Here is an 82,333-nt window from a genome sequence, read left to right as displayed (position 1 = left end):
GCTAAGAAAGGGCACCGTCAAAGGAATCCGCCACCAACAACGGTGACGGGGTCATGCATGATTCATGCACTGGCTTTTAGCACACTGTTGAGTTCTCAAGAAACGGACGCGACCACCATCACCCGAAACCCGTAACGAGTCCCGAGATCCAGGGCGATTACTTCCGTCCGGCCGACTCTTCGGCGATCACCGCATCACAGACCCGAAGCGAGTCATGCGATCTCGGCCGATGCTCTTGTTAGAGTGACCTTCCCCTTTCGGGGCAACCACTCCATCTTAAGCCCTAGCCCGCCTCACGTCAAACCTCTCGGTTCCGCCGTGCCGCAGACGATCCGGATCCGGCGCGAGCGCCTCGTCTGGATGGTTGTCGGAGTGGCTTGCCCGTCGGGGTCCGGCCGCCTCTCGGCGTCCCGCTCTCCCCGGGGGCGAGGAAAACATTAGGCAACGTCCGCCCGGCCGTCAAATCACGCCGAGATGGCCAAAACCCCAGGCCACACCGCAACTTCGGGCAATCACTGCCGCCAAGGCCACAAGATTGTTACCTGCGCCACAACGAACCTTGACCACCAAAGAGCCGCACCGGACCGGTCGGCCGGGACGGCTCCTGGTGATCGACGTACGGACGATCAGGCGACCTCGATGCCGCCGACGGTCTTCTTGCCACGACGCAGCACGAGGAACCGGCCGTGCAGGAGGTCGTCCGCCGAGGGCACGTACTCCTCATCGGTGATCTTGGTGTTGTTGAGGTACGCGCCGCCCTCCTTCACGGCCCGGCGCGCCGCTGACTTGGACTCGACGAGCCCGCTCTGCGCGAGCAGGTCGACGTACGACGCCCCCAGGGTCGGCACGGCCGCCTTCGGCACCTCCGCGAGAGCCGACTCCAGCGTCCGGGCGTCCAGTTCCGTCAGCGAGCCCTGCCCGAACAGCGCACGCGAGGCGGCGATCACCCGGGCGAGCTCCTCGGCGCCGTGCACCAGGGTTGTCAGGTCCTCGGCCAGCGCGCGCTGCGCCGCGCGGGCCGCCGGCCGTTCCGCCACCGCCTTCTCCAGCTCCTCGATCTCCTCCCTCGTACGGAAGGTGAAGACCTTGAGGAACCGGACGACGTCGCGGTCGTCGGCGTTGAGCCAGTACTGGTAGAACGCGTACGGCGAGGTCAGCGCGGGGTCGAGCCATACGGCGCCGCCGGCCGTCTTGCCGAACTTGGTGCCGTCGGCCTTGGTGATCAGCTTGCCGGTGAGCGCGTGGACATGGGCGCTCTCCACCCGCCGGATGAGATCGACGCCGGCGATGATGTTGCCCCACTGGTCGCTGCCGCCGAGCTGGATCGTGCACCCGTGCCGGCGGTACAGCTCCAGGTAGTCGTTGGCCTGCAGGATCTGGTAGCTGAACTCGGTGTAGCTGAGCCCTTCACCGGCCAGCCGCGCGGAGACCGACTCCCTGGCGAGCATCCGGTTGACCGGGAAGTGCTTGCCGACGTCGCGCAGGAAGTCGATCGCGCTCAGCTCCGCCGTCCAGTCCAGGTTGCTGACCAGCGTGGCCGCGGTGGGCCCCTCGTCGAAGCTGAGGAACCTCTCGACCTGCACCCGGATGCGGGACACCCATTCGGCGACGATGTCGCTGGAGTTGAGCGCCCGCTCCGTGCTGCGCCCGCTCGGGTCGCCGATCAGACCCGTCGCGCCACCGACCAGGCCGATCGGGCGGTGTCCGGCCCGCTGGAAGCGGGTCAGGATGAGCAGGGTCGCGAGGTTGCCTACATGCAGCGAGGGCGCGGTCGGGTCGAAGCCCGCATACACGGTGATCGGACCGTCGGACAGCGCCTTGCGCAGCGCGTCGATGTCGGTGGTCTGCGCGAGCACATCGCGCCACTCGAGTTCGTCGAGGATGTCACCCATCTCCGACGTCGGCACGAGATTGCCTGAAGTTACGGTCACGGTCGTGGCTTTCGCTTATCGATGGTGGGTGTACGGGCTTCCGTACAAGCCTGCCTGATCACGGAACCCTATCGCCACTTGATAGCGACGCGTCAGCGTGCCGTTCGGCCACGGTGCCGGGGCACGTGCGCGCGGTAGGGAGACACGGTGGGGTCACCGTCGATCCAGAACCTCCAGGGCGTGTCGGCGCCGGCGGACACACCGGTGCGCGGACCCGTCCTCACCTGGGCGGGCGGCACCGGCCGGCCCTCGTGCACCTGGATGGGGCCACCCGAGCAGCAGTCCGTCCCGTTGTGCTCCCTGACCAGGCCGAGGGCCACCGTGAGCCGGGCCGGTCCCCTGGCGAGGTCCCGATCGGGGACCCGGCGCGCCAGGCCCTCCATACCGGGGCCGTCGGCGTGCGGCATGCGGCGGATGCGGGCGGTGTGCACGCCCGCGACCACCTCGCCCGCCCGTAACAGGACGGCCGAGCCGGTGCCCGCAGGCATGCACACGAGGTTGGCGCAGTAGTGCATCCCGTACGTGAAGTAGACGTAGAGATGTCCCGGCTCCCCGAACATGACGGCGTTGCGTGGTGTGCGCCCCCGGTAGGTGTGGGAGGCCGGGTCCTGCCCCGGGCCGCCGTACGCCTCGACCTCGCTCAGCCGGACCGCCACCGACCCGTGCACGACCACCCGGCCGAGCAGATCGGGGGCGACCACCTCCGAAGGGCGGTCGAAGAAGTCGCGGCCGAGCGGCTCGCCCGCGACGTCGTCGATCAGTTCTCGTTCGCCCATGCCGCCTGGCCGTCGACGATCTCCCGGAGATTCGCGACCTGGTCGCGGACCCGGTCGGGCGCGGTGCCGCCGAAGGCGCTGCGGGCGGCCAGCGCGCCGTGCACGTTCAGCACGTCGCGGACGCTCGCGCCCGTCTCGTCCACCGCGAAGTGCGGCGAGACCTTCGCCAGCTCCTCGTCCGTCAGCTCGCCGAGGTCCTTGTCGTTCACCTGGCACCACACCACCAGGTGGCCGACGGCCTCGTGCGCGTCCCGGAACGGGACGCCGCGGCGGACCAGCAGTTCGGCGAGGTCGGTCGCCAGCGCGAACCCGTCGGGCGCGCTGGTCTCCAGCTTGGCCTTGTTGACCCGCATCGTGGCGATCATGCCCGACACGGCCGGGAGCACCAGGAGCAGGGTGTCGACGGCGTCGAAGACCGGCTCCTTGTCCTCCTGGAGGTCGCGGTTGTAGGTGAGCGGCAGGCCCTTCAGCGTCGTCAGCAGCGACATCAGCGCGCCGATCAGGCGGCCGCTCTTGCCCCTGGCCAGCTCGGCGACGTCGGGGTTCTTCTTCTGCGGCATGATCGAGGACCCGGTGGAGTAGGCGTCGTCCACCTCGATCCACCGGAACTCCTGCGAGGCCCACAGCACGACTTCCTCGCCGAGCCGGGAGATGTGCACGCCGATCATGGCCGCGCAGAACAGGAACTCGGCGGCGAAGTCACGGTCGGCGACCGCGTCCATCGAGTTCGGCGCGGGGGCGTCGAACCCGAGCTCGGCGGCGACCGCAGCGGGGTCGAGCGGCAGCGAGGACCCGGCCAGCGCGCCGGAACCCAGCGGCGAGACCGCAGCGCGCCTGTCCCAGTCCCGCAGCCGGTCCACGTCGCGGGTCAGCGGGTGGACGTGGGCGAGAAGCTGGTGCCCGAACGACACCGGCTGCGCGTGCTGCAGGTGCGTCATGCCGGGTGCCGCGACGTCGGCGTTCTCCTCGGCCTGGCTGATCAGCGCGGTCTCCAGTTCGACCAGCCGGGAGACGATCGTGCGGACGTGGTCACGCAGGTAGAGGCGCAGGTCGGTGGCGACCTGGTCGTTGCGGCTGCGGCCGGCCCGGAGCTTGCCGCCCAGTGAGCCGAGCCGCTCCAGCAGGCCGCGCTCCAGCGCGGTGTGCACGTCCTCGTCGGCGACGGTGGGACGGAACTCCCCCTTGCGGCAGGCCCGGTCGAGATCGTCGAGCGCGCCCAGCATGCGGTCGAGCTCCTCCTGCGTCAGCAGGCCGGCGCGGTGCAGCACGCGTGCGTGCGCGCGTGAAGCCAGCAGATCGTACGGCGCGAGGCGCCAGTCGAACTGCACACTCACCGACAGGCGCGTGAGGGCGTCCGCGGGTCCCCCCTCGAACCTGCCACCCCAGAGCCGCATCGGCTTGTTGTCCGCCACCGTGTTCTCCCTCCGAATTCCGAATCTCTGCCGACAAAGGTGACCGCGTGCGTTTCCGCAGAAGCGCTCGTACGGAGATCTCACGCCATTCCGGTCGTCCCTGGGACGAGCCCTCGGCGCGTTTCTCCATTTGGATCCTCGTGGTGGATCCTCGCGTCGAATCCTCGTATCGGATCCTCGTGCGACTAATCCGCGACCTTAGCCGACGGACTGCCCGGTCCCCGCACACGGCCCGGGCCACGCGGGGTCACGCTTCGTCGTCTCCATGCGCGTGATCATGGAGGTCGGCGGTGAGCTTGTGCCTGGTCACGTCAGGCGTCCTGCGGGTGGCCAGACTGAGCAGGGACTCCGCCAGCGCCTGCCCTCCCGTAGGACTCCTGCTGATCACGAGGATCGTGTCGTCACCGGCCACCGTGCCGAGGATCGAGTCCCAGCCCGCGTGGTCGACGGCCGAGGCGAGGAACTGGGCCGCTCCCGGAGGCGTACGGAGGATCACCAGGTTGGCGGACGCCTCCGCCGACACCAGGAGTTCCTCGGCGATCCTGCGCAGGCGCGCGTCGGGGTTCTCGGTGAAGCCGTTGGCGACGCCGGCCCGGTAGATCGGGATCCGGCCGCCGCCCTCACCGGGCAGCGCGTAGACCAGAGTGCCGTCGTCGGCCCGCAGCTTGAGCGCGCCGAGCTCGTCGAGATCGCGGGACAGCGTGGCCTGGGTCACCTCCACTCCCTGCTCGGCCAGCAGCCTGGCCAGCTCGGGCTGCGAGCGGACCTTGTGCCGGGTCAGCAACTCGACGATCCGGGCGTGCCGGGCCGCCTTGGTGAGCGGGATGCTCACAATCCCTCCGCGCTCCGCGTCACGAGCCAGTGCAGCAGCGCCTTCTGCGCGTGCAGCCGGTTCTCCGCCTGGTCCCACACGACGCTCTGCGGTCCGTCGATGACGTCGGCGGCGATCTCCAGCCCCCGGTACGCGGGCAGGCAGTGCAGCACGATCGCGTCGGCGTCGGCCAGGGCGAGCAGGGCGGTGTTCACCTGGTAGGGCGTGAACGCCGCCACCCGCTCGTCCTTGCCGTCCTGACCCATCGAGACCCAGGTGTCGGTGGCGATCACATGCGCCCCGGCCGCGGCCGCCTCGGGATCGCTGAGCGCCACGACCGATCCCCCGGTGGCTGCCGCGATCTCGGCCGCCCGGTCCAGCACCGCGCCGTCGGGCAGGTAACCCGCGGGCGCCCCGATCCGGACGTGCATGCCGGCCGTGGCGCAGCCCAGGAGATAGGAGTGCGCCATGTTGTTGGCGCCGTCCCCCAGGTAGGCGAGCGTCAGCCCGGCGGCCGTGCCCTTGTGCTCCCGGATCGTCTGCAGGTCGGCGAGGATCTGGCAGGGGTGGAACTCGTCGGTCAGCGAGTTCACCACCGGCACCGACGAGTAGGCCGCCATCGTCTCGATGCGCTCCTGGCCGCCCGTGCGCCAGACGATCGCCGCGACCTGCCGCGACAGGACCCGCGCGGTGTCCTCGACGGGCTCGCCGCGTCCCATCTGCGAGGTGCCGCCATCCATGATCAGCGGTAGCCCGCCCAGCTCTGCCACGCCCACCGAGAACGAGGCGCGGGTCCGGGTCGACGGTTTGTCGAAGAGGAGGGCGACCGCCCTGGGGCCTTCGAACGGCCGGTAACCGAACCGGTCCTTCTTCATCGCCTCGGCGAGGTCGAGCACCTGCGCCTGCTCCTGGGGGGACAGGTCGTCGTCGCGGAGGAAATGCCGAACCCGTGTCGCGGTGGCGTCAGGCGCCGGGTTCGCGGCGGTGTCGATCGGGGTGTCAGGCATCGGCGGCCTCCAGGATGCCGGGCAGCGCGTCGAGGAAGACCCGCGCGTCGGACTCGGTGATCACAAGCGGGGGCGCGAGCCGGACCGCGTCGGGCTGCAGGGCGTTGACCAGGAAGCCGGCTTCCTGGGCCGCGGCCTGCACCTGTGCCGACCTGGGGACGGTCAGCACGGCGGCGAGCCACAGTCCGCGCCCTCTGACGCCCTTGAGCAGCGGGTGCCGCACGGCGGCGATGCCCTCCGAGAGGAGCGCTCCCACGCGCACCGCGTTGCCGAGCAGGCCGTCGCGCTCGATGGTGCCGAGCACCGCCAGCGCCGCGGCGCACGAGACCGGGTTGCCGCCGAAGGTCGAGCCGTGGTCTCCCTTGGCGAAGACCTCACCGGCCTCTCCCAGGCCGATGCAGGCCCCGATCGGCATGCCCCCGCCGAGCCCCTTGGCCAGCGTCACGATGTCGGGGACGACTTCCTCCGCCTGGTGGGCGAACCAGTGTCCGGTGCGGCCGATGGCCGACTGGATCTCGTCGGCGACCAGGAGGGCGCCGGTGGCGGAGCAGATCTCCCTGGCCGCGCGGAAGTAGCCCTCGGGCGGCGGGACGACCCCGGCCTCGCCCTGCGTGGGCTCCAGGAAGACCGCGGCGCAGTCGTCGGTCACGGCGTTCTTGAGCGCGTCCGCGTCGCCGTACGGAACGAACCGCACGTCCAGCGGGAACGGGCCGAACTGGTCGCGGATCGACTGCTTGCCGGTGAGTGACAGCGCGCCGAGCGTGCGGCCGTGGAAGCCGTTCTCGGCCGCCACCATGTAGCCCCGGCCGTGCGTCCGGCCGTACTTGATGGCGATCTTCAGCGCGGCCTCGTTGGCCTCGGTGCCGGAGTTGGCGAGGAAGACCCGGGCCGGCTCCCGGAGCAGGGTGCGCAGCCTCTCGGCGAGCAGCACCTCCTGCTCGTGCAGGAACAGGTTCGAGGTGTGGGCGAGCGTGGCGACCTGCCGCGACACCGCTTCGACCAGGGCGGGGTGGCCGTGCCCGAGCGAGCTCACCGCGATGCCGCCGATCAGGTCGAGGTAGCGGCGCCCGTCCACGTCCCAGACGGCGCAGCCCTCGCCGCGCGCCAGGGCGACGGGCGGCACCCCGTAGTTGTGCATGAACGCCGACGCGAAACGGTCGCGCAGTTCGTCGTTGCCGGTCACCTGGCATCTCCTCCGCTCACGACGCCGTCCGCGACCTCCGCGGGGCTCCGGCCGTCCGTCTCCGGGTCCGCGTCCGGCTCGACCATGGTGCCGATCCCCTCGTCGGTGAAGACCTCCAGCAGCAGGGCGTGCGGCACCCGCCCGTCGAGCACGTGCGCCTGCGGGACGCCGCCGCGCACGGCCGTCAGGCACGCTTCCATCTTCGGCACCATCCCGCTGGACAGCGAGGGCAGCAGCGCGGCGAGTTCCGAGGCGGTGATGCGGCTGACGACCTCCAGGCCCGAGCCTGGCTCCTCGCCTTCTTCCGGAGGCTGCCAGTCCGCGTACAACCCCTCGACGTCGGTCAGGACGATCAGCTTGGACGCCTTGAGCGCGACGGCGAGCGCCGCGGCCGCGGTGTCGGCGTTGACGTTGTAGATCCCGCCGTCCTCACCGCGGGCCACCGAGGACACCACCGGGATGCGCCCGTCGTCCAGGAGTGCCCGCACGGCTCCCGCCTCGACGCGGACGATCTCCCCCACCTGCCCGATGTCGACTTTGACGCCGTCGACCGTCACGTGCTTGCGCTCGGCCGTGAACAGGTGGGCGTCCTCGCCGGACATCCCGACCGCGAACGGACCGTGTCCGTTGATCAGCCCGACGACGTCACGGTTGACCTGGCCCACGAGGACCATCCGGACGACCTGCATGGCCTCGGGGGTGGTCACCCGCAGGCCGGACACGAAGTGGCTGTCGATCCCGAGCAGGTCGAGGTGCGACTGGATCTGCGGCCCGCCGCCGTGCACGATGACCGGCCGCAGGCCCGCGTAACGCAGGAAGACCACGTCGGCGGCGAACTTCGCCCGCAGGTGCTCCTTGGTCATCGCGTTCCCGCCGTACTTGATGACGACGGTCGCGCCGTGGAAGCGGGAGAGCCAGGGCAGGGCCTCGATCAGCGTGTGCGCCTTGTCCAGGGCGCCGTTGCGTCGGACGCTCATGACGAGTACGCCGAGTTCTCGTGCACGTAGGCCGCCGTGAGGTCGGTGGTGTGCACGGTCGCGCTGTGCGGCCCGGCCGACAGGTCGATCGTGATGGTCACGTCGCGCGGACGCAGGTCCACCTTCGAGCGGTCGTCGCCCGCCGCGCCTCCCCTGCAGATCCAGATGCCGTTGACGGCCACGTTGACCCGCTCGGCCTCGAAGACCGCATCGGTGGTGCCAACCGCGCTGACCACCCGGCCCCAGTTGGGGTCCTCTCCGTGGATCGCGCACTTCAGCAGGTTCGAGCGGGCCACGGCCCGGCCCACCGCCACCGCGTCGTCCTCAGACGCCGCGCCGACGACCTCGATGGCGATCGCCTTGGTGGCGCCCTCGGCGTCCACCAGAAGCTGCCGGGACAGGTCGGCGCAGACGGCGGTGACGACCTTCTCGAACTCGGCGAGATCGGGGCGCACGCCGGACGCGCCGCTGGCGAGCAGCAGCACGGTGTCGTTGGTGGACATGCAGCCGTCGGTGTCGAGCCGGTCGAACGTCACCGACGTCGCCTTGCGCAGCACCGTGTCGAGTTCCTCGGACGTGAGATCGGCGTCGGTGGTCAGCACGCACAGCATGGTGGCCAGGCCGGGCGCGAGCATCCCCGCGCCCTTGGCCATGCCGCCCACCATGTAGCCCCCCTCGCCACGCCGGAAGGAGATCTTGCTGACGGTGTCGGTGGTCCGGATCGCGTCGGCCGCGGCCAGCCCGCCATCCCGGCTGAGCTGGGCCGCCGCGGTTCCCACGCCGCCGAGCAGGGCGTCGAGCGGGAGCCTCTCGCCGATCAGCCCGGTCGAGCACACCGCGATCTCGGCGGCGGAGTCGCCGAGGACCTCGGCCGCCTTCTCGGCGGTGGCGTGGGTGTCCTGGAAGCCCAGCGGGCCGGTGCAGGCGTTGGCGCCGCCGGAGTTCAGCACGACCGCCCTGACCCGCCCGCCGTCGAGAACCTGGGCGGACCACAGGACCGGCGCGGCCTTGAACCGGTTGATGGTGAAGACCCCTGCCGCGGCCCGCGAGGGGCCGTCGTTCACGACCAGGGCGAGGTCGCGGGCGCCGCCGCTCTTGATCCCGGCGACGACCCCGGCGGCACGGAAGCCCAGGGGTGCGGTGACACTCATGCACGCTCCTCGGAAGGGAAGATCTTGCTCACGGGGCGACTCCATTGGTGGGAAGGCCGAGTTCTTCCGGAAGACCCAGCGCGAGGTTGGCGCTCTGGATCGCGCCGCCCGCGGTGCCCTTGGTGAGGTTGTCGATGGCGATGACGGCCACGATCCGCCCGGCCCGCTGGTCCAGGGCGACCTGCAGGACCGCGGTGTTCGCCCCGACCGTCATCGCCGTCGCCGGCCACACGCCCTCGGGCAGGAGGTGGAGGAACGGCTCGTCCTTGACCGCCGCCTCGTACGCCTCGCGCACGGCGGCGGGGGTCGTCCCAGAGGTGGCGGGAGCCGTACAGGTGGCGAGGATTCCGCGGCTCATGGGCGCGAGGGTCGGCGTGAACGACACGCGGACGGGTCGTCCGGCGACCGCCGACAGGTTCTGCTCCATCTCGGGCGTGTGCCGGTGGACCCCGCCGACTCCGTACGCGCCGACTGAGCCCATGACCTCGCTGCCGAGCAGGTTGGCCTTGGGCGCGCGCCCCGCCCCGGAGGTGCCGCTGGCCGCGACCACCACCACGTCGGGCTCGGCGAGCCCGGCCGCGAAGGCGGGGAACAGCGCCAGGGTCGCGGCGGTCGGATAGCAGCCGGGCACGGCGATCCGCCGGGCGCCCCGCAGGATCTCCCGCAGGCCGGGCAGTTCGGGAAGGCCGTAGGGCCAGGTGCCGGCGTGGACGCCTCCGTAGAAAGCCGTCCACTCCTCCGCGCTGGCCAGCCGGAAGTCGGCGCCGCAGTCGACGACCAGCGTGCCCTCGCCGAGTTCGGCCGCGACGGCGGCCGACTGACCGTGCGGCAGCGCCAGGAAGACCACATCGTGCCCGGTCAGCGCCTGCGGGGTAGTCTGCTCGATGACCCGGTCGGCCAGGGACGGCAGGTGGGGCTGGTGCGCACCCAGTCTCGATCCGGCGCTGGACGCCGCGGTGAGCGCGCCGATCTCGACGGCGGGGTGGCCCAGCAGCAGGCGGAGCAGCTCTCCCCCCGCGTATCCGCTCGCTCCGGCGATCGCCGCCCTCATCGGCCCCCCCAGACTCCTCTGCATGGCTATGCAGACAACCTCATGTTCTTGCTTGTGTAGAGAGTATGCACCGCCGGGCATGGGCATGCAAGCGGCGTTTCGCGAGGTGGACACCTGGCGGCCATACCTACCGGTCGGTATCGTGAAACCTCCGGTTAACGAATTCATCCGGGAGCACCTCCATCATGACGATCACGCATGAACAGGTCCAGGCCCAGCTCACCGCCCCCGGTCAGCTCTTCGAGATGGAGGAGATCGAGGTCGGCGGCGGCAGGATCCGGGCGTGGAAGCACGCCCCCGCGACCTTCCGCGCGCTCCTGGAGATCACCCGGTTCCACGGGGACAAGGTGTTCGTCGTCCACGAGGACGAGCGGATCACCTACGAGGAGCACTTCCGGCTGGTCGCGACCCTCGCCAACCGGCTCGTGGACGACTACGGCGTGCGCGTCGGCGACCGCGTCGCCCTCGCCATGCGCAACTACCCCGAATGGATCGTCTCCTTCTCCGCCGTGCTCGCCGCCGGCGCGGTGGCCGTACCGCTGAACGCCTGGTGGACCGAGCAGGAACTGGAGTACGCCCTCGGCGACTCGGGCGCGAAACTGGTGATCGCCGACGGCGAGCGCGCCGCGCGCATGTCCGGCAGCGGCCTGCCCATGATCGTCGCACGTGGTGAGGGCGCCAACTGGGCCGGCGTCCTCGGCGAGGTCCGCGCCGACGTGACCCTGCCCCCGGTCGACCTCCGCCCCGACGACCCGGCGACCATCTTCTACACCTCCGGCACGACCGGCAGGCCCAAGGGCGCGCTCGGCAGCCACCGCAACCTCGGCCAGGCGCCGATGACCGTGGCGTACGCCATGATGCGCACCGTGGCCCTGGCGGGCAGGGACGTGTCCTCGGCGGCCGGCAAGCGCAGGATCACCCTGCTCACCGTGCCGCTCTTCCACGTCACCGGGTGCTTCGCCGTACTGATGACCACGATGTTCAGCGGCGGCGGGCTCGTGCTGATGTACAGGTGGGACCCCAAGCGGGCCCTGGAGCTCATCGAACGCGAGCGGGTCACCATCCTGAGCGGCGTCCCGACCAACGCGTGGCAGCTGCTGTCCCATCCCGGCCTGGGCGGGCACGACATCTCGTCGCTCGGCTCGATCTCGTACGGAGGGGCGCCCGCGCCGCCCAAGCTGCTGGAACGGATCACCGAGACGCTTCCCGAGCGCACGCCCGCGAACGGGTACGGCATGACCGAGACCACCGCGCTGGCCATCTACAACAGCGGCCGGGACTACCTGGCCAAGCCCGGCAGCATCGGCCGCCCGCTCGCGGTGGTGGACGTGAAGATCTGCGACCCGTACGGCGCCGAACTGCCGCCCGGCGAGGTCGGCGAGCTGTGCGTGCGCGGGCCGATCGTGATCAGCGGCTACTGGAACCGCCCGGACGCCACCGCCGAGACGTTCGTGGACGGCTGGCTGCACACCGGCGACCTGGCCCGCGTCGACGAGGACGGCTTCGTCTACATCGTCGACCGGGCCAAGGACATGGTCATCCGCGGTGGCGAGAACGTCTACTGCGCCGAGGTAGAGGCCGCCCTGTTCGAGCATCCTGCGGTGGACGACGTGGCCGTGATCGGCGTACCCGACGACGAGATGGGCGAGCAGGTCGGCGCGGTGGTCCGGCTGAAGCGGGGCGCCGAGGCCGGCGGCGAGGAACTGCGCGACTTCCTGCGCGACCGGATCGCGGCGTTCAAGGTGCCGTCGCGGTTCTGGTTCAGGGAGGCCGAACTGCCGCGCAACCCCGGCGGCAAGGTGCTCAAGACCCGCCTGCGCAAGGAGACCCTGGGACTCTAGCTGGGCCTATGGCTGGGCCTCGGCGTCGCCGGGCAGAACTCGGCGACGTTGGCCGCCGTGGTGAGCTCCGCCTGGTTCACCGTGTCGCCGTTCAGGTCGAAGGACAGGGTGTGGCGGCCGTCCCGGGTGCCCGCCATCCAGGTGAGCGAACCGAAGATGGTGCCGCCGTGCCCGTACACCGTGACCCCGCAGGGCAGGGTGACCATCATGAGGCCGAGCCCGTAGCGGTACGGGCCGGGCCCGTGGAAGACGTCCGACTTCGGCGTCGGGGTGAGCATCTGCTCCAGCAGCGCGGCCGGCAGCAGGCGCCCGGAGAGCAGCGCCGCGTCGAACCGGGTCAGGTCGCCGACCGTGGAGATCATCTCACCGGCGGCCCCGGCCCAGGACGGGTTGAACCGCGAGAGGCGGTCCTTGCTGTACGCGTGGATGAAGGGCGCGCGGACGTCCGGCGAGGTGCCGGGGAAGTAGGTCTCCCGCAGGCCCAGCGGGCGCAGGACGCGCCGGTTGATCTCCTCCGCGTACGGGTGCCCGGTCACCCGGCGGACGATCATACCGAGCAGGGTGTAGTTGGTGTTCGAGTACTCCCAGGACGTCCCGGGCGGGAACACCGGCGGATGGCTCAGCGCGTAGCCCACCAGCCGGTGTGGCGTGAAGGTCGTCAGCGGGTCGCGGTCGAGCGCCTCCGGCACGCGGCGGTCCTTCGTGTAGTTGAACAGCCCACTCGTGTGGTTGAGCAGCATCCGTACGGTGACCGCCCGCCCGTCGTTGCCGTTGCCCGTGATGAGCCCCGGCAGCCACCGCTCGACCGTGTCGTCCAGCCGCAGGCGGCCCTCGGCGACCAGTTGCAGGACGACGGTGGCGACGAAGGTCTTGGTCGTGCTGCCGACGCGGAACCGCATGTCGGCGCGGGGCCGCTCGCGGGTCCGCGTGTCCGCCAGGCCCCGCGCGACCGTCTCCGTACGGCCGGCCTTCGACACCTCGGCCAGCGCGCCGGGAGAGCCCTCGCGGACCGCCCGGTCGAGCACGGCCCCCAGCCCCGACCCCGGGACGCGGGCGGCGACGGACGCCACGGGCACCCGCGGCCCCGGCTCGGCCACGGGTGCGGGAGCAGCGGCTCCGAGGATCAGAACCGAGGCCGTCAGCGAGCGAAGCGCCTTCTTCCCGCACGAGGTGAGGCCCATGCCGAGTCCTTCCGGCCAGGGCCGGCGCATCCGTCAGGACGCGCCGGCGACCCGCAGGATGAGCATTCCCCGCGAAGGGCCGGCGCAGCCGCTGGAGAACGGCCACGCGCTGGTATGCGGGCAAGTAGTGCGCCTGGGCCTCGCTTCAGCCCTGGAACGTCAGGCTCCGCGACTGACTTCCCATAGCTGGTTCATGCGTTCCGCCAATGGGGAGTAGTGAACTTTGACGAGAACGGGGCGCTTCAGGCGCTTGAGAACCGCGGTCATCTGACGGGCGTCGCAGGCGATCGAGCCTACGCCCTCCTCGTCCGCGTTTCGCGGATCACCACGGGTGAGCCAGTCAGCGTTACATGCCTCAGTGATTCGATTGAATCCGGCCGTCCAGTCGTACCCGAGTTTCATCGGCTTACCGCCCTCCGGAGTGAAACTCACGATGCCGCTGATGCTGGGGCCCGGAGTTCCGTCTCCGAGGTACCGAAGGGTGCCAAAGGCGATTTTGGGTCTCTCGGTCGCGACGCCGGGCCAGAACTGATGGATCGTGCTGGCCTTGGTGCCGGAATAGGCGATGCGGACCAGCGTGGGTCCGAGAGTGAGAACGAAAGCGAGGTCGCCAGGAGCACATGCGGTCTTGCCGAGGCCCTTGGCGCTCACGGCGTACTTGCCTCCGTTGTCCCTGGCGTCGCATGTCACCGACGTCCGGTAGAAGGATGCCGAGGAGTAGTCGAGCCGGATTTCTTTGGCGCCGGCCAGAGGCTTCAGACGGAAACTCCTGATTCCGTAGTGCATCGTGACCGGCTTGGCTGCGCGCGGCACGATGCGGAGTTTTCCCTTCCCGTCCGGCCAGGCCCAGCCGTACGCGACTTTGGCAGCGGAGGCTTGGGCCGGCGCGGCCGTCAGACCAGTCGCGATGAGGCCGAGAGTGGCGGTGGAGGCTAACAGTCGCACGAAATTCTCCTGGGAAGACGGCACGGCGCCACACAGGACGCACAGCCTACTGACCCGATACGACATTTACGGGCGCTCAGTCTGGTGCACGGTGCCGTCGGAAACAGCGCCAGAGGTCCGGCGGCCGACCTCACGGCGGCGGTCCCGTCGCCGGCGTCCCGGCAGCGCCACGGGAGGACCTCCGAGCATGCGCTCACCCCTGCGCGGAACGGAAGGGATCCACGGCGACGTGAAAAGTTCATCGGACTTCCAGCAGCTCAGGCCTGGTCTGATCGGCATCCGACTGAAACATTTCTAGCCAATCTTTGACATGTTTCGGTGGTCGTTTCCAGAATGAGGCCTCGGCGAACCCCCGGGGCCGGGCGTCGCTCCCCACCCAGGACACCGCGCCGCCCGGCCCGCCACCGTGCCCGATCACAGGGTTCCGACTTGAGGAGCAAAGATGGCCGACAGCGCCGTGCCCGTCGTCAGACGTCCCGGTTTACGCAAGTCCCTCGCCGCCGCGCTCGCGAGCGTCGCCGCCGCGGCGCTGGCGACCGTGGCCCTGTCCCCGACCGCGGCCAACGCCGCCGACTGCAGCGCCGGATACGTCGGCCTCACCTACGACGACGGACCCAACCCCAGCAACACCACCAACCTGCTCAACACCCTCAAAGCCAACGGCCTGCGCGCCACCATGTTCAACATCGGGCAGAACGCGCAGAACAACCCCTCACTCGTGAGGGCGCAGGTCGACGCCGGGATGTGGGTCGGCAACCACAGCTACACCCACCCCCACCTCACCCAGCAGAGCAGCTCCCAGATCCAGTCGGAACTCCAGCGGACCCAGCAGGCCATCCAGCAGGCCACCGGCTCGGCGCCCAAGCTGTTCCGCCCCCCGTACGGCGAGACCAACTCCACCCTCCAGTCCGTCGAACAGCAGCTCGGCCTCCGGGAGATCATCTGGGACGTCGACTCCCAGGACTGGAACGGCGCCAGCACCTCCCAGATCGTGCAGGCGGCGGGCCGCCTCCAGAACGGCCAGATCATCCTCATGCACGACCAGTACGCGACCACCGTCTCCGCCATCTCCCAGATCGCCGCCAACCTGCGCAGCCGCAACCTCTGCGCCGGCATGATCTCCCCCACCACCGGCCGCGCCGTCGCCCCCGACGGCAGTGGCCCGGGCTCCCCGTCTCCGTCGATCCCGCCGCAGTCCCCCAGCGCGACCCCCACCTCCGGCGGTGGCAGTGGGGCGATCAAGGGCGTGGCCTCCGGCCGGTGCCTCGACGTGCCCAACGCGAGCCAGACCGACGGCACGCAGGTGCAGCTGTGGGACTGCAACGGCCAGAGCAACCAGACCTGGTCCTCCACCTCGGCCGGTGAGATCCGGGTCTACGGCGGCAAGTGCCTCGACGCCGGCGGCACCGGCAACGGCGCCAAGATCCAGATCTACTCCTGCCACGGCGGCGACAACCAGAAGTGGCGGGTCAACTCCGACGGCAGCATCCAGGGCGTCCAGTCCGGGTTGTGCCTCGACGCCGCCGGAGCCGGCACGGCCAACGGCACCAAGCTCCAGCTCTACAGCTGCCACGGCGGCACCAACCAGAAGTGGACCTGGACCCGATAGCCCGCGTGGGCTGACCGCCGGGAACGGTGCGGCGCTCTCCGGGAGCGCCGCACCTTCTCGCTGTCCGGATAAGCTCCGCTTACCGGGCGCCGTCACGGAAAACCCGCGTTCCGGAAGGGGACAGCCGGGGAATCACTTCGCGTGACGCTCACGCGTTGCTACGGTGAGTGCATGACGGCTGAGGTGTGGAGCGAAGTGCCCATGAGTGACATTTGTGGCGTCCCGCGCTGGGTTTTCCCTCCACCGGAAGGATTTCGGGCCACCGACCTCGATCACATGCCGCAACTTCCTGCGCACACAGAGTTGATTGATGGAAGCTTGGTCTTCGTGAGCCCCCGAGCCTCCTTCCACACACTGATGTTGTTCCTCCTTGAGCGGGAACTGCGCCGTTATGTGCCCTCTCAACTGCGCGTACGTCGCGAGATGAGCATCATTCTCGGCACTCGCCAGAGGCCCGAGCCCGACATGGTGATCATTCGCGCGGAGGCGGTGCAGGGAACAGGCGAGACCGCCTATCAGGCCGGTGATGTGATCCTGGTTGTGGAGGTCGTCTCGCCCGAGTCCGAGGAGCGGGACCGCAAGCGTAAGCCGCAGCTCTACGCCGAGGCGGGGATCGCGCACTTCTGGCGCATCGAGAACCAGTCCGGGCGGCCCACGGTCTACGTGTACGAACTCGACCCCGCCACCGCCGCGTACGCGCTGACCGGGATCTACCACGACCGGCTCAAGGTGTCGGTGCCCTTCGACGCCGACATCGACCTCGGCGAGATCGACGAGCTGTAGGCCCCAGCCCTCCCCCATCGCGACGCGCGCCGGCACCGGGGCGCGCATTGACTGCGATCGGCAGGTTCTGCCACGATCGCGGCAAAGTTGGCATTGCTCCTCTGGTTACCCCCGCGTATCGTCCAGAGTTGAGCCTGACTCACGTTCACGCGCGTGACAGCACCACCCTGCCGTCCCTTCACCCCCTGACACCGCGAAGGGAAGTCCCCCCATGCACGCGCGCCTTCGACGGGCGATCACCGCTGCCGCCGCGCTGGCCCTCGTCGCCGTCGGCCTGCCGGCGACGACGGCCACCGCCGCCCCCTACTACCCGCCTGACGACTACTGCCTGGGTCAGTGCGCGGACATCCTGCCGCCCGGGCAGAACGGCAACGCCACGCTCGTGGACATCCTGGGCAACCAGACCCTGGGCACCTACCCGGCCCACAGCAGGGACCAGCTCGGCAGGTACGCCGACCTGATCTCCGGCTACACCGGTCTGACCGACGAGCAGATCTCCGCGTTCTTCGGCGACAGCGGCTTCGGCGTGCCGGCGAACCAGGTCGAGAGCACGGTCAGCCCGCGATCGGACGTCATGATCGTCCGGGACAAGGCCACCGGTGTGCCGCACGTCACCGGCACCACCCGCGAGGGCACGATGTTCGGCGCCGGGTACGCCGGGGCCCAGGACCGCCTGTGGCTCATGGACCTCATGCGACACGTCGGCCGGGGCGAGCTGACGCCGTTCGCCGGGGGCGCGGCGGGCAACCGGGAGCTGGAGCAGAGCGTCTGGCGCAACTCCCCCTACACCGAGGCCGACCTCCAGGCGCAGATCGACCGGCTGCGGACCTCCGGCGGCCGCGGCGCGCAGCTCTACACCGACGTGCAGAACTACATCGCCGGGATCAACGCCTACATCGACCGCTGCATGTCCGCCCGCAACTGCCCGGGCGAGTACGTCCTCACCGGCCACCTCGACGCGATCACGAACGCGGGAGGCCCGAAGTACTTCACGATGACCGACCTGGTCGCCGTCTCCGGGGTGATCGGCGGCCTGTTCGGCGGGGGCGGCGGCGCGGAGATGCGGTCCGCCCTCGTACGGGTGGCCGCGCGGGCGAAGTACGGCGCCACCGAGGGCGACCGGGCCTGGGCGGCATTCCGTTCCCAGAACGACCCGGAGACCGTGCTCACGCTGCACGACGGGCAGAGCTTCCCCTCCGGCGCGGCGCCGTCCGGCGCCACCGGCGTCGTGCTGCCCGACGCGGGCACGGCGGCCCCGGTCGACGTCACGGCGAACGAGACCGGCAGCGCGACCTCCCCCACGACGGCGGTTACGAGCGCGCTGACGGGGCTGACAGTGGACAACTCCCGGCCCGGCATGTCGAACGCGCTCGTGGTCTCGGCCGCCAAGGCGACCGGCGGCCACCCGATCGCCGTGTTCGGCCCGCAGACCGGCTACTTCGCGCCGCAACTGCTCATGCTGGAGGAGCTGTCCGGCCCCGGCATCCGGGCGCGGGGGGCGGCCTTCGCTGGGCTCAACCTCTACGTGCTGCTCGGCCGCGGCACCGACTACGCCTGGAGCGCCACGTCGGCCGCCGAGGACATCACCGACACGTACGCGGTGACGCTGTGCGACCCGAACGGCGGCACGCCCACGCTGTCGTCGGACCACTACCTCTACCACGGCACCTGCACCGCCATGGAGACGCTGAAGAAGACCAACTCCTGGAAGCCGAACACGGCCGACTCCACCGCCGCCGGTTCCTACGACCTCGTCGTCAAGCGGACCAAGTACGGCCTGGTGACCTGGCGGGGGATGGCCGGCGGCGTGCCGACGGCGTTCACGGCGCTGCGCTCGACCTACCAGCACGAGACGGACTCCGCGATCGGCTTCCAGATGTTCAACGACCCGGCCGAGATGGGCTCGCCGGCGGCCTTCACGAACTCGGCGTCCAAGATCGGCTTCGCCTTCAACTGGTTCTACGTGAACTCCGCCGACACGGCGTACTTCATGTCCGGCAACGTCCCGGTGCGCTCGGCGGTGTCCGATCCGAACCTGCCGATGGCGGGCGACGCGGCGCACGAGTGGAGCGGCTTCGACCCGGCGGCCAACACGGCGACTTACACACCGCCCTCGGCCCACCCCCAGGCCGTCAACCAGGACTACTTCGTGAGCTGGAACAACAAGCAGGCCAAGGACTACGGCGCGGCCGACGGCAACTTCAGCTTCGGTCCGGTGCACCGCGCCGACCTGCTCGACGCACCGCTCCGGGCCGCCCTGTCCGCGGGCCCGGTCGACCGCGCCGGGGTGGTGAAGATCATGGCCTCGGCCGCCGTCACCGACCTGCGCGGGTGGAAGGTGCTGCCGAAACTGCTCCGGGTGATCGGCAGCGCGTCCGTGTCCGATCCCGCCCTGGCCTCCGCCGTCGCCAAGCTGTCGGCCTGGGCCGAGGCGGGCGCCCGGCGGCAGGAGACCGCCAAGGGCAGCAAGACGTACGCGCACGCCGACGCGATCCGGATATTCGACGCGTGGTGGCCGAAGCTGGTGCGGGCGCAGTTCCGGCCGGGCCTCGGCGACGGGCTCTACGAGTCGCTGACCGGGGCGCTGCAGATCAACGAGTCGCCGTCCGGGCACCAGCAGGGCGACGTCTCCACGCTGCCCGGCTCGGCCAACGAGTCGCAGCCGCACAAGGGCTCGGCGTTCCAGTACGGCTGGTGGGGTTACGTCGACAAGGACATCCGGGCCGTGCTGGGCGATCCGGTGACCGCTCCCCTGCCGGCGAAGTACTGCGGCGCGACCGTGGCGGCCTGCCGTACGGTCCTGCTGGACAGCCTGTCGGCCGCGCTGGCCGAACCGGCGGCGACGACCTACCCCGGCGACGACTCCTGCTCCGCCGGGGACCAGTGGTGCGCGGACGCCGTGCGGCAGTCGCCGCTCGGCGGGATCAGGCAGTCGCTGATCTCCTGGCAGAACCGGCCGACCTACCAGCAGGTGGTCTCGTTCCCGGCGCACCGGGGCGACGACGTGAGCGACCTCGCGCTGGGCCGTACGGCGAGCGCCTCGAGCACCGAGGGCTCTAACGCGCCCGGGCGGGCGGTGGACGGAGACCCGGCGACCCGGTGGGCCAGTGGATGGAGCAACAACCAGTACATCCAGGTCGATCTCGGCTCGGCGAGGACCGTGCGGCGGGTCATCCTGCGCTGGGAGTCGGCCTACGGCTCGTCGTACCGGATCGAGACGTCGCCCGACGGCGCCGCGTGGACCACCGCCGCGCAGACGACCACCGGCGACGGCGGCGTGGACACCGTGACGTTCGCCCCGGTCAGCGCGCGGTACGTGCGCATGCAGGGGGTCAAACGCGCCACCCTCTTCGGCTACTCGCTGTACTCCTTCGAGGTGTACGGCAGGTGACGCGCCCGCGGGTGGGCGCCGGTGACAGACCGGCGCCCGCCCGCGATCGTGCTCGTCAGGCGCCGCGGAGCTGGGCTCCGGTGCGCTCGGCCGCGAGGGCGACGGCGGCGTCCCGCGCCGCCGTGGTCTCCTCGGCCGTGAGCGTGCGGTCCGGCGCCCGGAACCGCAGCGTGTAGGCCAGGGACTTGTTGCCCTCGCCCACCTGCGGCCCGGTGTAGACGTCGAACAGCCTGATCGACTCCAGCAGGCCGCCCGCGCCCTCGCGCAGGGCGGCCGCCACCTCCGCGACCGGGGTCGCGGCGGGAACGGTCAGCGCGACGTCCTGGGTCGCCACCGGGTAGGCGGACACGGGAGGCGTCTGCACCGGCCCGGCGGGCCGCAGCAGCGACAGCTCCAGCTCCATCGCGCACGTGCGCGGCGGCAGGCCGTACGCCTCGATCACCCGGGGATGCAGCTCACCGGCGTGACCGGCGAGCACCTGCTCCCCGGTCTCCGGGTCCGGCACGGTCAGCGCGGCGCAGCGCCCGGGGTGCCAGGGCTCGTGCCGGTCGGCCCGTACGGCGAGCTCGACGCCGGCCGCCCGCGCGACCGTGCGGGCCGCCTCGACGGCGTCCGCCCAGGTCGCCTGCCTGCCCTCACCCCACCAGCCGGAGCGGTGGAACTCCCCGGCGAGCACCACGGCCACCCGGAACGGCTGCCGGGGCAGCGCGCTCTCGATCGCCGCGAGGTCCTCCTCCGAGGGCCGGTGGTCGACCGGGAGGATCGGGGCGGTCGCGGGCGCGTCCGGAGCGGGCCGGTAGACCAGCCCCGACTCGAACAGCGCCACGTCGGCGAATCCGCGGCCCACGTTGCGCACCAGCGTCTTCAGCAGCCCCGGCAGCAGCGTGGTCCGCATGTACGGCTCGTCCTCGCTGAGCGGGTTGACCAGCCGGGTCGTCCGCCTGCGCGGGTCCTGCTCCGGCAGCAGGAGGTTGTCGAGGTCGCGCGGGCCCATGAACGGATAGGCGAGCACCTCGACGTATCCCGCGTGGGCCAGCGCCCGGCCGACGCGCCTGCGCTGCCGCTGCTCCTCGGTCAGCCCGCCGCCGGCGGGGGCGGGCGGCAGCACCGACGGGATGCGGTCGTAGCCTTCGAGCCGGATGACCTCCTCCGCGAGGTCGTTCGGGTCGGTGAGGTCGGGCCGCCAGCTCGGCGGGGTGACCGTGATCAGGTCCTCGCCCTGGACGGTCAGCTTCCCGGCGAGGTCGCCCGAGGCGAGCACCCCGGTCGCGGCGACGCCCTGGCCGCCGCTCGGGCCGCCGCTCTGGGGGGAGACGACGGCGCCCTCGGTCACCGCGCAGCCGACCTGCTCCAGCCGGCGGATCACCGTCTCCCGCCCGTAGGTCACGCCCGCGACGCGGTCGGGATGGCCGGCCGGGATCGTGATCCGCACCGGAGCGACGTCCACCTGTGCGTGCGTCACACCGGGGTCGGCGACTGCCCCGCCCAGCTCGGCGAGGAGCCGGACGGCGCGCCAGGACGCGGCCAGCGGCAGCTCCCGGTCGACGCCGCGCTCGAACCGCTTGGACGCCTCGCTCACCAGGTTGTGCCGCCGCGACTCCCGGGCGATGCCGGTGGCGGAGAAGTGGGCCGCCTCGATCACGATGTCGGTCGACGTCTCGGAGATCTCCGTGTGCAGGCCGCCCATCGTGCCCGCCATCGAGATCGGGCCCGAGTCGTCGGTGATGAGGATGTCCTCCTCGTGGAGCGTCCGCACCACGTGGTCGAGCGTCTCCAGCGTCTCCCCCGGACGGGCCCGCCGTACGACGATCGGGCCGGACAGGCGCGACCGGTCGAAGGCGTGCAGGGGCTGACCGAGCTCCAGCATCACGTAGTTGGTGACGTCGACGGCCAGCGAGACCGAGCGCATGCCGGCGCGGGCCAGCCGCACCCGCATCCACAGCGGCGACTCGGCGGCGGGGTCGAACCCGGTCGCCGAGCGCAGCACGAACCGGTCGCAGGCGGTCGGGTCGCCGATCGACGCAGGCCAGGACTCGCCGTCGCCGTCCGGCGTCTCGATCGCGGCAGGGTCGCGGAACGGCACGCCGAAGGCGGTCGCCGCCTCGCGGGCGACGCCCCGGATCGACAGGGCGTATCCCCGGTCGGTCGCGACCTCCAGTTCGAGCACGTCGTCACGCAGGCCGAGCAGCTCGACGACGTCCGCGCCTATCGGGGTGTCCTGCGGCAGCAGCAGGATGCCCGGGGACGACTCGGCGACGCCGAGCTCGGCCTCCGAGCAGATCATGCCGTCCGACAGCCGCCCGTACGTCTTGCGGGACCCGATCTCGAAACCGCCGGGCAGCACGGCGCCGGGCAGCGCGACCGGGACCACCGCGCCCTCGGAGAAGTTCGTCGCGCCGCAGACGATCTCGCGCGGCGTGGCCTCGCCGACCTCGACCCGGCAGTGCCGGATGGGCTTCTTGAACCCGGTCAGCTCCTCGATCTCGAGGACCCGGCCGACCACGATGTTCTTGATCTCGTGGCCGTGCGAGTGGATGGCCTCAAGCTTGAGGCCTGCGGCGGTGAGCCGGTCGGCCACCTCCTGCGCGGTGACCGCGGGGAGATCGACGTACTCCCGCAGCCATGAAAGCGGGACCTTCATCAGACCTCCATCCCGAACGGCAGGGTGAACCGGACGTCGCCCTCGACCATGTCACGCATGTCCTCGGCGTTGTGGCGGAACATCAGCGTCCGCTCCACGCCCATGCCGAAGGCGAACCCGGAGTAGACGGCGGGGTCGGCGCCGCAGGCGATCAGCACGCGCGGGTTGACCATCCCGCAGCCGCCCCACTCGATCCAGCCCTCCGACTTGCAGGTGCGGCAGGGCGGGTTGCCCGGCACCGCGGAGGAGCCCCGGCAGACGAAGCAGCGCAGGTCGAGCTCGGCCGACGGCTCGGTGAACGGGAAGTAGTGCGGCCGGAAGCGGGTCGTGATGCCGGCGCCGAACATCACCTCGGCGAACCGGTCGAGCGTGCCCTTCAGGTGGGCCATCGTCAGCCCCTTGTCCACCGCCAGGCCCTCGACCTGGTGGAAGACCGGAGTGTGCGTGGCGTCGAGCTCGTCGGTGCGGAAGGTCTTGCCCGGCGACACCACGTACACGGGCAGCGGGCGCGACAGCAGGGCCCTGATCTGCACCGGCGAGGTCTGGGTGCGCAGGACCTTCCCCGAGTCGACGCTCTCCACGAAGAACGTGTCGTGATCGGACCTCGCGGGGTGGTCGGGCGCGATGTTCAGCGCGTCGAAGTTGAACCACTCGCCTTCGAGCTCCGGCCCCTCGGCCACCTCGTAGCCCATCGCGACGAAGGCGTCGGCGATGCGCTCCTGCAGGGTGGTCAGCGGGTGGCGGGCGCCGCGCGGCGCGTGGTCCCACGGCAGTGTGACGTCGACGGTCTCCTCGATGAGGACCCGCGCGTCGCGCTCGGCCTCCAGCTCGGCCTGACGGGCGGCCAGCGCCTCGCCGATCGCCTTGCGCGCGGCGCCGATCCGCTTGCCCGCCTCTGCGCGGGCGGCGGGCGGGAGCGCGCCGATCTCACGGTTGGCCAGCGCGATCGGCGAGCGGTCGCCCACGTGCGCCAGCCTGGCCTGCTTCAGGTCGTCGAGGTCGCGCGCCGCCGCTACGGCGGCGAGGGCGTCCGCCTGTGCCCGCGCGACCTCGTCGGCGTGCAGCGGCGTCACCTCGACCGGGTCATAGGTGTTCGACAAGAGAGAGCTCCGTATCCAGGGGCCTGCGAGCGCCCTGCGCTCAGCGGCAACGAGTCTAGTCCGATCAGCCCACCGGGCCGTCCTCCGCGCGAGGGCCTGTGGAAAAGCTCAGGCGAAGTCGGGGGTGCCGGTGGGCAAGGTAAATCGGAACTCGGCGCCGCCGCCGGGCGCGCGCTGCACGCTGATCGTGCCGCCGTGGGCCTCGACGAGACCCTTGACGATGAACAGGCCGAGGCCGGTGCCTCCGCGGCGGCGGCCGTTGCCCCGCCAGAACTGGCGGAAGACGCGGCCGACCAGCTCGGGCGCCACGCCCTCGCCCTGGTCCCGCACCGACACCGCCACACCCCATTCGACCGGCTCCACCACTACGGTCACGGTACCGCGTCCGTGGCGCACCGCGTTCTCCACCAGGTTCCCGAGAACCTGGTCGATCTTGTCCTGGTCGAGCCACGTCTCGGGCAGCTCGCCGAGGACCTCCAGCCGGAAGCGGTCCTCCGGCTCTCCCGCGGCCACCCGGCCGGCGATGATCCGGCGCGCCCGGGCCGGCACGTCCACGACCTGCCGGTGGATCTCCAACCGGCCCGACTCGATCCGCGAGACGTCGAGGAGCTCCGTGATCAGTCGCGTCACCCGGTCGGCGTCCGCGTTGACCGTCTCCAGCATGACGAGCTTCTGCGCGTCGGTGAGCCGCTCCCACTTCGCGAGCAGGGTCGCGGTGAACCCCTTGACGCTGGTCAGCGGAGAGCGCAGCTCGTGCGCGACCGTGGACACCAGGTCGGCGCGGCTGCGTTCGACCCGCGCGCGCGCCGACGCGTCGCGCAGCGTGATGACGACCCGCCGCACCTCGCCGCCGCGCTCCGGCTCCCGGACGAAGCGCGCGGCGACCAGCAGCTCCTGCCGCCCGGGCAGGTGCAGCGGCCGTTCGGGCTGGCGGCTGCGGGTGCACAGGCCGCCGTGCGGGTCGAGCCACTTCCACCAGTCGCGGCCGTCCTGGTCGCGCAGCGGCAGCACGTCACCGATGAGCCGGCCCACCGCCGCCCGCCGGGTCACCCCGGTCAGCCGCTCCGCCGCCCGGTTGACCGTCAGGATCACCCCGTCGGGGTCGGTGGCGACGAGGCCGTCGGGAAGGTCGTCGACGTCGATGCGCGCCCGCCCTCCGGCGTCCCCTTCAGGGGTGCCGCCGGGGGTGTCGTCACCTCGCACGAGACCGCCTCCTGAAGCTCCGGAACTGCGCGCGCCGCCCCTTTCCCGCGCGGCTTCTTCGCCGACAATAGCGGGTTTCCGCGGCGCCGCAGCAGCCTCAGCGGCCGGGGGTGGTGGGTTCTTCCACGGTTTGTAAGATCTGCCGCTGAACACGCGCGGAAGAGTAGAGACACACCGCCGCGGCGGTGGCGAGGTTGAGGCTCTCGGCCCGTCCATAGATCGGGACGCGGACGACCTCGTCGGCCAGGGCGAGGAGCTCGGGCGGCAGCCCCCACGCCTCGTTGCCGAACAGCCAGGCGGTGGGCGCGTCCAGCGCGACCTCGTCGAGCGTCCGGGTGCCCGCTCCGTCCGCGGCCAGCACGCGCAGCCCGGCCTCCCGCACGTGCCGTACGGCGTCGGCCACGGAGGTGCCGGTCACCACGGGGAGGTGGAAGAGGCTCCCCGCGCTCGCCCGCACGCACTTGCCGTTGTACGGGTCGACCGAGGCGTCGGTGAAGACCACGGAGTCGGCGCCCGCGGCGTCGGCCGTACGCAGGACGGTGCCCGCGTTGCCGGGGTCGCGGACATGGGCGAGGATCGCCACCAGCCGGGACGTGGGCGTGACCGCCTCCGCCAGCGGGACGTGCACGAAGCGGCACACGGCCAGCAGCCCCTGCGGGGTGACGGTCTGGGTCAGCTCGGCCATGACCTCGCCGCTCGCGCGGTGCACGGGCACGCCGGCCGCGTGGGCGGCCGCCACGATGTCGGCGTGCCGCGCCTCGGCCTCGACCGTCGCGAACAGCTCCGCCGTGACGTCCTTGACCGCGAGCGCCTCGCGGACCGCCTGCGGCCCCTCGGCGAGGAACGCCCTGTCCCGGTCGCGGAAGGCACGTTTGGTCAGCCTGCGGGCCGCCTTGACCCGCGGCGACCTGATGTTGGTGAGCTCCGCCATCCCTGCTCATTCCCCCTTGACGTCGATGAGGGCCCACCGCAGGCGGCGGGCCCTCGTCGGAGCAGGTCTCAGGCGACCGGCGCGTTCACGTCGGACGGGAGCGCCTTCTTGGCGGACTCGACCAGCGTGGCGAAGGTCGTGGCGTCGTTGACCGCGAGGTCCGCGAGGATCTTGCGGTCCACCTCGATGCCCGCGAGGCGCAGGCCCTGGACGAACCGGTTGTAGGTCATGCCGTTGGCGCGGGCCGCCGCGTTGATCCGCTGGATCCACAGACGGCGGAACGTGCCCTTCTTGTCCTTGCGGTCCCGGTACGCATAGGTCATCGAGTGGAGCATCTGCTCCTTGGCCTTGCGGTAGAGGCGCGACCGCTGCCCCCGGTAACCGCTTGCCCGCTCGAGTACGACCCGGCGCTTCTTCTTGGCGTTGAGCGCCCGCTTCACGCGTGCCATGTTGTTCTATCTCCCCGGGTCGTTACTACTTTGCGAGCAGCTTCTTGATCTTCTTGGTGTCGGCGTCGGACATGACGACGGCACCCTCGAGACGGCGCGTACGGGTGGACGGCTTGTGCTCGAACAGGTGCTGCCGGTTGGCGCGGCGGCGGACAACCTTGCCGGTCCCGGTGAGCCGGAACCGCTTCTTCGCACCGCTGTGCGTCTTCATCTTCGGCATCTCAGCCGTCTCTCCCTCTTTGTCCGTGCCGACGACCCGGGCCGGTAACCCGAGCCGGCGGCTGCCTGACTCCGCGAGACCGTCCCGGTCTCGGATTCTGCGTGTCGTTGCGGACGCCCCGCCCGGTGTTCAGGCGGACGTCACTGCGCCGGGGCGGCCTGCTCCTGCGCGGATTCCTCCGCCGGGTGGTCCTCGTCCCGGTGCGCCTTGGCGGCGGCCTTCTCGGCCCTCGCCTCGGCCTTCTTCTTGTGCGGCCCGATCACCATGATCATGTTTCGGCCGTCCTGCTTCGGCTGCGACTCGACGAACCCCAGGTCGGTGACGTCTTCGGCGAGGCGCTGCAGGAGCCGGAAACCCAGCTCTGGCCGGGACTGCTCGCGACCCCGGAACATGATCGTGACCTTGACCTTGTCGCCGGCCTTGAGGAAGCGCACGACGTGACCCTTCTTGGTCTCGTAGTCGTGCGGGTCGATCTTCGGCCGGAGCTTGATCTCTTTGATGATCGTGTGCGCCTGGTTGCGACGGGCCTCGCGCGCCTTCATGGCCGACTCGTACTTGAACTTGCCGTAGTCCATGAGCTTGCAGACGGGCGGGCGGGCCGTGGCCGCCACCTCCACCAGGTCGAGATCGCTCTCCTGCGCCAGCTTCAACGCGTCGCCGATGGAGACGATGCCGACCTGTTCGCCGTTCGGGCCGACGAGGCGGACCTCGGGCACACGAATACGGTCGTTGATGCGGGGCTCGGTGCTGATGGGACCTCCAAAGGACTTCCGCTTGTCTCGACCGTGCGGGAAAAACGAAAACCCCGCACGTCACGCATGCGGGGTCACTGAGCTCTCCTGCCGAAAACTCCGGTGTGATCCTGAACCCGTCCGCCTTTCGGTGGAGCAGGTGGGAGGAGGACCTCCGCTTGCGCGTCCAGCTCATGCCGGACCGATCGAGTTCCTACGTTACCACAAACCCGAACGGCCCCCGGAGTATTCCGGCCCGGGCCGTCCCTGCCCCGGAAGCGCTCAGGAGGCCGCGCGCCGGGCGATCTCCGCCTCGCCGGCCGCGCGCATCGCCGCGACCGGCACGTCCGTCCGGCCAGTCATCAGTGCGACCTGCCGCGCCGCCTGGTGCAGCAGCATGGGGAAACCGCCCACGACGGTGCGCCCCCGCGCCCGTACGGCCCGGGCCAGCGCCGTCGGCCAGGGCGCGTAGACGACGTCGAACACGGCCCCCTTGTCGGGCAGCCGGGCCGCGACCCGCTCGGCCAGCGCGTCGGCCGCGCCGGACGGCAGCGTGGAGACGACCAGGCCGGCCGCGGGGTCGAAGTCGTCGAAGGAGCGCACCGTCACCGCGACGCCGAGCCGCTCGGCGACGCGCAGGGTCTCCCCCGCGCGGGCCGGGTCGCGCACGACCAGGGTGGCCTCCGCGAGGCCCGTCTCCCGCAGGGCCGCGAGGGCCGAGGCCGCGGTGGCGCCGCCGCCGAGGACGACCGCCGAGGACGGCGCGGGCACGCCCGCCTCGGTCAGCGCCTCGACGATGCCGTACACGTCGGTGTTGTCCCCGTGCCGCCCGCCGTCGCGGAACACGACGGTGTTGGCGCCGCCGACCGCCAGCGCGAGATCCGACACGGTGTCGAGCAGCGGGAGCACGGCGCGCTTGAGCGGCATCGTGAGCGACAGGCCCGCCCACTCCGGGCCCAGCCCGGCGACCAGGCCGGCGAGCCCGTCCTCGGCGCACTCGATCGCGTCGTAGCGCCAGCCGCCCAGGCCCATCTCCGCGTACGCCGCCCGGTGCAGCACCGGGGAGAGCGAGTGGGCGACGGGCGAGCCCAGGACGGCGGCCCGGCGGACCGTCCCGCTCACTGGTAGTTCCTGTTGAACTCGTCGCGCAGCTTCCAGAACTCCGACTCCTTGTCGGTGAACTTGGTGATGCCCCGCTTCGGGTCGACCGTCACGAAGTAGAGCCAGTTGCCGTCGGCCGGATGCAGCGCGGCCTCGATCGCGTGGTCGCCCGGGTTGCTGATCGGGCCGGGCGGCAGGCCGGCGTACTTGTAGGTGTTGTAACGCGAGGTGCTGGTCAGGTCCGCGTGCGAGGCGGCGATGCCGTACTTGTTCAGGCCGTACATGACCGTGCTGTCCATGCCCAGCTTCATGGGCGGGTTCGACAGCAGCCGGTTGTAGATCACGCGGGCCACCTTGGGCATGTCCTCGGCGCTGCCCGACTCGGCCTGGACGATGCTGGCGATGATCATGATCTGCCGGGGCGAGAAGCCGACCTGCCTGGCCTGGCCCTCCAGGTCGATCTTGTCAGCGGTCTGGTTGAACCGGTCGACCATGCTGGTGAGGATCTGCTGCGGCGTGAGCTTGCTGTTCATCTCGTACGTCGCGGGGAACGCGTAGCCCTCCAGCCGGCCCTTCGCGTAGGCGGGGAGGCCGATGTCGGCGCGGGCCGCCTTCTTGAAGTCCTCGACCGGCTTGCCCGAGGCGGTGGACAGCTCCTCGAAGATCTTGCTGAGCCGCAGCCCCTCACGGATGGTGAGCCGGTTGAGCACACGGTTCTTCGGGTCGAGCAGGCTCAGCGCCGACGCGGCGGACATGCCCTTGCGCATCGCGTACTGGCCCGGCTGGAGCGAGGAGCTCTTCCCGGCCGCGCCGATGGCGTTGACGAACGCCCGCGCGCTGGCCACGACGCCCTGCTCCTCCAGCATCTGGGCGACGTCGGTGGCGCTCTCGCCCTCCTGGATCTCGACGACGACCTCACCCGTCCCCTCGCCGGTGAAGTCCTTGGGGATCATGACGCCGCGCGCCCAGGTGAAGCCCAGGTAGCCGAGACCGGCGAGGACCCCGACGATGATCACGACAGCGAACAGCGTGGCGACCCTGCCCTTGCGCCGCTGCCGCTTGCGGCGCCTGCGGCTGCGTCGCTGCTGGGCCCGGCCGCCGGAAGGGCGACGCCGGGGCGAGCCGTCGTCGTCCTCCGCGCCGAGCAGGAAGTCCATGTCCAGATCGTTCATAGTGCGCTGGCCAATCTCTCGGTACGAGAGGCCTCCCGTCAAGCGAGTGTGCCAGACCGAGGGGGTCCGGTGGGGGTCCGGTACGGGTCCGGTATGACTCCGGACAGGGGGACGTTCACCTACCGCGGGCCGTCCGGGCGGCGCCCTGGACGCGCCGGGGGGCACCGCTAGTTCGTCCCGAGATACCTGTTCAGCTCCTCCCGATATTTCCTGAACTCCATCTCTTTGTCAGTGAATTTGGTGATTTTACGACGGGGATCGGTGGTCACGAACCAGTACCAGGCCCCTTCGGCGGGGTGGAGCGTCGCCAGCAGCGCGCTCTCCCCCGGGTTGCCGATGGGTCCGGGTGGCAGCCCGGGGCGCGCGTAGGTGTTGTACGGGGAGCCGTTGCGCGTGTCCTCGGCGGTGACCTTCAGGGTGTGCCGGTTCAACGCGTAGTTGACCGTGCTGTCCATCTCCAGCTTCGCGCCCCGCGCCAAGCGGTTGTACACCACTCTGGCGATCTTGGGGTAATCGGCCGGGACGCCGCCCTCGGCCTGCACGATACTCGCGACCGTCACCGCCTGCCGGGGAGTGAGGTTCAGGCGCGGCGCCAGATCCTCCAGGCCCACCTTCTTCGCGGCGAGGCGGAACCGCGCCACCATCTTCCTGAGCATGTCGCCGGCCGTCGCCCCCGGCTCCACCTCGTACGTGGCCGGGAACAGGAACCCCTCGGCCTCGCCCTCGGCGTACGCGGGCAGGCGCAGGCGCCGGGGCTCTCCGGCGGCCTCGGTGAAGTCCGCCAGCGGGATGCCCGTCCCCTTCGCGAGAACGCGCAGCACCTCCCCCATGCGCAGCCCTTCGGGCACGGTGACCCTGCGCACCACCCGGCTCGCGGGCGCCAGGAGCATGTCGAGGGCGGCGGAGGCCGACATGCGCCGCCGCAGGACGTAGCGGCCCGGGTGCAGGCCGCTCTCCTTGGAGCGGCTGATCACCTGCTCCACGAACGACTGGGCGCTGGCGACGACGCCGGCCTTCGCCAGCGTCCGGCCGACCTCGCCGGCGCTGGTTCCCGGCGTGATCTCGATCGTCACCGTCCCCGAACCGCCGCCGGAGTAGTCGGGCGGACTGCCGGGCTGGCCGACGACCGCGTGCACGCCGTACGCCACCGCCGCCGCGACCAGGGCGAACCCTCCGCCGGCGACGAGCGCCGCCCGCCTCACCGGGCGGTCCCGCCGCTCGCTTCCTCACCCGGCCCCGCGGAGGGGCCCGGTGGTCCGAGAGGTCTGCCGGGGGGATTGCCGGTGGCCCGCTCGCCGTCGAGCGCGGCCTGCAGCAGCAGGACGGCCGCCGCCTGGTCGATCACGTCACGCTGGTCGCGGGCCTTCACGCCGCTGGAGCGCAGCCGCTGCTGGGCGCCCACGGTCGTGAGCCGCTCGTCCACGAGCCGGATCGGGACCGGCGCGACGCTGCGGGCCAGCCGCGCGGCGAACGCCCGCGCGGCCTCCGCGGCGTGGCTCTCGCGGCCCGACAGCGACGTGGGCAGGCCGACGACGACCTCGATCGCCTCGTGCTCGGCCGCGATCTCGGCGATCCTCGCGAGGTCGCCCCGGCCGCGCCGTACGGTCTCCACCGGCGTGGCCAGCAGGCCCGAGGGGTCGCTGCGGGCCACGCCGACGCGGACGGAGCCGACGTCGACCCCGATCCTGACGCCATGTCTCATCGGCGGATCAGGCCACCGCGGAGGAGATGGCCTCCTCGACCGCGCGAAGCGCGTCACCGATCGCCTCTGGCCGGGTGCCACCACCCTGCGCCACGTCGTCCTTGCCGCCACCGCCACCCCCGAGAGCCTTGGCGGCGACGCCGACGAGACGGCCCGCCTTCAGGCCACGCTCGCGTCCCGCCTCGCTGACCGCGGCGACGACGACCGGCCGGTCGGAGGGGACGCCGGAGACGACGACGACCGCGGCGCGGTCGCCAGGGAACCTGCCGCGCACATCGAGGGCGAGTTTACGCAGGTCGTCGGCGGAGGTGCCATCAGGCGCGCGGTGCGTGACCACCGAGACGCCCTGGATGTCGCGGGCCTGCGCCGCCAGCTCTCCCGCCACCGCGAGCACCTGGGCCGAGCGCAGCCTCTCCAGCTCCTTCTCAGCCGTGCGCAGCCGGGTCACGATGCCCTCGATCCGCTCGGGCAGCTCCTCGCGGCGGGTCTTGAGCTGCTCGCTCAGCTGCGCGACGAGCACGCTCTCCCGGGCGAGGAACCGGAACGCGTCGAGGCCGACGAGCGCCTCGACCCGGCGCACGCCCGCGCCGATGGACGACTCGCCCAGCACCTTCACCAGGCCGAGCTGGCCGGAGCTGGCCACGTGGGTGCCGCCGCACAGCTCGCGGGAGTAGTCGCCGACCTCGACCACCCGGACCTCGTCGCCGTACTTCTCGCCGAACAGGGCGAGTGCGCCCATCGCGCGGGCCTGGGCCTGGCTGGTGTAGAACGCGTTGACCTTGAGGTCGCCGATCAGGACCGCGTTGACCTCGTCCTCGACGTCGCGCAGCATCGACGCCGGCACCGCGCCCGCCGCGGTGAAGTCGAAGCGGAAGCGTCCCGGGGAGTTCTCCGAGCCCGCCTGGGCCGCCGACTCGCCGAGGGCGTTGCGGAACCCGCGGTGGACCAGGTGGGTCGCCGTGTGGCTGCGGGAGATCGCCCGGCGCCGCTCGAGGTCGATGTCCGCCTGCGCCTGGTCGCCGACCCGCACCTCGCCCGTGCGCACCTTGCCGCGGTGCACGACCAGGCCCGGCACCGGCGACTGGACGTCCACGATCTCGATCTCGGCGCCGCCGGTGCGGATCAGGCCCTGGTCGGCGAGCTGGCCGCCGCCCTCCGCGTAGAACGGAGTGCGGTCGAGCACGACCTCCAGGGTCGTCCCCGCGCCGGCCGCCGGGACCGACGCGCCGTCGACGAGCAGGCCGATCACGTTGGCCTCGGAGGTGGTGTGGTCGTAGCCGAGGAAGTCGACCTTCCCGGCCTTCTCCAGGATCGTCGTGAAGACGGAGATGTCGGCGTTGCCGGTCTTCTTCGCCGCGGCGTCGGCCTTGGCGCGGTCCCGCTGCTCCTTCATGAGCCGGCGGAAGCCCTCCTCGTCCACCTGGAGGCCCTGCTCCGCCGCCATCTCCAGGGTGAGGTCGATCGGGAAGCCGTAGGTGTCGTGAAGCTGGAACGCCTGCTCGCCGCCGAGCGTGCCGCCGCCCTTGCGCCTGGTCTCCTCCACCGCGACGTCGAAGATCGCCGTACCGGTGCGGAGCGTGCCGAGGAACGACGCCTCCTCGGCGTCGATCACGGTGTGGATGTTCGCTGCGTCGGCCTTGAGCTCGGGGTACTGCTGGCCCATGGCGTCGATCGTGACGGCGGTGAGCGCGTGCATGTGCCGCTCCTCGCCCGCGCCGAGCAGGCGGAGGTTGCGGATCGCGCGGCGCAGCATGCGGCGCAGCACGTAGCCGCGGCCCTCGTTGGACGGCAGCACGCCGTCGCCGACGAGCATGACGCCCGCCCGCATGTGGTCGGCGATCACCCGCAGCGAGACGTCCGCCCGCTTGTCGCGCCCGTAGCGCGAGCGGGTGAGCTCGGCCGCCGTGTCGAGGACCTTGTACGTGGTGTCGATCTCGTAGATGTTGTCGACGCCCTGCAGGATCGCGGCCATGCGCTCCAGGCCCATGCCGGTGTCGATGTTCTTGGCCGGCAGCTCGCCCGCCACGTCGAAGTCGATCTTGGTGCGGACCTGGCTGAGCTGGAACTGCATGAAGACGAGGTTCCAGACCTCGAGGAAGCGGTTCTCGTCGGCGATCGGGCCGCCCTCGCGGCCGTACTCGGGGCCGCGGTCGTAGTAGATCTCCGAGCAGGGCCCGCCGGGGCCGGGCACGCCCATGTGCCAGTAGTTGTCGGCGAGGTCGCGGCGCTGGATGCGGTCGAGCGGCAGCCCCACCTTGCGGTGCCAGATGTCCTGGGCCTCGTCGTCGTCCAGGTAGACGGTCGCCCACAGGCGGTCCTCGGGGAAGCCGAAGCCGCCCTCGGACTCGGGCCGGGTCAGCAGCTCCCAGGCGAACGGGATCGCCTGCTCCTTGAAGTAGTCGCCGAAGGAGAAGTTGCCGAGCATCTGGAAGAAGCTGGCGTGGCGGGTGGTCTTGCCGACCTCGTCGATGTCGAGGGTGCGCATGACCTTCTGGGCGCTGGTCGCCCGCCGGAACGGCGGCGTCTGCTGCGCCAGGAAGTAGGGCTTGAACGGGACCATCCCCGCGTTCACCAGAAGCAGCGTCGGGTCCTCGGCGACCAGGCTGGCCGAGGGCACGACTGTGTGCCCGCGCTCCTCGAAGAAGCGCAGGAAGCGGCGCGCGATCTCTGCCGACTCCATTTCAGCGGCCATCCTTTACGTCGTAGATTCTGTTGTTGCCGGTAGTGGTGTCATCAACGGTGTCCAGCCCGAGCTCGGCCCGCAACTGGGTTTCCCTGCTCGCCGACAGGTGGCGCACCTCGCCGGCGAAGTCCCTGAGCTGGTCCGCGAGGGCCGCCGCGCGGCCGGCGGTGCGCCTGGCCACGTGGTCGGGCCGCAATGACTGAAGCTTACGCATGGCCCAGACCGCGAGGTACGCGCCGAGGGACATGTAGAAGAGACGGCGGATCATCCGCGCCCCCTTCCGATGGCACGCGGCTCGGCCACGCGCTCGGCGGTGTGCCGCTCCCTGATCCTGTCACCGGTGCGGGGACCGCCGCGGGCGACCCTCCGGGCCGGGGCCCTGCGGGCCGCGCGGCGGGCCAGCGCGAGGCGGAAGCCGTCGCGGAAGGCGGCGATCTTGAGCACCGGGCCGGCGAACAGCGTGGACGCCACCCCGGTGATCCTCACCATGTTGCCGCTGACGTCGCGCATGTTGTCCGAGATCGTCTCGGCCGCGACCAGCCGCCGGTTCGCCTCGGTGACGGTATGGCTCATGTCGTCGAGGAGCGGCCCCAGGCGGTCGCTCAGCTCGGCCACCGACCTGCGGGTCTCGGTCAGCAGTCTGGCCAGCCTGACCAGCACGACGACCATGAAGCAGACCAGGATCGCCCAGAAAATGGCGACCACGAGGCCCGCCAGCTCTCCCGCGGTAAGCATGTGCCGATCTCCCTGGATCACCGGAGCTGGAATGGCAAGACCCTATCGCGAACGCCCTGCCCGCCGTTCCGCAGCGCACACGCGGCGCGCCCCCGTACCCGCCGGGGCACGCACCGCCGGAGGGTGCCCGTTGAACGCTCAGCCTCCGCGCAGGAAGGCCCGGATCTTCGCCCAGCGCTCGGCGAACCGCGCCTCGGCGCCGTGGGAGGTCGGTTCGTAGTAGCGGCGCTCCCGCAGTTCCTCCGGCGCGTAGTCCTGGCGGACGAGGCCGTGCTCGAAGTCGTGCGGATACTGGTAGCCCTTGCCGTGGCCGAGCTTCCGCGCGCCGGGGTAGTGGGCGTCGCGCAGGTGGCCGGGGACCCGGCCGACCAGGCCGCGCCGCACGTCGTCGGAGGCACTGCCGATGGCCTTGACGACCGCGTTGGACTTGGGCGCCAGCGCGCAGTGGATGACGGCCTGCGCGAGGTTGATCCTGCCCTCGGGCAGGCCGATGAAGTCCACCGCCTGGGCGGCGGCCACCGCGACCTGCAGGCACGTCGGGTCGGCCATCCCCACGTCCTCGCTCGCGAAGATCACGATCCGGCGGGCGATGAACCGGGGGTCCTCCCCCGCCTCGACCATCCGGGCCAGGTAGTGCAGGGCCGCGTCGGCGTCCGAGCCGCGCATGCTCTTGATGAACGCGCTGGTCACGTCGTAGTGCTGGTCGCCCTGCCGGTCGTAGCGCACGGCGGCCTTGTCCACGGCCCGCTCGACGACCTCGATCGTGACCTCGGGCGTGGCCTCCGGGGCGGCGTCCGGAGGAGCGTCGCCGACCAGCATCGCCGCCGCCTCCAGGTAGGTCAGCGAGCGCCGCGCGTCGCCGCCGGCCAGCCGTACGAGCTGGTCGAGGGCGTCGGGCCGCACCGCGACCCGACCGCCGAGGCCGCGCGGGTCGGTCACCGCGCGCTCCAGCACGGCGCGCACGTCGTCGTCGGCCAGCGGTTCGAGGGTGAGCAGCAGCGAGCGGGACAGCAGCGGCGAGATGACCGAGAAGAAGGGGTTCTCGGTGGTCGCGCCGATGAACGTCACCCAGCGGTTCTCCACCGCCGGCAGCAGCGCGTCCTGCTGCGCCTTGTTGAAGCGGTGGACCTCGTCGACGAACAGCACGGTCTGCCTGCCGGTCATGCCGAGGTCGCGGCGGGCCTGGTCGATGGCGGCGCGCACGTCCTTGACCCCGGCCGAGACGGCCGAGACCTCGACGAACCTCCGCTTGGTCGCGCCCGCGACGACGTAGGCCAGCGTGGTCTTGCCGGTGCCGGGCGGCCCCCACAGGAAGAGCGACATCGGGGCGTCGCTCTCCACCAGGCGGCGCAGCGGGGTGCCGGGGCCGAGCAGGTGCCGCTGGCCGATCACCTCCTCCAGCGAGCGCGGACGCATCCGCACGGCGAGCGGCTCCTGGCCGCGGTGCGCCTCCTCGGCCGCCGAGTCGAACAGGCTCTCCACGCCGCCGACACTACCGTCAGTCGCCCCACACGGCCGTCGCGCCGGTGTGCCCGGTGCGTACGGCGTAGTAGCCGACGGCCACGGCGAGGATCACGGCGAGGCCCGAGAGGACCAGGACGACCGTGCGCGGGCCCGTCCCCTCCGGGGCCCGGCGTGCCCGGGTGAGCCACACCAGCGCCAGGGCGACGACGGTCAGCAGCGCGGTCACCGGCAGGAGGGTCTCGGCGAGCCCCGAGTGGACCTCGATCGCCTCGGGGGTCCCGCCCTGGAACATCCGGTGCTCCAGCTGCTCCCCGCTCTCCTTCGCCGCGAACACCGAGACGAGCGCCGCCAGCGCCGTCGCCACCAGCGCCCAGTCGAGCCGGTGCCGCACGCGGGGCAGGACGGCGTACGCGATCGACAGCGCGGCGAGCAGCGGCGCGAAGATCACCGCGGCGTGGACGACGAGGGCGTGGACGGGGAGTCCGAAGATCTGGTCGAACATCGTGGTCGTCACTCCTGAGACGAGGGGGCCGGGCGCGTGGTCCGGGTTTGGTTCGTCAGGAGGTTCTCAGGCAGTTCTGAGAGCTAGATGAGCGCAAACACCGGTGATACCCATGCGACGCCTGTTTTACACGAACCCGACGGGATCGCGGATAGAGTGACCCAGCGTCATAACAAAAGGGGAAATGGAAGGCATAGCGGTGACCGACACTGATCGGCAGAAGCAGCCGGCTTCGCGCGTGAGCACGACCGGGCGCACCATCACTCTCCGCGGTCGCCTGGGGAGCACCCTCGGCGCCGGGCTGGGGGTTCTCGCGCTCGTGGGCGGCCTGGCGGCCTGCAGTGACGGCTCGGCCAAGGACGCGGCCGGGGCGACCCCCTCGGCCTCCGCCTCGGCGGGCCCGTCGACGGGCCCCTCCGCGGTCCCGTCCGAGTTGCCGGCGGCGACGCCGTCCGCCAAGCCCGACGACCTGCGTCAGGTCAGCTGTGAGTATCGCAAGGACGACACGGGCAGCCCGGCGAAGTTCGTGGGCTTCCCGCCCAAGAAGCTGAACAGGGCGGTCATCAAGGCGTCCAAGATGATGATCAAGACCAACCTGGGGAACATCGTCATCGACCTGGCCACCGGCGACGCGCCGTGCACGGTGAACTCGTTCGCCTTCCTGGCGAAGAAGAACTTCTTCGACAACACCGTCTGCCACCGTCTCACGACGGTCGAGACGAACGGCCTCGGCCTCCTGCAGTGCGGGGACCCGCAGGCCAAGGGGGACGGCGAGAACCCGACCGACGGCACCGGCGGGCCGGGCTACCTGTTCGACGACGAGAACCTCGGGCCGCAGTACAGCCGTGGCGTGGTCTTCATGGCCCAGCCGGGTGACGCGTCGAACTCCAACGGCAGCCAGTTCGTCATCTCCTACACGGACGAGAACGCGCAGCTGCCCCAGTCGTACACGCCGTTCGGCATCGTCAGCAAGGGCCTGGACATCGTCGACAAGATCGCCAAGGGTGGTGTCAACACGGCCAAGGACGGCGTCGACATCACCAGTGACGACGGCGGCTCCAACGCCCCCAAGATCAAGGTCCGTATCAAGGACGTCGTCGTGTCCTGATCCGGCCGGATCGGAAACGGCCCGCGATCTCGTGATCGCGGGCCGTTCTCGTGCCGGCGGGGCGGAGCCGCCGGCTCCGGTGCTGGTGCCCCTCCCGCCAATTTTTGCCCCGGGCAAACCTTGGCGGTCACGGCACTAGACGGTCACGAGCGGGGAGCCGCGTCGGCGCCGGGCCTGTCGCCCTTCGGCGCGGCGTCCACGCCGGCCTCCCTGCGCTGCTCCACCGTGATCGGGCTGGGCGCGCCGGTCAGCGGGTCGTACCCGGAGGCCGTCTTCGGGAAGGCGATCACGTCGCGGATCGACTCGCCGCCCGCCAGCAGCATGCAGACCCGGTCCCAGCCGTAGGCGATGCCGCCGTGCGGCGGCGGGCCGTACTTGAACGCCTCCAGCAGCCAGCCGAACTTGCTCTCGGCCTCCTCCTTGGAGATGCCGAGCACGTCGAAGACGCGCTGCTGCATCTCGGCCCGGTGGATACGGATCGAGCCGCCGCCGATCTCCATGCCGTTGCAGACCATGTCGTAGGCGTAGGCGAGCGCCTCGCCGGGGTGGTCCTGGAAGCTGTCGGCCCACTCCGGCTTGGGCCCGGTGAACGGGTGGTGGACCGGGGTCCAGCCGCCCTCGCCGCCCTTCTCGTCGGACACGGGCTCGAACATCGGCGCGTCCACGATCCACAGGAACGCCCACTGCGACTCGTCGATCAGGCCGCAGCGGCGGCCGATCTCCAGGCGGGCCGCGCCGAGCAGGTCGCGGGAGGCCGCGGGCGCGCCCGCGGCGAAGAAGATCGCGTCGCCCGGCCGGGCCCCGGTCTGCCCGGCGAGGCCGGCCAGCTCGGTCTCCGAGAGGTTCTTCGCCACCGGGCCGCCGAGGGCGCCGTCCTCCTGCACCAGCACGTACGCCAGGCCGCGCGCCCCGCGCGACTTGGCCCACTCCTGCCAGGCGTCCAGCTCCCTGCGGGTCTGCGAGGCGCCGCCGGGCATCACGACCGCCCCCACGTACGGCGCCTGGAAGACCCGGAACGTGGTGTCCGCGAAGTAGCCGGTGAGGTCGGTCAGCTCGACCCCGAAGCGCAGGTCGGGCTTGTCCGAGCCGTACCGCGCCATCGCCTCGGCGTACGTCATCCGGGGCAGCGGGACGGGCAGCTCGTAGCCGAGCGTCTCCTTCCAGATGCGCCCGATGAGGGCCTCGCCCAGGGCGATCACGTCGTCCTGGTCGACGAACGACATCTCGATGTCGATCTGGGTGAACTCCGGCTGCCGGTCGGCCCGCAGGTCCTCGTCGCGGAAGCACCGGGCGAGCTGGTAGTAGCGCTCCAGGCCGGAGACCATGAGGAGCTGCTTGAACAGCTGCGGCGACTGCGGCAGGGCGTACCAGCTGCCCGGCTGGAGCCGCACGGGCACCAGGAAGTCGCGGGCGCCCTCGGGCGTGGAGCGGGTCAGGGCGGGCGTCTCGACGTAGACGAACCCGTGCTCGCGCATGACCTCGTTGGCGAGGTAGGTCGCCTGCGACCGGACGCGCAGCGCGTGCGCGATCTGCTGGCGGCGGATGTCGAGGTAGCGGTACCTCAGCCGCGCCTCCTCCGACACGCCGGAGCCGCCCTCGATCGGGAACGGCAGCGGCGCGGACTCGCTCAGCACCTCCACCTCGGAGGCGACGACCTCGATCTCACCTGTGGGCAGATCGGGGTTCTCGTTGCCCTCCGGGCGTGTGCGGACCTCTCCCGTGATCTTCACGCAGTACTCCGCGCGCAGGTCGTGGGCATGGTCCTCCTCGCGGAAGACCACCTGGGCGGAGCCGGAGGCGTCGCGCAGGTCGATGAACACGACGCCGCCGTGGTCACGCCGGCGCGCCACCCATCCGGCCAGCGTCACCTTGTGGCCCGCGTGCTCCCTGCGGAGCGTGCCTGCCTCGTGGGTGCGGATCACGAGTCTTTCCCCTTCAAGAACTCGACGACCTCCGCGAGCGGGACCGCGGTCTGGTCGCCTGTTGCCAAATCCTTCACCTGCGCGGTTCCCGCCTCGATGTCCCGGTCGCCGAGGATGAGCGCGTAGCGCGCGCCGCTGCGGTCGGCGGCCTTCATCGCGCCCTTCACGCCCCGGCCGCCGAACGCCATGTCGGTGGCGAGACCGGCCCGGCGCAGCTCGCCGACCAGCGGGAAGATCCGCCGCCTCGCCTCCTCGCCGAGCGGGACGGCGAACACGCCGAGGGCGCGCGGCCGCTCGGTCAGCAGCCCCTCCGCCTCCATCGCGAGCACCGTGCGGTCGACCCCGAGGGCCCAGCCGACGCTCGGCAGCGCGGGGCCGCCGATCTGCTCGCTCAGGCCGTCGTAACGCCCTCCCCCGCCGACCGCGGACTGCGCGCCCAGCCCGTCGTGCAGGAACTCGAAGGTCGTACGGGTGTAGTAGTCGAGGCCGCGGACGAGCCGGGGGTCGTCCTCGTAGGCCACTCCGGCGGCCGTCAGCAGCCCCCGGACCTCCTCGTGGTAGGCCTTGCAGGCCCCGCACAGGTGGTCGGTGACCAGCGGCGCGCCCGTGAGCTGCGCCCGCACCTCGGGGCGCTTGTCGTCGAGCACGCGCAGCGGGTTGATCTCGATCCGGTTGCGGGTGGCCTCGTCGAGGTCGAGCCCGCGCAGGAAGTCCTGCAGCGCGGCGCGGTAGGCGGGGCGGCACTCCTTGCAGCCCAGCGAGTTGAGCAGCAGCCGGACCCGGCGCAGGCCGAGCGAGGCGTAGCCGTCCATCGCCAGCACGATCAGCTCGGCGTCGAGCGCCGGGTCCTCCGATCCCAGCGCCTCGGCGCCCACCTGGGAGAAGTGGCGGTAGCGGCCGGCCTGGGCCCGCTCGTAGCGGAAGTAGCTGCCGGAGTACCAGAGCTTGATCGGCAGCGGGCCGCCGTACAGGCCGTGTTCGAGCACGGCGCGCATCACGCTCGCCGTGCCCTCCGGGCGCAGCGTCAGCGACTGGCCGCCCCGGCTGGTGAACGTGTACATCTCCTTGGTGACGATGTCGGTCGACTCGCCGACGCCGCGGGAGAACAGCGCGGTGTCCTCGAAGGCCGGCGTCTCGATGTAGCCGTAGCCGGCGCGGCGGGCCGGCGCGGACAGCGCGTCCCGCACGGTGAGAGCCCATTCCGAGCGCGGGGGCATCCAGTCGAAGGTGCCCTTAGGCGCCTGAAACGTCATCACAATCCCCTGGTCGGGCCTGCGGGCGGCGCGACGTCCCCGAGGAAGGGGTTGGTCGCGCGCTCGCGGCCGATTGTCGTCTGAGGTCCGTGGCCGGGCAGGACCATCGTCTCGTCCGGCAGCGTCAGCGTCTTGGCGAGGCTGCGCAGCATGGCGGCGTGGTCGCCGCCGGGCAGGTCCGTGCGGCCGATGGAGCCGGCGAAGAGCAGGTCGCCCGCGAACAGGACCTGGATGTCCTCGGCGGGTGCCCGGAACGTCACCGACCCCCTGGTATGGCCGGGCCGGTGCTCGACCGTCAGCTCCAGGCCCGCCAGGCTCAGCACGGCGCCGTCGGACAGCTCGCGCACGTCGTCGGGCTCGGAAAGTTTCAGGCCGCCGAACACCCCACCGGCCTGCGGCGGAAATCCCTTCGCCGGGTCCGACAGCAGGTCGCGGTCGTCCGGATGGATCCACGCGGGCACGTCGCGGGCGCCGCACACCGGGGCCACGGACCACACGTGGTCGATGTGGCCGTGGGTGAGCAGCACCGCGACCGGCTTCAGCCGGTGCTCGCCGAGCAGCGCGTCGAGGTCCCCGACAGCGTCCTGACCTGGGTCGATGACCACGCACTCCTCGCCTGCTGCGGGAGCGACGACGTAACAGTTGGTCTGGAACGACCCTGCGGGAAACCCGGCGACGAGCACGGAAGCGGCCTCTGCGTCTCTACGGATCAATCAAGGATTGCGCGAGCGAATGTAACCGAAGGGTACCGGTGCGGGTCGGCAGGCTGCGAACCGATACCCGTCAGCCGATACGATTCGCCCACCTCAATAGTCATTCTTGGAGCAGTCGAGCCGGATGCTATAGAACGGGCCACCGCTCCGGAGGACCCCTCCGGAGCGGGCAGTCATCCGGGCGCGACCGCGTCCGGGCGCACGACCATGGGAAACACGACGAGTCGGGAGGTCGAAGTGGTCACCGGCAAGGACCGGCAGAAGCAGCTGGCCCGGGAGCACTACCAGCGGCAGATGCAGACGCGCGTGGAGCGCGAGCAGAAGGCGCGGCGCAACGCGATCATCGGCACCACCACGGCGGTGGTGGTCGTTATCGGCGGCGTCGTGGCGGCGACGACCCTCCTCGGCGGTGACGACAAAGCCGATCCCGCCGCCTCCGCCGCGCCGAGCGCCAGCGCTCTCGCGAACGACCCGAAGCCGTACGATCCGGCCACCGGCACCTGCGGGTACGTGGCCGACAAGGGCAGCGGCCAGGTCAAGGACGTCGGCGTGCCGCCGGAGAAGGTGAGCACGGCCCCGGCGACGATGACCATCAGGACCAATCTCGGTCCCATCGTCGCCACGCTCGACAGCGCCAAGGCGCCGTGCACGGTCAACTCGTTCAAGTACCTGGCGTCGAAGGACTACTTCGACGACACCAGGTGCCACCGGATGGGCACGGACTTCCCGATCCTGCAGTGCGGCGACCCGCTGGCCAAGGCGGACGGGAAGAACCCGACCGACGGCCAGGGCGGTCCCGGCTACCGCTTCGCCAACGAGAACCTGGCGGGCGCCAAGTACACGCGCGGCGTGCTCGCGATGGCGAACAGCGGGCCGAACACCAACGGCAGCCAGTTCTTCATCGTCTTCGGGGACACCGGGCTGTCGCCCGACTACACGCCTTTCGGTACCGTGACCACAGGACTCGAAATCCTGGACAAGGTGGCCAAGAAGGGCGTGATCGCCGGTGCCACCGGCGACGGCACCGGTGCCCCGAAGCAGCCCGTAGTCATCAAAGACGTGACAATCACCAGCAAGAGCTGACGTAATACAACCAAGGGCACATCGGGCCCTGGAGGCTGATTCAAGTGCGGGAGGACACGGTGAGCACCGACCCGTGGGGCCGGGTAGACGAGGACGGCACCGTCTACGTGCGTACGGCTGAGGGAGAACGGGCCGTCGGGTCCTGGCAGGCCGGAGAGCCGGAGGAGGCGCTGGCCTATTACCGCCGCAAGTTCGACGAGCTGGCCGGCCAGGTCCAGCTGCTGGAGCAGCGGGTGCGGGGCACCGACCTCGCCCCCGCCCAGGCCGAGTCGAGCATCGCCAAGCTGCGGGAGTCGGTCGCCGAGGCGCACGCCGTCGGCGACCTGGCCTCGCTGGACGACCGGCTCACGGCGCTGAGCGAGCTCGTCGGCAAGCGGCGCGAGGAGCTGCGGGCGGCCCGTGACCAGGCCCGGGTGCACGCCCGGGAGGTCAAGGAGCGCATCGTCGCCGAGGCCGAGCGCATCGCCGAGGAGACGACCCACTGGAAGTCCGGCGGTGAGCGGCTGCGGCAGCTCGTCGAGGAGTGGAAGGCGGCCGAGCGGGTCGACCGGGCCACCGAGGCGGCGCTGTGGAAGCGGCTGTCCACGGCCCGTACGGCCTTCGCCAAGCGGCGCAAGGCGTACTTCTCCTCCCTGGACGAGCAGCGCGACGCGGTGCGGGGCGCCAAGGAGCGCATCGTGAACGAGGCCGAGGCGCTGGCCGGCTCGACGGAGTGGAACGCCACCGCGGCGGCCTACCGGGAGCTGATGAGCCAGTGGAAGGCCGCGGGCCGGGCCTCCCGGGAGGCCGAGGACGAGCTGTGGACGCGCTTCAAGGCCGCCCAGGACGAGTTCTTCCACGCCCGCTCCGCGGTGTTCGCCGAGCGGGACGCCTCGTTCGCGGCCAACGCGGAGGTCAAGGAGGGGCTGCTGACCGAGGCCGAGCGGCTGCTCCCGGTCGGCGACGCGCGCGCGGCGCGGTCGGCGCTGCGCGGCATCCTGGAGCGGTGGGAGGCGGCCGGCCCGGTGCCGCGCGACCAGCGCGACCGCCTGGAGGGCGGGCTGCGCAAGGTCGACGAGGCCGTCCGCAGGGCCGAGGAGAACGAGTGGAAGCGCTCGAACCCCGAGGCCAGGGCGCGCGCCCAGGACACCGTCAACCAGCTCCGCAGGTCCATCGAGCAGCTGGAGACCCGGCTGTCGAAGGCCCAGACGGCGGGCCGGGACAAGGACGTCAAGGAGGCCGAGGAGGCCCTGGCCGCCCGCCGCTCCTGGCTGGAGGAGGCCGAGCGCACGCTCGCCGAGTTCTCCTGACCCTGCCCGCTTCTCCCGGCACTCTCCTCCCCGGCGTGGCCGCACGGCCCGCCGGGGACGGCGGCGGTCGTCAGTTGGTCACGCGGTAGACGTCGTAGACGCCGGCGATGCCCCGCACCGCCTTGAGCACGTGCCCCAGGTGCTTGGGATCGCCCATCTCGAAGGTGAACTTGCTGATGGCGACCCTGTCCCTGCTGGTCGCGACCGAGGCGGACAGGATGTTCACATGCTGGTCCGACAGGGTCCGCGTGACATCCGACAGCAGGCGGGGCCGGTCGAGCGCCTCCACCTGGATCGCGACGAGGAAGACCGAGTCGTCCCCGGGCGACCAGGCGACCTCCACCAGCCGGTCGGGGACGGCGCTGAGCTGCTCGACGTTCGGGCAGTTCGCCCGGTGCACCGACACGCCGTGCCCGCGGGTGACGAACCCGACGATGTCGTCCCCCGGCACCGGGGTGCAGCAACGCGACAGGCGCACCCACACGTCGGGGTCGCCCGCCACCATCACCCCCGCGTTCGAGCCGGCCCTCGGCCTGCCCTTGAGCCGTGTCGGGACCTGGGCCTCGGCGATGTCCTCCTCGGCCCCCTCGACGCCTCCCAGGGCCTGCACGAGCTTGTCCACGACCGACTGGGCGGCGACGTGCCCCTCGCCCACCGCGGCGTACAGGGCGGAGACGTCGGCGTAGCGCAGGTCGCGGGCGAGCGCCAGCAGCGCCTCCCCGGACATCAGCCGCTGCAGCGGCAGGCCCTGCTTGCGCATGGCCCGCCCGATCGCCTCCTTGCCCGCCTCGATGGCGGTCTCGCGGCGCTCCTTGGTGAACCACTGGCGGATCTTGTTGCGGGCCCGGCCGCTCTTGACGAACTTGAGCCAGTCCCGCGACGGGCCCGCGTCCGGCGACTTCGAGGTGAAGATCTCGACGGTGTCGCCGTTGCCGAGACGGGACTCCAGCGGGACCAGCCGGCCGTTCACCCGCGCGCCGATGCACCGGTGGCCGACCTCCGTGTGCACCGCGTACGCGAAGTCGACCGGGGTGGCGCCCTCGGGCAGGGCGATCACCTGGCCGCGCGGGGTGAAGACGAACACCTCGGAGACCGACAGGTCGAAGCGCAGCGACTCCAGGAACTCGCCGGGGTCGGAGGTCTCCTTCTGCCAGTCGAGGAGCTGGCGCAGCCAGGCCATGTCGCCGACCTGCTTGACCTTCCCGGGGCCCGCCCCGATCATCTCCTCCTTGTACTTCCAGTGCGCCGCCACGCCGTACTCGGCGCGGTTGTGCATCGCCCGCGTGCGGATCTGCAGCTCGATGGCCTTGCCGTCGGGTCCCATGACCGTCGTGTGCAGCGACTGGTACATGTTGAACTTCGGCATGGCGATGTAGTCCTTGAACCGCCCCGGCACCGGCTTCCACTGGGCGTGGATCGTTCCGAGCGCGGCGTAGCAGTCGCGGACCGTGTCGACCAGCACGCGGATGCCCACCAGGTCGTAGATGTCGTCGAAGGCCACGGCCTTGGCGATCATCTTCTGGTAGATCGAGTAGTAGTGCTTGGGCCGCCCCCGGACGGTCGCCTTGATCTTCGCCTCGCGCAGGTCGGCGGAGACCTTCTCGATCACCTCGTGCAGGTACAGGTCGCGGCGCGGCGCCCGCTCCGACACCATGCGGGCGATCTCGTCGTACCGCTTGGGGTAGAGCATGGCGAACGCGAGGTCCTCCAGCTCCCACTTGATGGTGTTCATGCCGAGCCGGTGCGCCAGCGGCGCGAAGATCTCCAGCGTCTCGCGCGACTTCTGCTGGCGCTTGTGCTCGGGCATGTAGCGCATGGTGCGCATGTTGTGCAGCCGGTCGGCGAGCTTGATCACCAGCACGCGGATGTCGCGCGACATCGCGACGACCATCTTGCGCACGGTCTCGGCCTGCGCCGCGTCGCCGAACTTCACCTTGTCGAGCTTGGTCACCCCGTCGACGAGCAGCGCGATGTTGTCGCCGAAGTCGGCTCGTAACTCGTCGAGGCTGTAGGCGGTGTCCTCGACGGTGTCGTGCAGCAGGGCCGCGCACAGCGTCTCGTCGTCGGTGCCGAGCTCCGCGAGGATCGTCGCCACCGCGAGCGGGTGCGTGATGTACGGATCGCCGCTCTTCCGCTTCTGGTCGCGGTGGTGATAGGCGGCGACGTCGTACGCGCGCTCGATCAGCCGCAGGTCGGCCTTGGGATGGGTGGCACGGACCGTCTTGAAGAGCGGTTCCAACACCGGATTCATAGCACCCCACTGCCCCCCGAAACGGGCGAGCCTACGTCGCGTGGCCGGCGACGCCGGCTTGTCCTCAGGGCCCGCCGCGGGGTCGCGCGCCTCCTCGGGGGGCACGTCGGTGACGGGCTCGGGGACGTCGCGGGGCGTCTCACCGCGATCGACCCGCGCGTCGTCGGGCACGACCACATCACGGGGCACACAGACTCCTCACGTCGAGTCCAGATTCCACAGTGTATCCGTGCTGCCACAGCGCTCTCGGCCGCGTGCCCCTTTTCGCCCGGTTCACTCAGACGGTGAGCAGGGTGCGCACCTCCAGCCCGGGCAGCCGGTCACGGCCGGAGAGGAAGGACAGCTCCATCAGGAAGGAGACCGCCACCACCTGCGCGCCGGTCCGCCTGACCAGCTCCACGGCGGCCCGGGCGGTGCCGCCCGTGGCGAGGACGTCGTCCACGATCAGCACGCGGTCGCCGGACTCGAAGGCGTCGGCGTGGACCTCGATCGTCGCGGAGCCGTACTCCAGATCATAGGACGCCTCGTACGTCTCCGAGGGCAGTTTGCCCTCTTTGCGCACTGGTACGAATCCCGCGCCGCTGCGGTAGGCCACCGGGGCGGCGAGGATGAACCCGCGGGCCTCGATGCCGACCACCTTGTCGAACGCGAGTCCTTCGCCGAGTTCGTCCACGACCTGCGTGAAGGCCGCGTGGTCCGCCAGCAGCGGGGTGATGTCCTTGAAGAGGATGCCCGGCTTGGGGTAGTCGGGGACATCCCTGATGAGTGCCGTCCAGTCAGTCACGACGTTCACCCTAACGGCGCGACCGCCGAGGTCCGCCGCGGAGATCGGCGGGAGGGGCCTCGGCCTTCTTTCCGGGCCGGCTCGCGGACCCGCTCCTGAAGGGCTCTGGCGCACGTGAAGGCGCCCCCGGAACCCGTGCGGGTTCCGGGGGCGCCTCCGTGGTGTGCGCGTCCGGCGAGCGCTCAGCGCTTCTTGCGCTTGTCGTCGGCCGGGGTCGTGCCCTGCGAGCCGGCCGAGACCGGCTCCTTGACCGTACGGGAGGCCTTGGCGGTGGAGACCTCCTTGGCGTGCACCCGCTTGGCGAGCGCCTGCCACTTGGGCTCCCGCTCCTTGAGCGTGACCAGGATCGGCGTCGCCACGCACAGGGACGAGTAGGTGCCGACGATCATGCCGACGAACAGGGCCAGCGACAGGTCCTTCAGCGTGCCCGCGCCGAGCAGCGTGGTGCCGATGAACAGGATCGCCGCCACCGGCAGGATCGCCACCAGCGAGGTGTTCAGCGACCGGATCAGCGTATGGCTGAGCGCGTTGTTGGCGGCCTGCGTGTAGGTCATCTTCGCGCTCGTGCCGAGCTTGCCGGTGACCTCCTTGATCATGTCGAAGACGACGACCGCGTCGTACAACGAGTAACCGAGGATGGTGAGGAAGCCGAGCATGGTCGCCGGGGTGACCTCGAAGCCCGACCAGGCGTAGACGCCCGCCGTGATGACGAGGTCGTGCACGAGGGCGACGATCGCCGCGAGGGCCATCCGCCACTCGAACGCCACGGACAGGTACAGCATGATCGCGATCATGAAGACCGCGAGGCCGATCCAGGCCTTCTGGGAGACCTCGCCTCCCCAGGTCGCGCCGATGACCTGCGAGCTGACCTGGCTCTCCGGGACGCCGTACTTCTGGGCGACCGTCTGCTGGACCTTGGTCACCTCCTCGGCCTCGAGGCTCTCGGTGGTGACCCGCCAGTTCGGACCGGCCTGCTGGACGATGACCTGGTGGGGCCCGGCCTCCGCGACGGTCTCCCGGACCTGCTCGATGCTGGAGCCGGGCGTGCGGGCGAAGTCGAAGACCGAGCCGCCACGGAACTCCACGCCCAGGTTCAGCCCCTGGTTGACGATGAGGCCCAGGATCGAGAGGGCCAGCAGGAGCGCCGACAGGCCGTACCAGGTCTTGCGCTTGCCGACGAAGTCGATGTCGATGTCGCCGCGGTAGAGGCGGCTGATCACTCCCGGCATCACGCCTCCTGCAGGGTCTGCTCGGCGCGGCCGGTGCGGCCCATGCGCTCCGCGTCGAGTCCGGACAGCTTGTGGCCCTTGGCGAAGAACCTCATCCGCGCCACGAGGGACATCAGCGGCTTGGTGAAGAGGAACACGACGACGACGTCGATGAGCGTCGTCAGGCCCATCGCGAAGGCGAAGCCGGCCACGTCGCCGACCGCGAGGAAGTAGAGCACCACCGCGGCGATGAACATGACGGCGTCGGCCACCAGGATGGTGCGCCGGGCGCGCCGCCAGGCCACCTCGACCGCCGAGCGCAGCGTACGGCGGCCTTCCTTGATCTCGTCGCGGATCCGCTCGAAGTAGACGATGAACGAGTCGGCCGTGATGCCGATGGAGACCACCAGGCCGATGATGTGCGGCAGCGAGAGCCGGAAGCCCGCGTTGTGGCTCAGCACGTCGACGGTCAGGAACGTGACGACCGCCGCCACGCACAGGCTGGCCATGCCGATGAGCCCGAGGCCGCGGTAGTAGAGCAGCAGGTAGAGCATGACGATGATCAGCCCGATGGCGCCGGAGATGAGGCCGCCGTGGAGCTGGTCCTGGCCGAGGGTCGAGGAGACCGACACGACCGAGCTCTGCCGGAACTTCAGCGGCAGCGCGCCGTACTTGAGCTGGTCGGCGAGGTCGGTGGCCGTCACCTGGGTGAAGCTGCCGGAGATGCGGGCGCTACCGCCGGGGATGGCCTCCTCGATCGTCGGAGCGACGATGACGACGCCGTCCAGCACGTTGGCGAGCTGGTTGCGCGGGGCCGGCAGGCTGGTGATGCGCCGGGTGATGTCGGCGAACTGCGTGGCGCCCTTCGACTTGAAGTTCACCTGGACGATCCACTCACCGGTGGTGGGGTCGGTCCCCGCCTGGGCGCCGCTGATCTCGGTGCCCTGCACGGCGGCCTTGTCCAGGATGTAGCGGGCCGAGCCGTCGTCGCTGCAGGCGACGATCTGCTTGTTCGGGTCGTCGATGGCGCCCTGGCCGCGGTCCTTCGCGCTGCAGTCGATGTTGCGGAACTCGGTGAGCAGCGCCTGGTCGATGCCGCTCGTGTCCTGGCCCGCCAGCGGGTCGTTCGCGTCCTCGGGCGCGGCGCTCGACGACGGCGCGGCGGAGGCGGAGGCCGAGGGAGAGGCCTTCGCGGCACGGCCGCCGGACGTCGTGGCCCGCTTGGTGCCGCTCGGCTCCGGCGTCGGCGCGGTCAGCGCCTTCGACAGCGCCCGGCCCGCCGGCGTGGCGTTCCCGTTCGGGGCCGCGCTGGCCTTGGCCGTCGAGGCCACGCCGGGGGAGGCCGCCGGGGTCGCCGCGGCCGAGCCGCTCGCGGTCGGCGCGGCGGTGGACGGCTGGACCGGCGGCGCCTTGGCCGCGGCCACCGCGAGCACCTGCCGCATGCGCAGTTCGGCCGTGGTGGACACCAGCTTGAGCGCCTCGTCCCGGCCCGCGCCCGGGATCTGGATCACGATGTTGTCGTTCGACTTCGCGACCTGGGCGTCGGAGATGCCGGTGCCGTTGACGCGCTGCCGGATGATCGTCACCGCGCGGTCGAGGCTCTCCTGCGAGGGAGCCTTCCCGTTCGCCGTCACCGGCGAGAGGGTCACCGTGGTGCCGCCCGCGAGGTCGAGGCCGAACTTGGGGACGAACGCCTTCTGAAGGGCGACCGTCGCGCCCATGACAATGATGAGCACGAGGAGCAGCAGGAGTGTGCGTCCCGGCTTGCTCTGGCTACTGGTCGGTGGGGCCACTGGAGGTCAGTTCTTTCGTCGAAAGGTTGCGATCAGCCTACTCAGGACTGCTTGGTGCTCGTATCGTCGCCGTTCCCCGTGTCGGGACCACCGGTCACGGTCTCCTCGGTCTCCACGCCGGTCACGTCGTCCACGGGAGTGAGCACGCGGCCGATCGCGCCCTTGACCCAGCGGGTCTCGACGCCGGGCGCGAGTTCGAGCACGACGTCGTCGTCCTCCAGGGCGACGACCGTCGCGAACAGGCCTGTCGTGGTCATGACCCGGACGCCCGGGGTGAGGGAGTTCTGCATCTGGACCTGCTCCTGCTGCCGCTTGCGCTGCGGGCGGATCAACAGGAAGTAGAAAACCACTACCAGCAAGATCAGTGGCAGGAACGTCCCAAGCGGGTTGTTACCCACGGGGGCCACCCTTCCGTAACGTGATGAACCGGCCTGACGCCGGAGGTCTGGTGCGCTGCGACACGCGGGCCACCGCGACGCTGCTCGCGCCGGCGTGAGCGGCCAGTCAAGCCACGCAGTGTATGCGAGCCCGCCGAAGCCCGGCAACGAACCCACGGCTCGGCGAGCAGGAAAGTTCCCGTTTCATGGGCTTCGCAATCGGTCTGTTACCTCTTTGCCCCGGTTTCCGCTTCAGGAGAGCGCCCGGGGAGTGCCCGGGGAACGCCCGGAGGGCGCTTCCCGGTGACGCGCGGTCAGCCCTCGAAGAGCGTGGGGGCGACGGGCGAGCCGAAGCTGTCAGGAGGCGGAGTCAGACCGAGGTGCGCCCAGGCGGAGGCGGTGGCGACCCGGCCGCGCGGCGTGCGGGCCAGCAGGCCCTGCCGCACCAGGAAGGGCTCGGCCACGACCTCGACGGTCTCCGGCTCCTCCCCCACCGCGACCGCGAGCGTCGACAGGCCCACCGGCCCGCCGCCGAACTTGCGCAGCAGCGCGTCGAGCACCGCCCGGTCGAGCCGGTCGAGGCCCTGCGCGTCCACCTCGTACAGGTTGAGCGCCGCCGCCGCGATCTCCCTGGTGACCACGCCCTCCGCGCGGACCTCGGCGAAGTCGCGCACGCGCCTGAGCAGGCGGTTGGCGATGCGGGGCGTGCCGCGCGAGCGGCGGGCGATCTCCAGGGCGCTGTCGTCGGGCAGCTCCACCGACAGCAGGCGGGCCGAGCGCCGCAGCACCAGCTCCAGCTCCGCCACCTCGTAGAAGTCCATGTGGGCGGTGAAGCCGAACCTGTCGCGCAGCGGCGCGGGCAGCAGGCCCGCCCGGGTGGTGGCCCCGACCAGCGTGAACGGGGCGATGTCGAGGGGGATCGAGGTGGCTCCGGGGCCCTTGCCGACGACGATGTCGACCCGGAAGTCCTCCATCGCGAGGTAGAGCATCTCCTCGGCGGGCCGGGACATCCGGTGGATCTCGTCGATGAACAGGACCTCGCCCTCCGTCAGCGTGGACAGGATCGCGGCGAGGTCGCCCGCGCGCTCCAGCGCGGGGCCCGAGGTCATCCGCAGCGGCGCGCCCAGCTCCGCCGCGATGATCATGGCGAGTGTGGTCTTGCCCAGGCCGGGGCCGCCGCTCATCAGGACGTGGTCGGGCGGCCGGTTGCGGCGCAGCGCGCTCTCCAGGACCAGCGAGAGCTGCTCGCGTACGCGGCCCTGCCCGATGAACTCGTCGAGCCGCCTCGGACGCAGCGCGGCCTCGATCGCCTGCTCGTCGCCCTCGGGCTCGGGCGACACGAGATCCCGCTCCACACTCACTCGGCACCATCCGCTCGGCCTGCCGGGAACCATCCGCTTCCCGGTGAATCTTTCATCGAACCGCCCGGCCCTCGCGCATCCCCCGGCCCGCCTCGCGCCTCCCTAGCCCGCCTCCCGAGTCCGGCCGCCGGACCCGATGCCGGGCCGGTCGCCGCGTCGGGCCCGCCTCTTCCGTGACCGCCGATGCTCACCGGACGCCCGATGCTCACCGGACGCTCAGGGCGCGCAGGGCCGACTTCAGCAACGCGGCCACCTGCGGGGCGCGACCGGCCGCGACCTCCGCGTCGGCCTCCGGGGCCACCGCCGCGACCGCCTCGTCGGCGTCCCTGGCCGAGTAGCCGAGGCCGACCAGGCCGGAATGCACCTGGTCGCGCCAGGCGGGACGGGCGCCGCCGTTCAGCGCCGCGTCGACGGCCTGCGCGGGCGCGCCGAGCTTGTCCTTCAGTTCCAGCACGATGCGCTGGGCGCCCTTCTGCCCGATACCGGGCACCATCGTCAGGGCCTTGAGATCGGCGCTCGCCACCGCCATCCGCAGCGCGTTGGGCGCGTGCACGGCGAGCATGGCGAGGGCGAGGCGCGGCCCGACCCCGCTGGCCGTCTGCAGCAGTTCGAAGACGGCGCGCTCGTCGTCGGAGGCGAAGCCGTACAGCGTCAGCGAGTCCTCGCGCACCACGAGCGAGGTGGACAGCCGGGCGGGCTCGCCGGCGCGCAGCCCGGCCAGGGTCCCCGGGGCACAGTGGACGAGCACTCCGACCCCGCCGACCTCGACCACGGCGCTGTCGGCGCCGACCGCCGTCACCTGCCCCGCAACGGATGCGATCACCGCGTGCTCCCTCCCCGGCCCTGCCACCCGGCCGCGACCGCGCCGGGCCTCCCAGTCCTACCAGAGCCTCGGCGGCCTGCGTACGGGGTCACGCGTCCTCCCGGCGTGCGGGGGCCGGTCGCGGGGCGGAGCGGGCGCGGGCCAGGGCGTCGGCCAGGCGGTGCTGTACGCCGCCGCGCCAGACGTGGCAGATGGCCAGGGCGAGCGCGTCGGCCGCGTCCGCGGGCTTCGGCATGGCGTCGAGCCGCAGCAGCCGGGTGACCATGGTGCCCACCTGCTTCTTGTCGGCGTTGCCGTGGCCAGTGATGGCGGCCTTGACCTCGCTCGGCGTGTGCAGGGCGACCGGCAGCCCGCGCCGGGCCGCGCAGACGATCGCGACGGCCGACGCCTGCGCCGTCCCCATGACCGTGCGCACGTTGTGCTGGGCGAACACCCGCTCGACGGCGACCGCGTCCGGTTTCAGCTCGTCGAGCCATCGCTCGATCTCGGCCTCGATGACGACCAGCCGGGCGCCGATGTCGTCGTCGGCAGGAGTCCGCACGACCCCGACCGACACCAGGCTCAGCGGCGCGCCGGGCCTGCCCTCCACGGCGCCGAGGCCGCACCGCGTCAGCCCCGGGTCCACCCCCATCACCCGTACGTGGGGCAATCGCACCGGCTCGCCTCTCCGCCGAACATCAGTTCGGTCGGTCACTCTACCGCGATCACCGGCGGTGCGGGGCGCGACGCGGCGTCAGAACGCGTCGATCATGTAGGCGGCGCAGGCGAAGGCGGCGTCCAGCGCGTCGTCGGTCTCGGGGGAACCACCCGTCAGCCTGCCCGAGCGCCGCAGCGTGGCCGTGGGCACCCCGGCGAAGAGCGCGGACGCGCCGCCGATCGTCAGCCGCGTCACCTCCCCCGGGCCGGAGCCCGGCCCGGTGCCCGGCTCGGTGCCCGGCGCCGTACGTGACGCCGGGTCCGACCGCGTCACGGAGCCGGAGCCGCCCGCCACGCGGAGCGTCCACGATCCCGTGTTGCCGGGGCGCAGCCGGTCGGTCACCTCGACAACGGTCTCCAGCGCGACCCCGGCGGGGAAGCCGCGTCCCGCGACCGCGGCGGGCAGGTCGATCACCCGGAGCATCCACCGGCGCACCGTGACGTCGTCGTCCGACCGCTCGCGCAGCAGCCAGAGCACGGGGTCGGCAGGGTCGACGCAGGCGTGCACCGACTTCGCGACGGAGGAGGCGCTGCCGACCAGCGACCACAGCGCCCTGGCCGTCGCCTCCGAGCCCGCCACCAGGTTGTCGACCTCGATGTCGCCGTCGCTCCAGCGGTAGAGGACGAACCCGTCGCCTGCGAGGTAGCAGTAGTCGTCCTCGTCGGCGAGCCACAGCCGCCAGGTGCGCTCGTCGTAGGACATCGGGCCGCTCGCGCGGGTGGCGGCGTAGAGCCTGCCGATCAGGGCCACCAGTTCGGCCGCGTCTCCGGGGCCGGCCCGGCGCAGCTCCCCCGCGCCACCGTGACCACCGGTGCTGCCGAGGGTGCGCAGCGCTTCGGCGGGCAGCGTGATCCTCGTCATGCCGCCGGCGTGCTCGTAGCCCACGCTCCGGTAGAGCGGGGTGGTCGCCGGATAGAGCGCCGACACCACGTGGCCGAGCGCGGCACAGCGCTCGACGGCCGCCTCCATGAGCGCGCGGCCCACTCCCCTGCCGCGGTCCTCGGGTGCGACGGTCACGCTGGCCACGCCGCCCATCGACAGCGGCCGGCCGTGCCACCACTGGACGTACGGGTTGATCCTGGCCGCGCCGGCGAGCCTGGACCCGTCGAAGGCGCCCAGGTAACGCCCCTCCGGCAGCATCGGGGAGACCAGCTCGCGCCAGGTCCGCGCGCCTTCGGCGGACAGCGGGCCGAAGGCGCGTCTCCGGATGTCGAGCGCGGCGTCGAGGTCGCCGGCGGTGAGGTCGCGGATGTCCACGACGCGTCAACCTATGCCGATCGCGGTACGGCGGGCCAGCGGTTTTCCGTCAAGCCCGATCAGCCGGCCCCGATCGGGCGATCCCGATCGGGCGGGCCGGGTCAGACGTCCAGCTTCTCCATGACGTCGTCGCTGACGTCGAAGTTCGCCCAGACGTTCTGCACGTCGTCGCTGTCCTCCAGCGCGTCGATGAGCTTGAAGACCTTGCGGGCGCCGTCCTCGTCCAGCGGGACGTTGAGGGTCGGCATGAAGCTCATCTCGGCCGACTCGTAGTCGATGCCGGCGTCCTGCAGCGCCTTGCGCACGGGGATCAGGTCGGAGGCCTCGGAGACCACCTCGAAGTTGTCACCGAGGTCGTTGACCTCCTCGGCACCCGCGTCGAGGACGGCCATGAGAACGTCGTCCTCGCTCAGCGATCCCTTGGGGACGAGCACGACGCCCTTGCGGTTGAACATGTACGATACCGAGCCGGGGTCGGCGAGCGAGCCGCCGTTGCGGGTCAGCGCCACGCGCACCTCGGACGCCGCGCGGTTGCGGTTGTCGGTGAGGCACTCGATGAGAACCGCGACACCGCCCGGGGCGTAGCCCTCGTACATGATGGTCTGCCAGTCGGCGCCGCCGGCCTCAAGGCCGCCGCCGCGCTTGCGGGCCCGCTCGATGTTGTCGATCGGGACCGAGTTCTTCCTGGCCTTGGTGATGGCGTCGTACAGCGTCGGGTTGCCGTCCGGATCGGGCCCGCCGGTCCTGGCCGCGACCTCGACGTTCTTGATGAGCTTGGCGAACAGCTTGCCGCGCTTGGAGTCCAGCGCCGCCTTCTTGTGCTTCGTCGTCGCCCATTTGGAGTGGCCGGACATCGCCTAGAACTCCCTCACCATTTCGACAAAATACGAGTGCACGCGCGCGTCGCCGGTCAGCTCCGGATGGAAGGACGTCGCGAGCAGCGGTCCCTGTCGGACCGCGACGATCCTACTCCCAGCTTCGGTCCGGCCCAGCACCTCGACGTCCGGCCCCACCGACTCGACCCAGGGCGCGCGGATGAACACGGCCCTGATCTCCCCGCGCCCGGCGAAGTCGAGATCGGCCTCGAAGGAGTCGACCTGGCGGCCGAAGGCGTTGCGGCGGACCACCATGTCGATGCCGCCGAGGGTCTCCTGGCCCTCTACGCCGCCCTCGATCCGGTCGGCCAGCATGATCATCCCGGCGCAGGAGCCGTAGGCGGGCATGCCCTCCTTGATCCGCAGCCGGATCGGTTCGAGCATCTCGAAGGTGACGGCGAGCTTCCACATCGTGGTCGACTCTCCGCCCGGGACGACCAGCGCGTCCACCGCGGCGAGCTCCCCCGGGCGGCGCACCGGGACGGCGGTCACCCCCGACTCCTCCAGCGCGCGGACGTGCTCGCGCACGTCGCCCTGCAGGGCGAGCACGCCGATCTTGGGTGCGGACGTCACGGTTTCCCCTTCTGTGGTGACCAGTTCAGGGTATGGCCACGGCCTCCCCCGCCCAAAACGCGGTCATGTCCGTCCCAGGGAGTGCCTGACAAATGCTGCCCGTCGCGAGCGTGGATCCAGGTGGATGCATCGCAAGGCGGAGGAGGCCATAGCGGAGCTATGGGCGACGACGACAACGCAACGAGGCGCCGCCTGGGCCACGCGCAGCAGGGCCATGATTTGTCAGACACGACCCAGCTTGGCCAGGGCGGGCAGGGCGCTCTCGATCGCTGAGCGCTCCTCGGGGGTCAGCGCGCCGAGCCTGCCGGAGAGATAGGCGATGCGCGCCCGCCGTACGGCACGCAGGCGGTCGCGGCCCTCGTCGGTGAGCTCGACGGTGCGCACCCGGGCGTCGGAGGCGTCGGTGCCCCGCGCCACCAGGCCCGCCTCCTCCAAGCGGTTGACCTGCACGCTCATCGTGGGGAGCTGCACTCCGTGCTCCTCGGCGAGCTCGGTCATCCGGCGGGGCGCCTCCTCCAGCGAGCCGAGCACGGAGTACTGCTGGGCGGTGACCGGCTGTCCCGCCGTCGTACGGCGCAGCAGCATCACGAGGTGACGCAGCTCACGCGACAGGTGCTCGGCGAGCCGCCCGGTGTCGTCGGTCGTCATAGCGGGTCACGATAACCGCCGCCGGGGACGACGCGCGCGGCGTCTCCGGGAGGACGACTCCCGGGAGACCTTCCTGCGACGGCTCCTGCCGGAGGAGCCCGGAGCCACCCGGGGACGACGCCGCCGTACGGCCGCGCCGGGTCAGGGGCGCTCGGTCTCCTGCCGGATCGTGTCCTCGGCGGTGACGCCCGCCGTCCGGGCCGCGCTCGGCGGGGAGAACGGGCGCAGGTAGGTCTGCTGGACGCCGGGCACCCGGTCCTCGACGACGAAGGTGGCCCTGGTGCAGGCCTCGGCGCCCGGGACGCTGACCCGGGGCACCACCCTGAAGTCGGCGGTCATCGCCTCCCGCTCGACGCGGGTCAGGACGTAGCCGCGCTGGTCGTTGTAGAACCTCAGGTGCGGGTTGATCCGCAGGAAGGGGTGGTCGGCGGGGTCGGAGTCGGCTCCGTCGCCGGTGGTGCTGACGGAGGTCGTGACCAGCTCGGACCCGACGGTGGGCCCGGCCGGGTCGTCGTAGTCCAGCTTCAGGTCGCTCGCCCAGTGCGCGTGCACGTCGCCGGTGAGCACGACGGGGTTGCGCACGCCGGCGTCCACCCAGCCCTGGGTGATGCGCCTGCGGGAGGCGGCGTACCCGTCCCAGGCGTCCTGGCTGGTGCGCGTGCCCGGCCCGGCGTCGCTGTCGCGCCGGGCGAAGAACACCTGCTGGCCGATGACGTCCCACCGCGCCGCCGAGCGCCGGAAGCCGTCGAGCAGCCAGGCCTCCTGCTCGGCGCCGGTGATCGACCGCTCCGGGCCGGCCGACTCGGGGCAGTCCTTGTACCCGTCGCCGCAGGCCTGGTCGTCGCGGTACTGCCGGGTGTCGAGCAGGTGGAAGGTCGCCATCCTGCCCCATCCGACCCGCCGGTAGAGCCGCATTCCGGCGCCGCACGGGACGGAGGTGCGGCGCAGCGGCATGTTCTCGTAGTAGGCGCGGAACGCGGCCTCCCGGCGCTGCCCGAAGGCGGGCCGCTCCCCCGGATGCGCCGGCGTCTCGCCGGCCCAGTTGTTGTCCACCTCGTGGTCGTCGAAGACCACGAGCCACGGCGCGGCGGCGTGGGCCGCGCGCAGGTCGGGGTCGGTCTTGTACTGCGCGTGCCGCCTGCGGTAGTCCGCCAGGGTCACCGTCTCCGGCCCTTCGTGGTCGCGCACGTTGCCGGTGGGGGCGACGTAGGTGTCCCTCGCGTACTCGTACTGGTAGTCGCCCAGGTGGAGGACCAGGTCGGGGTGGTCCTCGGCGAGGCGGCGGTAGGCGGTGAAGTAGCCGTGCTCGTACTGGGCGCACGAGACGAACGCCATCGTCAGCGGGCCGCCGAACGACGCAGGGTCCGGGGCGGTCAGCGCCCGGCCGGTCGGCGAGAGGTGGGGCCCCACGCGGAAGCGGTACCAGTACTCCCGGCCGGGCCGCAGACGGTCCACCTCGACGTGGACGCTGTGCCCCCACTCGGGGCTCGCGTCCGCCACGCCCGCCCGTACGACCCGGCGGCAGTACTCGTCGTCGTAGACCTGCCACCGCACGGGGACGACGATCGGCGGCATGCCGCCCAGGCCGTCCTCGGCCAGCGGCCGCGGGGCGAGGCGGGTCCAGATCACGAAACCCGCGGGGTCGGGGTCGCCCGAGGCCACCCCGAGTGTGAAGGGGTCGGAGCACAGGCCGCGTGCGGCCGCCCCGGCCTCCGCGCCGGGCGTGGAGGACGACGGCGTCGGGGGCGGGTCCGCCGAGGCGGGCGCGGGGATCGCGGCGGCGAGGCCCGTGACGAGGCCGGTCACGAGGAAGGTGCGGCGATCGAGGCCGGGCAACTGGGCTCCCTGGGACGATCAGCGGGTCGGACGCCCGCGGCCCGGCGATCGATCGGGTGGCACCGATCGGCGTGGCGGGCGACGGCCCGGCGACGTCAGCGCCCTGCCGCCCGCTGCCGGACACCGCCGCGCAGATCTCCGGCACACAGATCTACGGCCGCACAGATCTACGGCCGCACAGCAGAACGCTCGGCCGGGACGTCCCGACCGAGCGAATCGCCTTACCGCCGGTCACCCGCGGCCGACACGCCGCCGCCAGGAGCCTTTTTACTTTCCCGGGAACGCCGTGCGTTCCGGCCGTGCCTACCAGCCGCGCTCGGCGAGGCGGTGCGGCACCGGGATGTCGTCGACGTTGATGCCGACCATCGCCTCGCCGAGGCCCCGGGAGACCTTGGCGATCACGTCGGGGTCGTCGTAGAAGGTGGTGGCCTTGACGATGGCGGCGGCCCGCTTGGCGGGGTCGCCGGACTTGAAGATGCCCGAGCCGACGAACACGCCCTCGGCGCCGAGCTGCATCATCATCGCGGCGTCGGCGGGGGTGGCGATGCCGCCCGCGGTGAACAGCACCACCGGCAGCTTGCCGGTCTTCGCGACCTCGGCCACCAGCTCGTACGGCGCCTGCAGCTCCTTGGCCGCGACGAACAGCTCGTCTTCGGGCAGCGAGGTGAGGCGCTTGATCTCGCCCCGGATCTTGCGCATGTGGGTGGTGGCGTTGGACACGTCGCCGGTCCCGGCCTCGCCCTTGGAGCGGATCATGGCGGCGCCCTCGGTGATGCGGCGCAGCGCCTCGCCCAGGTTGGTGGCACCGCACACGAAGGGCACGGTGAACTGCCACTTGTCGATGTGGTTGGCGAAGTCCGCGGGGGTCAGCACCTCGGACTCGTCGACATAGTCGACGCCCAGCGCCTGGAGCACCTGGGCCTCGACGAAGTGGCCGATCCGGGCCTTGGCCATCACGGGGATGGACACGGCGCCGACGATGCCCTCGATCATGTCGGGGTCGCTCATCCTGGACACCCCGCCCTGGGCGCGGATGTCGGCGGGGACGCGCTCCAGCGCCATGACGGCGACGGCGCCGGCGTCCTCGGCGATCTTGGCCTGCTCGGGGGTGACGACGTCCATGATGACCCCGCCCTTGAGCATCTCGGCCATGCCCCGCTTCACGCGGGCGGTGCCGACGGCGGCGTTCTCGTTGACTTCGGGGGCGCTGCTGGACACGGTGCTACCTCACGACGGCGGGCCTACGGATTCCTCTCCATGGTAGGTGCTGGCCGCTCCCGAGCCCGCAGTGCCCGCCTGTCGAAACCGATCACGCCGTTTGTCCGTCAGGTCGAAACCCGCCAGGACGGCCGGCGCGCGGCCGCGAGGTCACGGCGCGACGGGCTTGCGCGACGCGAGCACCACCCAGACCTGGCCCCGGGCGAACGGCATCGGCTTGCCGTCGGCCATGGTGTAGACGGTGCCCTCCTTCTCCGAGGCGCGCGACCACTTGACCCGGTACGCCTGGCCGTCCCGCAGGACCACCCCGGTGCCCTTGCCGACGGTGTGCACGAGCGGGGTGTAGCTCCCGGTGAAGTCGTGGAACTCCGAACGGTCGGTCTTCACCCATTGCACGACGATCGTGGGCGCGCCCTGCTGGCCGCCCTCGGCGGCCATGTCCTTCTCGCCGTCCTGCGTGACCAGCCAGCGCTTCTGGTCCTCCGACCAGGTGAAGGCGAAGCGCGCGGCGGGGTAGCGCACGTTGACCGTCTTCTGCGGCGTGCCCCCGGCGGGCGGCTCGTCGGAGAAGACGAACCCGATGTCCTTCGCCCTCGTCGCCTGCGGCGCCTTGGCCAGCAGCTTCCGGGGGCTGCCGACCAGGTTGTACGGCGCGACCCGGCCGGGCGCGCGGACGTACGCGCCGGGCGCGCGGCTGTCGGACACGTCGAACAGCGACGCCTTCTGGACGAAGGGGATCATCTTCGTCTGCACGCCGGAGTAGGCGAGGGCGGGCTTGCCGAACACCGGCAGGATGTGCAGGTCGGAGATCCGGGCGCTGCGGACCGGCCCCACCTGCGCGGGGAGCTTGGAGGAGAAGATCGCCATGAGCCGGGTGAGCCCGCCCTCGACCTGCTCGACGTAGACGACGTCGGCGCTGCGCAGGCCGATCTGCGGCTTGCCCGCGTGGGTGTTCTCGATCTTCACGGCGAGGACCGGCCTGCGGGTGGCGACCGGGCGTCCGGTGAAAGGGTGTTCCGGAGGCGCGGTCGGCGACGGCGAGGCCACCACCGGGCTCGCGCCCTCCGACTGGGCGGCGGGCTTGTCGTCACCCGAGCACGCGGCCCCGGTGAGGACGACCGCCATGGCCAGTGTGAAGCCGATCCCTGCCCGCACCGTCCCGCTCCTCCCGGTGGAGAGCCCCCGTCACCGGGCATGACGCGACCGGCACGCGGACCGTCGCCCAGCATGGCAATGAAACGGCATGAGCTTACCGGGAATACCCCTAATGCCCGTCAAATAGCGACTATGCGGCCATCAGGGCGTCCGGGGGCTCGTCGTCGATGTCGAAGAACCGGGGCGGGTCGGTGTGCCCGGCGAGGTGCAGCGCGCGGGCCAGCCAGCGTCGCTGCGCCGTACGGGTGACCGCGGCGGCGTTGTTGTAGAACCGGCGCGAGTAGACGACCTTGGCGACCGCCGTGTCCAGTTCCTCCAGCAGCGCCTCCCCCGTGGGGTGCTCCGCCAGCTTCTCGCGGAACCGCTCCTGGTCGACGACCACGCGCAGGGCCCGCGACAGGTCGCTCTCGGCGTGCTCGCGCTCGTCCGGACCGGCCGTACGGGCCTCGTGGGCCGCCGCGGCGAGCACCAGCGAGGTGGCGGGGTCGAGGATGCGCGAGCCGGCCAGTTCCAGGCAGACCGCCGCGCGGCGCAGCAGCGCGGCGTCGAGGGCGGCCTGCGCGGTCTCCAGGCGGATGTGCAGCCGGTCGAGCCGCCCGGCCCGCCAGGAGACGTAGACGGCGAACAGCACGACGGCCACGAGGGCCACGGCCACCACGATGATCAGGGTCGAGGTCATGGCAGCGCGTCCTCCACGACTCCCGCCTCCGCGTGGGCGACCGTCTCGTACACGCGCACGACCTCCCGCGCGACCGTCGACCAGTCGTACTTCCACACGGCCTGACGGGCCTCGTCGGAGAGCTTGGCCCTGCGCCCGGGGTCGTCCAGCAGCCGGGCCGCCTCCCGGGCCAGGGCGGCGGGGTCGCCGGTGGCGAACAGCGCCCCGGCCTGCCCCTCGCCCAGCACGCGCCGGAAGGCGGGGATGTCGCTGGCGAGGATCGGCGCCCCGGCCGACATGGCCTCGGTGAGCACGATGCCGAAGCTCTCCCCGCCCAGGTTGGGCGCGCAGAAGACGTCGACGGAGTGGTAGGCGCGCACCTTGTCGGCCTCGCTGACCATGCCGAGCAGCCCGACCCGGTCGCGGTACTGCCTGGGTACCCGGCCGAGCACGTCGTCGGCGTCCCCCGGGCCCGCGACCAGCAGCCGCAGCGCGGGCCGCTCGGCGGCGAGCACGGCGAACGCCTCCAGCAGCACGGGCAGGCCCTTGCGCGGCTCGTCCATCCGCCCGAGGAACCCGATCACGTTGCCGTCCGGGCCCCAGCCCGGCAGCGGCTCGCCCTCGGCGTACCGGCGCACGGTCACGCCGTTCGGGATCAGCACCGCGTCGCCGCCGAGGTGCTCGACCAGTGTCTTGCGGGCGGCGTCGGAGACCGCGATCCTGCCCGTGATCTTCTCCAGCGCGCTCTGCAGCATCGGCGCGGCCACGGACATCGCCCGCGAGCGCTCGTAGGAGGCGTGGAACGTCGCCACGATCGGCCCCTTGGCCACCCAGCAGGCGAGCACCCCGAGTGACGGCACGCCGGGCTCGTGCACGTGCAGCACGTCGAACCCGCCCTCCCTGATCCACTTGCGCACCCGGTTCGCCGACAGGAAGCCGAACGCCAGGCGGGCCACCGAGCCGTTGTACGGCACGGGCACGGCGCGGCCGGCGGAGGTCACGTACGCCGGCAGTTCGGCGTCGTCGGCGGCGGGGGCGATGACGGACACCTCGTGCCCGTCCTCGATCAGCGCTTCGGCGAGGTCCCTGATGTGCGCCTGCACGCCCCCGGGAACCTCCCAGGTGTACGGGCAGACGATGCCGACCTTCACGACCCGGCCCCGGCGGGAGGCTCGGCTGGGGGCTCGGCGTCGTCGAGCCAGACGCGCTGGAGCATGTGCCAGTCCTCCGGGTGCTCGGCGATGCCCTTCTCGAAGACCGCCGCCATGGCCTGGGTCATGACGGCGACCTTCTCCTGCCGGGTCCCCTCGGACGGCACCGGCACCTCCTCGTGCACCCGGATGCCCCAGCCGTCGTCCTCGAACCACAGCACGGCGGGCAGCAGCGCGGCCCCGGTCTGGACGGCCAGCAGCGCGGGCCCGGCGACCATCCGGGTCCGGGCGCCGAAGAACTCGACCTCGATCCCGCGTTCGGTCAGGTCGCGTTCGGCGGGCAGGCAGACGGGGCGGCCCGCGCGCAGGCGCTTTGCGAGCGTGCCGAACGCCATGGCGCTGCCGCCGCCCTTGGCGGTGAGCGGCAGCACCTCCATGCCGAGGCTCTCGCGGTAGGCCACGAACCGCTCGAACAGCGACTCCGGCTTCAGCCGCTCGGCCACGGTGGTGAAGGGGTGGCCCATGTGCACCAGCCAGGCCCCGCCGAGGTCGTAGTTGCCCATGTGGGGCAGCGCGATCACCACTCCCCTGCCCCGGGCGAGGTTGTCGAAGATGTTCTCGGCCCCGATGAACCGGGTGCCGTCGAGGATCCGCTCGCGGGTGTAGGCGGTGAAGCGGAACGACTCCATCCAGTACCTGAAGTAGGAGCGCATGCCCGCCCGGCTCAGGTCCCGTACGGCGGGGTCGCCGGGGTCCGCGCCGACGACCCGGGCCAGGTTGACCTCCAGGCGGCGCACGGACCGGCCCCGCCTGCGCCACAGCCGGTCGGCGAGCACCCGGAAGAACCAGGCGGCCGTCCCCTCCGGCACGTGGCGCACCACGGCCCAGCCGGCGGCGTACGCGGCCGCGACCGCCCGGTCGGCGAGCGGCGTCCCGCCGCGCCGCGGAGGCCGCGGGGGTGGGCCGGGCGGGCCGCCCGTCTCGCTCATCTGTCCACCGCCTGTCTGTAGACGTGCACCATCCGCTGGACGACCGTGACGGCGCTGGCCGCCGCGAGCAGCCAGAGCCCGGCCGCCAGGATGTACGGCACGCCGAGGCCGGACAGGCCGGCCGCGACGAGCACGACCACCAGGCGCTCCCCCCGCTCGGCGATGCCGACGTTCGCGGTCATGCCGAGCCCCTCGGCCCTGGCCTTGGCGTAGGAGACCAATGCTCCCGCGGCCAGGCAGAAGAGCGCGACGGCCGCGAGGACGATCTCGGGCTCGTCCTCGAGGACGAAGTAGAGGATCAGCCCGGAGAAGATGGAGGCGTCGCCGAGGCGGTCGAGTGTGGAGTCGAGGAAGGCGCCCCACGTGCTCCCCTTGCCCGTCATCCGGGCGAGGACCCCGTCGAGGGCGTCGGCGAGCACGAAGAACGTGATGACGAGTGATCCCAGGAACAGATGCCCGGTCGGGTAGAAGACGAGGGCCGAGGCCACCACTCCGAGCGTGCCGATCGTGGTGATCACATCGGGCGAGATCCCGCGGCGGGCGAGGGCCCGTCCCAGGGGGGTCATGACTCGGGTGACGGCGGGGCGCAGGATGTTCAACATCGCCGTCCGATCGTAGGCCATCGAGGGCCGCCGCACCTCGCAAGCACATTCGCCGAAAAGTCTTGTGATATGCGCCACATGGGTAAAGGGTGAAGAGCACGCGCCCGCAGGACCGCACGGAGATGACGCGGAGGTGAACCCCGTCGTGTGGTCATGAGAGGGCGGGCCCCGGGCGCGGGACAGCGACGGCACGAGCGGCCGGCGCGGGGCGCGTCCGTGCGCCCCCTCCCCGCCGCTCCGAGATTCGGGAGGCGATGTGGCCGAAAGATCATCCGGCGCGACAACAGGGGCCGCGGGCAGGGCACCCGTGGCCGATCGGCCGGACATGGTGCGCAATGTCGTGCTGGTCGGCCATTCCGGAGCCGGGAAGACGACCCTGATCGAGGCGCTGCTCGCGGAGACGGGCACCGTACAGCGCCCCGGGCGGGTCGAGGACGGCACGACGGTCAGCGACTTCGACGAGGTGGAGGTGCGCCAGCAGCGCTCGGTGAACCTGTCGGTCGCGCCCGTCGTCCACAACGGCATCAAGATCAACCTGTTGGACACCCCGGGGTACGCGGACTTCATCGGCGACCTGCGGGCCGGGCTGCGCGCCGCGGACGCCGCGCTGTTCGTCGTCTCGGCCGTCGAGGGCGTCGACGGGCTCACCCGGATGATCTGGGACGAGTGCGCGCTCGTCGGCATGCCGCGCGCGGTGGTGATCAGCAAGATCGACCACCAGCGGGCCAACTTCGACGAGGTCCTCGCCACCTGCCAGGACGCGTTCGGCGACGGCGTGGCGCCGCTCTACCTGCCGGTGGACGGCACCGGGCTGCTCGGCCTGCTGTCGCAGCGGCTGTTCGACTACGGCGGCGGCCGCAGGACCGAGCGGGAGCCGGGCCCGGACCAGCTCGCGCTCATCGAGCAGTACCGCGGCGACCTCATCGAGGGGATCATCCAGGAGAGCGAGGACGAGTCCCTGATGGACCGCTACCTCTCCGGGGAGACGATCGACACCAAGGTGCTCATCGACGACCTGGAGAAAGCGGTGGCCCGGGGCAGCTTCTACCCCGTGCTCGCCACCGCGCCCGGCGTCGGCACGCTGGAGCTCCTGGAGATCGTCACGCAGGGCTTCCCCTCGCCCCTGGAGCACCCGCTGCCGCACATCACCGGGATCGACGGCAAACCCTGCAAGGAGATCACCGCCGACCCGGACGGCCCGCTGGTGGCGGAGGTCGTCAAGACGACCAGCGATCCGTACGTCGGGCGGATCAGCCTGGTCCGGGTCTTCTCCGGCACGCTGCGGCCCGACATGACGGTCCACGTCTCCGGCCACGGCCTCGCCGACCGGGGCCACGAGGACCACGACGTCGACGAGCGGGTGGGCGCGCTGTCCTCGCCCCTCGGCAAACTGCAGCGGACGGTGGGCAAGTGCGCCGCCGGGGACGTCTGCGCGGTCGCCAAGCTGTCGCGCACGGAGACCGGCGACACGCTCTCCGGCAAGGACGAGCCGCTGCTGGTCGAGGCGTGGACCATGCCCGACCCGCTGCTGCCGGTCGCGATCCGGGCGAAATCGAAGGCCGACGAGGACAAGCTGAGCCAGGCCCTCGGCCGCCTCGTCGCCGAGGACCCGACGCTGCGGCTGGAGAACAACGCGGAGACCCGCCAGCTCGTGCTGTGGTGCATGGGCGAGGCGCACTCCGACGTCCTGCTCGACCGCCTGGCCAAGCGGCACGGCGTGGAGGTCGAGAAGGTCGGCCTGCGGGTGCCGCTGCGCGAGACGTTCGGCGGCCGGGCGCAGGGCATGGGGCGCAACGTCAAGCAGACCGGCGGCCACGGGCAGTACGCCATCTGCCACATCGAGGTCGAGCCGCTGCCGTCGGGCGGCGGGTTCGAGTTCGTCGACAAGATCGTGGGCGGGGTGGTCCCGCGGCAGTTCATCCCGTCGGTCGAGAAGGGCGTGCGGGCGCAGATGGAACGCGGGGTCGTCGCCGGCTACCCGATGGTCGACATCCGCGTCACGCTCTACGACGGCAAGGCCCACTCGGTCGACTCCTCCGACATGGCCTTCCAGATCGCCGGCCAGCTCGCGCTCAAGGAGGCCGCCGCCAAGGTGGCCACGCACCTGCTCGAACCCGTGGACGAGGTCGCGGTGCTGGTGCCCGACGACTACGTCGGCGCCGTGATGTCCGACCTGTCCTCACGCCGGGGCAGGGTGCTCGGCACCGAGCCGGTCGGCACGGGCCGCACGCTGGTGCGCGCCGAGGCCCCGCAGCTGGAGATCACCCGGTACGCCGTCGACCTGCGCTCGCTGTCCCACGGGACGGGCACGTTCACCCGTTCCTTCCTGCGGTACGAGCCGCTGCCCGCGCACCTGGTCGACAAGGTGGCCGCGACGGGCGAGCACTAGGGACGCACCGGGACGGCGCTCCGGCGACGGCCGGACGACGACCGGACGAGATCGACAGGGACGCCCGGCGGCACGCCTCCCGCCGCCGGGCTCCCCCACCGCCGCCGTGCCCGTATCGGCTTGGCCTCACCGCAGCGCCCGTACCGGCTCGGCTCGCCGGCGCGCCCGGACCGCGCAGCGCCGGACAATCGCGCCCGAACCATCCGCCCGAACCGGTGCGGGCCGTACGGATGTCACCAATCCGCCTCAGAACCATTCCCCCGCGTCCCGGCGGCCCTTCGCTGGGCCGGAACGGGCCGCGTCCCCTCCGGACGGGCCGTTCGCGCAGCTCATCCATGCCGCCGGGTTTGACCGAACAGCCGCTCGGGGAGCCTCACGACGTGTCAGGCGTCACATCCGCATCACAAGTGCGTTTCTTTTTTTCTGGCTAAACCGCTCTTAAGCCGATGTAAGACTGGTCGCCGGACTTACCGGCAAATCGGAGGGGCAGCCACGTGACCGAGCGGAGACAGGTCGTCCGCCCGTTGATCGCCACCACCGTCATCGCCGCCGCCGCCGTCGGCGCCGCCTACGCGTTCGGCCCCGGGGCCCAGGCCGAGAAGGTCGGCAGCACGGCGAACGCGAAGGACGGGCGGCACCAGGTGGTGAAGGCGGAGACGCTGACGGCGACGGGCGCCTGCGCGACCAGCGCGAAATATCCCAAGCGCCAGCTCCGCGGGGTGTGGATCGCGACCGTGCACAACGTCGACTGGCCGTCCAAGCCGGGGCTGTCGCCCGACCGGCAGCGGGCCGAGTATCTGAGGATCCTCGACAACGCGGTGAAGCGCCGGCTGAACGCGGTGTTCTTCCAGGTGCGTCCCGCCTCGGACGCGATCTACCGCTCGTCGCTGGAGCCCTGGTCGCAGTGGCTCACCGGCACGGCCGGCCGGGACCCGGGCTGGGACCCGCTGCCGTTCCTCGTGGAGGAGGCCCACAAGCGGGGGCTGCAGTTCCACGCGTGGTTCAACCCCTACCGGGCGGCCGACTCGGCCTCCGCGAAGCTGCCCGCCGGGCACCCGGCGCGGCTGCACCCCGACTGGGTCGTCAAGCACGAGGGCAAGCTCTACTACAACCCCGGGCTGCCCGAGGTGCGCGACTGGGTCACCAAGGTCGTGACGGACGTCGTGCAGCGGTACGACGTCGACGGCGTCCACTTCGACGACTACTTCTACCCCTACCCGGGCCGGGGCACGAGGTTCGCCGACCAGGCGGCGTACAAGAAGTACGGCAAGGGCCTGAGCCTGGCCGACTGGCGGCGGCGCAACGTCAACGACCTCGTCGCCCAGATCTCGGACGCGGTCCACGCGGCGAGGCCGTACGCCGTCTTCGGGATCAGCCCCTTCGGCATCTGGCGCAACAAGGCCGAGGACCCGGCGGGGTCGGCCACCAAGGGCATGTCGGCCTACGACTCGATCTACGCGGACGCGAAGGCGTGGATCAAGAAGGGCTCCGTCGACTACGTGATGCCCCAGCTCTACTGGCCCCGGGGCTTCGCCGCCGCCGACTACACCGTCCTCGCCAAGTGGTGGGCCGACGCGGTGAAGGGCACCGACGTCGACCTCTACATCGGCCAGGCGCTCTACCGGGTCGGCGCCACCGACACCCCGGCCTGGACCAAGGCCGGTGAGCTGCCCGCGCACCTCACGCTGAACCGGAAGCACCCGGAGATCTCCGGCGACGTCTACTTCAGCGCCGCCCAGCTCGTGCGCAACCCCCTGGGCGTGCTCGACCGGATCGTGAAGGAGCACTACACGCGGCCCGCGCTGCCGCCGGTGCTCAGGCCGGGGTCCACCTCCGCGCCGGCCGCGCCGCGCGGGGTCAGGGCCGCCTCCGGGACGCTGACGTGGCAGGCCCAGCCGGGCGCGCAGGCGTACGCGGTGTATCGGGTGACCGGCAAGGACGCCTCCTGCGCCACGGCCGACGCGCGCAACCTGCTCGCCGTCGTGCCGGCCTCCGCCGCGCCGCAGTACGCCGCGGCGGGCTCCGGCGCCTACTACGTCACCACGCTCGACCGTCTCGGCAACGAGAGCGCCGCCACCCCGGCGACCTGACCCTGCCTGCCTTCTCGGGGCCGCCTGGCCGAGGTTGCCCGTACCCGGCCTCCCGGCCCCGCCGCGGGCGTCGTTCCGCGCCGAGGGTGGCCCCGCCGGGCAGGACTCCCGAGTCCCTGCTCGCGCACGGAGGGACGGGCCGCCGATCGAGGCGCCCGGGACGGACCGAGTCGCTGCGCGGTCGTCCACGGGTCCGGTAGCGTGGTCGCGAGTTTTCCCAAGATCATGTAGGGGCCTGGGGGTCGCCGGTGAGTGGCACGTGGGTGAGACGCGCGCTCGTCGCCGTCGTGTTCGGCGTGTCGGTCGTGACCCTCGCGCCCGCGGCGGCCGCGTCCGCCGGGCTCGCCGGGCTCGCGGCCGCACCCGATCAGAGGCCCGACCAGAGGCCCGATCAGTGGTCCGGCCAGCGCGGGACGGCGGCCGGCGAGCGGGTGGTGCTGGTCGGGATCCCCGGTCTGATGTGGAGCGACGTCACCCCGGAGGACACCCCCGCGCTGTGGCGGCTCGCCGGTGAGTCCGCCATCGGGTCCCTGTCTGCCCGGACCGTGCGCAAGGACGGCACCTGCCCCTACGACGGGTGGCTCACGGTCTCGGCCGGGGTGCGGTCGGCGGTGGGGGGACGCTGCGGCATGGCGCCCACGCCCGAGGCGAGCGGCCAGGGCGCGGTGGTCCCCGAGTTCTCCTGGCTGTGGGAGGTGCGCGAGCAGGACGACGCCGGAACCCTCGGGCAGGCCCTGCACACGGCCGGGCGGACCACGATGGCCGTCGGCCCGGGCGCGGCGCTCGCGCTGGCCGACCGCGCCGGGCGCGTGGACGTCTACGCCGCCGACGTCGCGCAGGCCGCGGAGTGGACCCGGGCGGACGTCGTCGCGGTGGAGATCCCCGACCTGATCGCACCCTATGTCTCGGCCGACCGGCTGAGCGAGGTGCCGGAGGCGGTGTCTCCCCAGGCGCGCAGGGCGGCGGCGCGGTCGGCCGACGCGAAGCTCGGCTCGGTCCTGCCCCGCCTGGGGCAGGCGACGGTGCTGGTGGCGGGCGTCGGCGACCACGGGCCGGTGCCGCACCTGCGGGTGGCGATGCTGCGCGGCCCGGCCATGAACGACCCGGCCACAAGCGGCCCTGCCACCACCGGCCCGGGCGGCGCGGGTGCGGGCGGGCCGGGACGCACGCTCGGCGCCAGATCCACCCACCGGGACGACATGGTCATCCTGCCGGATCTCACCGCCACGATCCTCGCCCGGGCCGGGGTGGCCGCTCCCCCGAACGTCGTCGGCGTCCCGGTCGAGACGCACGGGACCGGCGGCGGGAGCCTCGCCGAGGGCGTGGCGGCCCTGCGGACCGCCGACGTGGCCGGGCAGACGATCAGGAACACCACCGGCGCCTTCTTCACCACCCTCGCCGTGCTCCAGGTGCTGTTCTATCTGACCGCGTTCCTGCTGCTGCGCCGCCGCGACCGGCTGCCGGCCGTACGGTCCGCGGCCGTGGCGCTGGCGGCGATCCCCGCCTCGACCTATCTCGTCAACCTCCTCCCGTGGGCCCGTACGGCGCAGCCCGTGCTCACGCTCTTCGCCTCGATCGCGGCCATCGCGGCGGCGCTGACCCTGGCGGCGCTCGCCGGGCCGTGGCGGCGCGGCGTGCTCGGGCCGCTGACCGTGATCGCCGCGGTCACCGCGGCCGTGCTGCTCGGCGACCTGCTGACCGGCACGCCCCTGCAGCTCAACAGCCTGATGGGCTACACGGGAGTGGTCGGCGCCCGTTACTACGGCCTGGGCAACATCCCCTTCGCGTTGCTGGCCACGGCCGTGCTGCTCGTGACCACCGCCGCCGCGGACCGGCTGGTGCGGTCGGGCCGCAAGGCCGTCGCGGTGGCCCTGATCGCCGTGCTCGGAGCCTTCGCGATGCTGCTCGACGGCTGGCCCGGCGTGGGCAGCGACTTCGGCGGCGTGATCGCCTTCGTCCCCGGCATCGCGGTCACCGCGATGCTCGTCGCGGGCAGGCGGGTGTCGGTCGTCAAGCTGGGCGCGTTCTGCGCGGCGGGCGGCGTGCTGGTGATGACGATCGCCTACCTCGACTACCTGCGTCCCCCGGCCAGCCAGACCCATCTCGGGCGGTTCGCCGGCCAGGTCGCCGACGGCACGTTCCTGCCGGTGATCTCCCGCAAGCTCGGGGCGATGCTCGCCACGCTGCTCAGCCCCAACCTTATGCCGGTGGTGATCGCCGCCTTCGCGTTCCTCGTCTTCGCCCTGCTGCGGCCCGGGACCGCCAGCGCCGGGGTGCTGCCGATCGCGTTCGAACGGGCGCCCACGCTCAAGGCGGGCCTGCTCGGCGCGCTCGTGAGCGGGGTGGTCGGCATGCTCGTCAACGACTCCGGCGCCGCCGTGCTGTCCATGGCCCTGGCCCTGGCCGTACCGCTCGTGCTCAGCGCGGGAATCCGCGCCCTGCAGTACGGCGAGCCCGCCCCGGCCGCCGCCGCGCCGAGCCCCCCGGCGAGCCTGGCGGGCTGAGCGGGCGCCGGGCGGGACCCTCGGTCCGGGACCGGGTGCCTCGGTCGGGCCCGCGCGCGGCTCCGTGGCCGGGGCGTGGTCAGGAGGCGGCGGGCCAGGCGCCGGCGAGCAGGTCGCGGGTGTCGCGCAGAAGCTGCGGCAGGACCCTGGTGTGCCCGACCACCGGCATGAAGTTGGTGTCGCCGCCCCACCGGGGCACGACGTGCTGGTGGAGGTGGGCGGCGATGCCCGCGCCCGCCACGCCGCCGAGGTTCATGCCGACGTTGAAGCCCTGCGCCCCGCTCGCCTTGCGCAGCGCCTGCGTGGCGCGCTTGGTGAACTCGGCGAGCTCGGCGGTCTCGGGCCCGTCGAGGTCGGCGTAGTCCGACACGTGCCGGTACGGGCAGACCATCAGGTGCCCCGAGTTGTACGGGTAGAGGTTGAGCACGGCGAACACGGCCGATCCCCGGGCCACGATCAGCCCGTCCTCGTCGGAGAGCTTGGGGATCTCGCAGAACGGGCAGCCGTCGTCCGCGCCGGACCCGGTGGGCTTGTTCTCGCCCTTGATGTAGGCCATCCGGTGCGGAGTCCAGAGGCGCTGGAAGTTGTCGGGAACCCCGGCGCCGGCCTGCTCGATCGGCTCTGAATCCACGTCCGCGATCTCCTCGCTCCCGATGTCCCGAGGCGCTGCCGCCTGTGCCGGAACGCTCCGGTGGCACTTCGCGCACCGGCACGCCTGCGGCACCGTGCGCCGGCATGCCTTCAGCACTGTGCACCAGCGCGCCTTCAGCACCGTGCGCCGGCATGCCTTCAGCACCGTGCGCCGGCATGCCTTCAGCACCGTGCGCCGGCATGCCTTCAGCACTGTGCAGCAGCATATGACCTCGCGGATCTCCTTCCACCGGCCGGGTTCACCTTGACCCGCCCGCTCTCGCCATCCTCCGGCGATCAGGGCGAGGCGGAGGCGAACGGGCATCTCGGCATGCCCGGCAGAGGATGGGCGGCGGCGTCGACGTGCTCGGATCCGACGAATCCCCACCCCTCCCAGCTCTCCTTCCCCGGCTCGGCGCGATCTCCGCGGGTGTAGTACCAGACCCTTCCCCCGTCCCCCTGGACCCGTCCGAACTCCCAGCAGACGAACCAGCTCCTGGGGGTGTCCAGGATCGCCACCTTCTCCGTGCTGTGCACCGAGAGGTAGAGAGGCGTGTCGGGCCGGTTCGCGCACACGAAGTCCCTGGTCCACACGAAGCCGCCCTGCCTGGCGTCCACGTGCTTGACCCCGCTGCGATCCGTGCACGAGTGCCCGCTCTCCGCGGACGCCCTCGAGCCCTGGCCTGGGCGCCAGATCAGGGCCCCGCCCATGACCAGGACCGCCAGCCCCGCCAGCACCCAGCGCGTACGGCTGCTCCCGAGAAGCCGCCGATACCCGGGCGGCGCGTCCGGCGCCGCGGGAAATGCCGTGGGAGGAGGGCCGGGTGGAGCCGCCGGGCCGTCCGGCGGCTCCACGCGCTGTTCCGCACCCTTTTCCCCGCGCTGTTCCGCACCCTTTTCCCCGCGCTGTTCCGGGCGCTGTTCTGCGCGCTGTTCCGGGCCGGGCCTCGCTTCGGGCGGCTGCGAGGTCTGCGCCCGTACCCACCGCCGGTGCAGTTCGAGGATCTCCGCATGGCTCGCCTGGCACTCCTTGGCGAACTGCTCCAGGAAGGTGAAGCGCGGCGGCACGCTGCCGCCGGAGCAATAGCGGTGGAGAGTGGATCTGCCGACACCGAGCCTCTTCGCGAGAGCGTCGTAGCTACGGCCGGTCTTGTCCTTCAACTGACGGATATACGCGGCCAAATCCTCGACCGCAGAGGGCTCTGTCAACCTGGCTCCCCCAGTTTTGACCCGAGATCGACATCCGAAGGTTAACAGCAGAACCATCCGTATCTCTGGTTACATCCCATCCCGTCCCACTACCGGGCGAATTGCGCTGGTCAAGGCTGGTTTTTGTCCCGTTTTCCCATGGTGTCCCAAATCCCTTGCCGTGGGATGGACGGCCGGTCACGGTGATGACCGTCAGGCCAGATAGCTCACCATTCCGGCTCGGCCTCAACCGGCCGGAAAGGAATACTCGACCGCCAGGAGACGCATCATCATGCACCTGTCCCTCTCCCTCCGCCCACGGCAGCCGGAAACGTCGCACCCTGTGCGGAGGAAGGCGATGACCGCGGCGGTTCTCGCCGTCCTCGCCGGCACTTTGACGAATCTCGCGGCGCGTCCCGTTTCGGCGGCCGTTCCCGCCCTCCGGGAAGCGCTGTCCGCCGCCCCCAGCCTTCAACTGCCCTTCCCCTGCGGGCAGCAGTGGCGGCTGGACACGTGGGGACACGCCCCGGCGCTCGACATGGTCAAGGAGCCCGACCAGCAGGGCACCGACGGAGCCACGCTCATCGCGCCCGCGGCCGGAACAGTCAACAAGTCGTATTACCACCAGAACGCCGGCAACGTCATTCAGATCAATCACGGCGGCGGGTGGTTCACCACGTACCTGCACCTGCAGTCGCGGGCCGTCAACGTGGGCGCGAAGGTCGAGATGGGCACCTTCATCGGAAGGGTCGGCCATACGGGACCCACTTCCAACAATGTTCCCCACGTCCACTTCGAACTCGGCTATGACGCGGACGGCAACGGCGAGGCCAGCTGGGGATACGAGGGCGCCGAACGGGTCAGGCCCACCTTCAACGGCGTGACGTACGGCACTGCCAACAGTCAGACCTACAGGAACGTCACCAGCCACAACTGTGGGGGCGCGAACCTCGGGGTGCTGGATTTCTATCTGAGCGACGACCAGGGCTCCACTGTCGCGACCCGGCCGGTGTTCGCCTACGGCAACAGCCCGATGGTGCCCATCACCGGTGACTGGGACGGCGACGGCAAGGACACCGTCAGCACCTACGACCCCACCACCGGCCGCTTCTTCATCAGCAACGACCCCGCCACCGGCCAAGCCCAGTACACCTTCATGTACGGCGACCCCAACGCCGTACCCTTCGTCGGCGACTGGGACGGCGACGGCAAGGACAACATCGGCGTCCGCATGGGCAACACCTTCTTCATGCGCACCAGCCCCGTCACCACCGCCACCGAAACCACCCGCTCCGTCGCCTACGGCGACACCGGCAACCTCCCCGTCATCGGCGACTGGGACGGCGACGGCAAGGACAGCCAGGGCATCGCCCGCTGAACGAGGCGTCCGGACCCCGCGCACACGCGGACGGAAACCGCGAATGCCGTGTGGCGATGCCGGTCCGGAGCCACGACAGAAGATCGGGCGCCCCGGAAGGGGCGCCCGATCCCTGTTTTCCGCCTGTCAGGCCTGGACGCGGCGGCGGACCGCGTCGACGATCTCGTCGATCGCCTGGTCGATCGGCACGCCGTTCTTCTGCTCGCCGCTCCGGTAGCGGAAGGAGACCGCGCCGGCCGCGATGTCGTCGTCGCCCGCGAGCAGCATGTACGGCACCTTGGCCTTCTGCGCGTTGCGGATCTTCTTCTGCATGCGGTCGTCGCTCTCGTCGACCTCGACCCGGATGCCCTGCTCGCGCAGCCTCTTGGCGACGTCCTGGAGGTACGGCGCGTGGGCGTCGGCGATCGGGATGCCGACGACCTGCACCGGGGCGAGCCACGCGGGGAAGGCCCCCGCGTAGTGCTCGACCAGCACACCGAAGAACCGCTCGATCGACCCGAACAGCGCCCGGTGGATCATGACCGGCCGCTTCCGGGTGCCGTCGGCGGCCTGGTACTCCAGGCCGAAGAGCTCGGGCAGGTTGAAGTCGAGCTGGATGGTCGACATCTGCCACGACCGGCCGATGGCGTCCCGGGCCTGCACGGAGATCTTCGGGCCGTAGAAGGCGGCGCCGGCCGGGTCGAGGACCAGCTCCAGCTTCTCGGACTCGGCCACCTCCCGCAGGGTCTCGGTCGCCTGCTCCCACGTCGCGTCGTCGCCGACGGACTTCTCCGGGTTCTTGGTGGACAGCTCCAGGTAGAAGTCCTCCAGGCCGTAGTCGCGCAGCAGGTCGAGCACGAACCGCAGCAGCGACTTCAGCTCGTCGCGCATCTGCTCCTGGGTGCAGTAGATGTGCGCGTCGTCCTGGGTCAGTCCGCGTACGCGGGTCAGGCCGTGCACCACGCCCGACTTCTCGTACCGGTAGACCGTGCCGAACTCGAACAGCCGCAGCGGCAGCTCACGGTAGGACCGCCCGCGCGCCCGGAAGATCAGGTTGTGCATCGGGCAGTTCATCGGCTTGAGGTAGTAACGCGCCCCCTCCAGCTCCATGGGAGGGAACATGCCGTCGGCGTACCAGTCGAGGTGCCCGGAGATCTTGTACAGGTTGTCCTTGGTGATGTGCGGGGTGTTGACGAAGGAGTATCCCGCCTCCTCGTGCCGGCGGCGCGAGTAGTCCTCCATCACCCGGCGGATCACCCCGCCCTTGGGGTGGAAGACCGGCAGCCCCGAGCCCAGCTCGTCGGGGAACGAGAACAGGTCGAGCTCGGCGCCGAGCTTACGGTGGTCGCGCTTCTCGGCCTCCTCCAGCAGGCGCAGGTACTCGTCCTGCCTCTCGCGGGTCTCCCAGGCGGTGCCGTAGATGCGCTGAAGCTGCGGGTTCTTCTCGCTGCCCCGCCAGTAGGCGCCGCCGGACCGCATGAGCTTGAACGCCGGGATGACCCGGGTGCTCGGCAGGTGCGGCCCGCGGCACAGGTCCTTCCAGCACAGCTCGCCCGACTTGGGGTCGAGGTTGTCGTAGATGGTCAGCTGCCCGCCGCCCACCTCGACGTCCGCGCCGTCGGCCGACTCGGCGGCGCCGCCCTTGAGCCCGATCAGCTCCAGCTTGTACGGCTCGCCGGCCAGCTCCTCGCGGGCCTCGTCGTCGCCGACCGGGCGGCGGCGGAAGGTCTGCCCCTGCTTGACGATCTCGCGCATGCGCTTCTCGACGCGCTTGAGGTCGTCGGGGGTGAACGGCTCGCGGACGTCGAAGTCGTAGTAGAAGCCGTTCTCCACCGGCGGGCCGATGCCGAGCTTCGCCTCGGGGAAGATCTCCTGCACGGCCTGGGCCATGACGTGTGCGGTCGAGTGGCGCAGGATCGCCAGCCCGTCGGGGCTGTCGATCGCGACCGGCTCGACCAGGTCGCCCTCGGCCACCTCGGCGGCGAGGTCGCGCAGCTCGCCGTTGATCCGGGCGGCGATCACCGAGCGCCCGTCGGCGCCGAGCGCCTCCCCGGCCGTCGTGCCCGCCGCCACCACGCGCTCGGCTCCGGCGAGGGTGATGCGTATCTCAAGGGCGGCGGACACGGTTGCTCCTTAGGACAGTGTCGATGTAGCGCGCACGCGGAGAGGCGGCGGCTCCGATGCCTCCGATGCTACCGGTGCCGTCATCCCGATTTCTCGTCCCGGCTCCCGGCCCCGGGGCGCGGCGGGCCGCTCCAGACGCCGGGCCGGTGGACGGCCGGGTCCCGTACGCGGCCACGCGCCGGGACCCGCTCGCCATGCGCCTGTCACCGTGCCGCCAGTTCCCGGCCGGACCCGGCAATGATTACGTGGAGTCGCCGAGCCATGGCGATGAGCGACCTCAGGACGGCTGGAGGATCATGCGCTCCCCACTTCGACGCGCCCCGCGCGGCGGCCTCGATCACGACGGGGCACCCGAGCGCGGGAAGGCGCCGGAACATGCCGGCCGGCCGCCCAGGGCACCGGGCGGCCGGCCACTGCTCGGCCACGTGAAACCCCTGCTCACCGACCCGCTGGGCCTGCTGGCGTCGCTGCCACGCCACGGCGAGGTCGTGGAGCTGCGGTTCGGCCGGACGCCGACCTATGTGGTGTGCTCGCCGGAGGCGGCCCAGCGCGTGCTCAGGAACTCCGACCACGCCTTCGACAAAGGGGGCGTGTTCTACGAGAACATGCGGTCCATCGTCGGGGACGGCATGGCCACCTGCCCCCTGGCCAAGCACAAACGACTCCGCCGGCTCGCGCAGCCCGCCTTCCAGAGCGGCCGGATGACCGGTTATGCCCGGACCATCCAGGCCCAGGTCGACGCCGTCACCGCGACGTGGCGGCACGGACAGGTCCTGGACGTGCTGCCGGAGATGCGGTCGCTGGCCACCCGCTCCAACCTCGCGACCATGTTCTGCCGCCGCGACCTCGGACCGGAGGTCGCCGGGCTGCGGCAGTCCGTCACCGACTTCGTCGACCACCAGACCATCCTGCGGATGATCGCCCCCGGTCTCAACCGCCTGCCCACCGGCCGCAATCGCCGCTATCGCGCGAGCGAGGCCAGGCTGCTGCGCTTCCTGGACGAGGAGATCGCCGCCTACCGGAAGGACGGCAAGGACCACGGCGACCTGATGTCCATGTTCACCACCGCCCTCGACAGCGACCGGCTGAGCGACAAGGAAGTGCGCGACACGGCCATGACCGTGCTCCTCGGCGGGATCACCGCGACCGCCGTCGGCCACGCCTGGGCCCTGCACCAGCTCTCCCAGGACTCCGCACTGGACGCCGAAGTGGCCGACGAGGCGCAGGCCGTCGCACAGCTCGGCCAGGAGCACACCGCCGCCGAGGTGATGGCCCGGCTCCCCCGCACCCGAGGCGTCGTCGCCGAGGTGCTGCGGAGGCGTTCTCCCAGCTACATCTTCCCGCGGGTGACCGTCACCGACACCACCATCGGCTCCCGGCGCATCCCGGCCGGGGCGCAGGTGCTGCTGAGCCCGTACGTGCTGCACCACCGGCCCGACCTGTTCCCCTCCCCGGAGGACTTCGATCCGTACAGGTGGGACGGACGTGACCCGCATCAGGTGAAGGGCTGGCTGCCCTTCGGGGCGGGAGAGTCCAAATGCATCGCTTACGAACTCGCCTTCATGGACCTGACGCTCTCCCTCGCCGGCATCGTCCGGTCCTGGCGCATGCACCCCTGCCCCGGCTCCGTACGCCCGCGGCCCCGGCTGCACCTGGAGCCGCACGGCCTCACCCTGCGGCTGACCGAGCGGAACCCGCGCTGACCCGCCGTTGAAAGGGGCTCCCGGCTCACATGGCGAGCGGGTATCCCCGGGTGTCGATGTCGAGCGCGAGCAGCTCGCGGCGGTCGTGACTCGCGAAGGTCACCTGCGGCCAGTCGGCGAACCGGCCGACGGTGCTGGAGGGGACGCAGTGCCCGGGGACGACGATCCGTTCCAGATGCGCCAGCTCCCGCCGCTGCCGCAGCAGGGCGGAGAAGTCGAAGCGTGGGGCGTCGTTGACCTTCCACAGGTCGAGGGTGGCCAGCCTCGCGACGACCGGAGAGGCGCCCAGGGTCGCGGGATCCACGTATGTCTCCCACAGGGCGAGGTGGCGGAGGGCGGGCAGGGAGAGCCCGGCCAGCAGGTCCAGCAGAGAGGGCGTGCGCTCGTCCGCGCCGTACGCCACGAGCGTGTGCAGCCGGGGCGCCCCGTCCCGGAGCAGCCCCGCCACCTGCCACGCGGGACACTCCAGTGCGCGCAGCCCGGGGTATCGCCCGGCGACCGGCTCTTCGGCGAGGTCGTCGCGCTGGCTCGGCAGGCACAGGTGGCTGAGCCGGTCACGGGCGGAGTAGGAGCTCAGGACCGGGTCGAGCTGGGCGGTGCCACCCCAGGTGCGGATCCGGAGCGAGCGCAGCCGGCTCATGTGCTCGCCGGCGAGCAGGCCCCGGAGCCGGTGCCGGCCCATGAGATCGATCCGCCAGGGCTCGCGCTGGGGGTCGAAGCCCAGCCGGCCCGGTGTCATGCCCTTCGCGGTGGCCAGCCCGTCGACGAGTGAGACCACATCGTGCCCGTCGACGTACGCGTGGATCGCGGGTCCGTCCGGGATCAGAAGGAGATGGTCGTCCAGCAGGCCGTAGAAGGACACCTGGGAGTCGATCGCCTCGATCGCCGCCCGCTCGGCGTCCCGTGCCGCCTGATCGTCCTCCCACAGCCGCAGCGCCTGTGCCCTGATGAGCTCGCCCCGGGTGCCGCCGACCTCGGCGGCGAAGGCGAACGCGTATCCGGCGTCGTCCGGCGGGGCGCCGAGGACGCCGCGCGCCGCCTCCTGCGTACGGGGGGAGTATCCGCCGGCGACGTATCGGTCCACGGCCAGCTCGAAGTGCACGGCGGCGACGTCCTCGTCCACGTCGTCGATCAGCACCTCGGCCCGGCTTCCGTGACGCTCGCTGACCCGGGACCCCTGCCGTCGCAGCTCCACGCGTGTGCCGCGCGGACCGGCCAGCCACATGGTCACATCGGGAGACGTCACGATGGGGATTGTCGCGCGCCGGATCGTGTGCCGGGACCGGCCGGGCGCCCAGGCACCGGGCGACCGGATCAGTTCTGGGTCGTCGGGCGGATGACGATCTCTCCGATCTCCACGTCACGCGGCTGCTCGACGGCGAAGGCGACGGCGCGGGCGACGGCCTCCGGCGCGATGGCGTGCCGGTCCATGGTGCGGCGGATCTCCTCGCGGACCTCGGGATCGTCGATGGAGCCGGGGAGTTCCGTCCGCACATAGCCCGGCGAGACCGCCGTCGTCCGCAGCACGCCGTCGGTCGACTCCTGCCGCAGCCCTTCCAGGAGGGTCCGTACGGCGTTCTTGGTCGCGGCGTAGACCGCCATCGTAGGCGTGATCTTCAGCCCGGCGGTCGACACCGTGGTCACGAGGTGGCCCTGCCCCTGCTCGCGGAAGACCGGCAGCGCGGCGGCGATGCCGTGCAGCACGCCGCGCAGGTTGACGTCGATCATCGCCGACCAGCCGGTCACGTCGAGGTCGGCCATAGGGCCGATCTTGCTGATGCCGGCGTTGCCCACCAGCACGTCGAGCCGTCCGAACTCCGTCACGGCCAGGCCGACGAGCCCTTCGAGGTCCTCGCGGGCGGTGACGTCGACGGCGCGGGTGACGGCGCGCCCCCCGCGGTCACGGATCTGGCGGGCGATCGCGTCGAGCCGTTCCGTTCGCCGGGCGCCGAGCACGACGGCGGCGCCCCGCTCGGCGAGCAGGCGCGCGGTGGCCTCGCCGATCCCGCTGCTCGCCCCGGTGACGGCCACGACCTTGCCGCTGATGGCTGACATGAGAATCTCCTCCAGATAAAGTGGACATGTGTCCGCTTAGGTCCGCACCCACCGTACCGGACATGTGTCCGCTTAGTTGCCCCGCCCCGTAGAGGACCGATGAACGAACCCCGCCGCCGAGCCGACGCCACCGAGAACCGCGTACGGATCCTCCGGGCCGCACGAGAGGTCATCGCGAACGCGGACGAGGTGCGGCTCAACGAGATCGCCAAGCGGGCGGGCGTCGGCCAGGGCACCCTGTATCGCCACTTCCCGACCCGTGAGGCCCTGCTCGCCGAGGTCTATCGCACGGACGTGGACGACCTCGTGGCCGCCGCACCGGCGCTGCTCGCCGGGCACGCGCCGCTGCCCGCCCTGGCCCGCTGGCTGGACCGGGTGGCCGAGTACGCGAGCATCAAGCGCGGGGTGTTCGCGGCCCTCGAGGTGGCGGTGTGGCAGGACCTGTCCGCGCACAGTCTCGGCCCGATCGGAGAGGCGCTGACCCTGCTCCTCGACGCGGGCAAGGCCGACGGCGTCATCCGCCCCGACGTGGACGCCCGCGACGTCATCCTGCTCGTCGGCTACCTGACCCGCCTGGAGCCCGCCGAGTGGGACACCCGCGCCCACCGCCTCCTGGACGTCATCCTCAACGGCCTGCGCCCTCACCCCTGAGCGGGCGCACCGGCGGCGGCGTGTTCCGCGCGGCTCCGCAGGGCGCGGCCGAGTCGCGCCGCGTGAAACGGGTTGCCTTGATTCGGCGCTGACGGGCAGGGTGTCGACGACCGCCTCGTTCCCGACGCCGCGCGAGCGCCCTGACCCTGGGAAGGACACAGACGTTGCCGCACTTTGATCGTCCATCGATTCGGGAGCTCTCGATCGCGGATGCGAAGGCCGGTCCCTACGGCATCACGACCGGGCCCGACGCCGCGCTGTGGCTCACCCTGGTCCACAGCGGCGAGATCGCCCGCCTGGCCGTCGACGGCGAGCTCAGCCGGTATCCCGCGGGTCCCGCCGAGTGCAGGCCGAGCGTGATCACCGCGGGCCCGGACGGGGCACTGTGGTTCACCCGGTCCGCCGACCACCACATCGGCCGGATGACCACCGACGGGACCCTCACGGCCTTCGCGTTGCCCCAACCCGGCGCCCCCTTCGGCATCTGCGCGGGCCCGGACGGCGCCCTGTGGTTCACCGAGATGAACACCGACCGGATCGGCCGCATCACCACCGACGGCCAGATCACCCACTTCTCCCTCCCCGCACAGGGAGCGTTCCCCTCCATGATCACCTCCGGCCCCGGCGACGCACTGTGGTTCACCCTCAACCAGGCCAACGCCGTCGGCCGGCTCGACCTCGACGGCACGGTGACGCTCCACAGGTTGCCCACCGACGGCGCCGCACCGGTGGGCATCACGTGCGGGACGGACGACGCGGTGTGGTTCGTGGAAATCGGAGCGGGGCAGATCGGCAGGCTCGGTGCGGACGGCGCGATCCAGGAGTTCCCGCTGCCCGATCGGAGCGCCAGACCCCACGCCATCACCACGGCGCCCTCCGGAGAGTGCTGGTTCACCGAATGGGGCGCCAACCGCATCGGATGCGTCACTCCTGCGGGGGTGATCACCGAGCACGACCTGCCCACCCCCGCATCGGAACCCCACGGCATCGCGGTGGGCCCGGACGGTGCTGTGTGGACCGCCCTGGAAACAGGAGCGGTCGCCCGGCTGGCCCCATGATCCCGCCCGTCCTCCTCACCCGGGCGGCGACAGTGCCGGCCTCGTGCGGTCGCTGAGGCCTGGCGCCTACTCCGTTCGGTGTAGCGCGTACAGCGAACGGTGCAAGGTCAGGTGACGATCAACGGACGACGCGCTCCCGCCGCGGCCCGGCCTAGCGTTTCTCGTCGAGACAGCCGGATGAGAAAAGGAGTCGCCATGAGCAGGAGAGCGCTGACCGCGATCGCCGGGTTGAGCTTGACGGCCGGTCTGCTGGGATCGACCGGCGCGCCGGCTGGTG

Annotated in this window: 69 protein-coding genes (1 of these 69 running past the window's edge); 15 read left to right on the top strand and 54 right to left on the bottom strand. The window is 71.6% G+C overall.

Annotated elements, in window-relative coordinates:
* Positions 1–626: 626 nt before the first annotated feature.
* From tyrS to argC, 9 genes are all read right to left on the bottom strand, one after another.
* Positions 627–1,892: a tyrosine--tRNA ligase gene (tyrS, locus tag F5972_RS31115; RefSeq protein ID WP_150938728.1), complete on the bottom strand. Its 1,266-nt coding sequence runs from the start codon at positions 1,890–1,892 to the stop codon at positions 627–629.
* A 131-nt stretch (positions 1,893–2,023) separates the two neighbouring features.
* Entirely contained in the window at positions 2,024–2,707 is a 684-nt protein-coding gene (locus F5972_RS31110) for a DNA-3-methyladenine glycosylase (RefSeq protein WP_150938690.1), read from the bottom strand.
* On the bottom strand, positions 2,689–4,101 hold the full coding sequence (argH, locus tag F5972_RS31105; protein WP_150938726.1) for an argininosuccinate lyase: 1,413 nt from the start codon (positions 4,099–4,101) through the stop codon (positions 2,689–2,691). The genes F5972_RS31110 and argH overlap by 19 nt, the downstream gene beginning before the upstream one ends.
* Positions 4,102–4,366: 265 nt before the next feature.
* The gene (locus F5972_RS31100) at positions 4,367–4,951 is read right to left on the bottom strand and encodes an arginine repressor (RefSeq protein ID WP_150938688.1); all 585 of its coding nucleotides are present in this window, start codon (positions 4,949–4,951) and stop codon (positions 4,367–4,369) included.
* Positions 4,948–5,937 (bottom strand): ornithine carbamoyltransferase, encoded by a 990-nt coding sequence (gene argF / locus F5972_RS31095; RefSeq protein WP_150938686.1) that lies wholly within the window; start codon positions 5,935–5,937, stop codon positions 4,948–4,950. The genes F5972_RS31100 and argF overlap by 4 nt, the downstream gene beginning before the upstream one ends.
* Entirely contained in the window at positions 5,930–7,120 is a 1,191-nt protein-coding gene (locus F5972_RS31090; RefSeq protein WP_150938684.1) for an acetylornithine transaminase, read from the bottom strand. The genes argF and F5972_RS31090 overlap by 8 nt, the downstream gene beginning before the upstream one ends.
* Entirely contained in the window at positions 7,117–8,097 is a 981-nt protein-coding gene (gene argB, locus F5972_RS31085; protein WP_150938682.1) for an acetylglutamate kinase, read from the bottom strand. The genes F5972_RS31090 and argB overlap by 4 nt, the downstream gene beginning before the upstream one ends.
* Positions 8,094–9,248 carry a bifunctional glutamate N-acetyltransferase/amino-acid acetyltransferase ArgJ gene (argJ, locus tag F5972_RS31080; RefSeq protein ID WP_150938680.1) on the bottom strand — a complete coding sequence of 385 codons (1,155 nt, stop codon included), beginning with the start codon at positions 9,246–9,248 and terminating at the stop codon, positions 8,094–8,096. Before argJ ends, argB begins: the two co-directional genes overlap by 4 nt.
* Positions 9,249–9,276: 28 nt before the next feature.
* Positions 9,277–10,299, bottom strand: coding sequence for an N-acetyl-gamma-glutamyl-phosphate reductase (argC, locus tag F5972_RS31075; protein ID WP_150938678.1), 1,023 nt, complete (start codon positions 10,297–10,299; stop codon positions 9,277–9,279).
* Between the two features lie 185 nt (positions 10,300–10,484).
* Here argC and F5972_RS31070 point away from each other — a divergent pair, with 185 nt between their 5' ends.
* Complete coding sequence (locus F5972_RS31070; protein WP_150938676.1) at positions 10,485–12,140, top strand: class I adenylate-forming enzyme family protein; 1,656 nt, start codon at positions 10,485–10,487, stop codon at positions 12,138–12,140.
* Here F5972_RS31070 and F5972_RS31065 read toward each other — a convergent pair.
* Positions 12,137–13,321 (bottom strand): serine hydrolase domain-containing protein, encoded by a 1,185-nt coding sequence (locus F5972_RS31065; RefSeq protein ID WP_225312049.1) that lies wholly within the window; start codon positions 13,319–13,321, stop codon positions 12,137–12,139. The genes F5972_RS31070 and F5972_RS31065 overlap by 4 nt on opposite strands.
* A 159-nt stretch (positions 13,322–13,480) precedes the next feature.
* The gene (locus tag F5972_RS31060; protein ID WP_150938672.1) at positions 13,481–14,266 is read right to left on the bottom strand and encodes a hypothetical protein; all 786 of its coding nucleotides are present in this window, start codon (positions 14,264–14,266) and stop codon (positions 13,481–13,483) included.
* A 442-nt stretch (positions 14,267–14,708) separates the two neighbouring features.
* Between F5972_RS31060 and F5972_RS31055 the strand changes: the two genes are divergently transcribed.
* The 3 genes from F5972_RS31055 to F5972_RS31045 all read left to right on the top strand — a co-directional run bounded on the left by F5972_RS31055 (position 14,709) and on the right by F5972_RS31045 (position 20,049).
* Positions 14,709–15,875 carry a polysaccharide deacetylase family protein gene (locus F5972_RS31055; RefSeq protein WP_150938669.1) on the top strand — a complete coding sequence of 389 codons (1,167 nt, stop codon included), beginning with the start codon at positions 14,709–14,711 and terminating at the stop codon, positions 15,873–15,875.
* A gap of 201 nt (positions 15,876–16,076) precedes the next feature.
* Entirely contained in the window at positions 16,077–16,658 is a 582-nt protein-coding gene (locus F5972_RS31050) for a Uma2 family endonuclease (protein ID WP_150938724.1), read from the top strand.
* Positions 16,659–16,869: 211 nt separating this feature from the next.
* On the top strand, positions 16,870–20,049 hold the full coding sequence (locus F5972_RS31045; protein ID WP_150938666.1) for a penicillin acylase family protein: 3,180 nt from the start codon (positions 16,870–16,872) through the stop codon (positions 20,047–20,049).
* Between the two features lie 55 nt (positions 20,050–20,104).
* On the opposite strand, the gene F5972_RS31040 is transcribed toward F5972_RS31045, so the two are convergent.
* From F5972_RS31040 to F5972_RS30965, 16 genes are all read right to left on the bottom strand, one after another.
* Positions 20,105–22,690 carry a phenylalanine--tRNA ligase subunit beta gene (locus F5972_RS31040; protein ID WP_150938664.1) on the bottom strand — a complete coding sequence of 862 codons (2,586 nt, stop codon included), beginning with the start codon at positions 22,688–22,690 and terminating at the stop codon, positions 20,105–20,107.
* Complete coding sequence (pheS, locus tag F5972_RS31035) at positions 22,690–23,790, bottom strand: phenylalanine--tRNA ligase subunit alpha (protein WP_150938661.1); 1,101 nt, start codon at positions 23,788–23,790, stop codon at positions 22,690–22,692. Before pheS ends, F5972_RS31040 begins: the two co-directional genes overlap by 1 nt.
* Before the next feature lie 108 nt (positions 23,791–23,898).
* Positions 23,899–24,993, bottom strand: coding sequence for a sensor histidine kinase (locus tag F5972_RS31030; protein WP_150938659.1), 1,095 nt, complete (start codon positions 24,991–24,993; stop codon positions 23,899–23,901).
* A 97-nt stretch (positions 24,994–25,090) separates the two neighbouring features.
* Complete coding sequence (locus F5972_RS31025) at positions 25,091–25,924, bottom strand: TrmH family RNA methyltransferase (protein ID WP_150938657.1); 834 nt, start codon at positions 25,922–25,924, stop codon at positions 25,091–25,093.
* 68 nt (positions 25,925–25,992) lie between these two features.
* Entirely contained in the window at positions 25,993–26,373 is a 381-nt protein-coding gene (rplT, locus tag F5972_RS31020) for a 50S ribosomal protein L20 (protein WP_150938656.1), read from the bottom strand.
* Positions 26,374–26,398: 25 nt separating this feature from the next.
* Positions 26,399–26,593: a 50S ribosomal protein L35 gene (rpmI, locus tag F5972_RS31015; RefSeq protein ID WP_150938654.1), complete on the bottom strand. Its 195-nt coding sequence runs from the start codon at positions 26,591–26,593 to the stop codon at positions 26,399–26,401.
* 140 nt (positions 26,594–26,733) lie between these two features.
* Entirely contained in the window at positions 26,734–27,327 is a 594-nt protein-coding gene (gene infC / locus F5972_RS31010) for a translation initiation factor IF-3 (protein ID WP_225312053.1), read from the bottom strand.
* Between the two features lie 279 nt (positions 27,328–27,606).
* On the bottom strand, positions 27,607–28,446 hold the full coding sequence (locus tag F5972_RS31005; protein WP_150938650.1) for a shikimate dehydrogenase: 840 nt from the start codon (positions 28,444–28,446) through the stop codon (positions 27,607–27,609).
* Positions 28,443–29,597 carry an endolytic transglycosylase MltG gene (gene mltG / locus F5972_RS31000; protein WP_150938648.1) on the bottom strand — a complete coding sequence of 385 codons (1,155 nt, stop codon included), beginning with the start codon at positions 29,595–29,597 and terminating at the stop codon, positions 28,443–28,445. The genes F5972_RS31005 and mltG (F5972_RS31000) overlap by 4 nt, the downstream gene beginning before the upstream one ends.
* A 167-nt stretch (positions 29,598–29,764) precedes the next feature.
* The gene (gene mltG, locus F5972_RS30995) at positions 29,765–30,799 is read right to left on the bottom strand and encodes an endolytic transglycosylase MltG (RefSeq protein WP_150938646.1); all 1,035 of its coding nucleotides are present in this window, start codon (positions 30,797–30,799) and stop codon (positions 29,765–29,767) included.
* The gene (gene ruvX / locus F5972_RS30990; RefSeq protein WP_150938644.1) at positions 30,796–31,299 is read right to left on the bottom strand and encodes a Holliday junction resolvase RuvX; all 504 of its coding nucleotides are present in this window, start codon (positions 31,297–31,299) and stop codon (positions 30,796–30,798) included. Before ruvX ends, mltG (F5972_RS30995) begins: the two co-directional genes overlap by 4 nt.
* A 7-nt stretch (positions 31,300–31,306) precedes the next feature.
* Positions 31,307–33,979: an alanine--tRNA ligase gene (gene alaS / locus F5972_RS30985; RefSeq protein ID WP_150938721.1), complete on the bottom strand. Its 2,673-nt coding sequence runs from the start codon at positions 33,977–33,979 to the stop codon at positions 31,307–31,309.
* 1 nt (position 33,980) lies between these two features.
* On the bottom strand, positions 33,981–34,250 hold the full coding sequence (locus tag F5972_RS30980; RefSeq protein WP_150938642.1) for a hypothetical protein: 270 nt from the start codon (positions 34,248–34,250) through the stop codon (positions 33,981–33,983).
* Entirely contained in the window at positions 34,247–34,717 is a 471-nt protein-coding gene (locus tag F5972_RS30975) for a DUF948 domain-containing protein (RefSeq protein WP_150938640.1), read from the bottom strand. The genes F5972_RS30980 and F5972_RS30975 overlap by 4 nt, the downstream gene beginning before the upstream one ends.
* A 138-nt stretch (positions 34,718–34,855) precedes the next feature.
* On the bottom strand, positions 34,856–36,199 hold the full coding sequence (locus F5972_RS30970; RefSeq protein ID WP_150938638.1) for a replication-associated recombination protein A: 1,344 nt from the start codon (positions 36,197–36,199) through the stop codon (positions 34,856–34,858).
* 16 nt (positions 36,200–36,215) lie between these two features.
* On the bottom strand, positions 36,216–36,695 hold the full coding sequence (locus F5972_RS30965; RefSeq protein WP_150938636.1) for a DUF2231 domain-containing protein: 480 nt from the start codon (positions 36,693–36,695) through the stop codon (positions 36,216–36,218).
* A gap of 226 nt (positions 36,696–36,921) precedes the next feature.
* Between F5972_RS30965 and F5972_RS30960 the strand changes: the two genes are divergently transcribed.
* Positions 36,922–37,791, top strand: coding sequence for a peptidylprolyl isomerase (locus F5972_RS30960; protein WP_225312048.1), 870 nt, complete (start codon positions 36,922–36,924; stop codon positions 37,789–37,791).
* 143 nt (positions 37,792–37,934) lie between these two features.
* On the opposite strand, the gene aspS is transcribed toward F5972_RS30960, so the two are convergent.
* From aspS to F5972_RS30945, 3 genes are read right to left on the bottom strand one after another with little or no spacing between them, the layout of a single operon-like run.
* A complete protein-coding gene (gene aspS, locus F5972_RS30955) occupies positions 37,935–39,713 on the bottom strand; it encodes an aspartate--tRNA ligase (RefSeq protein WP_150938632.1) in 1,779 nt (592 codons plus the stop codon).
* Complete coding sequence (gene hisS / locus F5972_RS30950; RefSeq protein WP_150938630.1) at positions 39,710–40,966, bottom strand: histidine--tRNA ligase; 1,257 nt, start codon at positions 40,964–40,966, stop codon at positions 39,710–39,712. The genes aspS and hisS overlap by 4 nt, the downstream gene beginning before the upstream one ends.
* The gene (locus F5972_RS30945) at positions 40,966–41,649 is read right to left on the bottom strand and encodes an MBL fold metallo-hydrolase (protein WP_150938719.1); all 684 of its coding nucleotides are present in this window, start codon (positions 41,647–41,649) and stop codon (positions 40,966–40,968) included. The genes hisS and F5972_RS30945 overlap by 1 nt, the downstream gene beginning before the upstream one ends.
* Positions 41,650–41,886: 237 nt before the next feature.
* Between F5972_RS30945 and F5972_RS30940 the strand changes: the two genes are divergently transcribed.
* Together F5972_RS30940 and F5972_RS30935 are read left to right on the top strand one after the other, a co-directional pair.
* Entirely contained in the window at positions 41,887–42,762 is an 876-nt protein-coding gene (locus tag F5972_RS30940; RefSeq protein WP_150938628.1) for a peptidylprolyl isomerase, read from the top strand.
* 59 nt (positions 42,763–42,821) lie between these two features.
* The gene (locus F5972_RS30935) at positions 42,822–44,051 is read left to right on the top strand and encodes a DUF349 domain-containing protein (RefSeq protein WP_150938625.1); all 1,230 of its coding nucleotides are present in this window, start codon (positions 42,822–42,824) and stop codon (positions 44,049–44,051) included.
* A 70-nt stretch (positions 44,052–44,121) separates the two neighbouring features.
* On the opposite strand, the gene F5972_RS30930 is transcribed toward F5972_RS30935, so the two are convergent.
* From F5972_RS30930 to pgsA, 19 genes are all read right to left on the bottom strand, one after another.
* A complete protein-coding gene (locus F5972_RS30930) occupies positions 44,122–46,302 on the bottom strand; it encodes a RelA/SpoT family protein (protein WP_150938717.1) in 2,181 nt (726 codons plus the stop codon).
* 277 nt (positions 46,303–46,579) lie between these two features.
* Positions 46,580–47,086: an adenine phosphoribosyltransferase gene (locus tag F5972_RS30925; RefSeq protein ID WP_150938623.1), complete on the bottom strand. Its 507-nt coding sequence runs from the start codon at positions 47,084–47,086 to the stop codon at positions 46,580–46,582.
* 182 nt (positions 47,087–47,268) lie between these two features.
* Positions 47,269–48,315 (bottom strand): protein translocase subunit SecF, encoded by a 1,047-nt coding sequence (gene secF, locus F5972_RS30920; protein ID WP_150938621.1) that lies wholly within the window; start codon positions 48,313–48,315, stop codon positions 47,269–47,271.
* Positions 48,315–50,030 carry a protein translocase subunit SecD gene (gene secD, locus F5972_RS30915; protein ID WP_318527647.1) on the bottom strand — a complete coding sequence of 572 codons (1,716 nt, stop codon included), beginning with the start codon at positions 50,028–50,030 and terminating at the stop codon, positions 48,315–48,317. The genes secF and secD overlap by 1 nt, the downstream gene beginning before the upstream one ends.
* Positions 50,031–50,128: 98 nt before the next feature.
* Positions 50,129–50,485: a preprotein translocase subunit YajC gene (yajC, locus tag F5972_RS30910; protein WP_150938620.1), complete on the bottom strand. Its 357-nt coding sequence runs from the start codon at positions 50,483–50,485 to the stop codon at positions 50,129–50,131.
* A gap of 293 nt (positions 50,486–50,778) precedes the next feature.
* Complete coding sequence (gene ruvB, locus F5972_RS30905; RefSeq protein ID WP_225312047.1) at positions 50,779–51,825, bottom strand: Holliday junction branch migration DNA helicase RuvB; 1,047 nt, start codon at positions 51,823–51,825, stop codon at positions 50,779–50,781.
* Positions 51,826–52,030: 205 nt separating this feature from the next.
* Entirely contained in the window at positions 52,031–52,648 is a 618-nt protein-coding gene (ruvA, locus tag F5972_RS30900; RefSeq protein WP_150938616.1) for a Holliday junction branch migration protein RuvA, read from the bottom strand.
* A gap of 88 nt (positions 52,649–52,736) precedes the next feature.
* The gene (ruvC, locus tag F5972_RS30895) at positions 52,737–53,279 is read right to left on the bottom strand and encodes a crossover junction endodeoxyribonuclease RuvC (protein WP_150938713.1); all 543 of its coding nucleotides are present in this window, start codon (positions 53,277–53,279) and stop codon (positions 52,737–52,739) included.
* A 102-nt stretch (positions 53,280–53,381) separates the two neighbouring features.
* Entirely contained in the window at positions 53,382–54,602 is a 1,221-nt protein-coding gene (locus tag F5972_RS30890) for a GNAT family N-acetyltransferase (RefSeq protein ID WP_150938614.1), read from the bottom strand.
* Between the two features lie 101 nt (positions 54,603–54,703).
* Positions 54,704–55,456, bottom strand: coding sequence for a YebC/PmpR family DNA-binding transcriptional regulator (locus F5972_RS30885; RefSeq protein ID WP_117408942.1), 753 nt, complete (start codon positions 55,454–55,456; stop codon positions 54,704–54,706).
* Positions 55,457–55,459: 3 nt separating this feature from the next.
* Positions 55,460–56,050, bottom strand: a complete 591-nt coding sequence (pdxT, locus tag F5972_RS30880; protein WP_150938612.1) for a pyridoxal 5'-phosphate synthase glutaminase subunit PdxT — start codon at positions 56,048–56,050, stop codon at positions 55,460–55,462.
* Between the two features lie 222 nt (positions 56,051–56,272).
* On the bottom strand, positions 56,273–56,698 hold the full coding sequence (locus F5972_RS30875; protein WP_150938610.1) for a MarR family winged helix-turn-helix transcriptional regulator: 426 nt from the start codon (positions 56,696–56,698) through the stop codon (positions 56,273–56,275).
* 141 nt (positions 56,699–56,839) lie between these two features.
* On the bottom strand, positions 56,840–58,534 hold the full coding sequence (locus F5972_RS30870; protein ID WP_150938608.1) for an alkaline phosphatase D family protein: 1,695 nt from the start codon (positions 58,532–58,534) through the stop codon (positions 56,840–56,842).
* Positions 58,535–58,837: 303 nt separating this feature from the next.
* A complete protein-coding gene (pdxS, locus tag F5972_RS30865; RefSeq protein WP_150938606.1) occupies positions 58,838–59,752 on the bottom strand; it encodes a pyridoxal 5'-phosphate synthase lyase subunit PdxS in 915 nt (304 codons plus the stop codon).
* A 150-nt stretch (positions 59,753–59,902) separates the two neighbouring features.
* Positions 59,903–60,907 (bottom strand): DUF3048 domain-containing protein, encoded by a 1,005-nt coding sequence (locus F5972_RS30860; protein WP_150938604.1) that lies wholly within the window; start codon positions 60,905–60,907, stop codon positions 59,903–59,905.
* A gap of 130 nt (positions 60,908–61,037) precedes the next feature.
* Positions 61,038–61,586 carry a hypothetical protein gene (locus tag F5972_RS30855; protein WP_150938602.1) on the bottom strand — a complete coding sequence of 183 codons (549 nt, stop codon included), beginning with the start codon at positions 61,584–61,586 and terminating at the stop codon, positions 61,038–61,040.
* Positions 61,583–62,716 (bottom strand): glycosyltransferase family 4 protein, encoded by a 1,134-nt coding sequence (locus F5972_RS30850; RefSeq protein WP_150938600.1) that lies wholly within the window; start codon positions 62,714–62,716, stop codon positions 61,583–61,585. The genes F5972_RS30855 and F5972_RS30850 overlap by 4 nt, the downstream gene beginning before the upstream one ends.
* Positions 62,713–63,705: a phosphatidylinositol mannoside acyltransferase gene (locus tag F5972_RS30845; RefSeq protein ID WP_150938598.1), complete on the bottom strand. Its 993-nt coding sequence runs from the start codon at positions 63,703–63,705 to the stop codon at positions 62,713–62,715. Before F5972_RS30845 ends, F5972_RS30850 begins: the two co-directional genes overlap by 4 nt.
* Positions 63,702–64,307 carry a phosphatidylinositol phosphate synthase gene (pgsA, locus tag F5972_RS30840; RefSeq protein WP_150938596.1) on the bottom strand — a complete coding sequence of 202 codons (606 nt, stop codon included), beginning with the start codon at positions 64,305–64,307 and terminating at the stop codon, positions 63,702–63,704. The genes F5972_RS30845 and pgsA overlap by 4 nt, the downstream gene beginning before the upstream one ends.
* A 256-nt stretch (positions 64,308–64,563) precedes the next feature.
* On the opposite strand from pgsA, the gene F5972_RS30835 reads away from it, so the two are divergent.
* The 3 genes from F5972_RS30835 to F5972_RS30825 all read left to right on the top strand — a co-directional run bounded on the left by F5972_RS30835 (position 64,564) and on the right by F5972_RS30825 (position 71,290).
* Positions 64,564–66,696, top strand: a complete 2,133-nt coding sequence (locus F5972_RS30835) for an elongation factor G-like protein EF-G2 (RefSeq protein ID WP_150938594.1) — start codon at positions 64,564–64,566, stop codon at positions 66,694–66,696.
* 494 nt (positions 66,697–67,190) lie between these two features.
* Positions 67,191–68,786 (top strand): glycoside hydrolase family 10 protein, encoded by a 1,596-nt coding sequence (locus F5972_RS30830; RefSeq protein WP_150938592.1) that lies wholly within the window; start codon positions 67,191–67,193, stop codon positions 68,784–68,786.
* Positions 68,787–69,049: 263 nt separating this feature from the next.
* Positions 69,050–71,290: a hypothetical protein gene (locus F5972_RS30825; protein WP_150938590.1), complete on the top strand. Its 2,241-nt coding sequence runs from the start codon at positions 69,050–69,052 to the stop codon at positions 71,288–71,290.
* Positions 71,291–71,369: 79 nt separating this feature from the next.
* Here F5972_RS30825 and F5972_RS30820 read toward each other — a convergent pair whose 3' ends face one another.
* Together F5972_RS30820 and F5972_RS30815 are read right to left on the bottom strand one after the other, a co-directional pair.
* Positions 71,370–71,921: an HIT family protein gene (locus tag F5972_RS30820; RefSeq protein WP_225312046.1), complete on the bottom strand. Its 552-nt coding sequence runs from the start codon at positions 71,919–71,921 to the stop codon at positions 71,370–71,372.
* Between the two features lie 296 nt (positions 71,922–72,217).
* Positions 72,218–73,186, bottom strand: a complete 969-nt coding sequence (locus tag F5972_RS30815; protein ID WP_150938588.1) for a helix-turn-helix domain-containing protein — start codon at positions 73,184–73,186, stop codon at positions 72,218–72,220.
* A gap of 280 nt (positions 73,187–73,466) precedes the next feature.
* On the opposite strand from F5972_RS30815, the gene F5972_RS30810 reads away from it, so the two are divergent.
* Positions 73,467–74,486 carry a M23 family metallopeptidase gene (locus tag F5972_RS30810; protein ID WP_150938586.1) on the top strand — a complete coding sequence of 340 codons (1,020 nt, stop codon included), beginning with the start codon at positions 73,467–73,469 and terminating at the stop codon, positions 74,484–74,486.
* Positions 74,487–74,612: 126 nt separating this feature from the next.
* On the opposite strand, the gene thrS is transcribed toward F5972_RS30810, so the two are convergent.
* Positions 74,613–76,589, bottom strand: a complete 1,977-nt coding sequence (gene thrS, locus F5972_RS30805; RefSeq protein WP_150938584.1) for a threonine--tRNA ligase — start codon at positions 76,587–76,589, stop codon at positions 74,613–74,615.
* 425 nt (positions 76,590–77,014) lie between these two features.
* On the opposite strand from thrS, the gene F5972_RS30800 reads away from it, so the two are divergent.
* On the top strand, positions 77,015–78,292 hold the full coding sequence (locus F5972_RS30800; protein WP_191910393.1) for a cytochrome P450: 1,278 nt from the start codon (positions 77,015–77,017) through the stop codon (positions 78,290–78,292).
* Positions 78,293–78,317: 25 nt separating this feature from the next.
* On the opposite strand, the gene F5972_RS30795 is transcribed toward F5972_RS30800, so the two are convergent.
* Both F5972_RS30795 and F5972_RS30790 read right to left on the bottom strand, forming a co-directional pair.
* Positions 78,318–79,538, bottom strand: coding sequence for a hypothetical protein (locus F5972_RS30795; protein ID WP_150938579.1), 1,221 nt, complete (start codon positions 79,536–79,538; stop codon positions 78,318–78,320).
* 68 nt (positions 79,539–79,606) lie between these two features.
* Entirely contained in the window at positions 79,607–80,347 is a 741-nt protein-coding gene (locus tag F5972_RS30790; RefSeq protein ID WP_150938577.1) for an SDR family oxidoreductase, read from the bottom strand.
* Positions 80,348–80,446: 99 nt separating this feature from the next.
* Between F5972_RS30790 and F5972_RS30785 the strand changes: the two genes are divergently transcribed.
* The 3 genes from F5972_RS30785 to F5972_RS30775 form a co-directional block, all read left to right on the top strand.
* Positions 80,447–80,998 carry a TetR/AcrR family transcriptional regulator gene (locus F5972_RS30785; RefSeq protein WP_150938575.1) on the top strand — a complete coding sequence of 184 codons (552 nt, stop codon included), beginning with the start codon at positions 80,447–80,449 and terminating at the stop codon, positions 80,996–80,998.
* Positions 80,999–81,162: 164 nt separating this feature from the next.
* Entirely contained in the window at positions 81,163–82,056 is an 894-nt protein-coding gene (locus F5972_RS30780; protein WP_150938573.1) for a Vgb family protein, read from the top strand.
* Between the two features lie 195 nt (positions 82,057–82,251).
* Positions 82,252–82,333, top strand: the 5' portion of a protein-coding gene (locus F5972_RS30775) for a hypothetical protein (protein ID WP_150938571.1). Its footprint extends 341 nt past the window's final position; 82 of the gene's 423 nt are visible here — the first part of the coding sequence; the start codon lies at positions 82,252–82,254; its stop codon lies off the right edge, out of view.

It is taken from the genome of Microbispora cellulosiformans (assembly GCF_008728085.1).
In the GTDB taxonomy this organism is placed as follows: domain Bacteria; phylum Actinomycetota; class Actinomycetes; order Streptosporangiales; family Streptosporangiaceae; genus Microbispora; species Microbispora amethystogenes.
Note: the sequence above shows the minus strand (reverse complement) of the source record. Positions and strands in the feature narration are given on the sequence as shown.

What these genes read in the sequence shown, in the direction of transcription:
- tyrS (WP_150938728.1), bottom strand. Translation starts at nt 1,892, where the DNA reads ATGGGTGACATCCTCGACGAACTCGAGTGGCGCGATGTGCTCGCGCAG.
- F5972_RS31110 (WP_150938690.1), bottom strand. Translation starts at nt 2,707, where the DNA reads ATGGGCGAACGAGAACTGATCGACGACGTCGCGGGCGAGCCGCTCGGC.
- argH (WP_150938726.1), bottom strand. Translation starts at nt 4,101, where the DNA reads ATGCGGCTCTGGGGTGGCAGGTTCGAGGGGGGACCCGCGGACGCCCTC.
- argF (WP_150938686.1), bottom strand. Translation starts at nt 5,937, where the DNA reads ATGCCTGACACCCCGATCGACACCGCCGCGAACCCGGCGCCTGACGCC.
- argB (WP_150938682.1), bottom strand. Translation starts at nt 8,097, where the DNA reads ATGAGCGTCCGACGCAACGGCGCCCTGGACAAGGCGCACACGCTGATC.
- argJ (WP_150938680.1), bottom strand. Translation starts at nt 9,248, where the DNA reads ATGAGTGTCACCGCACCCCTGGGCTTCCGTGCCGCCGGGGTCGTCGCC.
- argC (WP_150938678.1), bottom strand. Translation starts at nt 10,299, where the DNA reads ATGAGGGCGGCGATCGCCGGAGCGAGCGGATACGCGGGGGGAGAGCTG.
- F5972_RS31070 (WP_150938676.1), top strand. Translation starts at nt 10,485, where the DNA reads ATGACGATCACGCATGAACAGGTCCAGGCCCAGCTCACCGCCCCCGGT.
- F5972_RS31065 (WP_225312049.1), bottom strand. Translation starts at nt 13,321, where the DNA reads ATGGGCCTCACCTCGTGCGGGAAGAAGGCGCTTCGCTCGCTGACGGCC.
- F5972_RS31055 (WP_150938669.1), top strand. Translation starts at nt 14,709, where the DNA reads ATGGCCGACAGCGCCGTGCCCGTCGTCAGACGTCCCGGTTTACGCAAG.
- F5972_RS31050 (WP_150938724.1), top strand. Translation starts at nt 16,077, where the DNA reads ATGAGTGACATTTGTGGCGTCCCGCGCTGGGTTTTCCCTCCACCGGAA.
- F5972_RS31045 (WP_150938666.1), top strand. Translation starts at nt 16,870, where the DNA reads ATGCACGCGCGCCTTCGACGGGCGATCACCGCTGCCGCCGCGCTGGCC.
- F5972_RS31040 (WP_150938664.1), bottom strand. Translation starts at nt 22,690, where the DNA reads ATGAAGGTCCCGCTTTCATGGCTGCGGGAGTACGTCGATCTCCCCGCG.
- F5972_RS31025 (WP_150938657.1), bottom strand. Translation starts at nt 25,924, where the DNA reads ATGGCGGAGCTCACCAACATCAGGTCGCCGCGGGTCAAGGCGGCCCGC.
- rplT (WP_150938656.1), bottom strand. Translation starts at nt 26,373, where the DNA reads ATGGCACGCGTGAAGCGGGCGCTCAACGCCAAGAAGAAGCGCCGGGTC.
- rpmI (WP_150938654.1), bottom strand. Translation starts at nt 26,593, where the DNA reads ATGCCGAAGATGAAGACGCACAGCGGTGCGAAGAAGCGGTTCCGGCTC.
- mltG (WP_150938648.1), bottom strand. Translation starts at nt 29,597, where the DNA reads ATGAACGATCTGGACATGGACTTCCTGCTCGGCGCGGAGGACGACGAC.
- ruvX (WP_150938644.1), bottom strand. Translation starts at nt 31,299, where the DNA reads ATGAGACATGGCGTCAGGATCGGGGTCGACGTCGGCTCCGTCCGCGTC.
- alaS (WP_150938721.1), bottom strand. Translation starts at nt 33,979, where the DNA reads ATGGAGTCGGCAGAGATCGCGCGCCGCTTCCTGCGCTTCTTCGAGGAG.
- F5972_RS30980 (WP_150938642.1), bottom strand. Translation starts at nt 34,250, where the DNA reads ATGATCCGCCGTCTCTTCTACATGTCCCTCGGCGCGTACCTCGCGGTC.
- F5972_RS30975 (WP_150938640.1), bottom strand. Translation starts at nt 34,717, where the DNA reads ATGCTTACCGCGGGAGAGCTGGCGGGCCTCGTGGTCGCCATTTTCTGG.
- hisS (WP_150938630.1), bottom strand. Translation starts at nt 40,966, where the DNA reads ATGACGTTTCAGGCGCCTAAGGGCACCTTCGACTGGATGCCCCCGCGC.
- F5972_RS30940 (WP_150938628.1), top strand. Translation starts at nt 41,887, where the DNA reads ATGGGAAACACGACGAGTCGGGAGGTCGAAGTGGTCACCGGCAAGGAC.
- F5972_RS30930 (WP_150938717.1), bottom strand. Translation starts at nt 46,302, where the DNA reads ATGAATCCGGTGTTGGAACCGCTCTTCAAGACGGTCCGTGCCACCCAT.
- secF (WP_150938621.1), bottom strand. Translation starts at nt 48,315, where the DNA reads ATGCCGGGAGTGATCAGCCGCCTCTACCGCGGCGACATCGACATCGAC.
- ruvC (WP_150938713.1), bottom strand. Translation starts at nt 53,279, where the DNA reads ATGGGGGTGGACCCGGGGCTGACGCGGTGCGGCCTCGGCGCCGTGGAG.
- F5972_RS30885 (WP_117408942.1), bottom strand. Translation starts at nt 55,456, where the DNA reads ATGTCCGGCCACTCCAAATGGGCGACGACGAAGCACAAGAAGGCGGCG.
- F5972_RS30875 (WP_150938610.1), bottom strand. Translation starts at nt 56,698, where the DNA reads ATGACGACCGACGACACCGGGCGGCTCGCCGAGCACCTGTCGCGTGAG.
- F5972_RS30855 (WP_150938602.1), bottom strand. Translation starts at nt 61,586, where the DNA reads ATGACCTCGACCCTGATCATCGTGGTGGCCGTGGCCCTCGTGGCCGTC.
- F5972_RS30845 (WP_150938598.1), bottom strand. Translation starts at nt 63,705, where the DNA reads ATGAGCGAGACGGGCGGCCCGCCCGGCCCACCCCCGCGGCCTCCGCGG.
- pgsA (WP_150938596.1), bottom strand. Translation starts at nt 64,307, where the DNA reads ATGTTGAACATCCTGCGCCCCGCCGTCACCCGAGTCATGACCCCCCTG.
- F5972_RS30815 (WP_150938588.1), bottom strand. Translation starts at nt 73,186, where the DNA reads ATGGTTCTGCTGTTAACCTTCGGATGTCGATCTCGGGTCAAAACTGGG.
- F5972_RS30810 (WP_150938586.1), top strand. Translation starts at nt 73,467, where the DNA reads ATGACCGCGGCGGTTCTCGCCGTCCTCGCCGGCACTTTGACGAATCTC.
- F5972_RS30790 (WP_150938577.1), bottom strand. Translation starts at nt 80,347, where the DNA reads ATGTCAGCCATCAGCGGCAAGGTCGTGGCCGTCACCGGGGCGAGCAGC.
- F5972_RS30785 (WP_150938575.1), top strand. Translation starts at nt 80,447, where the DNA reads ATGAACGAACCCCGCCGCCGAGCCGACGCCACCGAGAACCGCGTACGG.